General features: G+C 56.6%; 90 protein-coding genes, 2 tRNA genes and 1 riboswitch (1 of these 93 running past the window's edge). Of the genes, 27 read left to right on the top strand and 65 right to left on the bottom strand.

Annotation, left to right across the window (positions count from 1 at the left end; translation table 11 throughout):
* Positions 1-1,088: the 3' portion of an alpha/beta fold hydrolase gene (locus HGAS_RS05720; RefSeq protein WP_026066675.1), read on the top strand. It extends 64 nt beyond the left edge of the window; only the last 1,088 of its 1,152 coding nucleotides appear in the window; its start codon lies beyond the left edge, outside the window; the stop codon is at positions 1,086-1,088.
* Here the strand turns inward: HGAS_RS05720 and HGAS_RS05715 are convergent.
* From HGAS_RS05715 to HGAS_RS05705, 3 genes are all read right to left on the bottom strand, one after another.
* Complete coding sequence (locus tag HGAS_RS05715) at positions 1,085-2,332, bottom strand: hypothetical protein (RefSeq protein ID WP_019126886.1); 1,248 nt, start codon at positions 2,330-2,332, stop codon at positions 1,085-1,087. The two genes, HGAS_RS05720 and HGAS_RS05715, sit on opposite strands and share 4 nt — an antisense overlap.
* Before the next feature lie 277 nt (positions 2,333-2,609).
* Positions 2,610-3,944, bottom strand: a complete 1,335-nt coding sequence (locus tag HGAS_RS08515; RefSeq protein WP_019126885.1) for an MFS transporter — start codon at positions 3,942-3,944, stop codon at positions 2,610-2,612.
* A gap of 28 nt (positions 3,945-3,972) precedes the next feature.
* On the bottom strand, positions 3,973-4,707 hold the full coding sequence (locus HGAS_RS05705; RefSeq protein WP_019126884.1) for a glycerophosphoryl diester phosphodiesterase: 735 nt from the start codon (positions 4,705-4,707) through the stop codon (positions 3,973-3,975).
* A 457-nt stretch (positions 4,708-5,164) separates the two neighbouring features.
* Between HGAS_RS05705 and HGAS_RS05700 the strand changes: the two genes are divergently transcribed.
* The gene (locus tag HGAS_RS05700) at positions 5,165-5,824 is read left to right on the top strand and encodes a hypothetical protein (protein WP_019126883.1); all 660 of its coding nucleotides are present in this window, start codon (positions 5,165-5,167) and stop codon (positions 5,822-5,824) included.
* Positions 5,825-5,990: 166 nt separating this feature from the next.
* On the opposite strand, the gene ppdK is transcribed toward HGAS_RS05700, so the two are convergent.
* The 3 genes from ppdK to HGAS_RS05685 form a co-directional block, all read right to left on the bottom strand.
* Positions 5,991-8,708, bottom strand: a complete 2,718-nt coding sequence (gene ppdK / locus HGAS_RS05695; RefSeq protein ID WP_019126882.1) for a pyruvate, phosphate dikinase — start codon at positions 8,706-8,708, stop codon at positions 5,991-5,993.
* Positions 8,709-8,857: 149 nt separating this feature from the next.
* Positions 8,858-10,384 (bottom strand): FHA domain-containing protein, encoded by a 1,527-nt coding sequence (locus HGAS_RS05690; RefSeq protein ID WP_019126881.1) that lies wholly within the window; start codon positions 10,382-10,384, stop codon positions 8,858-8,860.
* A gap of 16 nt (positions 10,385-10,400) precedes the next feature.
* A complete protein-coding gene (locus tag HGAS_RS05685) occupies positions 10,401-11,255 on the bottom strand; it encodes a PP2C family protein-serine/threonine phosphatase (protein ID WP_019126880.1) in 855 nt (284 codons plus the stop codon).
* Between the two features lie 157 nt (positions 11,256-11,412).
* Between HGAS_RS05685 and HGAS_RS05680 the strand changes: the two genes are divergently transcribed.
* From HGAS_RS05680 to HGAS_RS05670, 3 genes are all read left to right on the top strand, one after another.
* Positions 11,413-12,114, top strand: coding sequence for a hypothetical protein (locus tag HGAS_RS05680; RefSeq protein ID WP_019126879.1), 702 nt, complete (start codon positions 11,413-11,415; stop codon positions 12,112-12,114).
* Positions 12,115-12,174: 60 nt separating this feature from the next.
* Positions 12,175-14,079 carry a hypothetical protein gene (locus tag HGAS_RS05675; protein WP_019126878.1) on the top strand — a complete coding sequence of 635 codons (1,905 nt, stop codon included), beginning with the start codon at positions 12,175-12,177 and terminating at the stop codon, positions 14,077-14,079.
* 145 nt (positions 14,080-14,224) lie between these two features.
* Positions 14,225-14,515, top strand: a complete 291-nt coding sequence (locus tag HGAS_RS05670; protein ID WP_019126877.1) for a YciI family protein — start codon at positions 14,225-14,227, stop codon at positions 14,513-14,515.
* Positions 14,516-14,651: 136 nt separating this feature from the next.
* Here the strand turns inward: HGAS_RS05670 and HGAS_RS05665 are convergent, their stop codons facing one another.
* The 8 genes from HGAS_RS05665 to HGAS_RS05630 form a co-directional block, all read right to left on the bottom strand.
* On the bottom strand, positions 14,652-17,441 hold the full coding sequence (locus HGAS_RS05665) for a hypothetical protein (protein WP_019126876.1): 2,790 nt from the start codon (positions 17,439-17,441) through the stop codon (positions 14,652-14,654).
* Position 17,442: 1 nt separating this feature from the next.
* Complete coding sequence (locus tag HGAS_RS05660; RefSeq protein WP_019126875.1) at positions 17,443-17,790, bottom strand: hypothetical protein; 348 nt, start codon at positions 17,788-17,790, stop codon at positions 17,443-17,445.
* 156 nt (positions 17,791-17,946) lie between these two features.
* Complete coding sequence (locus HGAS_RS05655) at positions 17,947-20,769, bottom strand: hypothetical protein (protein ID WP_019126874.1); 2,823 nt, start codon at positions 20,767-20,769, stop codon at positions 17,947-17,949.
* On the bottom strand, positions 20,766-21,110 hold the full coding sequence (locus tag HGAS_RS05650; protein WP_019126873.1) for a hypothetical protein: 345 nt from the start codon (positions 21,108-21,110) through the stop codon (positions 20,766-20,768). The genes HGAS_RS05655 and HGAS_RS05650 overlap by 4 nt, the downstream gene beginning before the upstream one ends.
* A 275-nt stretch (positions 21,111-21,385) precedes the next feature.
* Positions 21,386-21,706 (bottom strand): hypothetical protein, encoded by a 321-nt coding sequence (locus tag HGAS_RS05645; protein WP_034234016.1) that lies wholly within the window; start codon positions 21,704-21,706, stop codon positions 21,386-21,388.
* Complete coding sequence (locus HGAS_RS08510) at positions 21,667-24,189, bottom strand: hypothetical protein (RefSeq protein WP_019126871.1); 2,523 nt, start codon at positions 24,187-24,189, stop codon at positions 21,667-21,669. Before HGAS_RS08510 ends, HGAS_RS05645 begins: the two co-directional genes overlap by 40 nt.
* Positions 24,186-24,524, bottom strand: a complete 339-nt coding sequence (locus HGAS_RS05635; RefSeq protein WP_019126870.1) for a hypothetical protein — start codon at positions 24,522-24,524, stop codon at positions 24,186-24,188. The genes HGAS_RS08510 and HGAS_RS05635 overlap by 4 nt, the downstream gene beginning before the upstream one ends.
* 162 nt (positions 24,525-24,686) lie before the next feature.
* Positions 24,687-28,664, bottom strand: coding sequence for a type VII secretion protein EccC (locus tag HGAS_RS05630; protein WP_019126869.1), 3,978 nt, complete (start codon positions 28,662-28,664; stop codon positions 24,687-24,689).
* 205 nt (positions 28,665-28,869) lie between these two features.
* Between HGAS_RS05630 and HGAS_RS05625 the strand changes: the two genes are divergently transcribed.
* Both HGAS_RS05625 and HGAS_RS05620 read left to right on the top strand, forming a co-directional pair.
* Complete coding sequence (locus tag HGAS_RS05625; RefSeq protein WP_019126868.1) at positions 28,870-30,261, top strand: hypothetical protein; 1,392 nt, start codon at positions 28,870-28,872, stop codon at positions 30,259-30,261.
* Positions 30,258-31,643: a hypothetical protein gene (locus tag HGAS_RS05620; RefSeq protein ID WP_019126867.1), complete on the top strand. Its 1,386-nt coding sequence runs from the start codon at positions 30,258-30,260 to the stop codon at positions 31,641-31,643. The genes HGAS_RS05625 and HGAS_RS05620 overlap by 4 nt, the downstream gene beginning before the upstream one ends.
* A 2-nt stretch (positions 31,644-31,645) precedes the next feature.
* Here the strand turns inward: HGAS_RS05620 and HGAS_RS05615 are convergent, their stop codons facing one another.
* From HGAS_RS05615 to HGAS_RS05590, 6 genes are all read right to left on the bottom strand, one after another.
* Positions 31,646-32,269: a DUF4853 domain-containing protein gene (locus tag HGAS_RS05615; RefSeq protein WP_019126866.1), complete on the bottom strand. Its 624-nt coding sequence runs from the start codon at positions 32,267-32,269 to the stop codon at positions 31,646-31,648.
* The gene (locus tag HGAS_RS05610; RefSeq protein ID WP_026066673.1) at positions 32,269-33,963 is read right to left on the bottom strand and encodes an alpha/beta hydrolase; all 1,695 of its coding nucleotides are present in this window, start codon (positions 33,961-33,963) and stop codon (positions 32,269-32,271) included. Before HGAS_RS05610 ends, HGAS_RS05615 begins: the two co-directional genes overlap by 1 nt.
* A 2-nt stretch (positions 33,964-33,965) precedes the next feature.
* Complete coding sequence (locus HGAS_RS05605) at positions 33,966-34,460, bottom strand: DUF4853 domain-containing protein (RefSeq protein ID WP_019126864.1); 495 nt, start codon at positions 34,458-34,460, stop codon at positions 33,966-33,968.
* Between the two features lie 100 nt (positions 34,461-34,560).
* Positions 34,561-35,106: a hypothetical protein gene (locus tag HGAS_RS05600; protein WP_019126863.1), complete on the bottom strand. Its 546-nt coding sequence runs from the start codon at positions 35,104-35,106 to the stop codon at positions 34,561-34,563.
* A 157-nt stretch (positions 35,107-35,263) separates the two neighbouring features.
* Entirely contained in the window at positions 35,264-35,575 is a 312-nt protein-coding gene (locus tag HGAS_RS05595) for a WXG100 family type VII secretion target (protein WP_019126862.1), read from the bottom strand.
* A 17-nt stretch (positions 35,576-35,592) separates the two neighbouring features.
* Entirely contained in the window at positions 35,593-35,913 is a 321-nt protein-coding gene (locus HGAS_RS05590; protein WP_019126861.1) for a WXG100 family type VII secretion target, read from the bottom strand.
* A 179-nt stretch (positions 35,914-36,092) separates the two neighbouring features.
* Here HGAS_RS05590 and HGAS_RS05585 point away from each other — a divergent pair, with 179 nt between their 5' ends.
* The 3 genes from HGAS_RS05585 to HGAS_RS08505 are packed head-to-tail and all read left to right on the top strand — an operon-like array spanning position 36,093 to position 40,026.
* A complete protein-coding gene (locus HGAS_RS05585) occupies positions 36,093-37,403 on the top strand; it encodes an EsaB/YukD family protein (protein ID WP_019126860.1) in 1,311 nt (436 codons plus the stop codon).
* Complete coding sequence (eccB, locus tag HGAS_RS05580; RefSeq protein ID WP_026066672.1) at positions 37,403-38,746, top strand: type VII secretion protein EccB; 1,344 nt, start codon at positions 37,403-37,405, stop codon at positions 38,744-38,746. Before HGAS_RS05585 ends, eccB begins: the two co-directional genes overlap by 1 nt.
* Entirely contained in the window at positions 38,743-40,026 is a 1,284-nt protein-coding gene (locus HGAS_RS08505; protein WP_051007863.1) for a S8 family serine peptidase, read from the top strand. Before eccB ends, HGAS_RS08505 begins: the two co-directional genes overlap by 4 nt.
* 27 nt (positions 40,027-40,053) lie before the next feature.
* On the opposite strand, the gene HGAS_RS05570 is transcribed toward HGAS_RS08505, so the two are convergent.
* The 12 genes from HGAS_RS05570 to HGAS_RS05515 all read right to left on the bottom strand — a co-directional run bounded on the left by HGAS_RS05570 (position 40,054) and on the right by HGAS_RS05515 (position 61,871).
* Positions 40,054-42,054: a serine/threonine-protein kinase gene (locus HGAS_RS05570; RefSeq protein ID WP_019126859.1), complete on the bottom strand. Its 2,001-nt coding sequence runs from the start codon at positions 42,052-42,054 to the stop codon at positions 40,054-40,056.
* Positions 42,051-44,579 carry a transglutaminase-like domain-containing protein gene (locus tag HGAS_RS05565; RefSeq protein ID WP_019126858.1) on the bottom strand — a complete coding sequence of 843 codons (2,529 nt, stop codon included), beginning with the start codon at positions 44,577-44,579 and terminating at the stop codon, positions 42,051-42,053. The genes HGAS_RS05570 and HGAS_RS05565 overlap by 4 nt, the downstream gene beginning before the upstream one ends.
* On the bottom strand, positions 44,579-46,024 hold the full coding sequence (locus HGAS_RS05560) for a DUF58 domain-containing protein (protein ID WP_019126857.1): 1,446 nt from the start codon (positions 46,022-46,024) through the stop codon (positions 44,579-44,581). Before HGAS_RS05560 ends, HGAS_RS05565 begins: the two co-directional genes overlap by 1 nt.
* Positions 46,025-46,060: 36 nt before the next feature.
* The gene (locus tag HGAS_RS05555; protein WP_019126856.1) at positions 46,061-47,026 is read right to left on the bottom strand and encodes an AAA family ATPase; all 966 of its coding nucleotides are present in this window, start codon (positions 47,024-47,026) and stop codon (positions 46,061-46,063) included.
* Positions 47,027-47,122: 96 nt separating this feature from the next.
* Positions 47,123-53,203: an Ig-like domain-containing protein gene (locus HGAS_RS05550; protein WP_019126855.1), complete on the bottom strand. Its 6,081-nt coding sequence runs from the start codon at positions 53,201-53,203 to the stop codon at positions 47,123-47,125.
* A 313-nt stretch (positions 53,204-53,516) separates the two neighbouring features.
* Positions 53,517-55,982, bottom strand: coding sequence for an ATP-dependent Clp protease ATP-binding subunit (locus tag HGAS_RS05545; protein WP_009408473.1), 2,466 nt, complete (start codon positions 55,980-55,982; stop codon positions 53,517-53,519).
* Positions 55,983-56,171: 189 nt separating this feature from the next.
* Complete coding sequence (dtd, locus tag HGAS_RS05540) at positions 56,172-56,603, bottom strand: D-aminoacyl-tRNA deacylase (protein ID WP_019126854.1); 432 nt, start codon at positions 56,601-56,603, stop codon at positions 56,172-56,174.
* Between the two features lie 82 nt (positions 56,604-56,685).
* Positions 56,686-57,861 carry a YgfZ/GcvT domain-containing protein gene (locus tag HGAS_RS05535; protein ID WP_019126853.1) on the bottom strand — a complete coding sequence of 392 codons (1,176 nt, stop codon included), beginning with the start codon at positions 57,859-57,861 and terminating at the stop codon, positions 56,686-56,688.
* Positions 57,862-58,467: an FABP family protein gene (locus HGAS_RS05530; RefSeq protein WP_019126852.1), complete on the bottom strand. Its 606-nt coding sequence runs from the start codon at positions 58,465-58,467 to the stop codon at positions 57,862-57,864.
* 47 nt (positions 58,468-58,514) lie between these two features.
* Positions 58,515-59,669 (bottom strand): hypothetical protein, encoded by a 1,155-nt coding sequence (locus HGAS_RS08905; protein ID WP_019126851.1) that lies wholly within the window; start codon positions 59,667-59,669, stop codon positions 58,515-58,517.
* Between the two features lie 257 nt (positions 59,670-59,926).
* Entirely contained in the window at positions 59,927-61,213 is a 1,287-nt protein-coding gene (locus tag HGAS_RS05520) for an adenylosuccinate synthase (RefSeq protein WP_019126850.1), read from the bottom strand.
* Positions 61,214-61,373: 160 nt separating this feature from the next.
* Positions 61,374-61,871, bottom strand: coding sequence for a DUF456 domain-containing protein (locus HGAS_RS05515; protein WP_019126849.1), 498 nt, complete (start codon positions 61,869-61,871; stop codon positions 61,374-61,376).
* Between the two features lie 76 nt (positions 61,872-61,947).
* Here HGAS_RS05515 and HGAS_RS05510 point away from each other — a divergent pair, with 76 nt between their 5' ends.
* The gene (locus tag HGAS_RS05510) at positions 61,948-62,550 is read left to right on the top strand and encodes a hypothetical protein (protein ID WP_019126848.1); all 603 of its coding nucleotides are present in this window, start codon (positions 61,948-61,950) and stop codon (positions 62,548-62,550) included.
* A gap of 54 nt (positions 62,551-62,604) precedes the next feature.
* Here HGAS_RS05510 and rlmB read toward each other — a convergent pair whose 3' ends face one another.
* The 3 genes from rlmB to thrC form a co-directional block, all read right to left on the bottom strand.
* On the bottom strand, positions 62,605-63,591 hold the full coding sequence (gene rlmB / locus HGAS_RS05505) for a 23S rRNA (guanosine(2251)-2'-O)-methyltransferase RlmB (RefSeq protein WP_019126847.1): 987 nt from the start codon (positions 63,589-63,591) through the stop codon (positions 62,605-62,607).
* A 124-nt stretch (positions 63,592-63,715) separates the two neighbouring features.
* Positions 63,716-65,179: a cysteine--tRNA ligase gene (gene cysS, locus HGAS_RS05500; RefSeq protein ID WP_019126846.1), complete on the bottom strand. Its 1,464-nt coding sequence runs from the start codon at positions 65,177-65,179 to the stop codon at positions 63,716-63,718.
* 70 nt (positions 65,180-65,249) lie between these two features.
* The gene (gene thrC, locus HGAS_RS05495; protein ID WP_019126845.1) at positions 65,250-66,704 is read right to left on the bottom strand and encodes a threonine synthase; all 1,455 of its coding nucleotides are present in this window, start codon (positions 66,702-66,704) and stop codon (positions 65,250-65,252) included.
* A gap of 127 nt (positions 66,705-66,831) precedes the next feature.
* Here thrC and ispF point away from each other — a divergent pair, with 127 nt between their 5' ends.
* Positions 66,832-67,335, top strand: coding sequence for a 2-C-methyl-D-erythritol 2,4-cyclodiphosphate synthase (gene ispF / locus HGAS_RS05490; protein WP_019126844.1), 504 nt, complete (start codon positions 66,832-66,834; stop codon positions 67,333-67,335).
* A gap of 76 nt (positions 67,336-67,411) precedes the next feature.
* On the opposite strand, the gene HGAS_RS05485 is transcribed toward ispF, so the two are convergent.
* The 4 genes from HGAS_RS05485 to HGAS_RS05470 all read right to left on the bottom strand — a co-directional run bounded on the left by HGAS_RS05485 (position 67,412) and on the right by HGAS_RS05470 (position 71,081).
* A complete protein-coding gene (locus tag HGAS_RS05485; RefSeq protein ID WP_019126843.1) occupies positions 67,412-68,785 on the bottom strand; it encodes an MFS transporter in 1,374 nt (457 codons plus the stop codon).
* An 89-nt stretch (positions 68,786-68,874) separates the two neighbouring features.
* Positions 68,875-69,651, bottom strand: a complete 777-nt coding sequence (ispD, locus tag HGAS_RS05480; RefSeq protein WP_019126842.1) for a 2-C-methyl-D-erythritol 4-phosphate cytidylyltransferase — start codon at positions 69,649-69,651, stop codon at positions 68,875-68,877.
* The gene (locus HGAS_RS05475) at positions 69,648-70,190 is read right to left on the bottom strand and encodes a CarD family transcriptional regulator (protein WP_009408452.1); all 543 of its coding nucleotides are present in this window, start codon (positions 70,188-70,190) and stop codon (positions 69,648-69,650) included. Before HGAS_RS05475 ends, ispD begins: the two co-directional genes overlap by 4 nt.
* Before the next feature lie 153 nt (positions 70,191-70,343).
* Positions 70,344-71,081, bottom strand: coding sequence for a phosphoglyceromutase (locus HGAS_RS05470; RefSeq protein WP_026066668.1), 738 nt, complete (start codon positions 71,079-71,081; stop codon positions 70,344-70,346).
* Positions 71,082-71,363: 282 nt separating this feature from the next.
* On the opposite strand from HGAS_RS05470, the gene HGAS_RS05460 reads away from it, so the two are divergent.
* From HGAS_RS05460 to HGAS_RS05445, 4 genes are all read left to right on the top strand, one after another.
* Complete coding sequence (locus tag HGAS_RS05460) at positions 71,364-72,587, top strand: OmpA family protein (RefSeq protein WP_019126839.1); 1,224 nt, start codon at positions 71,364-71,366, stop codon at positions 72,585-72,587.
* A gap of 74 nt (positions 72,588-72,661) precedes the next feature.
* On the top strand, positions 72,662-73,189 hold the full coding sequence (locus HGAS_RS05455; protein WP_019126838.1) for a DUF3060 domain-containing protein: 528 nt from the start codon (positions 72,662-72,664) through the stop codon (positions 73,187-73,189).
* A 166-nt stretch (positions 73,190-73,355) separates the two neighbouring features.
* Positions 73,356-74,819 (top strand): amino acid permease, encoded by a 1,464-nt coding sequence (locus tag HGAS_RS05450; protein ID WP_019126837.1) that lies wholly within the window; start codon positions 73,356-73,358, stop codon positions 74,817-74,819.
* Between the two features lie 55 nt (positions 74,820-74,874).
* Positions 74,875-75,879 (top strand): asparaginase, encoded by a 1,005-nt coding sequence (locus HGAS_RS05445; protein WP_026066666.1) that lies wholly within the window; start codon positions 74,875-74,877, stop codon positions 75,877-75,879.
* A gap of 164 nt (positions 75,880-76,043) precedes the next feature.
* On the opposite strand, the gene HGAS_RS05440 is transcribed toward HGAS_RS05445, so the two are convergent.
* Complete coding sequence (locus HGAS_RS05440) at positions 76,044-76,370, bottom strand: histone-like nucleoid-structuring protein Lsr2 (protein WP_019126835.1); 327 nt, start codon at positions 76,368-76,370, stop codon at positions 76,044-76,046.
* 234 nt (positions 76,371-76,604) lie between these two features.
* Here HGAS_RS05440 and HGAS_RS05435 point away from each other — a divergent pair, with 234 nt between their 5' ends.
* Complete coding sequence (locus HGAS_RS05435; RefSeq protein WP_019126834.1) at positions 76,605-77,057, top strand: MarR family winged helix-turn-helix transcriptional regulator; 453 nt, start codon at positions 76,605-76,607, stop codon at positions 77,055-77,057.
* A gap of 14 nt (positions 77,058-77,071) precedes the next feature.
* On the top strand, positions 77,072-78,391 hold the full coding sequence (locus HGAS_RS08500) for a chloride channel protein (protein ID WP_314968053.1): 1,320 nt from the start codon (positions 77,072-77,074) through the stop codon (positions 78,389-78,391).
* 4 nt (positions 78,392-78,395) lie between these two features.
* On the opposite strand, the gene hemH is transcribed toward HGAS_RS08500, so the two are convergent.
* Positions 78,396-79,385 (bottom strand): ferrochelatase, encoded by a 990-nt coding sequence (hemH, locus tag HGAS_RS05420; protein WP_233993721.1) that lies wholly within the window; start codon positions 79,383-79,385, stop codon positions 78,396-78,398.
* A gap of 218 nt (positions 79,386-79,603) precedes the next feature.
* Between hemH and HGAS_RS05415 the strand changes: the two genes are divergently transcribed.
* A tRNA-Thr gene (locus HGAS_RS05415) sits at positions 79,604-79,676 on the top strand.
* A gap of 107 nt (positions 79,677-79,783) precedes the next feature.
* Here HGAS_RS05415 and HGAS_RS05410 read toward each other — a convergent pair.
* The 4 genes from HGAS_RS05410 to HGAS_RS05395 all read right to left on the bottom strand — a co-directional run bounded on the left by HGAS_RS05410 (position 79,784) and on the right by HGAS_RS05395 (position 82,496).
* The gene (locus HGAS_RS05410; RefSeq protein WP_019126830.1) at positions 79,784-80,362 is read right to left on the bottom strand and encodes a DUF2249 domain-containing protein; all 579 of its coding nucleotides are present in this window, start codon (positions 80,360-80,362) and stop codon (positions 79,784-79,786) included.
* Positions 80,363-80,477: 115 nt separating this feature from the next.
* The gene (locus HGAS_RS05405) at positions 80,478-80,942 is read right to left on the bottom strand and encodes a RidA family protein (RefSeq protein WP_009408440.1); all 465 of its coding nucleotides are present in this window, start codon (positions 80,940-80,942) and stop codon (positions 80,478-80,480) included.
* Positions 80,943-81,077: 135 nt separating this feature from the next.
* Entirely contained in the window at positions 81,078-81,881 is an 804-nt protein-coding gene (locus HGAS_RS05400; protein ID WP_019126829.1) for a polyphosphate polymerase domain-containing protein, read from the bottom strand.
* 54 nt (positions 81,882-81,935) lie between these two features.
* A complete protein-coding gene (locus HGAS_RS05395) occupies positions 81,936-82,496 on the bottom strand; it encodes a DUF4956 domain-containing protein (RefSeq protein WP_019126828.1) in 561 nt (186 codons plus the stop codon).
* 109 nt (positions 82,497-82,605) lie between these two features.
* On the opposite strand from HGAS_RS05395, the gene HGAS_RS05390 reads away from it, so the two are divergent.
* Complete coding sequence (locus HGAS_RS05390; protein WP_019126827.1) at positions 82,606-83,277, top strand: SA1002 family membrane protein; 672 nt, start codon at positions 82,606-82,608, stop codon at positions 83,275-83,277.
* Positions 83,278-83,340: 63 nt separating this feature from the next.
* On the opposite strand, the gene HGAS_RS05385 is transcribed toward HGAS_RS05390, so the two are convergent.
* From HGAS_RS05385 to xylA, 5 genes are all read right to left on the bottom strand, one after another.
* Positions 83,341-85,176, bottom strand: coding sequence for a carbohydrate-binding domain-containing protein (locus tag HGAS_RS05385; RefSeq protein WP_019126826.1), 1,836 nt, complete (start codon positions 85,174-85,176; stop codon positions 83,341-83,343).
* Positions 85,177-85,287: 111 nt separating this feature from the next.
* Entirely contained in the window at positions 85,288-86,448 is a 1,161-nt protein-coding gene (gene metX / locus HGAS_RS05380) for a homoserine O-acetyltransferase MetX (protein WP_019126825.1), read from the bottom strand.
* A gap of 44 nt (positions 86,449-86,492) precedes the next feature.
* Entirely contained in the window at positions 86,493-87,839 is a 1,347-nt protein-coding gene (locus HGAS_RS05375; protein ID WP_019126824.1) for an O-acetylhomoserine aminocarboxypropyltransferase/cysteine synthase family protein, read from the bottom strand.
* 244 nt (positions 87,840-88,083) lie between these two features.
* Positions 88,084-89,442: a xylulokinase gene (locus HGAS_RS05365; protein ID WP_019126823.1), complete on the bottom strand. Its 1,359-nt coding sequence runs from the start codon at positions 89,440-89,442 to the stop codon at positions 88,084-88,086.
* A 4-nt stretch (positions 89,443-89,446) separates the two neighbouring features.
* The gene (gene xylA, locus HGAS_RS05360) at positions 89,447-90,628 is read right to left on the bottom strand and encodes a xylose isomerase (RefSeq protein ID WP_019126822.1); all 1,182 of its coding nucleotides are present in this window, start codon (positions 90,626-90,628) and stop codon (positions 89,447-89,449) included.
* A gap of 88 nt (positions 90,629-90,716) precedes the next feature.
* On the opposite strand from xylA, the gene HGAS_RS05355 reads away from it, so the two are divergent.
* Positions 90,717-91,943, top strand: coding sequence for an ROK family transcriptional regulator (locus tag HGAS_RS05355; RefSeq protein ID WP_019126821.1), 1,227 nt, complete (start codon positions 90,717-90,719; stop codon positions 91,941-91,943).
* Between the two features lie 68 nt (positions 91,944-92,011).
* Complete coding sequence (gene glmS, locus HGAS_RS05350) at positions 92,012-93,925, top strand: glutamine--fructose-6-phosphate transaminase (isomerizing) (RefSeq protein WP_019126820.1); 1,914 nt, start codon at positions 92,012-92,014, stop codon at positions 93,923-93,925.
* Here glmS and HGAS_RS08495 read toward each other — a convergent pair.
* The gene (locus HGAS_RS08495; RefSeq protein WP_233993720.1) at positions 93,912-94,697 is read right to left on the bottom strand and encodes an ion channel; all 786 of its coding nucleotides are present in this window, start codon (positions 94,695-94,697) and stop codon (positions 93,912-93,914) included. The two genes, glmS and HGAS_RS08495, sit on opposite strands and share 14 nt — an antisense overlap.
* A gap of 96 nt (positions 94,698-94,793) precedes the next feature.
* The gene (locus HGAS_RS05340) at positions 94,794-95,693 is read right to left on the bottom strand and encodes a DUF4862 family protein (RefSeq protein WP_019126818.1); all 900 of its coding nucleotides are present in this window, start codon (positions 95,691-95,693) and stop codon (positions 94,794-94,796) included.
* Positions 95,694-95,840: 147 nt separating this feature from the next.
* Between HGAS_RS05340 and HGAS_RS08815 the strand changes: the two genes are divergently transcribed.
* The 3 genes from HGAS_RS08815 (at position 95,841) to HGAS_RS05325 (ending at position 96,756) form a co-directional block, all read left to right on the top strand.
* Entirely contained in the window at positions 95,841-95,981 is a 141-nt protein-coding gene (locus tag HGAS_RS08815; RefSeq protein WP_019126817.1) for a hypothetical protein, read from the top strand.
* Positions 95,982-96,004: 23 nt separating this feature from the next.
* The gene (locus HGAS_RS05330; RefSeq protein ID WP_019126816.1) at positions 96,005-96,535 is read left to right on the top strand and encodes a hypothetical protein; all 531 of its coding nucleotides are present in this window, start codon (positions 96,005-96,007) and stop codon (positions 96,533-96,535) included.
* Between the two features lie 137 nt (positions 96,536-96,672).
* Positions 96,673-96,756 (top strand) — tRNA-Leu (locus HGAS_RS05325).
* A 181-nt stretch (positions 96,757-96,937) separates the two neighbouring features.
* Here the strand turns inward: HGAS_RS05325 and pheA are convergent.
* Complete coding sequence (pheA, locus tag HGAS_RS05320) at positions 96,938-97,873, bottom strand: prephenate dehydratase (RefSeq protein ID WP_019126815.1); 936 nt, start codon at positions 97,871-97,873, stop codon at positions 96,938-96,940.
* Positions 97,870-98,574 (bottom strand): DedA family protein, encoded by a 705-nt coding sequence (locus HGAS_RS05315; RefSeq protein ID WP_019126814.1) that lies wholly within the window; start codon positions 98,572-98,574, stop codon positions 97,870-97,872. The genes pheA and HGAS_RS05315 overlap by 4 nt, the downstream gene beginning before the upstream one ends.
* Positions 98,575-98,672: 98 nt before the next feature.
* Here HGAS_RS05315 and HGAS_RS05310 point away from each other — a divergent pair, with 98 nt between their 5' ends.
* Positions 98,673-101,294: a lysylphosphatidylglycerol synthase transmembrane domain-containing protein gene (locus HGAS_RS05310; RefSeq protein ID WP_019126813.1), complete on the top strand. Its 2,622-nt coding sequence runs from the start codon at positions 98,673-98,675 to the stop codon at positions 101,292-101,294.
* 69 nt (positions 101,295-101,363) lie between these two features.
* Here the strand turns inward: HGAS_RS05310 and HGAS_RS05305 are convergent, their stop codons facing one another.
* The 6 genes from HGAS_RS05305 to HGAS_RS05280 form a co-directional block, all read right to left on the bottom strand.
* Positions 101,364-103,076 (bottom strand): alpha/beta hydrolase, encoded by a 1,713-nt coding sequence (locus HGAS_RS05305; protein ID WP_019126812.1) that lies wholly within the window; start codon positions 103,074-103,076, stop codon positions 101,364-101,366.
* A 21-nt stretch (positions 103,077-103,097) separates the two neighbouring features.
* Positions 103,098-103,832 carry a class I SAM-dependent methyltransferase gene (locus HGAS_RS05300; protein WP_019126811.1) on the bottom strand — a complete coding sequence of 245 codons (735 nt, stop codon included), beginning with the start codon at positions 103,830-103,832 and terminating at the stop codon, positions 103,098-103,100.
* 9 nt (positions 103,833-103,841) lie between these two features.
* On the bottom strand, positions 103,842-104,771 hold the full coding sequence (locus HGAS_RS05295) for an ABC transporter ATP-binding protein (RefSeq protein WP_019126810.1): 930 nt from the start codon (positions 104,769-104,771) through the stop codon (positions 103,842-103,844).
* Positions 104,768-106,435 carry an ABC transporter permease gene (locus tag HGAS_RS05290; protein ID WP_034234004.1) on the bottom strand — a complete coding sequence of 556 codons (1,668 nt, stop codon included), beginning with the start codon at positions 106,433-106,435 and terminating at the stop codon, positions 104,768-104,770. The genes HGAS_RS05295 and HGAS_RS05290 overlap by 4 nt, the downstream gene beginning before the upstream one ends.
* Complete coding sequence (locus HGAS_RS05285) at positions 106,432-107,517, bottom strand: thiamine ABC transporter substrate-binding protein (protein WP_019126808.1); 1,086 nt, start codon at positions 107,515-107,517, stop codon at positions 106,432-106,434. Before HGAS_RS05285 ends, HGAS_RS05290 begins: the two co-directional genes overlap by 4 nt.
* A gap of 47 nt (positions 107,518-107,564) precedes the next feature.
* A riboswitch (TPP riboswitch) is annotated at positions 107,565-107,664 on the bottom strand.
* A 14-nt stretch (positions 107,665-107,678) separates the two neighbouring features.
* Positions 107,679-109,106 carry an amino acid permease gene (locus HGAS_RS05280; protein WP_019126807.1) on the bottom strand — a complete coding sequence of 476 codons (1,428 nt, stop codon included), beginning with the start codon at positions 109,104-109,106 and terminating at the stop codon, positions 107,679-107,681.
* A 73-nt stretch (positions 109,107-109,179) separates the two neighbouring features.
* On the opposite strand from HGAS_RS05280, the gene HGAS_RS05275 reads away from it, so the two are divergent.
* Entirely contained in the window at positions 109,180-109,575 is a 396-nt protein-coding gene (locus tag HGAS_RS05275; RefSeq protein ID WP_026066663.1) for a DUF2218 domain-containing protein, read from the top strand.
* Here the strand turns inward: HGAS_RS05275 and HGAS_RS05270 are convergent.
* The 5 genes from HGAS_RS05270 to HGAS_RS05250 all read right to left on the bottom strand — a co-directional run.
* Positions 109,557-110,036 (bottom strand): hypothetical protein, encoded by a 480-nt coding sequence (locus tag HGAS_RS05270; RefSeq protein WP_019126805.1) that lies wholly within the window; start codon positions 110,034-110,036, stop codon positions 109,557-109,559. The genes HGAS_RS05275 and HGAS_RS05270 overlap by 19 nt on opposite strands.
* 124 nt (positions 110,037-110,160) lie before the next feature.
* Positions 110,161-111,813 carry an alpha/beta hydrolase gene (locus HGAS_RS05265; RefSeq protein ID WP_019126804.1) on the bottom strand — a complete coding sequence of 551 codons (1,653 nt, stop codon included), beginning with the start codon at positions 111,811-111,813 and terminating at the stop codon, positions 110,161-110,163.
* Between the two features lie 20 nt (positions 111,814-111,833).
* A complete protein-coding gene (locus HGAS_RS05260; RefSeq protein ID WP_009408402.1) occupies positions 111,834-113,081 on the bottom strand; it encodes a DNA polymerase III subunit delta' in 1,248 nt (415 codons plus the stop codon).
* Positions 113,078-113,812 (bottom strand): dTMP kinase, encoded by a 735-nt coding sequence (gene tmk / locus HGAS_RS05255; RefSeq protein WP_019126803.1) that lies wholly within the window; start codon positions 113,810-113,812, stop codon positions 113,078-113,080. Before tmk ends, HGAS_RS05260 begins: the two co-directional genes overlap by 4 nt.
* A gap of 84 nt (positions 113,813-113,896) precedes the next feature.
* A partial coding sequence (locus HGAS_RS05250) for a topoisomerase C-terminal repeat-containing protein (protein ID WP_019126802.1) occupies positions 113,897-115,343 on the bottom strand: 1,447 nt, incomplete at its 5' end.

Raw genomic sequence — 115,343 nt, 5'->3', positions numbered from 1 at the left:
GCACCGATGGCTTCAATGGCCTCGTCGACGAGGCCGTGCTGGCCCCCTGGGGAGAAGAAGGCCCAGCCCCCGTTGGCCAGTGGCGGCGCGACGTTTTGGGTGAGGGCTACGAATCGCGCACCATCCCCCTTATGGATGATGACGCAGGGTCTGTTGTTGCGACCTTGGTTCGCTACCAAGGCCACAGAGCTTCTTCCCAATCCCCGCGTTTTGTTGCCCTGTACATTCACGGCCGCAACGACTATTTCTTCCAGCGCGAGTTGGCCCAAAATATCGCCGATTGTGCAGGGGCCTTCTACGCGATCGATCTACGCAGGTATGGTCGTTCGCTACGCCCTGGCCAACGCATGGGATTCATTTCGAACCTCAGTCTGTACGATGAGGAACTCGGAGAAGCTCTGGATCTGATCCGCAATGATTACCCCGATCTTCCACTTGTTCTGATGGGTCACTCAACGGGCGGACTGCTTGCAACGCTGTGGGCAAATCGCCATCCCGGCGCGATCGACGGCCTCATCTTGAATTCTGCGTGGCTTGAAATGCAGACAATGGCTTCCATGCGTTCAACCATGGCTCCGATTCTTGAACGCATTGCGTCTCGAAATCCGATGTGGGCGGTTCCGGGAGGCGGCAGCGGTCCAGATAACTATGCGCGTTCGCTTCACGAGGGATGGAATTCACTGGAGGCGCCCCTACCGGAGTCTCTCGAGGCCTACGCCGATGATCCCGCTGTTCAGGGATGGGACTATGCGCTGGAGTGGAAGCGGCCAGGCTCCTACCCCGTTTACGCGGCCTGGCTCGAGGCGATCCTTGAAGGCCACGACTCCGTTGCGACTTCAGTCAAGCTGGATATTCCCGTACTTTCGATGATGTCGACGTCTAGCTTCTTCAGCGAAGAATTCACTCCAGAAACTTTTTCAAGTGACGTCGTCTTAGATCGCGAGGTCATCTTGGAGCGTTCGTCACGCTTAGGACCGCTGGTCACCATCGCCAGTTTCCCGGGCAAGCACGACCTACTGCTCTCTGACCCGCAGGTGCGCGCGCAGGTCTATGAAACGATGAATCGCTGGATTAAGGCCTTTATCTAATCGCGTGAGTACTCGCGAATGATTTCTCGGTTGACCTCTGCCAAGGATTCACCCAAGGTCGGGCCTTCTTCCCCACCCAGATGCCACAGCGTCCAGCCGTTACCGGAAACACCAAAGTAGGAAAGCGCATCCTGCGGGTTATCCCAGCTCTCCTCGCCCGAGCGGAACAGGCCATCGGCCGTGAATTCACACTCTGCCTCAGGCACGTCAACGATAATTGCGGGAACATCCTCGGCAATAATCTGCCCAAGAACACGAAGGGCAGCCGCATCACGCGAGAGGACGGGGATCCCCGCCTCACGGGCAGCGCGGACCTCTTCGCTTTCCTCTTCTTCTAACTCGCCATCACTGTCTTCCATCTCGACTGGAGCGGCATGATGATGCGCATCGTTTCCGTCGAAGGTGTGTTCGCTTTCCGTTTCAGGAACTTCCGGCTCTACGGCTTCAGCGTGGGCGGCCTGTTGAACGAACTCTTCATCCTCGGGAAGGTAGTCGTCCTCCTCGGGAACCAAGGCCTCGGCCTCGGTAGCCGGTTCGGGGGAAACAAAGTCAACGCGCGCGGAGGGCTCAATGGTCACCGGAGCGGCCACGTCACGAATTGACGAGGCGATCGCGGGGACGTCGTCGGAGCGCCCAGCAAGCAGGTGGGGGGCGTGCGCGTAGGTACGCGGACCAACAGCGTGAACTTCAAGGAAAGAACGCCCATTGCTCATCTCGCGCAGGCTCATTTCATGAACTTCAACGCCGGAGGCAGCGAGAACCTCAAGCGCCGGACGAACCGCGGGATCAATGCGGCCAACCACCATGACCAGACGCGGACCTGCACCGGGCGAGGGAGGCATTGAATCGCGGAAATGAATCCAGCCGGATTTGAAAGCTGCGACGCCTCCGGGATATTCACGGGCCAGATCCGACCACGACAGTGCGGCGGTTCCAGCGAGGCGCGAAAGGGACTGAATCAGCGTATCTGAGTCCAGGAAGTCAAGAATCTCGACCGAAACAACTTGGCCAGAAGGATCAAGGGCAGTCAGCCGAGGAGCCTCGTCTTCTGCGGAGCCATCAACAAAGGCCGAACCTTCAAAGGGGGAAATATCTCGCCACGTGATGGGGAAAAGTGGGCGCGAAACGATCTCGAGCACCTGATTACACACGGCATCAACGATTTCGGGGGTCAAACCGTCGGATACTGAGCGGCCGAATTGGGCAGGGATCAAACGCCCCTCGTCGAATTCAAAGAGAGCCATGAAGCTTCCAACCCCTCGCGCTGATGCTAGATGTGTTGATGAATGGTAGATGCGATCTGGTCTTATTGTTCCACAATCACGCCGAGGCGTGGACGAAGACGGGCCGGAGAAGTTGAGAGTGATGACGGGGAAGCAGGGGCTTGAAGACATGTAAAAGGCGGGTCCGCATCGTCTCGGTCCGGTACCGAAGTACCTGGGACGATGAGGACCCGCCTCAGTCAGTTCAGCCTCGAGAGGCCAACTGGTTTGGATTCAGTGGAGAGTATCCGTGAAAGGATCACTCAACCTCAGCGCTCAGAGCCTTCTTGCGACGGTTCGAGAACACCAGTGCGTAGGCGCAAGCAGCACCAACAACTGCCACGCAGAGCGTGATCAGGAAGATGATGCGGTAGCCATCGTAGGGGTTGGCCTCGTGAGCGGTGATGATTCCAGCGGTGGTCGGGTTGCCCCAAAGGATGGAAGCGTAGACCAGGAAGGAACCGACCGACATTGCGGAGCCGTTGATTTCCTCGGGCAGGTGCAGCTCAGCGATAGGAGCAAGCAGCACGGACTTACCAAGGAAGACACCGAATGCCATGACGACCAGCAGGATCATTGCAGGCCACATCATCGAGTCGGATGCGGGCAGCAGGTAGACCAGGCCAACGCCGATGGCGATAACGGTCAGAGCGACTGCAACCATGGTGGTCGAGGACTTGAAGACGTAGTCAGCGAGCATCCCTGCAACGAGGCCGGCGATGATGCCAACGAAACCGGTGGAGAAGATACCGAATGCACCAGAGGCAGCGTCAGATGCGTGGAAGACCAGCTTCAAGTAAGGAGCCGAGGAGTAGATCAGGTTGACGTAGCACCAGTAAACACACATGCCGGCGATACCTGCGAACCAAACACCGGGCTGTGCCAGAACCTTGAGCAGACCCATGAGAGCTGCGGTGTTCTTGGTGTGGCCTTCGGACTCGGCAACAGCGTTGGCGGGAACGAAGCGCAGGATGGCGATGATGTTCGGGATCAGCAGCAGGGAGTAGCCCAGGCCGAAACCAATCATGATGCCGTTTGCGTGGGTCGGGAAAATGGCCATGCAGCCGATGATGATGAGGTTCATGCAGAACTCAACGCCACGACGGATGGACTCGAGGAGGCCCATTGCAAGGCCACGGCCCTTGGAGTCAGAGTCAGATGCCATGAAGGCAACGCCGTTGACGACGGCGGGCCAACCGATGGCGTCCCAAATTGCCCACGTAATTGCAATGCCAACAAGCATCTTGATGTTCAGGTGGTAGCCCAAGACCGGGGAGAGCCACAGGAACAGGAAGGTCAGCAGTCGCCACGAGGCGAAGCAGATCAGAATGTTACGGATGGGGAAACGGTTGTTCACCCAGCCGGCGGGCACGTACATGAACATGGCAATGCCGAGCCAGCCCATGATGGTACCGAAGTCGGCGACCGTGATGCCAAGAGCATTGGTCACGGGGATCAGCAGAGATCCCTTGAACGCCTCGAAGGAGACGTAGACCAGCTGGCCGGTCAGCACGACAGTGAGGAAGCCGCCGATGCGGCCCTTCTGCAAGAACTTAGGAAGGCGCGACTTTGTGCCTACTGAGGTTTCAGACATGTTGTTGAATTTACCTTTCGAGATTCACTCACTGAAGATGGGCAAAAGAGTCCGCAACATCGGTAAAGACACCGGTTGCGCCCCAATTGAAGAGCTCATGTGCTCGGTCAATCGAGTTCACGGTCCACACGTTGACACCGAAGCCTGCCTCACGGAAGGCCTCAACCTTGGACTTGGTCAGACCGCGGTCCTCGGGGTGAATGTATGACGCGCCAACCAGCTCGAGCATGGACTTCCAGTCGTCGTAGAGAGCACAAGTCTCGTACAGGCAGCCCACTTCGTACTGAGGTGCGCGTTCCTTAATCTTCGCCAGCAACACGTGATTAAAGGAGGAGAAGAAAACCTCTCGTTCGGGGTCGAGTCCAGTCAGCGCATCAAGAATCGAATCAATGAGACGCATGGACATGGCGCCACCGGCCTCATTCGACTTGATCTCAATGTTGGCATTCAGTCCACGGCGGTTGAGGAGCTCGATCAGCTGCTCAAGGGTGGGCAGAGGCTGTCCGGTGAATTCCGGAGAGAACCATGAACCGGCATCGATCGATGCCAGATCTGCCTTCTCGAGGCCGTAGTACGACCCGCTGCGATTGGTCGTACGATCAAGCGACGTGTCGTGGATGACGATTGGCGTACCGTCACCAAGGATGTCGACGTCAGTCTCAATCCAGGTGAGACCAGCATCTGCAGTCTTTTCAAAAGCTGCAAGGCTGTTCTCGGGTGCGACACGGTTCAAACCGCGGTGTGCAAAAATGCGACGTTCCATAGAAGTTCACTGACTTCCTTGTCGAGGATGGACAAAACCTAAAGATCAGGGACTAATAGTCTCCGATCTCCGCTGTTAATTATGTGACTGGTGTGTTCGAGTTTCATGCTTATAAATGTGTTCCCACTCACATATTTGCATATTTGCTAAACGCGAACATCAATAACTTAACTACATTTTCGCAGGTCAGAAGCTATTATAAAGAAATTGCGCAGGGTTTACCCAGCATTGTGCACTTATGTGCAGTGGCATCTGCACCTATGTGCGGATACATAGTTGTATCATTCGCCACTCTAGAGAAGCAGACAACCCGTCAGGTCTTATTTTCTCGATTAAAGATTGGAACAGGCGCCACCAAAGAGCGCCAAATTCAACAGAATTAATATTGTTTAAGCACCAATTTTTGCGCTCAGCAAGGTATCAGCTAGCACAACTTTCACATTGTTAGGATGAAGGCATGGCCTTGCTGTTCATACTGCTAATTTTCGCGATCATCATCGCCTTCCTCTTTTTCTACATGCGATTACTGCTGTGGATGCTCTTCTCTCCTGACTACGTACTTGCAATAGGGTTTGCCGGCATTTTCACGATGGACCACATGGCATGGCTGACATCCTCAGAAACGGCCCACTTCATTTGGGCTGTTGTTGCAATGGTTATTGTCGGATTCGCCTATCACAAGCTCAATAACCTGCTGTACTCGGTCTCTCGCCGCATCTATGCGATTGTCAGTTTCCCAATCGTGGTTATATCTAGCCTGTTCCTCATGCTGACTGTTGTTCTGATGTTCTTGGAAGAATTCGCACCCAACCTTGCAGATGATCCAACCATCAAACACGCTATCTATATTGTGCTTGCCCTCATCATTGCCGTTTTTGCATGGCGCAAACGGCAAACAACTATGGCCCAGCTGTACTCCCCCACGAACATCGTGCTCACCAACGGCAATGTGATGGTTGTGGAGAGCAGCAGCACTACGCCCATGTCACCGTATACACCGTCAGCGGCATCGTATACGCCGCCCGTGTCACCGTATTCGCCACCAGCAACTCCGCCTACGTCGGCGCCCGGTGCTTTCCCACCGCCACCCGGTAAAGGCGGATTCAAGAATTACTGACGCTCGGGCGACCTCTTGGCTCCATAGGGTGTCATAAGAATTCGCCGCAAGCGCCCCGGGAAACGCAAGTACTCTGAAACGCAAGTGCCTAGAAACGCAAGTGCCCCGCCAGCCGAAGCTGGCGGGGCACCGCGCTATATCAGCGCTAGACGGTCCTTGCAGACACTCACGCGGTCATATCCGTGTGATCCTCAACGGCTGCACGTCCGGCCTCCAGGCGCGCCACGGGCACGCGGAAGGGCGAGCAGGACACGTAGTCGAGTCCGACCTTGTGGAAGAAGTGGATCGATGCGGGATCGCCACCGTGCTCACCACAGACACCGAGCTTGATGTTCGGCTTGGTAGAACGTGCGCGACGCACGCCCTCGGCTACAACTGTACCGACGCCGTGAACATCGATCGACTCAAAGGGAGAGACACCAAAGATGCCACCCTCGATGTACTGCGGGAAGAACACACCCTCAACGTCATCACGTGAGAAGCCCCACACAGTCTGGGTCAGGTCGTTCGTACCGAAGCTGAAGAAGTCGGCTTCCTCAGCAAGGTCCTCGGCGGTCATGGCCGCACGCGGCAGCTCAATCATCGCACCGATGGTGACGCCGGAGAGGTCAACGCCCTTGTCAGCAGCAACCGCAGCGATAATGCCTTCGCCTTCCTCGCGGATCAGCTGCAGCTCACGCACGGAACCAACCAGCGGAACCATGATTTCGGGGCGCGGATCCTTACCACGGGCAACCAGCTCAGCAGCAGCCTCGCACAGTGCGCGCATCTGCAGGGCGAAGAGGCCGGGCAGGTAGATGCCCAGACGCACGCCACGCAGGCCCAGCATGGGGTTCTGCTCGTGGAAGCGACGCACGGTGACCAGCATTTCCTCGTCCGCGGGATCAACGGTGCCAGCAGCCTTGGCGAGTGCAACCTTGACCTCGAGCTCGGTGAGCTGGGGCAGGAACTCGTGCAGCGGCGGGTCGATCAAGCGCACGGTCATCGACTTACCGTCCATGACCTCGAGCATTGCCAGGAAGTCTTCCTTCTGCAGCTTCTCCAGGGCATCGAATGCTTCCTGACGCTCAGCGGAGCCTTCTTCGGACAGGATGACGCGCTCAACCAGCGGACGACGCGAACCCAGGAACATGTGCTCGGTACGGCACAGGCCGATGCCCTGTGCACCAAACTCCAGTGCGCGCTGCGAGTCCTCGGGGGTATCGGCGTTGGCGCGCACCTGCAGGCGACGAACCTCGTCGGCGTGGGTAAGGATGCGGTGGACGGCCTCGATCAGTTCGGAGGTACCGGGATCGCCAGCTGCTGCAGCCAGGCCAGCTTCGAGGCCGTGGCTCAGGTAGGTGGTCACCGGGGAGTCGGTCACGGGGACCTCACCCAGGAAGATCTCACCGGTCTGGCCGTCGATTGCGATGGTGTCTTCGCCGGTCAGGACGCGGCCTGCGACGGTGACGGTTCCGGCCTCGGCGTCGATCTCAAGAGCTTCAGCACCGCAGACACAAGTCTTACCCATGCCGCGCGCAACCACTGCGGCGTGCGAGGTCTTGCCACCGCGGGCGGTCAGAACGCCCTCGGCTGCGACCATACCGGGTAGGTCGTCGGGGTTGGTTTCGCGGCGGACCAGCACGCACTTGACGCCTGCTGCTGCCGAGGCCTCGGCCTGAGCATTGTTGAAGACGATGCGGCCAACGGCTGCACCCGGGGAGGCGGCCATACCGCGAGCAATGAGTTCCTTGGATGCAGACGCATCGAACTGCGGGAACATCAGCTGGGTGAGCTGGTCACCGGTCACGCGGCCCAGGGCCTCGTCGCGGGTGATGAGCTTTTCATCGACCAGCTGGACGGCAACGCGGAAGGCTGCGGCAGCGGTACGCTTGCCGACGCGGGTCTGGAGCATCCACAGCTTGCCGCGCTCGATGGTGAATTCGATGTCGCACAGGTCGCGGTAGTGGGTTTCGAGCTTGTGCATGATTCCGCGCAGCTCGTCGTAGACCGGCTTGTTGATCTTCTCAAGATCAGCCAGGGACAGGGTGTTGCGGATACCTGCAACGACGTCTTCGCCCTGTGCGTTCTCAAGGTAGTCACCGTACACACCGGAGTGACCGGTGGAGGGGTCGCGGGTGAAGCACACGCCGGTGCCGGAGTTTTCACCCATGTTGCCAAAGACCATGGTGCAGATGTTGACTGCGGTGCCCAGGTCGTGGGGGATGCGCTCACGGCGACGGTAGATGCGGGCACGTTCGGTGTTCCAGGAACGGAAAACGGCCTCGATGGCCATGTCCATCTGGGTGCGAGGATCCTGCGGGAATTCTTCACCGGTCTGCTCATAGACGATGGTCTTGAAGATATCAACCAGGCTCTTGAGGTCTTCGGCGGTGAGCTCAGTATCGCCCTTAACGCCGCGTTCCTTCTTCATGTTGTCCAGAGCGTCAGAGAAGAGATCGCCTTCGATATCCAGAACGGTCTTGCCGAACATCTGGACCAGTCGACGGTAGGAGTCCCATGCGAAACGCTCGTTGCCACTGACAGCGGCAAGACCGTGGACGGACTCGTCGTTCAGACCGATGTTGAGGACGGTTTCCATCATGCCGGGCATGGAGAACTTTGCGCCCGAGCGGACCGAGACAAGCAGCGGATCCTTGGGATCGCCCAGCTTGCGACCCATTTCTTCTTCGACCTTGCGAAGTGCGACGGTCACTTCAGTATCAAGACTTTCAGGGGCCTTGCCGTCGTGCAGGTAGACGCGGCACGCTTCGGTGGTAATTGTGAATCCGGGAGGAACAGGCAGGCCGAGCTTCGTCATCTCTGCCAGGTTCGCACCCTTACCTCCGAGCAAGTCTTTCATTGACTTGTCGCCCTCGGAGAAGTCGTATACATACTTGACCATCTGGTCCCTCAACTTCCGTTGTTTCGGGGGGTACCCGTCATCGGGACCCTGTGTATTGACATACTAACCAATGGAAAAAGTACCGGCCAAATGATGCGGGCCACGCCGCGAAATTACGCGGGTGGCCCGTTCACCATATGGTCACTGTTTTATCGAACAATAAATTCGACCAGGACGTTTTCTCCCAGATCAATAACGTCGCCGTCGCTCAGCGGCACGGTAACGCGCGGAGGAACTTCCTGAACATTGCCATTCGAGCTGCGCAGCAGGGTTCCATTCGCACTTCCCAGATCCATGAGCATCCAGGAACCAAAACCGCTGGGAATAACAGCTGCGTGCGAACGCGAAATCTCGTTTGCCGGGCTGGGCACACGCATGACGGTTGCCGAGGGACGTCCCGTCAGAACGCGAGCATTGGGGTCACGTCCCAAGATCACGTCGTGAGTAAGTTCAACGGGAGCAGCGCCCGCATAGACCAGGTAGCCGGCCTGGGTGTGCTGCGAGTCATCGGTCACGCGTCGCAGTACCGTTGCGCCACTATCGGAGTTATCGATTTCGAAAGCGGGAGCCACGCCTGCAGCTGGGGTTTCCGCAGCCGGGGTCTCCCCATGCGCCGGGGTTTCTTCGATTTCCGAGGCCGGGGCGGACTCTTCAGCTTCAGGCTGGCTTTCCTGCTCGACCGGCTCTTGCGAGACCTGTGCCTCTACCTCTGCGGGTTCATCGGCGGGAACTTCGATGGAAGCTTCTTCTTCGACGAACGCATTGGGTTCAAAGATTTGCTCGCCTGAGGGAGCGTCCAATTCAACGCTAGCCTGCGGCTCAGCGGTATTCTGCGGCGCATCTTGCGAAGCAGCCTGCTGCATTGCCGCGAAGGCCTCAGAGGTGATGGTTTCTTCCAAGGCCTCGGGGCTGGTGTAAACGGGGGCGGCGGTCGGCGTCACTGCTGCCTGAGCCGCGGCAACTTGAGCGCCCGCAGCATAAATATCAGGAGTTTCTTCGGACGCACTTGCTTCCGCCTCTGGCTCGGGTGCCCACAAATACTTCGGCGCGGGCTCTTCAGTGGCCTGAGGCTCTGCGGCTTCCTCCTGGGGCTGGGGTTCTTCCTCAAGTACTCCCCACACAGTGTGCGAGGCCTCGGGCTCAGGCGCGGGTGCGGACTCTTCAGCGGAGGGGGCATCCTCAACGTGCTCTTCCTGGACCTGAGCGGGCTTCTCTTCTTCCACCAGCGCGGGGGCCGAGGGAAGTTCGGGCTCTACGGGGTAGCCGATGCGGACCTGGGAGGCCTCGGCCTCAGAGGTCGCGAAGTGTGCCCACGGCTGAGCATCGTCGAACTCGCTCAATGCGATATCCATGAGCGTCCACTCGCCCGGCACAAATTCCCACATCGACAGCGGGCCACCCCAGGTGAAGGGGGTGTCATAGCCGGGAGCAATGGCGCGAACATTCGCACTGCCACCCAAGGAAAGAAGGGGAACGGGGCCGCGCAGGTCCATATGCGCGAAAGGCAAACCGCTGGCTGTAGCGGAATTAACCCAGGTTGTCAGATCTTCGTTGGTATCGGTGACAACGCGCTGTGCGGAGTCAGCGAGGTCAGCGGGGACCAGGGCAAAGCCCAGGGGGCCGGCGACGATGAACCCACCGTTACCGCGAACTGCATGGCGGCCCAATTGCAGCATTCGAAAACTCTTTTCTCTATCGGGCGCGGCGCGCCGTTGTGACCGGAAGGGGTCGCACTGGGATACGTGGACGCACGCTCGCGCGTATGTCCCCATCGTAGCGGCTTCCCACAACCGATTGTGCACGGATTACAAGGGCAGTTGCGTTATCACGTGTACCGCCCTCGATTGCTCGGTCAACCAGAGCATTGGCAATTTCTTGCGCAGATGAATCCTGGCTGGCGATATCGATGAGGTCTTGTTCTGAAAGTGCGCCGTGAACACCATCCGAGCACAGGACGACGACATCCCCCTCGCACATTGGGGTCAGGACGTAGTCAGCCTGGGGAAGTTCCGGCATTGCTGCGCCGAGCGCGCGAGTGATGACATTCGAGGGTGGAAGAACCAGTTCCGCACCGGTCCGCTTGGCGAATTCTTTGGCTTCTTGGACTGCTGAATGGTCGGTCGTCAGCTGAAGGATGCTGCCGGCGGCAATGAGATAGGCACGAGAATCACCGATATTAAAGGTCAGCCACTGCGGACCATCTTGGTCAATGGTCAGGGTTCCGCACAGCGTGGTTCCCGGGGCAGCCGGGTCCTCCTTCTCCCCTAACGAGGCCACTGCCTCTGCGGCCGCGCGGATCGCACCGACCAGCTCGGCCGGGTTCGGGTCAATTGCATCCAAGGCCTCGGGGCTGAGGGCGTTAGAGAGCACTTCAAGAGCGGTTGTCGAGGCCAGTTCGCCTTCTGCGTTCCCGCCCATCCCGTCGGCAACTGCGAAGAGAGGGTCTTGGGCAAGCCAAGAGTCTTGGTTTGATGAGCGAACAGGACCGATGTCACTGGTCGCACCCCACTGGGTGCGGATCACAGTCCCACACAGAGGAAGATCCACAGCTCAACCACCTTTGACGTACGTTCTATTTTACGCGAGAATAATCCCATATATTGAAGGGCTCGTGCACCTTTGAAAACGATCTTGTATTTTCAATATGTACGAGCAGGTAGTTTTTGTCTGTTTTTAACGGGCAAGAGGCGGAAAGAGAGACGGCATGAGCGGAGAAGTTGGCGTTAATAACGACGCATTTACTGCCGCACAATCAGCTCTAGACAGCTCGCGTGGCGAATTCGCGGGAGAGGCGACCTCTAAGGTCGCATCGCTGACAGCAGCCCAAACAGCAGGCAAGTGGGGCGTAGAGTCGGGCCCCGTCGCAGCTCGACAGCAATATACGACTGCCCTTCAAGAAATCCAGGACGCAATTACCTCTCTAAATGCAGAGGTCATTGCTTTCTTGAGTGCTGCCGCTAAGACCCAAGCGCTGATGGGCGAAAATGAGCAAAACGGTATCAATGCGGCTCAGGCCTTAGCGAATGCATCGCTTGAGGCGCAAGAGCGGTCCCTAGCCCAAGCCGAGAAGGAAAAGAACAGCGCGATAGCTGGAAATTCAGCTTCAAAGGTGGCCGAGGCTATAGATATAGCAAAAGTTCAGGCATCAGATCTTGTCGGGGGCGCAACCCAACCGGGTTGGGTTGCTCGGACTTCGGCAGAAGGAGGTGCCCAACAACCTGGCCCAGTTGCTGCAAACAACACTTCCTCCTCTACTCCGCAACTTCAACTTCCTCCAACATTCTTGGGTGGACTTGGACAGGATTCTGGGGCATCCGACCTATTCGCTGCGGCTAGTAGAGCGCCAAGCAAACCCACTTCGGGACTTCCCACCTGGAACTCCCCTTACGGCTTTGGACGAGACTGATAGCGACATCGAATATCGAGACGCTTCTCAGTAATACCTAGGATTGAAGAAAGACCTCTTATGGCACTCTCCACAGAGAACTATGATCGACTCACCAAAGTTGCTCGCCTTGACTATTCAGACCAGGATGCATCGCTTCTGGATGACTTGAAAGCTCAGCTGGCTTCTCTAAAGACCGCATGCGCAAGCTTCTCCGGAAACACTGGTGTTGAAGGTGCAACACATGCGGCAATGACATCAAAAGTCAGCGATTTCGAGGCTTCGATCGCTAACTTAGAGGGTCGAGTCGAGACCATGGAAACCGCCCATACTCAGGCTCGTCAAGCTATGCAAGAAGCTAAGTCTGTTCAAGGGACTCTCAGCACACAACTCTCGCATCCCTCAGACCAGGCTGCTGCGCAAGTGATGTTCCAAGGGCAGCCAAATGAAGCTGCGCTTCAAAATGAGTACATCCAGAATATGATCGCTCAGCGCAATGCCCAAAGGGAAGCTAAGGCAAAAGCAGCCCTTGATGCCATGAATGGCCAAGTGACCAGTGCTGCTGCAGGGTTCTCCGCAGAGTCTAGCGATGGTAGTGGAGACTCAAGCGGTGGCAGGCCTTCTGTTGTCGTTGGTTCAAGTCTTGGTGGACAGTTGTTTCTTGCGGCAACAGGCGGTAGCCATGCTGCTCATGCAGGTGCTGCCGCAAACGCCCCGATCGCTGGACTTGAGGTCCTTCCTTCTGTTTCCCCTTCATCTTCCGTTCTGGCAGGTGTTGATGTCACGACCATGCCGGTCGGCGGTTACATGACCCCTGATGGCCCCGCTGGTGGCCATATTCCCGCTCCTGTTACCGATGCGGATGATCCCCGTTGGAAGCCTGATTACAACCCCTTCTCGACGTCATCACACTCCAAGGATTTGGCCATTGCCGGTGGCGCACTCACAACCGGTGGCACTTTGGCTGGTCTTGGCCGCATGGCAACTTCCGCGACCTCTATTGCAGGTTCAATGGGTGGCTTCGCATCACGTGCTGCTACTTCTCAATTTGGAACTGTGCCGGCCGGTGGCGCACTCGCACCTTCGACCAGCGCGCGTTTGTCGTCCTCGAACGCAATTTCTAGCGCGATGAATGACCTTGAGCGTGGTGCTTTGACTCCTCGTGGAACTGCTCAGGCTGGTAACTGGGGCAATGCGGCTCGTATGGCAAACCCGGGCACCCCGGCCTCGACAGCTGCTCGCGCAGGTGGATTCCCGCGCGGTATGGGAGCCCCCGGAGCTTACGGCAGCGGCGCAACCGCTGGAACTGGAGCAGGCACCTCATCGACGGCAAGTAATGCGTCGACTATGTCAGCACGTGCACGTGCGGCTGCTAGCATTCGCCCGGCAGGCGTTAGTGGCACTACGGCCACCGGAGCACCTGCGAACGGAGCAGCCGCCGGGGCACGCGGCACCGCGTCGAGCGCAGCAAAGGGCTCAGCTTCTGTTAAGGCAGGAACAGGCTCACAGTCCACTGCCGCTTCGGCTCGTTCGGCTTCAGCTTCTGCTGCTCGCGCAGGTGTGGGCGCACGGCCTGGTGTTATGGGAACGACTGCCGGCACAGCGTCGAGTTCGAGCTCGACCGCTAAGGGCAGCGCTACCAAGGGAGCTTCAGCTAAGGCTGCATCGTCTGCCAAGGCTTCTTCAGCAGGCACAGGGGCAGCTCGTGGCGCTTCCTCGAATGGCAGCGTGTCAGGAGGTGCTTCCTCCGCAGCAGCTCGTGGCGCTTCGGCTGCAGCTGCCCGCGGTCCTATCGGTGCGGGAGCGGTTGCTGGTGCAGCGTCAAAGGAAGAAAAGGACAAGGCGAAGCGTCGCGCGCTGAGCGGCCTTAAGGCTGTTCGCGTTGATGGCGTTGAGGAGAAGGCTCCGGCTGCCGCGGGTCTTTCCGCCGGTAACGCAGAGTCCCTGAAGCCGGTTGCAGCTGCTGATCAGGATGATCGCTGGTGAGCTTCTGAAAGTGTGAAGAGGCGCGGAGCTTGGCTCCGCGCCTCTTTTAATTTTCCGCTTGCCTTCTCTTCTACTTTCCTCCGGATGTGCCGGAGGCTGGGCAACCGGTATATCGTGAAGATGTTGTCCTATTCAAGGAGGAAGAATGAAGGTTTTCACTGTCGAGTACCACTACGTCACCGATCGCGACGAGGAAATGGCTGAGGTGCGCCCCACGCACCGCGCCTTTAATGGCGACCTTGCGGCGCAGGGCCGTCTGATCGCGGCGGGTCCCTACACCGGCACTCACAATGCACTGATTATTGTGCGCGCTGAAGATGCTGCGGGAGCTTTGGAGCTCCTTGAAGCCGACCCGTTCAATCAGGCAGGCTTCATTGCCGAGCGTATCCCCCGCGAGTGGAACCCGGTGATCGGAAGCATTCCCGCGGAAGACTGAAACAGGAGTAGCAGGGCTAGGGCTATTCACTCAGCGTTCGGGCTAGAAGCTGTGGAGGCGGGGGGTCTAAGACCTTCCGCCCCCACCAATCTATTGACATGTATCCGTCATCGATCCAAACAGGTTATTGCGTCCCCTATTTAAGGGGTTCGTTAACCTCACTGTTACAGTCTTTAACCCATGCTTTAGCCTCGTCTAGGTTACCATCCACAGCAGTCACCACATGGCCAAAATCAGTCTTTCGGTCATCATCGCCATCGACTTTTCCCGTGAGATAGCCGATGAGTGCGCTTCGTTGCTCAGCAGTCATAGCACCAAAGTCGGGCATAGCTTGAGTGGGCGATAATCCGCAATCTAATCCCTTAGTCTCGAGAAAATCGGAAATAAGTTCGTCCTTTGTCAGCCCCGAGGCATTTGGCCAGTTATCACGCGCAATAAAGGCAGAGATCACCGCGTCATTAATCTTAGTTTCAGTCTTCTGTTCTATCGCAACGCGTTGGGCGATAGTCTCTTCAGGCACTCCCGTCGGCCAAAACTTCTCGTACAGAGGATCTTTAATCAGCGCATCAGTACCTTTCTGAAGAAGATCAGCCAACGGAACTTTATCCGTCGGAATCTTGCCGATCACATAGTCAACTAATGCCCGCTTCTTTTCATTGTACTCTGCCACTTCCTCGGCAGTGGCAAGACCAGCGTTAACCTCTCCAGCATCAAGACCTGCAATGAGACGGTCCCACCCTCTTAGGTTACTTTGAAGGTTACTCTGCCAATTCGTATCAAAGCTAGAATTCTGAACAGTCTCTTGCGCCGTGTACTCGTAACCTGTCCATGCTGCCTCACGAAGCCTTGTCAACGCAGATGAGTCACGCGCAATATCACTAAACAAGCCATTCTTTGCAACTAATTCTTGCACCTCTTGCTTGGTCATATTCATCTGTGCATAGCCTCCATCGCCACGGTTATTACTACCGTCCGCAAGACCTGTCCCTGCAGTATCCAAAATCTTCGCCAGATCATCAGCCCGCGAAGCAGCAACTTCTGCAACCCATGAGCGCATACCCGAATTATTATGACCGAATATGTCTTCGCCCTGGTCAGTAACTTTATCGTTCTGATCTAATCCGTCTTGGTAGCCAAGCAAAAAGCCTTGCGCAATTCTCGCACGTCTTTTATCGTCGTCTCTCCAGGCGTTATATGCGGCTTCGGCTTTCTTGTAGTCTGGGTCTTCGACGCCCAATGGGTAGTCACTTGAACTAGGCGGGACCATCGGAGCAGCACCGGAGTCATGCTTTGATGCGTCGTTCATCACCTCGCCGAGCGCGTCACCACCATCGAGATATCCGAAGTCTAACGACCAAGAATTAGGACGCGAGCCCGTCAAGTACCTCGCGATGCTCATTTTGCCCGAGTTCGACAACTTCTCACCGTTGTGAACATCGTAAGTCGTAACATCAAATGAGGTGTCTGAATCTAAAACCTTACGTAGTGCGCCGAGACGTTCATTTTCCGCTTTCCAAAGCTCTGCATCCCCAGAGGTCTCCAGATAATCCGGTGTATCGGACAGGTTAAGCAAAGTTTGAACTGGGTCAAGGAGTTGCTCATTCGTAGCCGTCCATGGATGCGCTCTAGTTTCCTTGTCCAAACCGCATAGCTGATATGTTTCCCCGGGCGGGTATCCATTCCCAGCCTTTTCATGATCCCATTCAAGGATATCGGCGAAGACAGATTTACCGCTCGGCGGCGCATAAAAAGCTGCACCAAGGGCCAAAGAGGCATTTTCTCGCGCAGCTACTCCAGCCAACTGAGTAAATATTGAATACCCTTCCAACGGCCCAACATTACGGCCTCCAGGTCCTGCAGGGATCGAATAAGTCTTCCGTCCCGTTTCTTGTAGCTCTTGGAGCTTCGTATTCTGAATGTCAGCAATATGCTGTCCGTCTTTCCCAATCAAGACATCTGATACCAGATCAAAAGACTTTTGAGAACCTAGCATTTCATCAGAAAGATTACTTCCACCCGTTGCTAAAACCATCAGTGTACCGAGGTTCTTGTTTAGATCCTCAAAGTCGCTGTTAGCAAAGAGACCGTGGTTGTCATATGCGGTCATTCGAATTCGAAGTGCAGCATTATTCAATTCATCTACAGTCATGTATTGAGCAATAGCATTAGCGTAGAAGGGATTCGACAGGTACTGGCCGTACTTTTCGTTAATCTCCTTAACCTTTTCCGGCGTCATCGGCTCTGTCTTTAATGCCGCCGCAATCCAAGGCGCTTTTTCTTGTGCATCGGCCCATTGCATAGCGCCACTCAGAATGGGAGTATCTGAACCAAAAAGCGCGGCACCAACACCACTCCGCCCCCTGGAACCAGCCTCATCAGAAACAATGTTCCTGCGGGCTTCGTCAATGGTATTCGCAGTACTTTGAGCCGTCTCATTGAGGAATGAGATATGCCCATCATATTTTCCTCGCAACGTCTCCTGATGCGTACGCAAAGTTGAACGCGCCTTGGTAATCAGACTCTCTTTATCAATCGTTGGGTCATTAACCTCTTGCTGCCCTGCATCCGCAACTGCCGCGTTATATTCAGACAAATAGGTATCCCAAGAGTGCTGGAGGAGAGAAATTTTCCCTCGGATCCCCCTCAACTGATAGTCCCAGTCTTTGAGAGCTTTCCCAGCGGTAGGAAACGCCTCAGACAGTGTTTTAACCTTCACCCCAAGGGCTTGAATCTCCGTCGAAGCAGCATCTGCAGCTGCACCCGTCCATTCCTCTGGGACGGCGTCCTTATTTTTCGCGACCTGGGTATTCCCGATTGCCGTACCCAAGCGTTCAGCCTCAGTCCCCGCCGCAGTTGCGTCCACGTCCACTGAGCCAGGGATCTGCGGAAGGGCTTCCGCACCACTGCTTTTAAGATCAACCGCCATCTCAGAGTTCCTCTCCAACACCCAGACGCGCAGCGGCAGCCCGTGTCTTTGCTTCGTTATACTGCTCGGTACTATCCGCATTTTGCGAATACTCCGACATACCGGAACCCAACAGCGCGCAGGCATCAGAATATTCTTGAGTCGCCCACCCCAAGTAGGTCGCAAAATTCGTCATTGCATTTCTCAACGCAACCACACCTGAACAATCTCCTTGAGGGAAGTCTTCCGCTACGCGATAGTCCCCAAGTTTTGTAACCGCAACACCAACCTGAGCGAGGTCCTCCGCATCAGTCCATTGATCTTTCATCGCAATACCTAATGCATAGCGATCGAAGCTAATATTCGCCATTTGAACCTCTCAACGTTCGGACACGCGCAGCGCGGATCACCGTCGACCGTATAACCGTAGAAACTGTAACATTTCAAGCTTAACAGATACAAAAAGGGGGTTGCCTGCAGGCAACCCACCTTATTGAAATAGTCGATGCGCAAAACACGTGAGCGATCAGTGACGATACACCTCTTGCTTTGAGAAAGCAGCCCAAGTGGTATCCTTTGCTGTCTCAAGCGGCGTTTTCAAATAAGTTCGCTCTTTCAGAAATTCCCTCAAACGGCCCTGCTGCGCATCAGTCATCTCGTTATATGGAGGTAAACCTCCATGCTCATCCGCTTTAACAGGCTTAGAGTAGTGCCCTTCTTCCTCTTTTCTCAAGAATTCAGCCACTAGCTCCTGTTTAGGCGTTCCGTGCGAATTAGGCCATTCATCAAGATCCACATAGGTGCTCGCGAGAGTATCCGAGACTGCCTGAGTCGCCGCATATTCCCGGCCAAGCCTTTTTAAAAATTCCTCTCGATTAAAATCGGTAGGAAGAATGGAATCCAATACCGCATTTTTACCATCATTCGTCACTGCCGAAACCAAAGACTCCAGAATCTTTGGACCAGGCACTTGACTAAAAGGAACCGTACTCGCTACTACGTCAATCCCCTTCCTGATTAGCTTATTTCTATCCGCGATAGCCCTATGCTCAGCGACTTCCTGATCTGAAACTGCAGATTCAATATGTTCAAAGAGCCCGCCCCATTTCTTGACTCCACTATTAACAGCTGAACTCCACTCAGCGCTTTCCGTTGTTTTGGTTGGATCAACGCGATACTCGGAAGCCATAGCCTGAGTCAGATCATGCTTATACCCCGCATAAGCAGCCGCTTGAATAGTGCTAAGAGCAGGGGGACGGCCGCCTTCAAAAGTATCGTCAAATGGATTATTTGGAGTATTTTGCCCACTCACCTGCATCGGATTATCGAAGGCAAGATCAGCAAAGAGCCCTTCCTTACCGTATAACGCATCACGCAGCTTAGGAGAGAGCACAAATTGCGCCTGCCCGGTCGTCGCGCTTATGGAACCTTCATCAACAGCATCATGCGCGCTCTTTACAGTATCTCCGGCGTCGTCCGTATCCATCTGCGCCAGACTCTCAACCCAGTTCGCTAGGATCACACCAGCGTGCGAACGCAACTTCGAATTCGTAGCACCAAACGCGTCTTGCGAACCAATCTTGTCACCATCGTGGTCAAGGCCATCTTGATACCCTGCAGTGAAGTTACCGACAATACGCGCCTGTTGATTAGAAGCTCCCTTCCAGTTGTCCCCTAAAATACTCTTCTCAGCATCGCCCAAAGGACGGGTTGCATCCTCAATCATGGATCCGAACGCGTCACCAGCGTCAACAAAGCCTCTTGGGGGGAAGAGACCATGGTTGCGATTCCCCGTCAGATAACGAGTCATCGGAATCTTCTCCGAGGATTTCTCTCCGTTACGATCCCAGTCGTTCTCAACGTCAAACGACGTGTCTTGCATTAGAAATCCCCGAAGCGCATCTAAACGCCCTTGTTCAGCTCTCGCAAGCTCATGATACTTCGAGACGAAGTCGGGAGTCTGCATGCTATCTGGTGTATCAGATAACAAATACAGTGATTGCAGTGGATCATGAGCACTTGCAGAAGCAACCGGGTTCATTCCTGTGAATTGAACGATTGAGTTAGTGCCATCATTATTTACATTTTCATAACTCGTGGTCGTATGGTCAAAGTCAACAATTTTGGCTGCAAGCGAAGTAGCTTCGCCCTCATACACCCCCTTACCAAACGCCAGATCTGGATTATTAACCGCAGCAAGCGCAGTCGCTTGAGTAAAGATCTGAAAACCTTTCAGCCTGCTAGAGGGCGCGCCGAATGCATAGTCTCGATCGCCCGTCTCTTTAAAAGACTCAATATTTGCCTGCTCAGTTTCAGCGATCGTCGTTCTTCCATCAGTGCCACGAAGATAATTCTTCACCTTTTCGTATACCGCTGAATCTGCTAAGTGATCTTGATCTGCATTGACACCACCTGTGGAAAGTACCATTGCAGTACCAATGCGGCTGATGAATGCATTTCGAGTTGTTACCTCACCTTCGGGCACAATGCCGGCTCTTGCACTTTTGATTGCCAGTCTATTCAGCAGGTCAGAGTAATCGCCCTTACCACCATGCTTACTGCGCCAGTATTCTGCTAATGCTTGGACAAAAAAGGGGTCGTTCAGTTTATCTCCCCATTTACCCATCAAGGCCTTAACTTCTTCTTCATTAAGAGGCCGATTGGAGTTCGCTGCTTCCTCAAAATCAGCCGCCATCCGCGGTACTTCTGCCTGCGCATAAGCCCATCGCTCGGCACCACTAACCAAGGGCATCTCAGGGCCAAAAAACTCCGCGCCAACAGCATTACGCCCACGTTTCACAGCATCGGGAGAAATTTTACTGTCAGCCGCAGCCCTAATCGCATCTGCAGCCTGACTTGCGGCATCGTTTAACTGGTGAAGTTGGTCGTCATAGGATTTTTTAAGTTGACGCTGTGCGCCGTCAAGTATCGCCCTAGCGTTCTTCTCTTCGACCTGCCCCGTAAAGTTGTCGTCAGTTGCTCTGCGAGCGGCGATATCCCCCATTGCCTTATTGTAGTTAGCAATCGCCTCATCCCACCGCTGCTGCAGCCCAGTTACAACCTGAACTGCCTCATTTACTTTGCCTTCCCATTCTGTGAGGGTTTTTGCTGGACCCGGGAAAACAGTGGCGAGGTCAGATATCTTCTCTCCAAGCTTCCCGACCTCTACTTTGACAGCGTCCGCAGTTGCACCTTCCAATGAAGTGATGGCACCACTACCATTCTGAACAACTTGAGTCTGAGTTAGGGCTGATCCGATCGCGTTCCAATGAGAAGAAATTTCAGATGCGTGAGAAACAGACTTTGGCAACTCCAGTGCTTCAGACCCAGGCCTAAGACTAATGCTCATTTATTCCACTCCACTCCAAGTTTCAGCGCACGTTCACGGTTATAGTGCTCGGTACTATCAAAGTTCTGCGCCACCTTTTCAAGTCCAGAACCAAGGTTGGCTGCAGCATCTGAACACTCAAGAACAACCCACGCCATTGCTTTATCAAAGGCATCAATCGCTGATATCAATTTAGATGGGCCTTGACTATCAGTACTCGGAAGAGGATAAGCCGATCCAGCCGACGAAATACGCCCGATTGCGGCTCCGATCTGCCCAAGCGACTCAGCATCCTTCCAGTTTTCTTGCATTTGAATGCCCGCCGCTTCGTAGTCGAAGGTAATTGCTACTTTTTCTCCCACAAACTTCTCATTTCAGTACATCAGCGAGGCAACAAGATTTCGGTCAGCACCTCTGTGGCCTGCGAATTTACGAATGAAAATTTACCGTTTCAACCATTAAGTTTGCTGAAATTTCAGTGCACCAAACCTCGACAATACTTTCATCACTCGATTGTCAGAGAAGAAACGTTGGACATTAGTCAGCTAGAACATTTGTGGCAAGAAAAAGGTGCTGCCTGCGAAAAACCGCAGGCAGCACCCCTTAAAGCGCCGATTAACCGAAGTTGACTACAGCATCAGTTACCGCCACCCGATGGTTTTTCCGCACGACCATCGTTCTGCGCATTCTGCTGGGCGTCATATTGACCATCGAGCAAGGGCCGAAAATCACTGTTCTTCCCTCTAAAGTACTGGCGCACAGAATCTCTTTGCACTTTCGAAAGAGAATCATAAGAATCGCGCGTACCATCAGAATTAACAAACGGGAGGTCCTTATCAGCGAAGGCCTGAGTACCTGGCGAAACGTCAACCGTTCCCGCATTTTCCGTCCAATGATCCGAATCATACATCGCGCGAATTAAGCCATTTTGCATAAGATCATGCGATTTAGCTTCCATCTTCGAATGAGATTGCCAGCCCTTAAGCTCGTTATCCGTCGGGAAAAAGTGATCAAGGGCCTTCCCCGCTGCAGCTTGCGCTGCCTTTTCAGCAAGCGCCCCACCAGCGGGCACTTGACTGGCTGCATAGTCCGTTCCCTTGTCGACAATAAAATCAACAATTTGACGTGCCCTCCTATTGGACGCGTCAAGCGCCTTACCAATCGCGGTACTCTGGTCCGCATTCGCGTCGAAAGTCTCATGATAAGTTCCGTCCAGCGGCTATTAGCGCCCTGAATCTTTTGCATGCGAACATGATAATCAGGATTTTGTAGCCCGTCGTAGACATCACCCATATATCCAGTGTAGGCAGCAACTTGAACCGCTTGGAGCGCAGGCATACGGCCCCTCTTGTACGTATCGTCCAAGAGGTTCTTCTTGGTTCCACCGTCACTTTCCAGCTCAGGCTGGTCAAATGCAAGGTCTTGTAACAGCCCGCCTTCTTGCTTGAAGCGTGTCACAATATCGCGCCCGAACTGCATGTGACCAGAATGCCCCTCGCCTGGGGCTGAAGATGCCTCCATGCTACCTTCACCGGTGCTGTTATGCATTTCGGAAGCTAAGTCATCAACATACGGCGAAATAATAGATCCCATCCACGAACGCAGAGCCCAATTCTTATGGCCGAAGACGTCTTCACCCTTAATATGATCCGGATCACTAAGTATTGCTGAATGCGAGTAATCAAGACCATCCTGATAGCCAGCCATAGTATTCGCAGCAATCGCCGCGCGCGTAAGCCGATCATTCTCCCAAATCTTATGAGCCGTCTTATCACTCGCGGGAGGCTCAGGAACATCAGCTGTCTTCGGGTTAGACGCGTCATTTAACATATCGCCAAGCGCCTCACCACCATCAATATTCCCCAGTAGATCAACATCATCTGCATGGCGATTTCCGGCTAGATAACGCGCAAAAGTAATCTTCCCGTCTTCACGCCCCTCAGGCAGATCCACATCAAATGAGGTGTTTGAATTCAAGAAATCCCTCAGGTGCATAAGGCGCGTTCCCTCAGCGTTCTGCAGCGCGGAAGGAGCACTTCCGTCTGCAATCCTTTCGGGAGTGTCAGAAAGCTGGAAAAGCGACTGAAGCGGATCATGAGATAGCTTCCAAGCCTTATCATCAGCATCCGTCGAATGCACGATCGATGCAAGATCAACTCCCGCGCCTGGATTCATTGCGTTCATACTCGGGTGCTTCTGATCGTACTCAACGATCTTTCCGGCTAAGGAATCTGCACCACCTTCGTATACTCCCTTCCCGAAAGTCAAGTCCGGATTCTTCACCCCTGCAAAGCCGGTCGCTTGGGTGAAAATCTGATAACCATCCAAGCTTGAATCGCCCCGTTGGCGGTCGTATACCTTATCCCCCGTTGATTTAAACGACTCAATATTGGCATGCTCAATCTGCTCAATTGTCGTCTTGCCGTCATGACCACGCAATCCAGCCTTTACCTGAGCATATTCGGCACTCGTGGCGATCCCATCTTTGCTAGCATCTGACCCGCCCGTTGCGAGCACCATGGCATTACCAATACTGTTGACAAAGGAATTTCGAGTCTCACCCTCACCAGCAGGAAGGTTTGATGACCCAGCCGCATTCACAGTCAGCCTATTTAGCATGTCGGAAAAGTTGGCATCTTTTCCATGCTTATCGCGGTAGGAGTCAGCTAGGGCTTGGACCCAGTAAGGATTCTGCAGTTTATCGCCCCATTTTTCCTGAAGTTTCTTGACCTCCGCTTCGGTCAAAGGCTTATCAGAATTCGCAGCCTTCTCAAGATCATCACGTAGTTGGGGAGCCTTCGTGCGAGCATAGTCCCATTCAGCAGCACCATCAGCGATAGGCATATCCTTACCAAAAAGTTCAGCACCAACCGCAGCGCGACCACCCTTCACCACATCGGCAGGGATCGTATCATTTGAAGTCTTCTGAATTTCTGTGGCAGCCGTATTTGCAGCATCGCTCAGCTGATGAATCTCGTCATCATAAGACTTTTTCAGCGGAGCCTGAGCAGAAGCCAAGGTACTCTCGGCAGCTTGGAGATCCGAAGCCGGGTTATATTCCTTATCCGTCGCGGCTCGGGCATTGATTTCGGATATTGTCTTCTTGTAGGCAGCAATCGCATCATCCCACTGCGTTTGCAGGCCCTCGACGGTTTTGATCCCCTGGCTATTGCGCGCTTCCCAGGTGGTGAGTGCACTTGCAGGAGTAGCAAATTGTCCTGATAGACCCGAAAGCTTCCCGCCGAGTGCTTGAATTTCAGCAGATGCCGCATCCGCTGCTGCTCCCGTCCAAGATTCAGCAGGAACCGAGGAATGCTGAGCTGCCTGTGTTTGACCGATTGCCGAACCGATAGCTTTCCAATGCGAAGCAACTTCGGATGCTCCAGTAACAGGCTTGGGCGACTCAAGAGCCTCCGCGCCAGGTCGAAGGTCAGCACTCATTTATTCCACTCCACTCCCAGTTGAGCTGCACGTTCACGGTTGTAGGACTCAGTCTCATCGAAGTTTGCCGACGCACCAGCTGTCGCCGATCCCAAGTTCGATGCGGCATCTGAATACTCGTAGATGACCATTGACATCGCCTCGTTAAAGGCCTTCACTGCAGATTTCAACGCCTGCGGGCCAGGACCTCCGGGACCAGGAAGAGGCTCCGCAACTTGGTCGGCTGAGATGCGTTTCGTTGACGCACCAATTCGCCCGAGAGACTCAGCATCCTGCCACTGAGCTTTCGCAACAACTCCAACCGCTTCTCGGTCGAAACTGATCTTATCTGCCACAGTTCAATTCTTTCCGTTGTGACCGGCCACACCTGTACGCCACACGCACGAACCTAGCCTGGTCAGGGAACTTACCAGTCGACAAGTTACCATCTCAAACATCGAACTCCCTGAGAGTTTCACGCTTCAAGACTCAATGCGGTCCAAATGAACGCATCCCGTCTACTTAACCCGCGACTCGGACCACGCCATCTGCGCCAAGAAGGTTCCTTGATCACGCGAGACAACCAAGCCTCGACCCTTGGGAAGAATGCGCGGACGCTCGCGGCCAATAACCATGCCCTCGGAAGGATTACCCGACATCATGATGCCGGTTGCCGACAACTCGGATAGGGACTGCAAAATCTGCTCGTAGGACGCACGCGAAGCCCCACCCATACGGCGAGTAATCACCAAGTGGAAACCGATGTCTTGCGCCTGCGACAACAGAGGCTGAAGCGGAGCCAAAGGTGAGCCACTCAGACCACCGGTGGAAATCAGGTCGTAGTCGTCAACCAAAACCCAGGCCTCGGCTCCCTTCCACCAATTGCGCTTACGCAACTGCTCGGGCGTCACGTCCGGTCCCGGAAGACGCATACGCAGCTGTTCGGCAACTGCCTCCATGCTTCCCTGGATTTCATCACGGTTGGTGATGTACATCGGCATTTCCGATTCATCCCACTCGCCCAGCAGGGAGCGTCGCACGTCGACGACAACCAGCATGGCGCGACGCGAACCTGGCTTTGCCAGCACCTGGTTGCCCAAGTTGCGCAAGAACGCGGTCTTTCCACACTTCGCGTCACCGTAGACATACATGTGCGATTCGTTTTCCGGATCGAAAGTCCACGGGCTCAAGCGGCGTTCTTCCAAACCAAGAACAATCTTCTGCTGCTTGCCGTGAGTTGCCTCGATCTGGGAAACGGTGATCTTCTCTGGGAGCAAACGCAGACGCGGGCCGGGTTCGGTCGCAGAAGCAATGCGCGCAAGCGTCTTTTCGACACCCTCACCGATCGTGGCCGGATCATGATCACCATCAGCACGCGGGAGGGCAACCAGCATGTGGTGACCGGTCATAGACAAACCACGTCCCGGACGTCCCTCGGGGACCTTGCTACCGATCTCGCGACGGAACTCAGAATCCGAAGGATCACCCATACGTAGCTCCATGCGGGAGCCGAAGATGTCCTGCATCTGGATACGGAAGTCCATCTTGCGCAGTGCCGTGGCAATGAAGTGAACACCAAAAGACAGCGCGCGTTCGGCCATCAGACGGATACGGTCTTCTGCGTCCGAGAAATCACTTCGCAATGTTCCCCAGCCGTCGACGACAAGGAAGATATCGCCATAGCCATCGTCAAAGCGTCCCTGAGCGCGGCCTCGGCGATAGGTCGCCATGGAGTCGATACGGTTCGCACGGAAGTAAGCAGCTCGGTCCTCAATGATGCCTTCAATTTCGGACACCATACGGTTCAAGATGTCCTCATCCTCTCGAGAGGCAACACCCGCGACGTGAGCGGCACCCTCGAAAGCGGCAAAAGTACCCGAGAAATCGATAACGAAGAACTGGACTTCCTTCGGCGTATGGGTCAGCGACAGAGCCATGACAATCGAGCGCAATGCCGTGGACTTACCGGAGAGCGGGCCGCCCAAGATCGACATGTGACCGCCAGCACCGGCGAAGTCGTATTCCAAAACCTCGCGCCGCTGTTCGTGCGGAAGGTCGACGATACCCATGGGGATGTGCAGCGGTCCCTTCGCACGCCATTCGTGCGAGATGAGGCCGAGTTCGGGATCCACAGCCAAGTCGGGCATGAGCGAATCCATGGTGTCGGGAACATCCAAAGGAGGCAGCCACACCTGGTGGGCAGGCATACCCTTGCCCTTCATGCGCGCGACCGCGATATCAATCTCGGTCATCCCCTCCCAGCGCTCATCGCCGGGCGCAACCAGGCCGCCCTCGGGAATTGCCTCTTCCTCGGGAGTGTTGTCCAGTACCTCCCCCAAAGAGAAGGGAAGCAGTCGGATCTGCGAGGCCTCGGAACCCGAACTGGGCAACACACTACGAGGCGGCGGCGGAGCTGCGACGTAGGAGGCGCGGAAGCGGATCAACTGATCCGTACCCGGCTGGAGGAAACCAGAGCCCGGGTAGGGAGGAAGGTCGTAGGCGTCCGTCACGCCCAGAACCTCGCGTGATTCCGAAGCCGAGAAGGTCTTCAAACCAATGCGGTATGACAGGTGCGAATCCAAGCCCTTGAGCTTTCCGGACTCCAAGCGCTGCGAGGACAGAAGAATGTGGATCGACAAGGATCGGCCCAGACGACCAATTGCCACGAAGAGCTCACCAAAGTCAGGCTTGGCGGTCAGAAGTTCAGAGAATTCGTCAAGGATGATGAAGAGCGCCGGAAGGACTGGGAAGTCATGCTTCCCAGCTATACGATCCGCTTCATAATCCGTGACATTTGCATAGTTACCGGCATCACGCAGGATCTCTTGGCGACGGACCATTTCACCATGAAGAGCATCTTCCATACGGTCAACCAGAGACAGCTCCGACTCCAGGTTTGAAATCATCGCAGAGACGTGAGGCAGGTCTGACATACCGGCGAAGGTCGCACCACCCTTGAAGTCAACCAGAACGAAGTTCAGCTGCTCGGGAGAGTGCGTGAGCGCAAGTGCAAGCACCAAGGTACGCAGCACCTCGGACTTACCGGAACCGGTCGCACCGATCAGCAGGCCGTGCGGGCCCATGCCCTGCTGGGCGGCTTCCTTAATGTCCAAAACAACCGGAATACCCTCGGGGGTGACAGCGAAGGGAACGCGCAGACGATCGCGGCCATTGCGGCGCTTCCACTGCCGTTCCGCATCGAAGTCACGAATATCGCCGATATTGAGCAATTCCATGAGGTCTTGAGAACGCTTGGGGTCGGGCTTACCGACGGGGGTTGCCGCATCCCTGCCACCGGCGGTCAGGAAGCGGGTCAGGCGACGGGCCACGGCCTCGGCCTGAGGAATTCCCATGTAGTCGGCGTTGGCGAGCACTGGCTTTGCCTCAAGAAGCAGAACTTCCATGGGGGTGTGCTCATCGTTCGCGGGATGCAAAAGCAGACGAACACCGGTGGGGTTCATGAACATGCCCCACGAGGTCAGGACCTTCATGATCGTCACGCCTGCGCAGCCCTCAATAGAGCCCAGGTGCGAATCGGGAGGAAGCTCGGCACCGTCGGTAATCACGATCAAATGCGGCCAGGGGCTTGCGTCATTTCGAGGCTGGAAGTGGCCTCGGGTCGTCATTTCCTCACCCAAGAGATCCTCGAGCTCGGCGTAGCTGGTGCACACCATACGCGCACCACCCAGAGCGTCAGTGACCTCTGCGGAACGGATATGAGGCAGCCACTTCATCCACTCCCAGTTCGGGAGGTTTTCGGGAGTCGTCAATACCGCGATCTTCAGGGCCGAATCTGGCGTCATAACCGCAAGGTGGCAGATCATCGAGCGGACTTCTCCGCGAGCGCGCTCGCCATCACCGGCGACCTCGACATGAGAGAACTGACCCAAGTCCAGGCTGAAAGGAAGGTCTTCAACGGTCTTGTGGACATCTAAGAAACGGCGCATCGCCGAATGGCAGACGACATCGGGGTTCGCCATCTGGGGAATATCGGGTTCGACCAAGCGCATGGCCAGTTCCTGGTCAGACGTTCCGATTCGAGTGGAGACAGAAGTATCGTCGCCCACTTCGCGTTCCCACAGGCGCGAGCCTTCTTCGGCTAAAAGCACCAGCGAGTCCGGCTCAGGCAGGTACCACTGCATGAAGATTCGCTGCTTCGCGGCAATATTACGCACGCTGGTTCGAGTCTCTGACAGGTAGGAGAGGTATTCGCGACGCTGGGAGTTGACCTTGTTACGGTACTGCGAGACCTGGCGGTAGATGTTGAAACCAACCATGGAGAGCATCATGAAGACCATGCCGCCCGCCATCAGAAGCATTCGCGTGTTCTGCCCCTGAGTCAGCGCCATGATGACCATGACACCCATGGAGCCCATCATGGGGATCGCGGTAGCAAGGATCGAACCCATACCGCCGGCTTCAACCTGGCTGGGTGGCTTTTCTACAGCGATTTCACCGCTGGGGAGCTCGGGGGCTTCCATTTCATTGACGGCCATACAGTCTCCTGGAGTGCAATCTCCCGTTTTCCTTCATTTCTGTATGTATCCTAGCTTGTAGCACGAGCAGTCGTGGCATGGCACTGATCTGGTCAGGTAGTCTGAATGATGACTTTTGAACAGAATCGGTGAAAGAACCTCAGCGGATCAATAGCCGGATCGGCACCGAGGACAATTCCCGGCACAACCGCATGAAGGAGGAGGCGTGACCCAGAAACAGGCAGCGGTAACCGTCACCGACGCTTCCGGCGTCAAAGATTTGGTTGTTCCGCTGGGAACAACGGTCACTGGCCTACTCTCCATGCTTGATATCGATTCAAGCGATCCAAGCCTGCAAATCACCGGTGCCGACGGCCGTCCTCTTAATCTTGGCGCGGTCTTGGGGACTGACCTTCCCCAGGGAGTCCTCATCTCCATTACCTCTGGCCGCGAGCGCCAGCGTCAAGAACAACGCGCAATTGAGCGAGCTTCCGACCCCTGGTTCCGCCCTTCCCTTGCTCTGAGCATCTGCGCCCTGCTGGCATTTGCAATGGACGCGGTCCTGATCTTCTGCACTCTTTTCGCTCAGCTATTGACCATCATTGCGGGCGTGCCGTGGTGGGCGCCTTTGACAATCGGTGTCCTCTCACTTGCTCTTTGCCTTGTCGTCCTCTACCAAAAACGCGTCCACTCCAACGCCGGATTGTTGTCCGGATGGACACTCGGCGCGGGGCTCTCTTTCCTTGGTATCCTCCCCGCTCTGGGAAGCGCAGGAATCTATCTTGAGGCCTCGCAAATCTCCACGATGTCGCAGGTCGCCGCACTTCTCTTCCCTCTGTGGGGAGCAACCGGCGTTGCACTTGGACTCTGGCTCTGGCGTCCCACTCCCCTCACAAGCGCACACGCGCTCAGTTGGGGCGTTCTCACGGCAAGCGCGACTGTCTTGACCTATCTCAATGCTTCCCTCACCAGAGTTGCGCCCTTCGCAATCGCCTGCGCGGTATGCGCAATCACCGCCTCGCCCAGCTTGTCAGTACGGATACCCGCGACCCAGCTGCTGGATATGCCGCTAGTGACGACCTCCGCGCCCACTGTCCGCGCACCCGAGGTTCCCTCTCCTTCGCGCATTACCGGCCGCCGCGTCAACCGCACCGTCACTGATGCGACCTCACGTACTCGATTGGTCCAATACCTTGGTCTGGGCCTGATCATTGTTGCGGTTCCCGTGATCTACTCAATGATCGGGATTCATTCGTGGCAGCAGATCGCCTCGCTGGTGCTGGTATGTGCATCAGTCATTGCGCTGGTCGTTGTTCCCCGCGAGCGCCGCTGGGCTTCCTCGCGAGTTGTTCCCCGCGTGGGAGCGGTCATTTTGCTTGCAACGCTGCTCATTTCCCCCGCTTCCCGAGCCCTTCTTGGCACTCCCATTGCAGCAGCTGTTCTTGTCTTCATCGGTTGCGTTTCTCTTCTGTGGACTCGCCTGCGTTCAGGCAAAGAACAATCCGCACTTATTGGGCGCTTTACCGATATTTTCCAAGCACTGTCATTGACTGTTGTTTTCCCTGCCGCGTTCTTCGCCGCGGATCTTTTTGAACTCGTTCGACAGGTGGCATCATGAGTGAGCTTCGCATTACCCCAGTCCAGGTCCCCGTTTCTCAGGCAAAAGGTGTGGACCCGGCTCATCTGGCCGTTGCTCAACAAGGTAGTGTCCAGCGAGGCCTCCCCCAGCCCAGGGTGACATATTCAGCGCCCGCGAACGGTGGCGCTCTGGTTACCGCCTACCTCATTGACCTTGCATGTCTTGTCGCAATTACCGCGCTTTCATGGTGGTTCTATCCCTCGATCGCCATTGCAGTGATCGTTGCGCTTGAGACATGGATCGTTGGCACTCTGATTCGCGCCCATTCGGGACGGACTCCCGGCGCTTTCGTCATGCAAGTGGCCGCAATTTCAATGGCACCCGTAGCCACCGATGCAGGTCCCGAGGCCGGTCACGCCCCCGGCTTGGCTCGCCAGAGCGCGCACAGCCTGATCATGCTGCTCTTGCACGCGACTGTCGTTGGACCGGCCGTCACTTGGGTTATTGCCCGAGATGGCCAAACCTGGGTTGACCGCGTCTGCGGGATGGGGAACCTTGACGTCCGCGCTGGCCGCACAGACGCCGGCGCTCCCGCTTATTCCCAGCAGCTTTCCCCCTCGTTTGCCGAGGCCTCGGCTGGGGTTGGGGCCGCACCTGCACAGCCTCAGGGAATGGATCCCGCCGCACTTGCCCCGGCACATCAGTGGGCAGGGCCGCGCGTTGCGTCCCCCGAAGTTCCTGCTTCCGAGCCTGCTGTTTTGAGTGTTCCGCCAGCGGGAGTTCCTGTAGGCGACCTACCAGCACCATCACCGATGCCCGAGGCTCCCAGCCAGGTCCTCAGCGAGATGCCCGCGCCCATGCCTACGCAGCAAGCTGCACAGACTCCGGCCGCGCCCAAGGTTCCCACTCCCCCGCGCCACAGCACAGCCTCTGCAATGCCACGAGTTCCGCAGGTGCCAATGCCCCAGGCTGGCACACCTCAGCAGGCCGGCAGCGCTCCGCAGAACGCTGGTCAGCGGACTCATACGCAGCCAGTGGCCCCTCAGGCCGCTCCCGCAACGAGCGCACCGGCTTCTGTCCCCGCATTTGCGCAGGCAGCGCCACTGGCGATCATCGTTGATGACGGACAGCGAATCGAAGTCAATGCTCCCATCGTGTTGGGACGCGCTCCCGAACAGACGCATTCTGATGCACGGGCAGTAGCAATTGCTGATTCCACGCGTTCCCTGTCGCGCACGCACTTGCGTGTCGCACCAGCCGATGGCGATGCGATGTGGGTCGAGGACACCTTCTCGGCGAATGGCACGCGGTTGCAGGCCCCCGATGGCACCACGCAGCGACTCCCCCGCGGTGAACGCGTCAAGGTATCGCTGGGTACGGTGCTTCTGCTGGGCGAGCGGAAGTTGTCGGTTAGTCGATAAATCTACTTCTCAGGGATATCGATATCGACTCGCCCAGAGATGAAATCACGAGGGTTAGCAGTCGTCCCATCCGAAGGGCGCAAGCCCGTCTGGTAGCGCATCAAGGTGGCTTTGCCCTCATGAACCGTCACGTAGAGGAACCCGCCATTAACCGGATCACTCCATGAAAGCTGCCGAACCCCATCTTTATCCGAGCCTAATTGGTACTCGGAATACGTTTCAGACAAGAGTTCACGACCGATCTTTTCAACCTCCTCGACAGGCACGTAGGGGCCTCCCGTGCTCTGCCCAATAAGCTCCCATGCTGGTTGCTCACTACCTGAAGACTTGTCCGTCTCTCCGTTGATTTCCGAACCGTAACTGCGAGCTTCCCAGGGGCCTCCGCCAACCTCTGCCAAGCGATTGCGGAACTCAAGGATCTTAGGCTCTTCATCGCGCTGAAATGCCTGGATTGACTGTCGCTGCTCAAAGGGAAGGCTTCCATCCCAGTAGACAGCCTTCTTGACAGTCGGGGTGGATGTGGCAGTGGACTGGTTAGTGCCCGTTCCTCCGATAGAGCATGCACTCAAAGCAATCGTTGCCACTCCAAGTACCGCACACGCGCGGACAATACCCCGATTACTCACTACTTCACCCCTGCGACAACTCGGCCAATATCTTGCAGGGTCTCAGTTCCCTTTTCCAGGTAGACGCTATGGTTCGAGGTATCGAAGCGCCGCAGTCTATTAGGTTTCGCGTCATGGTTATACCCCTCGTATCCTGTCGCATCACCGGACAGGTGTGTGAAGGTCGAATCATCGTCCATGGGGTTCTTACCAAGTCCCCCAAAGCCGATCTTCTTCCTAAACCGTGAACCAACGCCCTGAACCCAGTCTCCATTAGGGACACCTGACACCCAGCGATGTCCCTCGTCAACGTGAAGATCGGAGGGGTTAAAGGTTCCCATACCCGGCGAACCGAAAAGGACCAAATCGTCGATAACACCCGATTTAACCTTCGTTGCCGCCATACCAGAGGTGGTTGATCCGTAGGAGTGACCAACAAGAGACATATGCGCGTCGCCTGCGCCGTGTTCACGAGAAGCCTGCATACCGGTCAGGAAGCCCGCCAAACGATCCGAGCCCTCCTTCGCGAGATTAGGTGAGGCAATATCGCCTAAATTCTCAAATTTGGGTTCACCGGGAGCGTCGTAGCCAAGCCACGAGATCGTCGCGACGTCCTTCAGAGGCATATTGCCTTGATCGGCTGCAGCCTGACGCAGGTTTCCTGCCTGACGGATATAGTTATGGAGGCTGCCCTCGACGGTCGTCCCAATACCAGGAACAAAGGTGCTGACGTGTTTGGCATTATCAACATCGCCCTGGGCAACAGCAGCTTTCACACGACGTCCATCATCTTGCAGCGTCAGCAGGGAAATCGGATCACCCTTCTTCCCATGCTGATAGTCCTCAAGACTGATGCCGTTACCTAATGACGATTTAATCTTGCTGTATGCCTCAACCGCGTGTTCGGCTTTGGTCAGCGCTTCCTGATTCTTCTGTTTCAATGATGCCTGTTGTGGGTCATTAACAGCTACTTTGAGCGCTTCGACTTCCTTTTCCGCCGCAAGTTTCTTTTCGCTCAGATTAATCCGATTGGCGCGGTCTCTTGCCCACCCCTCGACACCATCAGCATTACCAACCATCTCTGGATAGTGATCGCACAGGTATTGCTTCTGTTCATAAGACTGTTTCGACCAGTAGTCAGCGCGTTCCTCAGGAGACATATTCTTAAATCGCTCCTGCTCGCTCTTCGACAGCTTATGAGTGCCTTGACCCGATGCACTTGAAGTACTTCCAGGTGTACCAACTTTCCCTAATGCCCGGTTGAGCGACTCATCTGCATAGCTCGCAAGTGCAATTGCTTCAGTAATCTTCCCTGCAACTGACGCCTCGGCAACTTGCCGATAGGAATTCGACTCTTGGCCAGAGTAATGACAGGTCGGTTTGCCATTTTCATCGATCGTGCACTGCATCGACGAGGCGGTTGACTCAGCTGTCTTTACTGCCTCCATTACCTGCTCGATATTTGGTACTGCAGCGTCTAAAGCATCGCAGACTTCCGCCAAATCATCAGCCAGAGTTGAGAGCGCTGTATGCGCAGTTCCCATGGCTGTACGCAGAGCGTCTGCCGTATCGCCCTGCCCCTGAAAACCAGAAATGTTCTTTTGAATCGACGCTACCTGTTGAAGAACGCGATCACGCTTCGAGGAAACGGTCCCCGAATAGGCACTCAAACCGGAAGACGACCAGGTCTTCACTTGGCTCCATTGCACAGACATCTTTAGTCCTCTGGGATGTCGATTTCGACGCGGCCGGGAATGAAATCACGAGGGTTCTCAGTCGTCCCATCAGAAGGGCGCAACCCCGTCTGATAACGCATCAACGTCGCCTTCCCCTCATGAACAGTCACATACAAGAAGCCACCGTTATGAGGGTCACTCCACGACAACTGACGAACCCCACCCTTATCAGAACCCAACTCATAATCGGGATAAATCTCAGACAAGACCTCCCGACCAATCCTCTCAATCACAGGAATAGCAACAAAAGGACCAGCACTCATCTGCCCCTGCAACTCCCAAGAATCCTGCGCAAAACCAGCCGAATCATCATCCCACTTCGAAATACTCGACCCGAAACTACGCGCAACCCACTCACCGCCACCAACCTCGGCAAGACGACGACGAAACTCAAGAATCCTCGGCTCCTCAACGCGCTGAAACGCCTCAATTGACTGGCGCTGCGCTAGCGGGAGTTCTCCATCCCAGTAATTCATTTTAATCCCAACCTACCTGCCGATAGAGAGCGTTCGAGCCGTTTTGAGCCCGCGACTTTACAACTGATAACGCCATTTTTGTGCCTTCAGGCCTCTAGCTTCACTGTGCGACAGGAGTAGGTGAGGGCGATGGGTGAGGAACAGGACCTTGCGTAGCAGGAGATGGCGCATAAGGCGGCATTCCCTGCCCAGGTCTATAAACGGGCATTTCAGGTTGAGCGCCACCCGCAGTCGTCGGCAAGGTTGGCCCCGGATACCCATCACGCAGCGGACCTCTGGAAGAACCATTGAGCGCCGATGCTTGTTCAGCATATCTTGCCAGACTTGGGGTCGCTCCCACTGTCCCTGCAAGAGCGGCCTGGCCCTGAGCATTGGCCTGCTGGGTATTGCTAGCTTCGGTCTGAGCAAGGTTGACACCGGCTGCATGCGCAGCTCGAGCGAGCTCCTCGAGAGCCCTAGAATGCGTGATAAGAAGAGATATGTAGCGGCCCTCTATCCTAGTTGCCGTCGCGATCGAATCGGCGCCCTTCATTGAAGACTCTACAGCCTCGGACAAGTCATCAATTTTTGCGCCTTGCAATTCACCGGAAACCTGTTGCAAGGTATTTGCGGTTGCATTGTACTCTCCGCCAGCAAACTCGATCATTACCACGGCTGATTTCCCCTCTAAGGAAGCCTAATTCAACGATCTGCCCACATTGGCCGATCAAGTTGTTGTAGGTACGGCAGTGGGTGGGCAGATTTCTCTACTCACCCACACGCCGTTTACGCGCAACACTCACGAGCGCTACGCATGAGTTGTATCAGCGGCCAGTAGCCAGGCCATTGAAGGTACGCGCACCCGTGTTATCGGTCACGACGTAGTTGCCAGCAAGCTGATCAACCAGACCTGCGAAGGCATCAAGAGCCTGCTGCATCTGATGCATACCAGCGGTCCACTCACCATGCTTCTGGGTGTAGGATTCCTTCGCAGCACCTTCCCATGTGGCGCTACGTGCTTCAACGTCCTTATTGAACTGATCAAGCTGGCTGAGCAGATCGGTTGCCTGCGTGCGCAGATCAGCCGAGACCTGCTGGAGCAGCTCCGGGCTTACGCGAAAATCTCCACCGTTCATTTCCTACTCCAATCTGCTCAGATGTTCAGCATTGCAGCGCCGGTCTTGGCGACAGACTGCTGGGCATCTTGTTCGTTCTGAATTGTCTGAGCGCCGACCGAGGCAAGTGCGCTATCGAAATCGGTCAGTGCCTGAGTGGTCTTGGTCGAGCCAGCATCCCACTGCTCCATGACGGAGTTGAACGCCTGCGAGGCGCCACCCTGCCAACCACCGATAGCGGTAGCGACCTCACCCTTAACCTTTGCGTTCAGGCCCTGCAGGTAGGCCTGCAGGTTAGTGACAGCTGTGCGAATGGCATCATAGCTGGCTTGTTCCGCAGAAATATTTGCACCGCTCATGGTCCACCCTCCTAGTTTTTCGTTCGGGTCCCCCCGAAGTCTTGCATTGATCGACCCTCTGTAACGGAGGGCACAATCGCGATGTCGGGTATTACATTATCGAAGCGATCTGGGAATGCAAATACAGGTTTCATGAAACCAGCTAGGCTTAAGGCAGCACTATTGAGCAAAGGAACCTCATGGCAAGCACTACCGCATCCAGGCCTCCAGCCCTTATGCCCGTTAGCATTCGCATGGGTGAGCACACCGTCGACATGTCGGTCCCAACGAACGTTGCACTGGCCGAATTTGCCCCAAATATTGTGTCGCAAATCACACAATTATCGGCCAGTTCTGCCTCTCAGGGATACCGAATTACGAATTCTCAGGGCCAAGTTCTTGATCAAAGCCAGACCCTGATCAACCAGGGAATCCAAGCCGGATCCGTTCTGATTCTGTCGAAAATCGGCGACAGCACACAGGATTTGCGCTATGACGACTTGGTCGAGGCCGTGGGAACCGCGGTCGAAAACGATCAGGCTCCATGGAATTCTGACAATTCGGTAGATCTTAGCACACATGCTTCAGCGCTGTTAGTCCTCACCGCAGCCGTTCTGATCTTCACCGGAGGTCGAGGAAACTACCTTGGTTTAATTACCGGATTGGCCGGAACTTTACTGGCTTCTCTAGCCTGCGCGCTGATTTCACGCTCAACCCAGCGCCTTGCTCCCCTCTCTCTTGCGCACTCAATTCCGATCCTTGCCGGTAGCGCAGTCATGAGCGCAATCCCTGGCTCTTGGTCAGCCCTTCCGTTGGCCGGCTTTGGAATTGCAGCGATCGTCAGCGCAGCAATTCTGCTGATCATTCTTCCCAAGAACCTGCACGGCTCCATTGCTGCGCCCCTCACCTATGGCTTTTCAGCCGCAACAATTGGCTTGCTTACGGGATTTGGGCACCTTTCAACCCAGCGCTCAGCAAGTACAATCTATACCTTATTAATAGTGCTTATTTTGATCGCCCCCTGGTTTGCGATGGCCCGAATTCCTATTCGCGTGACAGGAAACCCCGAAACTATCGATGCCTACCAGGTTGTTCGCAAGGTAAACGACGGTCATATCCTGACCATCTCCCTTAAAACTGGCGCTTCGCTGGGAATCTTGATCTGTGTTCCGCTCCTTCTTGATACCCGCTATTCACTACTCCTTCTCATCTGCGGAGGCGTTGCTCTTCTGCTTTCAACGCGATCCTTGCGTTCGCGAGTCGAGGTCCTGATCGGCGCGATTCTAGGCATCATCCTGATCCTTGTTAGCGCGATCGGTAGCGCGATCCTCATGCCCCAGGCACTCATTCCGATTGTCCTATTGCTCTTCACTGCAACCGGCCTTGTCTTGGCACTGACCGTTATCGATCCAAAGATGCGCCCGTGGGTCACTCGAATCGCTGACACACTCTCGCTCATCAGCTTGCTGGCACTGGTGCCCATCACGACTCTGGTATGGGGGATCCTGTAATGCCATCAAACAAGGACATCCTTGAGGCACAGCGCTTCAATCGTCGCCGCCTGGTCACAGCCTTCACCTCTGGTACTCCCGGAGGAAAAGAACTCGAATCAAAATCAACCACTCGCCCTCTAATCGTCGGGGCCTCGCTTGCCGCACTTGCAGTTCTCATTGCAGTTGCTGTCGGTAGGTTCGTGCCGACGCTTCCCAGCGGTTGGCAAGACTCGCACCTCATCATCACGAAGGGTGAAGGTGCACGCTACTACTCGATCGAAGGAACACTTCGCCCCGTTTCTAACGTCACCTCCGCCAAGCTTCTCAGCGAAAGCGGAAAGCTTGTGACTTCCTCGGTGTCGACCTCCTCGCTGGAGGGAATCCCCCGCGGAAGCGCGATCGGCCTGAGCGATGTGCCCGACGACATCCCAACTGCAGACCAACTGCACTCCTACGACTGGACCTCATGCGCGGCCTCGTCAGGAATCAAAACTTGGGTCGCTGGTAACCCCGAGGGCCTCAGCAACGCAACCAGCGCCCTCGTTTCCAACGAAGGAAGGCTCTACTTGGTCACAGGTGGGGTTCGCTACCCCATCGAAATTGCGCACGCACAAGCCATTGTTAACGTGCTCGACCTGTCCGGACGCACTATCACCCCGGTGAGTGCAGCTTGGCTGAACTTGTTCACCGAAGGGTCAACTTTGGCACCCGTCGATATCCCGAACCTGGGTCGCCCGGTTTCAGGCATGTCGCCGCGAATCACCGCAGCACAGGTCGGAACCATCATCGAGGTCGACGAATCCGGAACACCGCGTCGCTACGTCATCACTGACGACGGAACTATTACTCCGCTGACGGACTTCTCCTACAAGCTCTACCAGGCCTCGTGGGCAGACCGCGGAAGTCCGCAAAACCTCATAATTGACCTCTCAGAACTGGCATCACTGACGGTGAATAGCCAGGGCGTTATCCCCTCGGATTGGCCCAGCCAGGTCGGTGAAGTTCTGGGGGCCGATGCGGCGCCATGCGCTCAGCTCGTTGTGAACCACTCCAAGGCAGAGACCGTTCTTAAGTCCATTCCCACCTCCGAGCTCGCTCAGCTTCACCCGCGCGAGGTCAATGTTCGAGGCGGTTCAGGTGCACTGGTCCGTTCCTCCTCCGGCGGTTCAAGCGGTCCTATCGTGTTTGTCTCTGACATCGGGAAGGTCCACGGTTTGGGAAATAACCCCAGCGATTCACTGCAACGCTTGGGGCTGCCCGAAACTGCGGTCTCTCCCATTCCGGCAGCATGGCTTGCACTCGTTCCTGAGGGGCAAGAACTCACTTCCGCTGCTGCTTGGGAAACGGTTGGTGCTCAGTGAATCGACTGACAAATTGCACGCTGAGCGCTCTTGCCGCACTGGCGCTGTGTGGCGCAGTTGCGCTTCCTTCCGCATATGCGGATACACCCACACCGGGTGAGACTCAAGGAAACGACCAGACGAACTCGCAGCAAAAGCGTGGATCCGCCACAAAGCAGCCCGAAGAGGGCTGCCAAATCGGTATCGATAAGTGGATCACTCAGCCACCTTCGGCCTACTCGTTCCTCGGAATGAAAGAGGCCTTGAAACTGTCACAGGGCCAAGTGCGCGTTGCGATCGTCGATTCGGGTGTTGCCGCTGGAAATGCCCATTTCAAGGACGCAGTCGAGCCGGGTACCGACCTGGTTGAGTCTGGTGACGGACGAAAAGACGCCTTTGGACATGGCACTGCAATCGCGGGGCAGATCGCCGCGCGCGAGGTCTCAGGTTCGGGTGTCGTCGGCTTCGCCCCGCGGGCAACCATTGTCCCTGTCCGTGTGTATGTCGATAATTCCGATGACAGCAAGCGCGCGGGTAAAGGACCGACAGCCGCGCGAACAGCCGACGGTATTCGTTGGGCTGCGGATCAGGGAATTCGCGTCATCATCGTCCCGCAATCCTTGACCTCTGACGATGTTGCCCTGCGCACAGCCACCCAGTACGCGCACTCCAAGGGTGCGCTGGTCGTGGCCTCGGCAGGCAATGTCGAACAAACCCAGTCGGGATCGCAAGACACTGCGGTGCGCTTCCCCGCGGGATATCCCGAGGCCTTGGCCGTCACCGCGGTCGATGCGCAAGGTAACCCCAGCCAGTCCGTCGTCCATGGAACCCACGTAGAAATCGCTGCACCCGGTTCGCAAATTGCGTCGACCTTCTTTGCAAACGGTGACTGCATGTTCGCAACGCAGGGAGCCTCTACCTCGTATGCGACGGGATACGTGGGCGCAATTGTTGCGTTGATTGCTGCAAGGTATCCGAACGAGACCCCCGATCAGTGGAAGTATCGACTTCTGGCAACTGCACTTCGCCCAACCCCTTCACAGCGCACTGCCGAAGAGGGCTGGGGAATCGTCGCACCCTTTAACGCATTGAATTTCGTCAACGACGGGAAGATGCCAGGACCCACAAACCCCTTGTATCCGCCGATTCAAAAGACCGCAGATCCGGTTATGGTGAAACCTGATCTTCCGGTTGATACGACGACTCCGCGTCGAATGTGGGCATTGGGAATCTCTGGCGCGGGCCTCACGATTGTTGTCGCAGTGCTCTTGATTCGTAGATTGCGCAGTAAAGAGGCGTGAAGTGGCGTATGCCGAATTTCAGAGTAGTTAGTGCTGCTCTTTATTCGTATTTGCGTCGCCCTGTGGGCTCTGCCCATTACCTTGCTGCCCATTACCCTGCTGGTTCTTATCGCCCTCTTGGTTCTGGCCATTCCCATTTTCGGGGATGCTCACGCAGTTCTTCGTGGGCTGCGAGGCGCGCCCATTTTCGGCCACTGACACGACCTCGATACATACTTCACCGGGAACTGCCTTTACCGACACCGCATTCTGGCGCGTCTCAGCAACCGCATCATCCACTCCCGGCTTTGAAACGGTATAGACATAGCGCCGATGTCCGGCCGATGTGGTCCCAACCGCTGGGTCAGTCCAACTCCACTGGATATCCTCGCCATTCACGCGCGCAACCAGTTGATCAACCGCAGGCGGAGGAACTGCAATCGGGTCTTCACCCTGCGATCCCTGCGTTGAAGAACTACTTGCCGAGGCCGTAGGGGAAGAAGTCTGATTCCCCACCCCGATGATGCTGCCTCCGCCCGTCAGCATTGCAACAATGACGGCGCCTAAGACCACCATTGCCATGACAACAAGCGCGATGATCGCGATGGTCCTCTTCGGACCTGAACGTCGACCATATGGGAGATAACCCAAGGGATGACCGGTATCGAAGGTGTTTTGAGTGGTATGCCCCGGGGCATGCCACGAGTCTGGGGCAGGTGCATATCCGGCACCAAATTGCTCGCTGCCCGCGCCAACCGCTGAAGCATCCTGTTGTTGGAGACCAGCGAAATCCTGCTGGTTTTCCAAGGTCGGTGTCGGACCTTGCATACCCGGGCCTTGCATACCCGAAAGCGCGGCATCGGTGGGCTGCGACGGCATCCCGCTAGAAGCATTCTCGAGAGCCGCGTTCGCGCCGAACGGATTGGTTACGGAAGCAGGCGAAGGGGCTGCGGCCTCGGCAGCGGAAGAAGAGGCAGCCTGACCCAGGTCAAGGGAAGGCGCACGCAAACGCGTTCGCTCGGCATCGATCGAAGGCATCGCACGCAGGCGGGTTGCCTCATCTTGAGCTGCATTCGGGGAATTTTCGCCCTGGACAGCACCCCACGCAGCCGTTCCATCATCAGCGGCGCCAACCGAAGAGCCGTGAGCCCCGAAACTGCCCACGGTATTACCGTCACGCAACTCCATCTTGGTGACCGGGCGCCCCATGAGGGTCTGAATGTCTTGAAGCTGACGGCCTAGTTCAGCCGCTGACGCGGTCCTCTTCCGGGGATCCAGCTGCATCGCGTGGCGCAAAACGCGCTCAAGTTCCTTCGGGGCATCCGGGCGAGAAAGCCCACGAATGCGCCCCTCATAGACTCGAGCAGCCACCGAGGCAGCACTATTGTCACCAACCGGATCCTCGAATGGGCTACGCCCGCTGAGGAATGTCCACAAGGTTGTTGCCAGCGCCCACACATCCTGAGTCGGATGTGCGTGGGTGGAGCGATTGTGTTGTTCAGGCGGAGCCCAGAGCACTGAGAAGCCATCCAGGCTTCCTTTTTCCAAAGCCCCAATGCGAGAGGCAACGCCGAAGTCTCCCAAAACCGGGTAGTTGTAGGAGTCGAACATGACGTTCGCTGGCTTAATATCGCGATGGACATAGCCATTTCGGTGGAGCATCTCAACGCCTCCACACAGGCGAATCACGACATCAAGTGCTCGATCGACCGCCATCGGCATTCGGCGTACCTGCTCGGCAACGTTTGCGACCGGACAGAACTCCATTTCCAAATAGGGACGGCCATCGGGTGAAGTCCCAATCGAATACAACTCCACCACGGCGGGGTGGCCGGCAATGGAGGTCATGACGTCGGCCTCGTGACGGATTTGCGCGTATTCAACCTGGTCGCCCACCGAGCGTGCGACCTTCACCGCAACTTCACGCGCAGGAATCTCCTGGCGGTAGAGGTGAACGTCAGCGAAACCTCCAGAACCCAGGGCTCGCAGCCAGGTGTGACCGGGAAGCTCGGGAGGAGGAAGACGCCTAGAGGGAACCGAAGGGGTCATGACTGCTTACCTCTGAAGGGATGACGAAGACGGCGACGAAGTACACCGATCGGTGAAGCACCGTGCTTTTGGCGGTAGCGTGCGCTCAGTGAGGACAAGGAAAACGCACGGCGAATCCGGGTCCAGCGAGTTGCATTTTCGCGCAGCTCCTGAGTCAGCTCATCAACAATCTGCCAGGAATCAGTCGCTTGTTCGGGCTGGACCTCATCACCGGAGAAATCCGCCGTATCTGCCCAACGGGCAACCCGAACAGGCCTGGGGAGCTCCTCGCCAAATTCATACCACTGAGGGGTTGAGGCACTGCTCTTGGCAGCACTTGCTGGCCACAGAGGTGATGTCGTCAGCATCCACGCGGCCTCTTGACGGGTAAGGTCGGTCGGCACGACAACGCCGGCATCGCGCGCGAGATCGACGACCTCGTCCCACGAACCGGTGAGCGCCTGCGGGGGCGCGGACCAACGACGTTTCTTGGTACGGCGACTCTTCGCCAGAAGAATAGCCAGAAGCGGGATTGCGATGATCGCAAGAATTCCGCTACCGGTTGCAATGATTCGCCACGGAATCTTCAGACGCGAGTCATCATTCGAATCTGAACCGCGATCGGTAGTTGTCGGCGGAAGTTCTGCGGGCTGTTCGGGAGGCTCTGGCGGTTGAAGAACCTGAGGACGCGGCACAGAACGCGGCTTGGGAACATCGGTTTGAGGCTTTTGGTCGCGCGGCGGAGTCGGGTCGAAAACCGCCCAACCGACTCCTTGGAACTCAACCTCAACCCACGCGTGGACATCCGAACCGCGAAGATCGACATCTCCGCCCTTCGACTCATTCGGATACGCGCCCATGACGACCCTGGCGTTCATGCCGAGGTTGTGCAGCATCAGAGCCATGAGCACGGAGTACTGCTCATCGTCACCGATCATCTGCTCGCTTTCAAGCATGCGGCTCAGGCGGTCTGCTCGGTTACCCGGGCGCGACTGAGCATTGTCTTCATTCGAGTAGAAGCCTTTTTCCTTGAGGTAGCGCTCGATCGCGCGGGCCTTTGCAAGATCGCCCTGCTCGGCTGCTGAGGTCTGAGTTGCCAGATCACGAACCGAATCGGGAACGCCCTTATCTCCGCCGCGATAGGGAACAGCACGGGTTCCTGACAGCTGGCCATCCGACCAGATCGGAACAACCGTTGAATCCATGGAATACACCATGGTTCCGCCCTGAACGTTCTTCGATGTCGCAAGTGCAGCGTTCGCCCACATGTCGTAGTAGAGACCATCAGAGAGGGTGCTCACCACAGCGGCATTCGGGTTGCCCTCTTGTTGGTTCGCCTGGGTACCGGAAGCTGATGCAGATTGATCAAAATTCATGGTCGAAGGCGTACCGACGATTGGAACCCACGGGCCAAGGAGCTGCGAGGTCGTGAAGGTCATATGGGCTGACGAGCTACCTTCGGGAGCCTGCTGCTGCGGCAAGGTCGATCCCACGTGAATAAAGCCATTGGAGGGACCAGTTCCCGGAGCACTCATTGTCATGGTCGTTCCGTCGTAACTATCCATGACACCGATACGCACGCGCGCGCCTTCTGGAAGACCATCCACGTGGATCAAATTCTGCTCTTGCAAGTCAACGTTGTAGTGACGGAAAGCAGACAGCGGAGAGGGATACTGACGCGCATCCAGCGGAGGTTGGACAACATCGCGAAGCACAACGCGGGTGTACCACGGGCCATAGGCATTAGTTAGCGGAATAGCGGCAGCTGCAACAACTGCAATGACCAGTGCGCCACCTGCGATTTGGCGCCCCAGATGGATACTGCCCTGAGAGCCGCCCTGAGTGGTCTCCCCCAGCGTCGCGGAGGTATCCGATGCGGCTGCCCCACCGACACGAACATCCAAGCCGGCCTCGAGTCGACGGTACTGATCTGCCCATGCACACCAACCCAAGGCAAGCGCCCACCATGCGGCGATCAGCCAAATATTCGGGAAGGTACCGCCCTTTCCCCAAGCAATGCCGATAACTCCCATAACGGCTACGGGAATAACCGCAGCAATTGCACGCCCAGCGCGAAGGACCAATAGCGCCGAGATGAAGGAGCAGAGCAGGCCGCTCAGCCAAGGAACCATTGCTGGACCGACATAAGCCGAGGCCGGCGGGGTGATTGTCAGCAGATCCTTCCACGCATAGACCACCTGCAAAACCAAGAGTTGCAGGGTGCGTGGGGTAGGAAGCCCGTAGAAAGTTGTTGAGGGGTACGCCGCAACACCGCCAATGAGGAAGTGAGCCGCGATCAGCCCGGCAATAGTCGATAGCCAATCCCAGCGCCAGAAGCTCGAGGCCCAGGCGACGAAAAGACCCGCAGCGACACCAGCCGCAGCTGCACGCAAGCCGACCCACGACCCAAAAACGGCCTCGTGAACCCAAATGGTGGGAAGGAAAAGCAGAACTAAACCAATGAGGAACCAGGAAGGTAGGCCTCGACGAGAGACCTGGAAGCCGGCGCGAGCGCCCAGGTGAAAACCGGTGGTTGTTTGAGACATCAGGCCAGACCTCCCGCAGCAACCAAGCGAGGAAGATCCTCAAGAGTCGGGCAATCAGCCAAAGTTCCGTGGCTCAGGCGACGCAGCTTCGGATGGCCGGGGCGGACTCGAACCACCGCACTGCGCACATCAACCGGAATGGCGTTCAACAGGTGTGAAGCTTGATCGTCATCAACCGTTGGCGCGGCAATAACCGTGACAACCGAGAGACCGGGACGCTTTGCGATTGCCTCACGAAGACGCGCCATCAGATCGGCTTCACCCGAGTCTTGAATCTTGCACATTGCATCGAGCATGCGCGTTGCAGCGCTGGTCGTCACCCAATCGGTGGCGGTCGTCAAAGACACGGTCCGAGAAGCAGCCATGTCGGCAACGACCAAAGAAGCCGCAATCGAAACAGCATTTTCAAAAGAATCGCGGTCATTCCACTGTCCCAGTCGCGTATCCAAAACAACCAGATGGTGCGAACGGCGCGTTTCCTCAAACTGGCGAACAACAAGGCGCCCGATATGAGCGGTCATTGGCCAGTGGACATTTCGGCGATCATCACCGGGAACATAGTCACGAAGCGCGTGGAATGAAACATCAGAGGATGACAATTTCGCCGTAGTGACACCCTCAACATCGGCGTGGATACCTGTCGCATCGAAAGGAACGCGAATGGTCTTCGGATGGACGTAAAGGGTCACGGGCTGAGACCACGTGCCAATTCGACGAATCAGACCCAGCGGGTCAGCGCGAAGTGCACGTGCTGGGCCAACGGTCACCAGGCCTCGGCGATGGGTAACGACGGAGAACACTTCACTCCAGACTCCCCTTCCGGGAAGAGGAGGAACCAAGAACTGAAGTGCAGATGAGGCGATTGGAAGTTCGATAAGACCCGAGCGCGCGCGACGATCCGACATATTTTCAGCGGTGATTTCACCAACGGCGGTTTGACCAGCAACAATACGTTGACGCGGAAGTCGCACTGAAACCTTATGCGGGGAAGGAACAATCACCCACACAACGGCGATGAGGAAGGCAAGAAGGCATGCGCAGGCGACGAAGAATGCTTCAACCCAACCAAAAGCGCGAGACACAACGGCCGCAACGAGTGCCGAGAAAAGCACAACCCAGCCAACCGAGGTCACCGAGCGAGCTGCATGACGCAGGTACTTCACACCCGGAACAGTCCCCAGAGATTGCGCGAAACGCGACATGCCCTGGCGAAGCCCGCCCAAGCTTGTCTTCACATTCGCGCGCGCCGAGGCGAAGACTGAGCTCTTTGACGAGCGTGCGCTTGCGTCCTTTGAACCTGCGCCTCGTTTGGCGGAGGAGCGTTTTCCTTGACGACGTTTTCCGCTGTCGAGGTGCTCTCCTCCGGGGTGTTTTGCGCCGCGACGCGAAGCGGAGGTGCGCGGTGCGGCAGGAGCTTTCGGAGCCGAGTGCTTAGCCACGATCACCCACCTTCACGCCTTGGACTTCCTTGATGCGCATGTTCAGGCGCTCACCGCCGGGGCAGGGACGGAGGAAAGAGCACGCGCGATAACGCCTTGAGCGGTTGCACCGGAGAAGGCCGCGTCGGGATCGACAACAATTCGGTGTGCCCACACGGGAGCTGCCAAGGCCTTGATGTCATCGGGAAGCACGAAGTGACGGCCCTGAGCTGCGGCCCATACTCGTGCACAGCGAACCATACCGATAGCACCACGGGTCGACACACCCAAGGTAGCGGAATCATCGTCGCGCGTGGCCTCGGCAAGGGCGGCAACGTAATCCAACACTGCGCGCTCGGTGTGCGTCTGCGCGGCGAGTTCGGAAAGGCGAACCACCTGTCCGCTCTCAAGAAGCGGCTTGAGGCGCTTAGAACGGTCGGGGGCCGCAGAACCGTCAAGAATTTCAGCCATCGCCGCGCGCGAGGGGTAGCCGACCGAGGCCTTCATCAAGAAGCGGTCGAGCTGCGCTTCGGGCAGCGGGTAGGTTCCAGCTTGTTCCACCGGGTTCTGCGTTGCAATAACCATGAAGGGACGAGGCGCGGCGTGGGTGACGCCATCAACCGTCACCTGCGCTTCTTCCATGACCTCAAGGAGAGCAGACTGAGTCTTCGGCGAGGCACGGTTGATCTCATCGGCAAGGACGATAGAGGCGAAGATCGGACCGGAACGGAAATGCCACTCGTTGTTCTTCTGGTCGTAGACATTCACGCCCGTAATATCCGCGGGGAGCATATCGGGGGTGAACTGAATACGCGAGTGCGTGCCCGCAATTGTTGCTGCGATGGCGCGAGCAAGAGCGGTCTTTCCCGTACCGGGAGCATCTTCAAGAAGAAGGTGTCCCCCGGCGAACATAGTCGTCAGAGCCAGGCGAATAACCGGTTCTTTGTCCAGCAGTGCCTGGGAGATACCGCCGACCAAACCGGCGAAGGTTTCGGCGAAACGCTGGGCATCTTGCGAGCTAAGCGCCATGGGAGGGACTCCATTCATCTTTCAGTGTCGAGTGATTGGCTTGTTGAGGGGTGGGGGTTAGTCCCCCGTATGAGTTGGAAACGAAAAGCGGCACGGCTACCTCGCAACTGAGCAGGTGACTCGGCCGAGCAGAATCGGAAGATTACCCGAATTTGCCTTACTGAGTCGAACGCCCGTTTCGAAGGTGGAATTTGGTCCTCCTCGAGGAGTGAAGGTCGCGTAGCTCTGCGAGAAGTCATCCCACATCGAGCATCGCAGTGGCACTGCATCGCTTGCCCATGTCGAGGGCAATGTAATGCTGACCATCTGGCATTCCGCTAGCTCTGCCCCACGAGCATTCGCGGCAGTGCATTGAGATGTTGAACCGCTGAATGTACCGGGAACGTTAATCTTTGCGGTGTCGGTTCCGGTTCCGGCCAAGCTACCCCACGTCGTTCCAAGCGAGTTACGTGCGCCCACACCGACCTCAATTGCCGAACCTGCAGTTGCGGTAATTGTTGCGCTGCCATTGAGAACTGCTCCCTGAGGAACTTCTGTCTCAACGCCACCAACCCGTTGCCAGACAAGAACTTGATCGGGTGCAAGATATCCGGCAGGCGGGTTCGCATTCCAGCTCACTGTCACGCTTCCTTCGTGAACCGCAACCGTGTAGGTCGGCTTCGTGGGGGCAGAAAGCGCCTTCGCAGTCACAGGAACCGCTCCACCAGCAACCTCTTGACCATTGACGTTGCCAACTTGGCGAATGAAGATCTGGACATCTCCATCGGAACCAATATTGATGATTTCACCACTGGTCACGGAGTTCCATGGGCCTCCAGCGCTGTGCGACCACTCGAGGTGAAGATTACGGCTATTGAAGCCCTGTCCAGGATTAACAGAGAGGCCACTGACCTTCGTCATTCCATGGTCACCGGTCGGCGTCGAGGAGAAGGAGCCAACATTCGGGTTGAGAGGCGAGGTGAAGACCTGGAAGGCGACTTCGTCGGATTCTGAACTGTCGTTCTTCCAGTTGTACGCGCGAATCTTCACCCGATAGTTCTCACCCACGGGCAGATCGGTAGCGTAGTCATTGCGATCCCCACCAGCTTCACCAACGGTTCGACCGTTGACATCGATGGTGTAGCGAGTAATTTCTGCGCCATTTGTGCGCGGTGTTGTCCACGTGAAACGGACGCGTCCGGTATTGCCCTGTCCACCGATGTTTTCGACGCGGACTCCATCGGTGCGATCCGGAGGACCGAAGGGTGTCACCTTCGCGGAGTTCTGCGAGGTCGGTGAAGGTTCTTCTGCACCGTTCTTTGCGGAGATTGCGACAGAGTAGGTCTGGCCATTACGCAATCCATCGACGCGCCATTCGGTAACGTCGCCTGGGACCTCAATCTGGCGTGCACCGCCGTTCTCGTACACGTAAAGCGTGTAGTTCCTGATAGCGGAACCCTGGTTGGTCGGTGGTGTCCATTTCACGACAATTGCACCGTTTTCGGGCTCAACTCTAGGCGCCAGGGGCGCTTCGGGACGCATATCGATGAGGACCTCGGGAGAGGCTGCGGAAGGATCTGAAGCACCGACCGCGTTATGCGCAACAACGGTGAAGGAGTGACGCAGACCGTTCTCAAGACCCCTGAGTTCACATGAGCCGGACTCGCAGGGGTAGCTACGACCCGTTGCGCGGTCCGTCGCAGTGAAACCGGTAATGGTCGCACCGTTATCGGCACCCGCTTGGAAGGTCACCAGCGCGCTGCCCGGGCCGGTCGCAGTCAGTGAGACATTCGTCGGAGCGTCAGGACGGTCACGGACCACCAAACGCACCTTGCCTTCAACGATACGGTCAGGATCTCCCGTTGCATCCATCAGGCGATAACGGACGGTCATCTGTCCGCGGAAGCCAACCGCAGGAGTGATATTAAGGTTCGTTCCCTGGGGGTCAACGGTTCCTTCACCGATCTGAATTGAAGCGCCGACAATACGGATTGGCGTCTCAGGGAAGGGATTGATCGTGTAGCGCGTCAGGTCAACGGCCTCAAGGCCACCCGAACGTGCCGCTTCCAAAAGCGCATCCGAGACCTGAATTAGCGGTCGGGTCGATGCGACAACAGTGATCGGAATCTGAGCGCTCACTGCACCCGCACCGTCATCAACGCTGACGGTTACCGAACCGACAGAACCCTTTGGTCGGTCCACATCAGCTCGGACTCGCAGGATATGCCCGTCGAGGCTGATTGCAACGCCCTCGGGAAGGTTCGAAATGTCGTACTTAAAGCCCGCTGGGTCTGCACCTTCTGGATCTCGCACCATCTGCGCGAGGTCCACGGCAGTTGCTTCCTCTCCGGCAGCAACCCTAATGGCAGTAGGAATGAAGGAAACCGGCTGATTTTGCGTGGCTTCTACCTTCAGGGGCAGAGTCAAGGTCGCAGTTAGGGCCGAGTCATCGCCCGCAGCTCCGTCAGAGACTTCGAAGGAGAAGGATGACTTCCCTGACCACTCCGAATTCACGTGGAAACTCACGTGCCGTTCATCGCTCAAGGTCATTCCCTGATCAATACCGGCAGAAGGACGAAGTGTTGCGGCATTGGTGATACGCGGACTGCGTCCTTCACGAACGATGACGTAGTCGGAAATATCGAGGGTGACGTCTTCACCGGCGCGCACCTTAACGGGAACCTTCGTGGTGTCGATGGTCGGCTGGTTGTGCTTAAGTCCAGGCACGGAAACAACTGCCGAAGAGCTCAAACCGTCGGCGTCAGTAACCGTGTAGACGATCATCATGCGCTCTTCTTGTGGAGTGATGATCAGGTCGGAACCGCTCACTTCGACGCCTGCGGCCTTCGTAGACACACGCAGATTGTTGACATCACCATCCGGGTCTTCATCGTTTGCCAAGACCGGGACCTTCACGGTGCCGCCCTTTTCCGGCAGCTGCGAGGCCGCAACAACGTCATCGCGCGCGATAGGAGCTTGGAGCAGCGCGTCATTTGCGACGTTAATCGTCAATGTTCCACGTGAAATACCACCGCGGTTATCCGTGACTTCATAGGACACCAGGTAGGAACCATCCTGCGCAGGGGTCGTCAAAACAATGGAATTTCCGTGAATTTCAGGCTTTAGCTCTGCGGTCGCAGTCTGAAGAGAACCGGGGACGATCGAGATTGGATCACCGTCAGGATCAATATCGTTTTGGAGCACCGCGACGCCCAATTGCCTGTTCGGACGGGTCAGGACGGTATCTGGGACCGCCGTCGGAGGCTGATTGACTGTTGCAGGCTGGGCAATGCCCACGCGTACACGTGCAGAAGCTTGCTTCCCCTGACGATCCTCAACGATGTAGGTAAAGACATCGGTACCCGTCGTATTGGGCGCCGGTGTGTATTCCAGCCAGTCCACGCCGAGCTCGACAGTACCCTTGGTCGGGGATTGTTCGATACCAACCAGCGTGACTGAGTCACCGTCGGGATCAATGCCATTCAAAGGCACCGGAATACGGGTCGCTTCACCGCTGACAGCCCAAGCAGTCAGTGCCTTCGGCTGCGGCTGTGCATTGGTTCCGCTCTTGGGAAGAACCTCAAAGGTCACGGTCGAGGTCGCCATGTTTCCAGCGCTGTCGCGCACCGTGTAGGCAACGTGCATAACGCCCGGGGTGTTCCCCGCTTCAAGGCGGACCAAGTTGCCCGTCACGAAGGGGGTGCCCACGGCCTCATTCGGGGTGAATTGGAGGTTCGGGTCAACCTTCAGGGTCAAGCCTGAAGGAGAACGATCGTTGGCAAGCACTGGGACCGAGGCGATATCGCCGACACGTACGCGCGTGCGGTCTGGCTGCAACTCGGGAGGCTGCTTCGTGTCCTGTGCACTGGTTGGGACGACGGTTATTCGTGCTTTAGCGGTATTCGTCCCATTGGAGACGGCGTAGTCGAAGGAGACCGAGCTCTCCAGACCACCGGGGGCTGTAATGCGCAACAGATGGCGGTCGACCAAAGTCACTTCCAAGCCGAGATTTGCAGGGACTTCGATTCTTTGGATGACTAGCACACCGCCCGCGGGATCTGAGTCGTTATTCAGGGGCGCAAGCAACGCGGAACCGCCTGCGGGCAGGACGGCGAGGTCATCTTCAGCGACGGGGACTGCCTGCTGATCGGCCTCGACAACGTCAACGCGAATAACACCCAGAGCGGTCGAAGGACCGTCGGAAACGGTATAGGTGAATTGGTAGGAACCCGGAGCTTGGGCAACGAAATTTACCGTTCCCAGTTCAAGATCGGGTGTAATTTGGCTTCCCGCGGGCGCAACTGAAAGAGCAACCAGGGACAGGTTGTCTCCGTTGGGGTCAGTGTCATTTGCTAGCGGGGAAATTGTCGCTACTTCACCAGCACGCGCGACGTAGAAGTCTGCGTTCGCTACGGGAGGCAAGTTTCCGGGGTTCTGAACATTAACAGTGAGGGTGCCCGTCGTGCTCTGACGGCCATCTGAGACCTCAAGAGTGATTGTGTGTGCACCCACGCTGGCACCGAGATCTCGGATTTGAAGTGTTCCTTCTTCGCGGAACTGAAGTTCAATGCCCTCTGGCGCGTGAGCATTCGCCAAGAAGATGGGGTCACCATCTGGGTCTTGCCAGTCGGTCAACACGTTGTACTCGATTTGGGCACGGTTACCCAGAGTGACGCCGGGATCGCGAAGCTGCTTTGGCCCCGAATTCATCTCCCACGGGTGCACGGTCACATTCACGCGAGCGGTGGCAACCGCTTTACCGTCGGATGCCTCATAGGTGAAGGAGGTACTACCGGTCTGTTTATCGGGAACATCCGTAATTTGAAGAGCTCGCCCGCCGCGGGTACGCGTGACCTTCCCAAACTGAGGGTCGGTGACTGGACGAGCGGTCAGGACATCTCCATCCGCATCAGAATCATTGTTCAGGACCGGAAGCGTAGTAGTTCGACCGGGGCGAATGCCGAAGTCGTCATTAACCGCATCGGGAGGAGTGTTCTGCTCTTTTCGCTCTGGGTCTGCGATCTGATCCGTGACCTGAGGAGAGTCCTCTTGCTTTTCCTTCTTTTCAAGCTGAGACTCGATCTGATCCCAGTCGTTCATCAAAACCATGTCGTGTTCGGGCATCCATACCGATCCCGAAGTGGTGTCATTGAGAACAATTCGAGTGCGGTTTGTTCTGAAAACGATTGATTGAGCTGACTTCAATGAGTCAACTGTCATCTGTTTGTTGAGGCTGGGATCAGTACAGTTTCGCAGGTATGCGCCGGATTTTGACCAAGCGGCGTAGGCGCACCCCTTATGGAAAACGGGGCGCGAAGGTGTACCCGATGCACCATCATTTGACGCCGGAATCTTCGTGGCGGCTCCGCCCTTAAGAGGGATGGAGATCAACTCACGGTCGGTCGCAAGAAGCACGGAAGACGATTCGGGACCAGATTCTTGCAGAGTGATATTTCCGCTGATGCCATCATCGGCAAGGTTGCGAAGCTTTCCATCTGGAAGAACCAGAACACGATTTCGCTTATCTAAAGCAACGGGCTGCTCTCCCACTGCAGTCATGACCAGTTCAGCGTTGCCTGAAAGCCCCTCAACATCTTGCGATTTCAGGCGGTCCAATTGGCCTTCGCGCGTGACGGTAATACGGCGGCCACCCTGGGCTGAAATCGCAAAAAGAGTGCCCTTCTGGGAAACAGCAACAGCGCCCTGCTCCATATCGCTTGCCAGCGCACCCTCATCTGTATAGGCAGTACCGGAAGGACTGGCCACTTGAGCGAGCCAAACCTGGCCTTGGGAAGCATCCATGACAGCAAGTCGTGACCCACCTTGGACTACCTTCACATTTTCAGGCAGAGAGGTCGCAGCTCCTACAGAAACTTGAGCAACGTCAATGGGGGCAACGGAGTGGCTTGTTTTATCCATGAAGCTGACGTCATTGCCCGATTGACCGATATCAAATTCGGTTGTTTTTGTGCGCAGGGCACCGTCAAGAATCCGAGAATCGTAGTTCAGGTGACCAACAAGCCGTTTCGAAGAGTTTGTCACCCAAATGCCGCCATCATCGACATCGACTTCAGCGGTCGTTACGCCCTGGTGAAGGATGGCAAGAGTCGAGACGGTAACAGTAAATGCAGCAACCAACGCAGCCGGAAGACGGCGTCGATTAACGCGCGATGCGGATGCACCATGCTGCTGCTTCATATATTTTTCACCACTCTTGCTGATGGGTAGGGGGAGTTATTCTTCTATTTCGCATCTTTTAGTGTCCCACGAGGCACGCTCATTTGAAGAACTCAAGTCAAAGATCACATTAACTATTTTCAGTTTTTCCGCAATATTTCGCGGAAAAAATCCTACAAATTACATTCATGTATGTACTGAACACCAAGTTCCAATCAAACAGAAACCGGGCGGGGGCCTGCGCAACAATTCTCGCAGACCCCCGCCCGGCCTCGTACAACAAGTCACGGCGAACTCAAGGGGGACTACCCAAGGAGCACCACTGCTATTGGTCTTACTGACCGTTGAAGGTGAACTCGCGTTCTGCCCCTTCGCCCTTCACGCCGACAGTGACAACCTGTCCCGGAAGGATATCGCCGAAGAGAATACGCTCGGAAAGCGCATCTTCGATATCACGCTGAATTGCGCGACGCAGCGGACGAGCACCCAGAACCGGATCGAAACCGCGGTCGGCAAGCAGCTCGCGCGCCTCGTCGGTGATCTGAAGCTTCATATCCTGAGCCTCCATGCGCTTGGCAAGGTTGGCGATCATCAGATCCACGATCTGCTTGATCTGCTCCTTGTCGAGCGGCGGGAAGACAACGACCTCGTCCACGCGGTTGAGGAACTCAGGGCGGAAGTGCTGCTTGAGCTCTTCGTTGACCTTGGCCTTCATGCGTGAGTAGTCGTGAGTGATGTTCTCGGTGGACTGGAAGCCGGTGAGGACGCCCTTGTTGATGTCTCGCGTACCCAGGTTCGTCGTCATGATGATGACCGTGTTCTTGAAGTCAACCTTGCGGCCCTGCGAATCGGTCAGGCGGCCTTCTTCCAGAATCTGCAACAGGGAGTTGAAGATATCCGGGTGGGCCTTCTCGACCTCATCGAAGAGGACGACAGAGAAGGGACGACGACGGACCTTTTCGGTGAGCTCGCCACCTTCGTCGTAACCGACGTAGCCGGGAGGAGCACCGAAGAGACGCGAAGAGGTGTGCTTCTCAGAGAACTCGGACATATCGAGCTGGATCAGCGCATCCTCATCACCGAAGAGGAACTCGGCCAGAGCCTTCGCAAGCTCCGTCTTACCAACACCGGTCGGGCCGGCGAAGATGAAGGAGCCACCGGGACGCTTCGGGTCCTTCAGGCCGCTTCGAGTACGACGGATCGACTGAGCCAGAGCCTTAACCGCGGCATCTTGACCGATGACGCGCTTGTGCAGCTCGTCTTCCATCTTGAGGAGCTTCGCAGACTCGGTCTGGGTCAGCTTGAAGACCGGAATACCCGTCGACATCGCCAAAACCTCGGCGATATCATCCTCGCCAACCTCGGCAATTGCCTCGCGCGAGCCATCACGCCAGCTGGATTCCTTCTGCTTGCGCTCTTCGGTCAGCTTCTGCTCCTCGTCACGAAGAGCAGCGGCCTTCTCGAAGTCCTGATCGTCAATCGCAGACTCCTTATTGCGCTTCACTTCGGCGATCTTCTCGTCCAGCTCGCGCAACTCAGGCGGCGCGGTCATGCGGGAAATACGCAGGCGAGCACCGGCCTCGTCCATCAGGTCAATGGCCTTATCCGGAAGGAAACGGTCAGAGACATAGCGGTCGGCCAGCTCAGCGGCAGCCTGGATCGCGGCGTCAGTAATGATCACGCGGTGGTGGGCCTCGTAGCGATCGCGCAGGCCCTTGAGGATACCCACGGTCTCTTCGACGCTGGGCTCGTCAACCTTCACCGGCTGGAAACGACGTTCAAGAGCCGCATCCTTTTCGATGTACTTGCGGTACTCGTCGCTGGTGGTTGCGCCGATGGTCTGCAGCTCGCCGCGCGCAAGCATGGGCTTGAGCATTTGCGAGGCGTCGATTGAGCCTTCCGCGGCACCCGCACCGACCAGGGTGTGGATCTCGTCAATGAAGAGGATGATGTCGCCGCGAGTACGAATTTCCTTGAGGATCTTCTTCAGACGCTCTTCGAAGTCACCGCGGTAGCGCGAGCCAGCGACCAGCGCACCCATATCAAGGCTGTAGATCTGCTTGTCCTTGATGGTTTCGGGCACGTCGCCGGCAACGATTGCCTGAGCGAGGCCTTCGACAACGGCGGTCTTACCAACGCCTGGCTCACCAACCAGAACCGGGTTGTTCTTCGTGCGGCGAGAGAGGATCTGCATGACGCGCTGCATCTCAGTGCGGCGACCAATCACCGGATCGAGCTTGTTTTCACGGGCAGCTTGGGTGAGATTACGACCAAACTGTTCGAGAATCGCCGAGTTCGTCTGACCTGAACCAGTGGAGGAAGCGCCAACACCGACGCTTTCGCGACCATCATCGCTATTGCGCTGGTAGCCGGAGAGAAGCTCGATGACGGTCTGGCGAACCTTGCCGAGGTCTGCGCCGAGCTTGATAAGAACCTGCGAGGCCACGCCTTCGCCTTCCTTGAGCAGGCCAAGGAGAAGGTGCTCGGTGCCGATGTAGTTGTGGCCGAGCTGCAGTGCCTCACGCAGGCTCAGCTCAAAAACGCGCTTGGCGCGAGGGGTGAAGGGAATGTGTCCTTCGACCGGCTTCTCGCCTTCACCGATAATGTCGATGACTGCTGCGCGAACCGCATCCTTATTGATGTCAAGACTTTCCAAGGCCTTCGCGGCCACGCCTTCGCCCTCGGTAATCAGGCCGAGCAGGAGGTGCTCGGTACCGATGTAGTTGTGATTGAGGCTGCGCGCTTCATCTTGCGCGAGGACGACGACCCGTCGGGCTCGGTCCGTAAAGCGTTCAAACATCGTTTCTCCCTCTGGTTCAGATCGCGGTCTCAAGCACGCGACCTGCTTTTCACTGAGTCCCACACTACGGGGTAGCGAGGCCGTGCGCGCGTTTGTTCACCAAGGGCAGATGCAATTGGTTGACGCGAGTTCCGCGAGCGCCCCTTGACGAAACAGCGCGTCTTCCCAGATGTGCATCTGGACTATTCTCTAAACCTCAATAACCAGGGTGTAGGGGCCGTCATTCACTAGTTCCACGGACATCATTGCGCCGAAACGCCCGGTCTCGACGTGGATTCCGCGGCTACGCAGCTCCTCAACAACGGTATCGACCAAAGGCTCTGCAACGGGTCCCGGCGCTGCCTTCGACCACGAGGGACGCCGACCTTTACGCACATCTCCATAGAGCGTAAATTGCGAAACCACCAGGACACTGGCTTCCTCTGCGCGATCCTGAATAGACGTCTCGTCCTCAAAGATCCGCAATTCTGCAATCTTTCGTGCAAGAGTTTTTGCCTGCTCGAGGGTGTCCTCGTGAGTGACGCCGACAAGGACAAGAGCTCCCGGTCCCGGGCATTCGCCAATGACCTCACCATCAACCGATACCGAGGCGCGAGTGACGCGCTGCAAAATTCCACGCATGAGCGTGCTCCTTGGCTCCTAAGTGTTGTGTCCGCTGGTCCGTCCGCCAGTTCGTCCGCGGATTATTCCGCGGATAAGTCCATTACCGTCCGCCGATTGATTTTCCGCCAAGTGCGGGAACATCAGGCCTGCGCAGATCTGGATTGTGCAGTTCTGCCCCAGGTCGTTCCTTCGGCGACACCGAGGACTTCCCCTCAATCGGGACAATAAGTTCTTGCGCTGCTGCAACCCCATCCAAGTTCAGAACGACATCAGGCGAGAGCGCACGTGAAACCACGGCAAGAGCAATCGGCCCCATATCAGCATGGCGAGCGACCGATGTCACCACACCCACGCGGCGTCCACCCACTTCGATAAATTGTCCCGGATTTGGGAGATCTCCCCTGGAACCATCCAATTGCAGGAAGACCAGGCGCCTTGCAGGACGCCCCAAGTTCAAGATTCGAGCAACAGCTTCTTGTCCTCGGTAGCACCCCTTATTCGTGTGAACCGCAGTACGCAACCAGTCCAGTTCAGCCGGCATCGATCGCGCGTCCGTCTCATGTCCCAGACGTGGGCGCCACGCGGCAATCCGCGTTGCTTCCCATGCTGCAATTCCCGCTGCCCGACGCTTCGGCGCACCTTCACTCCATTCGCGCCAGAATTCGCGGGCTTGGTCCCTGGGCACAAGGTGGATATGGAAGGAAAAAGAATCACCCGGGTGCTTCCCCTGGTAATACGCCGCTCCCCCATCGACGATTCCCGGCCAAGGATCATTCCATGTCAGCGTGACCTGATCGCACTGAGAAACTCCACTGTCCCCGATGCTTCCGAGCAACCACCAGCGCTGCGAAATCGTAATTTCAACACGAAGCGCAAAACGCATGGAGTTGAGCCAATCAGCCAACGCTTGGGCGTCAGAGGCCTCGGTGATGAGGTAGAGAGTCTGCCCATCATCAATGGCGCCGCATGCGTGCTCGATATGCCCCTGTGGGTTCATGATCAGCAGTTCGCGTGATTCTCCGGGAGCGATGCCAGTCAAAACCTGGCTTGAAATTGAGGTCAGCCAAGTCAGTCGATCAGGACCAGAGACTTCGACAACAGCAAGGTCAGGACGGTCGGTAATCGCTCGACCTGCCTCTAGGGCCCACTGTTCCCCAGAGGGATCACCGTAGTGAGCAGTCACGCCAAAAGCGACATCGCCTTCTACGTCTTCAAGGGCGACCGCGCCTGGAAGCGTCGCCAGAGGAGACTTCCACTGCGTTTCGCTCTGCGTCACTTACTCGCCATCCTTCTGCTCAGTTTCGTCAAGGGCATCGACGCGCATAAGTCGCCCAGAAAGCTCAACATGACTTTCATGGTCATTTCCCTGGCGTTCATTCGCCCAGAGCATTTCGCCCGCAACCAGGCCATACATGCGCGAAAAACGCTCAAACTCTGCGGCTTCTGGGTCGCGAATCAACAGATCAGTCTCCATCTGAATTCGCGGTCCCATTGAACGACCAACCCAGCGAGCGCTGTAACCGTCACTCTGAGCACCCTGCGCAACCATTTCGCGGGTTTCATACTGACCGGGTTCGGGCAGTACGCCGGAACCGGGAAGCAAGGAGACGTACAGAGTTTCCTCACGCATGAGGTCACCGACTTCAAGCGCCGCAATACCGCGAGCTGCATCCCAAATCGGATCGATACTTTCGCAGGCAGTTGCAGAGTGGATTCGCGTGACGAGCTTCATCTGCTTTCCGCAAATCGTGCCTTCAGCCTCTTCATAAATCGGCTGGTCATCACCTTCGTTGACGCTGAGCATTCCCCAGCCCTTCCACGGGCCAAGCATCCACGCCAAAGGAGCAATTTCTAGGGGCAGGTTTTCTGGAATGGAGAACATGACTCCAGCCTAAGCGGCCACACCTTCATCTGCGAACTGAGTGTGGGTTAAATTCCACCGATTCGGAACATGATGTACACCGGCAGCGAGGCCATGAGGAACTTCGCGCTCCCCCGCGCAATCGCACCCATCGTCGGCCGCGCCCATTCGGTATCGCCCATCAAACCATCCAGAACAATTACGACCAAGGCGACTGCAATTCCAGTAAAAATACCCAGAATTGCAACAGCGGTTGTCAGTCCCGAATAGGCCGCAAGCCCGGGCAGAACAATCGGACTAAGATCCGCGCTTTGCCCCAGTTTCCACACCGCTACCGAAGCGATCACGCCAGAAAGCAGTGCCGCACCCAGAGCCCCGAGGGATTGCGAACGGAAACCCGCTCCAATCTGATCGCCCCAGACGGTACACGAAACAATCACGCAGGCGATGGGAACCGCAATCCTCCAGCCCTGCGAGGATGCAAGCGTCACCCACGAGGATCCCGAAACCACAACGAGCAGCGCAGTGAGCGAACTCATTAACGAGGCCGTCGTTGAGCGCGTCGCCCAAGAACCGTGGCCGCTGGAAGAGTAATCGCGAGGTGTTGAGGCGGTGAAGACTTCCACCGCGACAACCGCAACCGTTCCCAAGCCCATGACCGCACTGGCCGCCATCAAGTCGGCGCTGATCGTCACAACCAAAGCTGCGATGCAGCCGGCGAGGCCGACGGTCACTTGGGCCGGAACCGTGACCTTCGTATTCGTCAGAGATGGCCAGCCCGCGGCAAGCAGGCACGAGGCCAGTGCGACGACTAATGAGCAGGCCCATGATTCCCACGGAGTGAACCACAGGATGAAAGTCGCAAGCGAAAGAGCTGCAACAGTGAGTGCGGAGGTATGAAGCCCTCGACGAAGAGCTGGGTTAATTGATTCGCTCTCGCTCATCGCATAGGGCACGCGCGTGGTGTCCGGAGCGTGTCGAACCCCATGTCGGATGCGAATAATCCCCGTGTGAGTGCTCACATGCTCACGCGTGGGGTCATATTCCTTGGCTTCATACGCCGCAGTCCGATGAGACTCATCTTGCTCATGTGAGTGACGACCTGAAGATAGAGGCTTTTCACCCGTACTTTGAGCGCTTTCCTGCGCTTGTGCTGCGGCGCGTTGCCGTTGGCGCTCGCGGCGCGAGGGCAGTTTCGCAGGGGAAGGCTCAAGATGCTCCATTCCTCTATAGTCCCACATGGCTGCTATTGAGGCCTTAGCGGCACGGAATGCGTCGACCAGTGCTGTGTTCTATGCTCGGTGGTGCGTACCGAGTTGTTAAGCCCCGGGCTCCAACCTCTGCCGCTACGAGCGGCCTTCGCGCCGACAGGCGCTTTCGGCTCGGTGCGCGCTTTTTTATGCGCAAAATGCACCAACGCCGCGCCCCACACTACGGGAACGCGGCGTCGGCCTCGAAAAATCAATCGCTGTGCAGAGGGTTACTCCCCCAGCAGCGGGAAACGGATAATGGTCGCCTCGCGGCCAGGGCCAACCCCAATCGAGGAAATGCGGCAGCCCACTAGCTCCTCAAGGCGCAGGATGTAGGCCTGCGCGGCCTCGGGAAGTTCATCGAAACTCCGGCATCCGGTGATGTCTTCGCTCCAGCCGGGAACCATTTCATAAACGGGGACTGCGCGGGCGAAATCAACCTGATCCGGCGGCATTTCATCAACAACAATGCCGTCAAGTTCATATCCCACGCACACGGGAATTTCCTTGTAACCCGTGAGGACATCCAGCTTGGTCAGGCACAGATCGGTCAGTCCATTCACGCGTGCCGCATAGCGCACGACAACGGCGTCAAACCAGCCGGTACGGCGCGGGCGGCCGGTTGTGACGCCAAACTCGCCACCACGCGTGCGCAGATCCTCGCCGACTTCATCATCAAGTTCGGTCGGGAAGGGCCCCTCGCCCACTCGAGTCGTGTAGGCCTTCGCCACGCCAACAACGCAATCGATGCGAGTCGGGCCAACACCCGCACCCGCGAGAGCACCACCGGCGGTCGGGTTGGAGGAGGTGACGAAGGGGTAGGTTCCGTGGTCGATATCGAGCATGGTCGCCTGACCGCCCTCGAAAAGAACGGTTTCGCCGCGGTCGAGAGCGTCATTCACGACCAAGGAGACATCGCACATCATCGGTTCAATGCGGTCTGCGAAAGAGAGAAGGTGATCGCTCACTTCGGCGGGGTCCAGGGTCGGCAGGCCCACGGCCTCAAAAATCGTGTTCTTGGGAGCCAGTGCGGCCTCAACCTTGGCGCGAAGGGCCTCGGGGTGAAAAAGATCCTGAATTCGGATGCCAATGCGGTTCATCTTATCGGCATAGGTCGGACCAATACCGCGGCCTGTCGTGCCGATCTGATTGTTGCCGCGAGCGCGCTCATTCGCCTGGTCCATCAGGCGGTTATACGCGGGAATGATGTGTGCATTAGCCGAAATGAGCAGTCGCGAGCAGTCCACGCCGCGGCCTGAGATCTCGGCAAGTTCCTCGAAAAGAACATCGAGGTCGACGACGACGCCATTGCCAATGATCGGGGTGACGCCCTCGGAGAGAATTCCCGCGGGAAGTAGGTGAAGCGCATACTTTTCACCGTCGATAACAACCGTGTGACCTGCATTGTTACCGCCGTTGAACTTAACGACGTAATCGGTGTGTTGTCCCAGCTGGTCGGTAGCTTTTCCCTTGCCTTCGTCGCCCCATTGGGCGCCGAGAACGATGACGGCGGGCATATTTTCTCCGTTTTTCAATGCATTGCGGGTATGAAGTTGTTGCGTGCGCAGGGCGCAACGGATTCAAGTTTAGCCGAGGAGCGCGCGAGGTGAGAGGGACCTTCCGGGCGAGGCCGCTGAGTAGTGGTCGCGGTTCGTCCGCGCTTTCCTCAGTCCTTCCTTAGGCCGCAGCGGGACTCTGGAGCAGCAGGCCGACAACCCACAATGTCGCGGCGCTCAGAGCGGCAATCAATTCAATCGCAATGGTCCAGCCAAAAGCCTTGAGTGCAACGACCGTGGCCTTCCATGCCTTCTGAGTGTCCTGGTTACGCAGATATTCCACAATGAAGATGGCAGCAATCATGCCCAGAATCAGCCCCAGAGGCAGGCCAATAAACCAACCGACGAAACCGCCGATACCTCCCCACACCAGGGTGGATTGGGGAATTCCTGCCTTGGTCATTCCTCGGGCGGGGATGATGTACTTCAGGATTGTTCCGACAATCAAGATCGCAGCGGAAATAGCAAAAATGATCCACGCGCTGCGTGTCCCGGTCATCCATGCCCACACCAAAATCGCACCGCCGACGAAGGGCGAAGACGGCCAAACTTGGACAACGGCACCGATTACACCAAAGAGAATGACGGCTGCGATGATCAGGACTGCTGTAAGACTCATGAATGGATCATAGCGTTTTTGAATTGAGAATTTTTCACGGCATGATTGACCTAGTACCCCTGCGAAGGAGTGAAGGATGGGTTTCATTAAACGCCGAGATCCCAATAAGCATCCCGGTTTTCTTACAACGTCGGTCGCTCGCTATTCAGCGATGTACCCGGTCAATGAATCACCCGAGCACGCTGTGGGACGCTGCCTTGATTTTTGGAATCGTTTCGGCGCGCGTGGGGAAACTCCCGGCTATCGGGAAGAACTTGCCCTTCACGGCTGGACGGGAACCGAGATCATTATCGGCTCGGACTTCAAAGAGTTCATGTGGTCTGGAGTGTCTGACTGGGTAGATTTCGCGCCGCGTTTGTTTTCACAAAAGCTCAAGCGCTCGATGCTCGGGATGAACCGATTGGTGGTTGCCGCACGCCGCGCATCCGCAGAGGGCGAGTTCTTTACTGAGCTGTACTGCACCCCAAGCGACATCATTTCGCAGAATGATTCGATTCTGAACGATGTTTTATACGTGACACTGCACCAGTTCGAAGAGGAATACCAAAGCACTGGTCTCTTGCGCGGGGGTGCAACGTATTTCTACGCCGACGACCTGCCCAAAGATCACTTCTTGGAGACGCAGAATGTCTACTGCATCCGCAGGGATGTCAAGCGCCGACGCAAAGGCAAGATTTAAGGAAATGCCCCCTGCACAGGCAGGGGGCATTATTCGCAATGAGCGCTACTTTTACTACTTTTCTGCGCGAGCGCGACGAAGTGAATCGACCTCGTACAGGGCAATTCCCGTTGCTACCGCTGCGTTCAGCGATTCAACCGAGGAAGCAATCGGAATTGAGACGATTTGATCGCAGGTCTGGCGAACGAGGCGAGAAAGACCATTGCCTTCAGCACCCGTGACGACGACCAGCGGTCCATCCGCCAGCTTCAGGTCGCGCAGCTCAGTATCGCCACCGCCATCGAGGCCAACGACGAAGAACCCGGCCTTCTTGCAGTCCTCGAGTGCACGAACTAGGTTCGTTGCGCGCGCGACGGGCACGCGAGCTGCGGCACCGGCCGAGACCTTCCACGCAGTGGTATTTACACCCGCACTGCGACGCTCTGGAATGATCACGCCGTCAGCGCCGAATGCGCCGGAACTACGCAAAACAGCACCCAAGTTATGCGGGTCGGTGACCTGGTCAAGAGCTACCAAAAGTGGAATACCCAGCTGCTGCAAAGAGTCCGCAATGAGGTCCTCAACATCGCGGTATTCGTAACCGCGCACTTCGATAGCAACGCCTTGGTGCACTGCGCCATCGGTGGCAACATCGAGGTCGCGACGAGTCACTTCGTAGACGGGTGCGCCCAGTCCCGAGGCCAGGCGGACAACTTCCTCAACGCGATCGTCTTTAACGTTATCGAGGACGAAAACACGTTCGATGGGCACTCCCGCACGCGCGGCCTCGGCAACGGGATTGCGACCAGCGATGAGTTCATGTCCCTCGGCGATCTTGATGGAGGATTTCGTGCGAGCGCGTGCGATTGCTGCTTCCTGGGCCTCGCGAGCTTCACGCGCTTTCTTACGCTTAAACGCGGGATGGTAGGTGCGGTCTTCGGCCTTGGGGGTTGGCCCCTTACCTTCGAGGCGACGGCGCGAGTGGCCACCGGTGCCGACCTTCGGGCCCTTCTTCGAACCAGGCTTCCTTACGGCGCCGCGACGTCCATCATTTCCAGCCATCGTGTCTCCTTGTTTCTTCGTGAACTGACACAAGCATACGGTGTCAGGTACGCATCGGGGCGGCTAGGGCGCGCGCTAATCGGTTTCGCAACCGCATGCTAGTCACCTCCGCGAACCGGCCGAATTATCCAAGGCTCCAGGTTGCTCCGTCTTTTCCATCGGCAACCTGAACACCAGCTTCGGCCAGTCGATCACGGATTTGATCGGCAGTAGCCCAATCCTTGTCAGCACGCGCCTGAGCACGCTGCTCAAGCAATGCCCCAACAAGCACGTCAAGCGCATGCTTTTGTGGGTCCTCAGCCGCTTCTCCCGAGGCCGATACCCCCGCCCCAGCATTTGCCCACTGGGGTGATGCCGGATCCAGCCCAAGCACATCGAGCATGGAGCGGACCAGGATCTGCTGGCGCTTAATCGCTTGAGTATCCCCTTCACCCAAGGCAATATTGCCCAGTTTGAGCTGCTCATGAACCGCTGCCAATGCGCCGGCAACATTGAGATCATCATCCATGGCATTGGTGAAGGCTTCGGGGAGCTCAGCTGGAGTCAGCTGAAGTTCTTCCGGGCTTGCTGCACCAACGGTCTCGATTGATCGGGTAACGAAAGCTGAGAACTTCTCCCACGCAGCGTTTGCATCCGGAAGAGTGTCGGGTCCCCACTCGATGGCACTGCGGTAATGCACTGTTGAAAGTGCCCAACGCACTGCAGCCGCGGGGAAGTCCTGTGTCAGAGTCTCAATTGAAAGAACATTTCCCAAAGACTTCGACATCTTTTCGCCCTTGGTGGTCACCCAGGCGTTATGGACCCACAACTGCGCGAAATCCCATCCCGCAGCGTGCGATTGCGCCTGTTCATTTTCGTGGTGAGGGAAGCGCAAATCGATGCCGCCACCGTGAATATCGAAGGTTTCACCCAAGTAGCGGTAGGACATCGCAGAGCATTCGAGGTGCCAACCTGGACGTCCCCTCCCCCAGGGCGAATCCCACGAAGCGGTTACGGGTTCCTCTGGTTTTGCTGCCTTCCACAGGGCAAAGTCACGCGGATCCTTCTTCCCGGCCTCGGTCGCGGAATCAATCTGCGATTCGTCTTCGGTTGTACGCATGTCTTCAAGGCGCTGGTGAGTCAGCGAGCCATAGTCCTTTTGCGAGGCCACCGAGAAGTAGACGTTTCCTGCACCGTCGCTGTATGCGTGGCCACGATCCACCAAACGCTGGATCAGAGCAATCTGCTCTGGGATATGCCCGGTCGCACGCGGTTCATAGGTCGGGTCAAGCACACCGAGCTTGTGATAGGCCTCAGTAAATTCGCGCTCATAGCGCTGAGCCCATGCCCACCAGGGAACGCCGGCTTCTGCAGACTTACGAAGAATCTTGTCATCAATATCCGTGACATTACGGATGTAGGTCACCTCAAGACCGCTGCGCTTAAGCCAACGAATCAAGGAATCGAAAGCAACCGCAGAACGCAAATGTCCAACGTGCGGAGAACCCTGAACGGTTGCACCACACAGGTAAATTCCCACATGTCCGGGCACCACTGGATTCAGTGGCTGCAAGCGTGCGGTTTTCGAATCGTACAGGTGAAGGCTCATACCTTCATGGTAAAGGGTGCCACCTTCATTTGGAGACCGGTTCGGCTTCCGGGACCGTGTAACAAAGAAATTAGCGCTCAGGCTTGACCTTGCTCCGAATAAGCTCTTTCAAGGCATCAACGTCGCGAGGTAACTCAACAACCCTCTGCTCGTGCCCTTCAATATCTGCAAAACGGGGCGGTACCGGTGGGACGAAACCAACGGCCTCGGCAATGGTTTCTTCGAACTTCACGGGAAGCGCAGTCTCCATCACCGCGACGGGACCATCAAGTTTGCCGCGCAATTGGCGAGCAACCTGCACCCCATCGGCAGTGTGCGGATCCAAGAGGTAGTGCGACTCCTCCCAGGTGCGCCGAATTTGGGCCAGCCGATCTTCGTGAGTGGACGAGGCCGCGTAGAAGCCGAAGTTCTGCTGAAGTTTTGCGAATTCTTCGGTTTGAGAAAGGTCGAAATACCCCTGAGTGGCAACCTGGTTGAAAAGATCGCGCGTGCGAGCCGAGTCCCGCCCAAGGAGATCAAAAATAAAGCGTTCGAAGTTCGAGGCCTTCGAAATATCCATCGAAGGCGAGGAGGTCGCAAGAGTATCTTCACTGCTTCGAACCCGGTATACGCCCGTTCGGAAGAACTCCTCAAGAACGTTATTTTCGTTTGTCGCAACAACCAGAGACTCAAGCGGAAGCCCCATCTGGCGGGCAATATGCGCGGCGCAGATATTGCCGAAATTACCACTGGGGACGACGACATTGAGGCGCAGGTCAGCCTTGCCTGTCTGAAGGCGAATTCGCAGCCAGGAGGCAATGTAATACACAACCTGCGCAAGCAAACGGGCCCAGTTGATGGAGTTAACCGCACCGATATGCCACTGCTGTTTGAAGTTGGCATCGATGTTGACGGCTTTAACAAGATCTTGACAGTCATCAAAGACGCCGTCGACTGCGACATTGACGATGTTGTCGTCAAGGAGGGAGAACATCTGTGCGCGCTGGAAAGGCGTCATGCGCCCGGCGGGGGTGAGCATAACGACGCTGAGCCCTGAGCGGCCTCGGAGCGCGTATTCTGCGGCGCTTCCGGTGTCACCCGAGGTTGCGCCAACGATGGTCAGCCAATCACCGCGTCGTCCCAACTCGTATTCGAATAGCTCACCAAGAAGCTGCATTGCCATGTCTTTAAATGCGGCCGTAGGGCCATTAGAAAGATGGGCAAGCCAGAGGTTCTCTTCCGCGCTCACACACGTAACCGGGACGATTTCGGGGTCCGAAAATACGGGGGTGCGGTAGGCGCGAGCGCAGATACCATCGAGATCCTCGCGCGGAATGTCATCAATGAAGAGCGACAGTACCTCAGCGGCAAGCGCGGCGTAGCCGTGCTGAATAAGCACATCCTGCCAACGATTCAGCTGCTCAGCGCTGAGTTGAGGGTATGTTTCGGGCAGGTAGAGCCCGCCGTCCGGCGCAAGACCTGCGAGCAAAATATCGCAGAAGGAGGCGGAAGCGGCCTGGGGATCTCTGGTCGAAATGTAACGCACGCTCTCACCCTACCGTGAGCGGATGGCCGGGGAAGGATGAATCGTTTCATCTGAGACGCTTTGAGGCGGGAGCCAGAAAGTGGACGCAAATGCCCGCCAGGCGATTTAGGCTACTGGCATGAGTGAAATGTCTTCGCTTCCTTTCCCCTACCGGGTTGGGCAAGCAATTGATGTCCATGCATTTGCAGATCCGCAGTCAGACTACGGAGAGAAAACGCTGTGGCTTGCATGCCTTGAATGGCCGGGAGAAGTCCCTCTTGAAGGGCATTCGGATGGCGACGCTGCCGCTCATGCCACCTGCGACGCACTCTTGGCCGCCGCGGGACTGGGAGATCTGGGAACAAACTTTGGAACCGATCGCCCCGAATGGGCGGGCGCGTCGGGGAAAGCATTTCTTGAAGAAGTCCGCCGAATGCTGGCAGATGCCGGTTGGTTCATTGGGAACGTCACGGTTCAAGTCATTGCGAAGCGTCCGCGCATGATGAAACGCCTCGAAGAAGCCTCGCAGGCGATGAGCCAGATTCTTGGGGCCCCCGTCTCTGTTTCGGCAACAACAACTGACGGCCTCGGGTTCACTGGCAGGGGTGAAGGTATCGCTGCAAGCGCTACGGCTCTGATCTATCGAAAGTAAGCGAAACTCAGGCTGGCTGCACGCGTAAAAACAAGGCGGACGACTGAGGACCCCTTGTGCGTGCTGTAGAGCTACTTCAGAGAATCTTTGCCTTTGCCGGGTGAACGAAGAGAGTCATCACCAATCCCAAGGCAAGGATCAAGATGATGCCAAGGATTCCCCAGTAGGTGTAGTCCGCACCGGCAGGCGTCCAATTGCGACCAAACGCCAAGAAGATGCCGTACATTGCTGGCGCAAGGAAGGACACCGCGCGACCGGTCGTCGCATACAACCCGAAGACCTCACCTTCACGCCCCTCGGGGATCATGCGTCCAAGGAAAGATCGCGATGCAGACTGAGTCGGGCCGACGAAAACACAGAGGGCAAGACCGAAAGTCCAGAAAATAATCTTTCCGCCATTGTGCAAGAAGAAGACGCTCATGCCTGCAATCACCATGCAGCTCAGCGAGATCACAATGAGGCGCTTCGGTCCGATGATGTCGTCCAAGGCACCCATGGCGATAGTGGCGATTCCTGCGACAACATTGGCCGCAATCGCAAAGATAATCACTTCGCCCGAGGAGAAGCCAAAAGCAGTTCCCGCAAGGATCGCACCGAAGGTAAATACACCCGCAAGACCATCCCTAAACACTGCAGAGGCGGCAAGGAAAAACAGGGTGTGCGGCGATTCCTTCGCCAAGGACTTCACCGTGCTCCAGAGCTTTCGGTAAGAATCCCACAGAGTTTCATGCTCACCGTGGTGCTCGTCAATATGCCGAGGCTTGACGGGGTGAAGCATCAAAGGCAGTGCAGACAACAGCATCCACGCTGCAGCAATCACCATCGAGACGCGAATGTGCAATCCATTCGCGTGGGTAATGCCAAACCATCCGACCTCGGGACTGATCAGCCCAACGTAGAGAATCAGCAGCAAAACAATGCCGCCGACGTAGCCCGATCCCCATCCCAGACCGGAAATACGACCCATGTTCTCTTTGGTTGAGAGGTGGTTAAGCATCGCGTTGTAATTGACCGATGCAAATTCGAAGAAAATATTGCCAATGCCCAAAAGCGTAATGCCAAGGAAGAGGCCTCCGCGCGGTCCCAAAGGTCCTTCCGGAGAGACAAAGAACATCAGCGCCAGACAAATAACGACCAAGATCGTGAACACTGTCAGGGCAAGACCGCCTTTTCCGCGGCGATCAGCGCGTTGACCGGTAATCGGTGCGAGAAGCGCAATGATGATGCCTGCAGCAAAAAGACCCCACGAAAGGTAATCACTAGCGGTTCCCTTATCGGTGAAAGTCCCATCGCTGGTCAGGTAGACCGAGAAGACGAAAGTCGTTGCAACAGCATTGAATGCTGCCGAACCCCAGTCCCACAAAGCCCATTCAATGACCGGCTTCGTCAGAATCGATGTTTTCTTCTTCTCCGAAGGTGCCACCGATTGGGGGGTCGTCGATTCACTCATGTTCACTCCTTATATGCCTACCACCGTAGGCCTACCAGTGAAACTATCACGGAGAAGCAAGGAAAAAGAAAAAATACAAGTAAGGGTCGTCACGCCCAAGCGTCTTCAGCAATGATTGCGCGCGCAAAAACCAGATCGATTGGCGTTGTAATCTTCAATGCTCGACCTTCACCGGCAACAATACGGACGGGAATTCCCGCCTGCTGAGCAAGCCCGGCATCATCAGTAAGCGCTGTGGCTTCGCTATTCGCCGAGGCCGTGGCACGCCGATGCAGCTCACGGATCACTTTCCAGGGGAAACCCTGCGGAGTCTGAACGGCAACCAAACCCGCGCGGTCAACTGTCGCGTCAACATAGCGGGCGTCCTGCGCTTGCCCTGCCGAGGCCTCGGGAACTTCACGGAAGCTCTTCAGCGTATCCGCCACCGCAAGGCCAGGGATCACCGCCTGCTCACCCGCACGAAGAGCCGCGATCACGCGAGAAACCAGCTGAGGGGAGACCAAAGGGCGGGCTGCATCGTGAATCAAGACGGGGCTGTCATCATTCAGAGTGTCCATCGTCTGGGCAAGCGCCTCGAGTCCAGCCGCGACGGAAGCCTGTCTGGACAGGGGCGAACCGGGAACAACGCGCACAATATCGCGAAATTCAGCAGTATCAAGAAGTGCTTGGAATTCATCAAAACGATCTGGAGGCGCTGTCACAACAGCACAATCAACGCCACCGGAATGAAGGTTCCTAAGCGCGTGCTCAACCAAAGGCATTCCATCGAGGTCAACCAAAGCTTTCGGGCGATCTGAGCCCAAACGCGTACCCGATCCGGCCGCAGTGATGACCGCGAAAACCTGAGCCGGGGATGTTGAGGTCACTCTTGTTCCGTGTCTTCTTCCGGGAGATCATCCGCGATTGCGAGGGACTCATCGTAGCCCTCAGCCAAGACCTCGTCGAGGCGTGCAGCCGCAGCGGTCTTATCGATATCGCGAGCAAGTGCAAGTTCAGAGCTGAGAATCTGGCGCGCCTTCGTCAGCATGCGCTTCTCTCCGGTGGAGAGCTTCTTCTGATCATCACGGCGAGTAAGATCTCGAACAACCTCAGCAACCTTGACGATATCGCCCGTCGCGATCTTCTCTTGGTTGGCTTTGAAACGACGCGACCAGTTTGTGGGCTCTTCAATGTAGGGAGCGCGCAAAACCGAGAGCACCGTTTCTAAACCGTCTTCGTCAACAACGTCGCGCACGCCGACAAGATCAACGTTTTCAGCGGGTACCTGAATGGTGAGGTCACCCTGGCTTACGCGCAGAGTCAAGTACGTCTTCTCTTCGCCGCGAATAACGCGGGTGGAAATTTCCTCAATCTTCGCGGCGCCGTGGTGAGGATAAACAACGGTCTGACCGATCTCAAATGACATAGAAGAAACTCCTGCGCTTCAGCTGAACTGCGGTCTATATTCTATCAGTTCACGCACTTTCTGCGCCTTTGAATGGTGAACAGCTGTGCAAGGACGCGCGTAACACAAACGCGGCGGTCCCGAAATTCGAAACCGCCGCGTTTATTGCAGAAATTACTTACCTTGGTTGGCGACCGCAGCGATCTTCGCCTCGGCCTCGGGGTCCAGGTAGGTGCCGCCCTTCTTGATGGGCTTGAGGGTTTCCTCGTCAAGCTCGTACACCAGCGGAATGCCGGTGGGGATGTTAACTCCGGCGATGTCCTCATCGGAGATCTCATCGAGGTGCTTGACGATCGCACGCAGCGAGTTACCGTGCGCGGCGATCATGACGGTCTTGCCGGTCTTGATCGCAGGAACGATGGTCTCATCCCAGTAAGGGAGCAGACGGGCGATGACGTCCTTGAGGCACTCGCTCATGGGAACGGGTTCACCGACGTAGCGGGGATCCTGATCCTGCGAGAACTCAGAACCTGCTTCGATTGCGGGCGGAGCCACATCGAAGGAACGGCGCCACAGCATGAACTGCTCTTCGCCGTACTCGTCGCGGATTTCCTTCTTGTTCTTGCCCTGGAGCGCACCGTAGTGACGCTCATTGAGGCGCCAGTTGCGCTCAACAGGGATCCAGTGACGATCAGCAGCGTCAAGTGCCAGGTTCGCGGTCATAATCGCACGACGCAGCATCGACGTGAACAGGAGGTCCGGCAGAACACCGGATTCCTTAAGGAGCTCACCACCGTGGGTTGCTTCCGCGCGGCCCTTGTCCGACAGCGGAACATCCACCCAACCGGTGAAGAGGTTCTTTGCATTCCATTCGCTCTCGCCGTGGCGGAGCAGCACCAGTTTGTAGGTCATGCACATATTCTTTCATTCTTTTCGCATATGTGTCACGGGACCTGCGTCACGTATCCCGCATTATTCCCCTGCATCCCGGGGATGAAAAGGAAAACAGCGGCGTCTTGCACGCTCCCTGTCCACCACCAGCACATGAGCTCACAAACAGCATCTCAGTGGTCATCTCATACTTCGGGAACTTGCCGATTGGCTTCGGCGAAACCGCAACCAGATCAACTTCGATCAGTGACTCAGGAGGGGCCGCCCAGCAAGCGTCCAGCATGATCCTTTTAAACTTTGCGCATGAGTGACACAACATCAAAGCGCCACTTTTTCCGTACGGCGACCGCATTGTCCACCTTGGCCGCGCTCATTTCACTGAGTGCATGCTCTCAGAGCGCGCCTTCCACATCGACCTCCTCGACGAGCGAGGCAACCCCCGAGGCAACGGCTTCAGCCACCTCCGCGGTTCCCGCTGTCGCAGGCTACAAGCCCGGCGAAATTCCGCCGGTTCCGCTTTTCAAAGTTCCGCCAATCGGCGTATTCGCCTCAAATGCTGACAAGGCTGTCATTGACGCGACCTCTAAGATTTCCTCTGTTCCCGGCGTAACCGTCGCCCCCGCTGTGTGTGACGGTTCCGGCTTGGTGACCAACGGTGGAAACACCGTCCTTGGCGGCGATGGATCAGGTGTCTCCAGTAACGGCGACAAGCAGGTCGTCAACGGTGGTGACGGATCCGGCGTTATTAACGAAGGCCCTGTGAGCATCGTTGTCGATGGCACGGGCGGCGGCGTCTACAGCGATTCATCCAACGGGCTGAACATCACGATCAGCGCAGACGGCTCCGGTACCTACACCTCAAGCACCCTGAACATCACGATCAGTCCTGACGGTTCCGGCACCTACAACAACTCCGAGACCGGCGAAACCATCGTTGTTGGCCCCGACGGTTCCGGTAACTACAGCAATACCAAGACTTCAGTGAACTACAACCTTGATGGCAAGGGCGGCGGCGTCTACAACGGCCCGAACTTGAACATCATCAACAACGGCGATGGCACCGCAATGGTGAACGGCCAGCAGGTGAAGGCTGACAAGGCCCCGATCGTTGGCAAGGTTGGTAAGTTCCCCAAGGTCGATAGCCTCAAGCCCGTCGAGAGCTGCGGCACGACCATCACCCTGGAGGACGGCGTCCTCTTCGACTTCGGCAAGTCCGACATTCGTCCCGAGGCAGCAGCAACCCTGAAGAAGCTTGCTGAGGTCCTCACGAATGCGAAGGTTCCGGCTGCACACGTGTACGGCCACACCGATTCGATTGGCGACGACGCTTCCAACCAAACCCTGTCTGAGGAACGCGCTACCGCAGTCGTCAACGAACTGAAGAAGGACGGCGTCACTACAACCTTGGATTCTCAGGGCTTCGGCGAAAGCAAGCCGGTTGCACCCAACACGAACTCCGATGGTTCAGATAACCCGGCCGGCCGCCAGGCAAACCGCCGCGTGGAGATCTTCATTCCCGCATTCTGACAGTAAGTGGCTGGGGCACACCTTTTCCGTGCGCTCCAGCCACTTCACTTTCCTTCCACAAGAAAGATTGATCAATGACCCGCACGACTTCATCACGCACTACACTGGCCCTCTTCGCCACTCTGGGACTCGCCGCGACTATGGGTATTGCAGCTTGTAGCCAGACGATCAACCAATCCCCTTCAGATGTTGCAAGTGCAGCAAAGGCGACCGCACAAAGCGTCGCCTCCGATGCCGCCGAGCAGGGCAAAGCCGCCGCTTCTTCAGCTGCTAGCTACGCGAGTGCGGGAGCATCCAAAGCCGCTGATCAGGCCCAGAACCTTGCCAAGGGCACAACAGGAAAGACTTTCACAGTCTCCGATTCCAACACCGTTGTTGCCGTCCCGGCTGATGTCGAGAACGTACACATTCAGTCGTCCAATGTGAAGCTCACCTCCACACACGCGCTGACGAGTCTGGTCATCGACGGATCAAACAACTCTGTCAACCTGGAATCCGCAAAGAAGATTACTTTTACGGGTTCCCAGAACGTCGTACACTACACTTCAGGTGACCCCGACATCAGCGATTCCGGTACGGGTAATTCCGTCTCAGAAGACTGATAAGGTACTGAATTTCTTGCAGCAAGGAAGCTGGGGTACATCGCTACCCCAGCTTTTTTTCGCTTAATTTCGACTCTTTAATTTCGACTTAGCCCCCCGAACCAGTCGATTCCCCTGACATCAACTTCTACCCCACAGCCAGTGACCAACCAGATGGAAGGTACACATGTCTACTCACCAGTCCACTACCGAGGCCTCGATCAACCCCGAAATTACACGCGGAACTCACCCCGCAGATCAGGGCGATGCAGGCTACGATAAGGCCCTCAAAAACCGCCACCTGCAGATGATTGCAATCGGCGGATCGATTGGTACCGGCCTCTTCCTCGGTGCAGGCGGACGCCTTGCGCAGGGAGGCCCGCTCCTTGCTCTCGCCTACGCGGTGTGTGGAGTTTTCGCCTTCCTCATGGTCCGTGCACTCGGTGAGCTCGCAATCCGCCGCCCCTCCTCGGGAGCCTTCGTCTCTTACGCACGTGAATTTCTTGGCAGGCGCGGCGCCTTCATCACCGGCTGGTTCTTCTTCCTTGACTGGGCAGTGACGGTGATGGCTGATATCACGGCGGTCGGCGTCTACATGCACTACTGGAATCTCTTCGCATGGATCCCGCGTTGGGTGATCGCCCTGATCGCTCTTGTCCTGGTTTTCTGCCTCAACATGCTGTCGGTAAAAGCCTTTGGTGAAGCCGAATTCTGGTTTGCCCTCATCAAAGTTGCAACGATTTTGATCTTTATGGCGCTTGCCATTTGGGCGATCATCACCCAGGCCCAGATGGGCGACCATACCGCTGGCGTCCACAACATCGCCGAAAATGGCGGCCTACTGCCACAGGGCATCGCACCGATCTTCGCGCTAACTCTGGGCGTTGTCTTCGCTTTTGGTGGCACGGAAATGGTGGGCGTTGCTGCCGGTGAAGCGAAAGACGCACAGAAGGTACTTCCTAAGGCAATCAACTCGATGGCCCTTCGAATTTTCTTCTTCTACGTCGGCACCGTCACTCTTATGGCCTTAGCCCTGCCCTACACCGTTTACTCCTCCGACGAATCTCCCTTCACCACCTTCTTCGCTTCGCTCGGAATTCCTCATGCCGGCGACATCGTCCAGGTTGTCGTTCTCACTGCAGCGCTCTCCTCGCTCAACGCAGGCCTCTACGCGACGGGTCGAACCCTGCGCTCAATGGCCGTTTCAGGCGAAGCACCCAGTTTCGCCTCGAGACTTAATAAGCACCACGTCCCCTACGGCGGAATTATCATTACCGCCTCGCTGGGGCTGCTGGGGGTACTGCTCAACGCATTCCTCCCCGATGATGCTTTCGAAATCGTCATGAGTCTTGCTGGAATCGGCATTGCGGGAACCTGGGCGATGGTCCTCATTACCCACCTGGCATTCCTCAAGCGCGTGCGGGCCGGCGAGGAGGAGCGCCCCTCATACCGCATGCCTGGAGCACCTTTCACGAACTACATCTCGCTGGCTTTCTTTGCGATTGTCGTTGCTTCAAATGTCACCAGCCCCAATGGCCGTTGGACTCTCACGCTCTTCGGAGTAGTAGTCGTGGCGATGGTTTGTGGTTGGTATGCAATTCGGGGTAAATTTTCTTCAAATGACGAGGCCCCGCGCCAGTTAGGCGAATAACCACCCCTCTGCTCTCGTTTCTTTTTCGCTATCCAATGATGGAAGAGGACGCACTATGAGGATTCATGTGACGTATGCAGGCGGGACAATCGGGATGGTTGATTCTCCTGACGGTCTGCGACCGGGCGCCGATATGGCGTCATGGCTCAACGCTCAATTCGACGGAATCGAGCTCACGGGACACGTGTCGATGTCTCAGCTCTCGCCGCTGGTCGACTCTTCGGAAACGACACCGATCCACTGGCAGATGATCATCGACGATATTCGCGCTCACGGCGATGAAGCCGATGCTTTCTTGGTGCTCCACGGGACCGACACCATGGCTTATAGCGCTGCGGCACTGTCATACGCGCTGGCTGATTTCACGAAGCCCATTGTTTTAACGGGTTCTCAGTATCCGCTAGGCGTTGTCGGAACCGACGCCTCCGCGAATGTGACGGGCGCTTTGCGCGCTGCCGGAAGTTCTCAGGTGAGCGGCGTGACTTTGTTCTTTGGTCATATGTTGCTTGCAGGAAATCGTTCAACGAAGACCTCATCGTGGGCCTTCGCTGGCTTTGACTCACCTTCGACATTGCCGATCGCACGTACAGGTGCCCCTTGGCGTTGGTATCACAGTGTCGAGGCCGGTGAGGGTTGGGCTAATCCTGCGCCTTACGCTCGCCACGATGTTGCCGTTGTCGACATTGTTCCCGGCCTGAGCGCCGCGCGTTTACGTTCCATGTTCACTCCCCTGCCCGAGGCCGTTATCATCCGCGCATACGGCGTGGGGAATATTCCGGCTTCAGACCCGGGTTTTGTGGATGTTTTGCAGGAACTGCGCGAGGCCGAGGTTCCCTTGATCGTTGCCTCGCAGTGCCACCAGGCCGAGGTTGTCTTGGGCCATTACGAGGCCGGGAGCACTCTGGCGCGTTTGGGCGCGATTAGCGCGCATGACATGACGCTTGAGGCCTTGTATGCGAAGACGATCTTCTTACTCTCTCAGGGTTTGCAGGGTGAAGAGTTCGCACAGTGGATGAATCGATCCATTGCGGGTGAAGTGAGCCTTCCAGGCATTGCGTAGCTGACCTGCGGTTTTAGCTATTTCAGTGCATACAAGACCAATCTAAACCGGTACAGGTCACGAAAACTGACCACTCGATACAAAACGTATTGAATACAAATATATATGCGGGGTATTTCAACAAGAAATACCCCGCATATATATCAAAGGAATTCAGAACAAGATCAGCGGTTTTCCTTCTCAAACTGCTCAATAATGGCAGAGGGAATCCGGCCGCGATCGCTCAGTTCGATTCCCTTTTCTCGAGCCCAACGACGCACTCGAACGCTCTTGGCTTCTACATCTCCACACGGCGCTGCGCGGCGACTATTAAGACGCCCACCTACCCTACGAGCTGCAGAAATCCACGGTGACATGTCACGCTCAAACTGCTCCGCATTCTGATCGGAAAGATCAATTTCATACGATACGCCTTTGAATGCGAATGAAATTGTTTGCTTGGCGACCGAGCCATCACGGTCGTCAACTAATACAACGACTTTCTTCTGCACAGTTTTCACCCTTCGAAAACACATCAATCGCAGATAAGAATTCTTATTTCTACGATCGAGTAATGCACTTTTCGAAACCACGCTATCACATTTTCGATATTAACTATTAATTTTCTATACCCTCAAAATTGCCCGTCTCATTTTCGATTCAAGCGTTGTATGGCCTGATCAAAACCTATAAACTGTCCTTTCGTTAGAGAACCTCAAGGATGAAGGCTAAAACGGAGAAGGGACATGAACCAAGCAAAGCGGGCTCGCGAGATCGAACAGTTTTTCATTACTATCACTAGGGCTTCTGCGGCCCTGGAGGCAACGCTCAAGCGCGAGTTCGGACTTTCACTCGGTGAATATCGCGTCCTCGATGAGGTCGCTTCAGCCGGTAAAATCGGAATCCGTATGGGAGAACTTGCCCAATCGGTCATTTTTAGTCCTTCGCGTCTGACACACACCTATCGTCGTCTGGCTGATCGTAATCTCATCGTTCGTACTCCCTACGAATTCGATCGTCGCGGCGGCACAATCACCATCACCGACGCAGGCAAGAAACTCGTCACATCCGCCCAACAGGCTGAGCGAGCACTCCTGCGCGACATCATTAGCGACGACATCTCTGATGAAGACCTCAACGTATTGATCCGCGTTGGTTCAGACGTTAATACTCGCTTGGATGAAGTCGAGAAGCGCTAGTACTCTCAACTAGTGTGAGCACACCCGGTATACCAATCTCTCGGCTGTCGCCCCGTATTCGCATGGGGCTAGCGGTACTCATCACCGCGATAACGGCAGGGCTGGTTGGTGCCGGGTGTTCGCATCTTCTCCACCTCATTGAGGGCCTCGTCTTCGGCGACGCAAGCGGCACGCTTCTTCACGCAATTTCCTCAGTCCCTTGGTGGCACAGGATTTGCGCACTGGGAGGAGCAGGCCTCGTCGGAGGAATTTCCTGGTATCTCTACGCGCGCGCCGGGGGTAAACCCGTCTCACTACCCAAGGCGGTTAATGGTCAGAAGATGCCGATTCTTCTGACTTTCTGGCACTCAATTAACCAGATCGTCATTGTCGGAATGGGCGCTTCCATCGGCCGTGAAGTTGCGCCCCGCGAAATCAGTGCCTCTCTGGGTGGGAAGATCGCCGATTTTCTTTATCTTCCACCTGAGCAGCGTCGCATAATCGTTGGCTGCGCCGCCGGAGCAGGTCTTGCTGCAGTCTATTCACTCCCTTTATCAGGAGCAGTTTTCGCACTTGAGATTCTTCTGATCGAGGTCACGGCAAGCGCGGTTTGGCCCGCACTGATCATCAGTGGCGGAGCGGTCCTGGTCGCACACGGTTGGGTTCGAAGCGATCCTTTCTACACACTTCCCGAAGCCACCCAGCTCCTTCCGACCGCATCGCTAACACTATGGGCCGTCATTATCGGGCCTCTCCTTGGAATCATCGGACTCCTTTTCAAGAGCGCTGTTGCAGCGTGCTCCGCTGCACGCCCTACCGGCTGGCGCCTGCTTGCTTGGATGGTCCCCACCTTCACCCTCATCGGAGTGATCACTGTCTGGGTTCCATCAATTGCCGGGAACGGACAATCGACCGCTCAGCTTGCTTTTGATGGAGCTGTTTTAGGACAGGGAGGCCGCGCGGCTGCGGGAATCGGAGTCGCTTTACTTGCTTCTCTTGCAATCGATGGATTCACCAAACTTATTGGCACACTTGCCACTATTCGCTCAGGCGCATGGGGTGGAACTCTTACCCCCGGTCTTGCGCTAGGCGCATCGAGCGGTGCGATTCTGGGGATTCTCTGGTCCTACATCTACCCCGGCGACACAACTGCAATTGTCTGTTTCGCCTTCATCGGCGCCGTGGTCGTCCTTGGAACGTCGATGAGCGCACCGCTGACTGCGCTGTGCTTGGTTATTGAATTTACGCACCGAGGCGCAACCTTGCTTGTGCCCACCGTCATTGCACTGGGGCTTGGTGTTGGCGCGGCGCGCATGTGGAACAAATGGCGCACAAAGGAAACTCGGCAACGATAAGCAGCTAGGCCTCGTCAGAGAAATTAACCCAACCCGCTAACCCACGACGGGCAATCGCACCCAAAGTATCAACAGCACCGGCAGATGCATTACCCCAAGGAATATAGGTAAAGTCGGTGCCGCCGGCCTCGAGGAAAGCATCACGATTGAGCTTTGCAATCTCGTCGACGGTTTCCAGGCAATCCGTCATAAAGCCAGGGCAAATCACATCAAGACGCCGGGTCCCGCGACGAGCAAGCTCGGCGACGGTATCGATGGTCGCCGGCCCCAACCATTTCGCGGGCCCAAAAACCGATTGGAACGTCACTAAAAGCTGGTCTTCGTCGAGATTTAAGCGCGCTCGGAGTGCATTTGCCGTCGCCATACACTCCTGCTTGTAGGGATCACCCGCATCGTGCATTTTCTGAGGGATGGAATGGAAAGACGCAAGGAGCTGATCTCCAGATGCGAAATCAGGGCGACCCCGGCGTGCCCAATCTTCCTCGATAGCATGGGCTAGGGCTTCAATATAGGCAGGTTCCGTTGGGAACGAACGGATCGTGCGCACTTCCATATGATTGCGACGTTTCAGGATGTAGCGCGCTAATGCGTCAGTGACTGTTCCCGCAGATGACGCGGCATATTGCGGATAGGCGGGGAGAAGAAGGACGCGGCGATGCCCCTTCGCGAACACATCATCAAGGACGCTCTCAATAGAGGGCTTTCCGTAGCGCATTGCGAGCGCAACTTTCGCTTGACCACCAAGCAGCTCTGAAAGAGATTCGGCTTGGGCGATGGAATACGCCATGAGCGGCGAACCATGCTCAGTCCAAATCGAACGATAGTTTGGTGCGACTCGAGAGGGGCGGAAAGGAAGAATCACGCCTTCAAGAACTGGCTTCCAGATCAGAGGATGAAGTTCAATTACTCGACGATCACTCAGAAATTCACGCAAAAAACGGCGAATATCGCTGGGGCTGGGCGATTCGGGAGTGCCAAGGTTAACCAGGAGCACTACAGGGATCTTAGCCGGGTTTTCTGACTTTTCGTCATCTTCTGTCAACACAATTTAGCCTAACATTCGCCGGGCGATCTGACTCATGTATCGCACATTGCTGTGCGGGCAATCCCACATCACCTCTGTCACGAAACGTTTGCTTCTCACAAGTGGTAACCGCTAAAGTACTTCAGGTAGCTTTTCTCCACCTCAGTAGTGAAGTGCAGATAAGCCCGGCCGCCTTAGCTCAGTCGGCAGAGCGATTCACTCGTAATGAATAGGTCGTGGGTTCGATTCCCACAGGCGGCTCAGGCAAGCCCGAGATATCAGCGAAAACCTCGTTGATATCTCGGGCTTTTTTATTGAAACTAAAATGCCCGCGAGCGCGGGGCTCGCGGGCATAAAGCGTCCGAAGATCAGGACAGACGTGTCACGCGGTAGCGCCAGTCGACCGGACCGGTCTCGATGGTCTCAACGCGGTAGTGCGATTCACTTTCCTGCAGGTAGTTGAACAGCGGGACGGGCTGATGCGGAGCAACGACAATCAGCGATGCGCCAAGCGGAAGGTTATCCATCGCAGCAAAGAGCAGAGCATGGCGAACAACCTTAGGCAGGGAATGAATAACAAGCTCGTCCTCACGAACGGCGGGATCCTGCGATACAACGTGCGCTGTTCCCTGGCCGTGATCGCCGCAACCGCAACCCCCGTGAGCAGATGCCTCAGCCTTCGGAGCTTCCTGAGCGCCGTGGCCGCCACAACCGCAACCACCGTGTGACTGGGGTGCGGGTGCAGCCTCGGCCTTATGTCCGTGCCCACCGCAGCCGCAGCCTCCGTGCGACTCAGTTGCAGGTGCTGCAGGAGCAGCCTGTTCCTTCTTTCCGTGGCCGCCACAACCGCAACCGCATCCGCCCTCAGAGGGGGTGGTCGACACGTCAACCAGCTTGAATTGCTGTCCAGTTCCCGGCGCTGCTGCCTCGGGCAAAGTCTCTGTCATTTCGTCCTCTTCCTTGGAATAAAGCTGTTAACCAGCGGGTATTCACAGGAACGCCCGCACGCAAACCTTTATTTCAGTTTAAATCCTTGCTAAATAGAGCGCTGAGCGATCCCATTCACTTGGATCGGAGTGCGAACTCGACCTCGACCTCAACCGAGGCATTCAGCGGCAAGGCTGCAACACCCACAGCTGAACGCGCGTGCTGCGAGCCAAAAACCTCGCCCAGCAGTTCAGATGCTCCATTAACCACAGCAGCTTGTCCGTAGAAGTTCGGCAAGGAAGCAACAAAGGCAGTCACCTTAACTACCGAAGCCAAACGATCCACACCGCCCGCAACTGCAGCCGCAGCCGCCATCGCGTTCAACGCACAAATGCGTGCGGCCTCGTAAGCGTCTTCGGGATCCGCACCATCTTCACCGACCGCACCAATGCAGGCTAGCTCGCCATTTTCCAGGGGAAGCTGGCCGGAGGTGCGCACAACACCGCGATCCTCAATGGCAGGAACATAGGCGGCAACAGGCTTGGCAACCTCAGGCAGTTCAAGGCCGAGCTCAGCAAGTTTTTCCGAAGGCAGTGTCATTTTTTCCTCACGATCGCATCAGAACTGGGGGGCGTGGAATTTCCACACCCCCCAGCGTAGTCCCGCGCAGCACCTCTGGGTCATCACGCACACTTCGCGGGACAGCTTGTGTGCGGGATCAACCCCGCGGTCTGCTCATGCGGCAAGCGCCTGCTGGACCGTTGGCCTCATTGTGAAGAAACGATCAATCACGCGAGTCCATCGGTTTGTCTGCAAGTCCGGCGTCAGCAGAGCCATCGCAGTCGCGTACTTCGAGATACGCGAGGGGCGGATCCGATTTGCCCACAGCAACCGGTCCAGCTCAGAAGGAGCCGCGCCTGATTTGGTCTCAATAATCGCAATGTGGGGCGCCTGAAGCTCATGACCCCACGAGTCCCAGTGCAGCTCGGTGTCAATCGTCGCGCGCCCCTGACCATCTGCCATGAGAAGCGTCGAACGCGTGTAGGTTCCCGAGAGCACGGGGAGCAGGGAATCAACCCGACCAACGCCGTCAAAGCACTGAGCGGCCTCGAGCCTTTCGGCCACCCAAAGTCTGCCCTTGCGGCTCAGTTCCATCCGCGCTGCCTGAGCAAAGTCGTAGGCCATGCGCTTCTTGACGGTGTGCCCGCGCGGGCCTCGAGTCTTGACCTCAAGGAAGGCCAGCTTCGAATCGAGGTAGGAGCGCGTGCGGACCTTGTAGCGGCGGCGGCGCTTGTGCGCGGTATCCATGAAGGAGTGCAGCTCGGGAGTATCGAAGTAGCACGAGGCATAGCGTTGCTCAATCTTCCCCCCGATCTCCAGAATCTGCGTTGCCGGGTTCATGAGCGCGAGCAACTCATCCAAGCAATCCGTGGGCACGACGTACTTGCGGTCGACTCGCGTGAGCATCGCGGCGCGTGCGTTCATGTCATCGAGGCTGATTCGTTCCAGATTCGTCAGATTGTGTAGTTCGTGCGTCATGGTGTCCTCCAGTTCTTTCACGAGGCCGAGGCTGGGGTGGCGATTTGCGTAAGTTCAGCGCTTGGCCGGGACCCGGTAGCGAACGTCAACCAAGGTGAGATCGTTGACCATGTCGAGTTTGATGACCTTGACTCCGGTCACCTTGACACCCATGCGGGCTTCAAGTGCTTGGCGAAGTTCCTTCTCATCTGCGATTGCGCGGTCGAATTGGACTTGCTGCGAGCCCGAGCGTCCAAGGATCAGAGTTGAATCACCAACGGCCAACGTTGCAAGCACCAACGCGACCATTGCGTAGGAGTAGATCGCTGTGCTCATGCCGAGGAGCAGGCCAATGGCAAGGGAAGCAAAGTAGTAGGCGATTTCGCGCTGGCTGATCTCGTCGGAGCGAAGTCGAATGATCGACAAGACACCAAAGAGGCCAAGTCCTAGGCCTGCGGAGATCGTCGAGTTTGCCATGACGCTTGCAACTGCGAGGACGCCGATGTTCACAACAAAGAATGCGACGACAAGATCGGCGCGTCGGTGGCGGGGGTAGTAGAGGGCTCCAACGAGGATCAACATTGCGAAGAGGTCAATGATGATCGGGAGAACCATCGCTGTGGTGAGTGCAGTCATTTGATGCTCCTCAAGGTTGTTTCGTGCGTGACGTAACTATTGAGCCAGCGGAGTCTATGAATGAGCTATGTGCGAAACTTGATCCAGCCATGCATTGTTTGGAGGTGTCATGCTCACGGCGTTCTATACGGTGACGACTATTTCTCTTGTTATTGCCTGCGGCTTTGCTGTGTACGGTCGTAACCGTCGCGGACTGGTCTTCGCGCGTGCAGTTGGCTACCTCGCGTTGAGCGCTCTGATCAACATGGTGTTGATTGCCGCGCTCCTTTCAATATTCGTCACGGGCTTCGTGGTCGTTTCGCGTTTCGCGGAAGGACAACCTGCTCTTTCCGCCGCTGCAGAGGGAACAATTTCTACTGCCGGAGGTAAGTTCCGCGGAGGAACTTTCCTTCTCATGACCCTGACTTTTATCTTGGCTGCTGCGCTCATCCAGTCTTACATTCACCGCGCAGCGATTAGGCGTTTCCCGCGTCTTGAGGTGAGTGAAGAAACCTTCCAAGTCGCCGAGTACGTCATCCAATGGATGACACTATTTCTGGCGATTTATCAATTTTTCTTTAACGGCCTGAGTGATTTCATTGCATCCGAGTCCGGTAATGCGAACGCAAGTTATATGTTTACGATCTTGCTCTCGCCAGACAATATCAATCTGATTTTGCAGCCGGTGCTGTTCTCGACATGGGTCATGGTTGTCATCGAACGCCTTCATTTTCAGCACCGTCAAAGCCGCGTAGCGGAAGGTCCGAATGCTAGGCCGCCATTAAACCGAGCGGATCAGTAGATCAAAGCAGGTAGACAAATAAATGGGGGATGCAAGCAAAGTTGCATCCCCCCACTACTTCACTCAGCGGCCACCCTGACGGTTTCCGCCAGGAGCACCTCCCTGACCGCCGGGCGCTCCCCCACCGGGACCGCCCTGGCTGCCGGTCGATTGACCCGCAGTAACAGAGGTCGAATTGGAATCCACACTCACCGTATAGCTCTGGCCATTCGACACATCTCCGGACGAGAAGACCACATTCTGGAAGGTCTTTGCGGACTTAACATTGGCCAAGACCTTTCCACTGGAATCCTTAATGGTCACGGTCGAGTTCGCGTTACCTGACGCCGAAGCCTGCAGCCATCCCTGTGAAGAGTTGGTCGAAGGCGATTCAGCCATTCCGGAAGAACCAATGGCAAGAAGCGTTCCACCACTGACCAAGAATTCACCGTTCGAATCCAGTGCGCCGTTCCCACCATCCGTGGGGCCGTAGACGATCGTGTTACCGCCGGAGATCTCCACCGAGCCATTGGAGTCAATGCCGTCACCGCCGGCGTTCACCGTGATGGTGCCGCCCGAGATCAGGATCTTCTCACCGGTATCCTGCATGGAGCCACCGCCGGGTCCGTTGTTGGTCGTGGTCGTCTTGGTCGCGGTCTTTGCCGCTTCAACTGCTGCAACAGTGGTCGAACCGGAGCCATTGATACCGTCATCACTGGAGGTCAGATTGACCTCGCCATTGGAGATGGTGATCAAACCACCTTCAAGGGCTTCGCTGGACTGCTCAACAGTGACCTTCGCACCGTCAAGAACGGCCGCACCCTCAGCGTGGATACCATCATCAGCAGTCGAAGCAACGATCGTTCCGGAGGTCAGTCGGATTGCACCATAGGAGTGCAAACCATCGTCACCGGAGTCAATCGTGACTTCGCCACCGTCTTCAATCAGGAAGACACCAGCCTTAATTCCCTTAGTGGAATTGTTGGAGTCCTTTCCAGCCGAGGCCCCGCCACCGGCAATGATCGTCGTATCACCGCCGGTGATGATGACGTCAGTTTCACCCTGGATGCCGTCACCCGTAGAGGTGATTTCGATGGTGCCGCCGGTGATATTGACGTAGCCCTTAGTGGTGTCGCTATCTTGGTCTGACTTCAGGCCGTCCCCTCCTGAAGTGACCTTGATAGTTCCGCCGGCAACGGTCAGCGAGTCCTTGCCACGTAGCGCATCGTCCTTCGAGGTGACCGTGATGTTACCCGACAGAATGTAGAGGTCGTCCTTGCTGGTAATGCCGTCGTTGTAGTTGGCATTAACCGTCAGTGACCCGCTACCCGTAATGGTGAGATCTGCATCGGAGTAAATCGCTGCGTTATCTTCAGCGTTTGTATCCGAAGGCGTGCCGTCAGTGACGGTGTTTGAACCATTCAATGACAGAACAACATCATCCGCAGAGACCACATTGATGGCGCTACCCGAAGAGTTCGTGATTGTCGCACCGTCAAGGATCAAGACAACTTGAGCATCCGTCCCAGCCTCGACCTTGACCTGTCCATTGAGCGTTCCAGAGAGCTTGTAAACGCCAGCCTGAGTGATCGTCACCGTAGAGCCATCAACCTTGACTCCAGATGCGGAGGTACTCGCGCTACTTCCATTCAAAGTAATGGTCTGAGCCGAAGAAGCATCCCACGCGCTGTCCTCAACGTAGGAGGCTTTCGCGTTCGCAGCCAAGGCCTCGGCAGCACTCGGGGGAGCAATGACAGTCCCGGACTCGGCGGATACCGAGGAACTTGAGGCAGCCTTCGCGCTAACGGCCGACGAGGACGAGGAAGCGGTGCCGGAAGTCGATGAGCAAGCGCTCAGTGCGAGCGCGCCGACCGCGGCTACGGCTGATAACCGTACAAGAGTCGATGCTGGCGTTTTCATGTGAGGTCCTTTCGTGGATCGTGATGATCCAATTGAGCCAGCCAACTCTATGAATGAGCTGTGCCTAGCTCAGGCCTCACATAAGAAAGAAATTTACGTCCTTCAATACCCTTACAGCGCCGCTGAATCGACGAAAGATGACTGGTTTTCCAAGAATTCTGAGAGCATCCGGTTGAGCTGTTCGTATTCGATCAGGAAGCCATCGTGCCCATGAGGAGAGGAAATACATTCAAACTTTGCGCCTGTGATTCCTTCAGCGATCGCATATCCCTCTTTTGCAAAGAACAAACGATCCGAATCCACTGAAACAATCAGGCTCTGCGCGGTAATTTGCCGTAAGGCCTCGGCAATTCCCCCACGATCGCGACCGATGTCGTAGCTCAGCATCGTGCGGCACAAGGAAACGTAGGAACCCGCGTCGAAACGACGCACAAGCTTCGCCCCGTGGTAGTCCAAGTAGGACTGGACAGCCAGACGGCCGCCGCTCAGAACATCTTCATCATCTTGAGGTGCACGACCAAAACGTGCATCCAACTCATGAGGACAGCGATACGTCGTGTGTGCGATCTGACGGGCAAGAGAGAGTCCAGCGTGAGGTCCTTTCTCTTGGTCGTAGTAGTCGCCGCCATTCCAGTTCGGATCCAATTCAACTGCACGAATCTGCGTGTGCGCCCACGCAGCCCGCTCGGCACTCGTGCATGCCCCCGAGGCGACAACGATCAATCGCTCGCAGCGCAGCGGGTAGGTGACGGCCCACTCGAGGGCGCGGTGCCCTCCCAAGGAAGCACCTATGACTGCATTCCACGTCGGAATGCCAAGGTAATCAGCCAGTCTGGCCTCGGCAAGAACCTGATCCCGGGTGGAAATAATGGGGAATCGGGATCCCCACGGCTGCCCGTCAGGCGCGGTCGAGGACGGACCGGTACTCCCCTGGCAGCCGCCAAGGACGTTGGGGACGACAATGAAATAGCGCTCGGGATCCAATGGCTTACCCGGGCCAACGGCCTCTTCCCACCAACCGGCGGTTGACTGGCCGGGAGCTGTGGGGCCGGAAATATGCGCATCGCCTGTCAGTGCGTGCAGAACGAGGATTGCATTGGAACGGTCCTCGTTGAGCGTGCCCAAGGTCTCGTAGGCCAGGGTCACTTCCGGCAAGAATGAACCATTTTCGAGGCGGAGGGGCCCCAAGTGCGCAAACTTACGGAATGCGACGGGGTCATTAGGCGTCCACGCACCGCTGACGGGGATCGGTCCAAGTTCACGTCGGCTCATGGTCTCTTCCTCACTTACCTCGAAATTGCGCGGGCTGGCCAGTGTCAGGCCAGGTGGGCGACGGCCTCGAAGCCCTGCGTCAAATCGGCAATGATGTCGTTAACGTTCTCAATACCAATAGACAGGCGAACGGTTCCGGGTTCAATTCCCGCAGCGCGCAGCTGTTCCTCATTGAGCTGAGAGTGAGTGGTAGATGCGGGGTGAATAACCAGGGACTTCGCATCGCCGATATTTGCAACCGTCGGGAGAAGCTTGAGCGAGGTCGCAAATGAGGTTCCGGCCTCCAAGCCTCCCTTGATGACGAAAGAGAGCAAACCGCCAGCACCGCGAGGGTTGTACTTCTGGTGGAGCTCGTAATAGGGCGAGGATTCAAGACCCGCATAGTTCACGGATTCGACCTGCGGGTGGGCCTCGAGGAACTTCGCGACTTTCAGCGCGTTGTCAACGTGGCGCTCGACGCGCAGCGACAGGGTCTGGATACCCTGCTCGATGAGGAAGGAGTTGAAGGGCGAGGGAGCACAGCCGACATCGCGCAGACCAATTGCACGTGCACGAATGATGTAGGAGAGGTTTGCTCCAAGTTTCTCGGCGCTCAGGTCGTGTCCGAAGACGAGGCCCGCGTAGGAAGATTCGGGTTCATTGAAACCGGGGAAACGCTTGGGGTCCTTCGTGTAGTCGAAGTTACCGGCATCGACGATTGCACCCGAAATTGCGGTTCCGTGTCCGCCCAGGTACTTCGTGGCCGAGTGAACGACAATGTCGGCGCCCCATTCGATTGGCCTGGTCAGGTAGGGGGTGGCGACAGTATTGTCGACGATCAGCGGAACGCCAACAGAGTGTGCGGCCTGCGCGATCTTCTCAATGTCAAAGATGTCGCCCTTGGGGTTGGGGATGGTTTCACCGTAGAAGGCAACGGTGTTTTCGTCGGCAAGAGACAGCCATTCGTCCACATCGTAGGGATCGTGAACAAAGCGGGCATCGATTCCGAGGCGACCCAGGGTGTTATTGAGCAGCGAAGTTGAACCGCCGTAAAGCGAAGGCGAAGCAACAATGTTGTTCCCCGCAGATGCCAGGTTCAGGATTGCAAGAGTAAGTGCAGATTGGCCAGAGGAAGTCAGAAGCGCACCGACGCCACCTTCGAGGGCAGCGATTCGGGCCTCGACGTAGTCATTGGTCGGGTTGCCCAGGCGAGTGTAGATGGGGCCAAGCTCTTGCAGGGCGAAGCGGGCTGCGGCTCGTTCCGCGGAGTCAAAGGCGAATGAGGTTGTTTGAAGAATCGGGATGGAAGTTGCACCGGTTTGGGGATCGCGGTCCCAGCCCGCGTGGATTTGCTTGGTCTCAAATGCCCAAGAGTTCTGGTAATCGGTGTCCCTTGCCTCAATTGCGCCCATCGTTATTTCTCCTTGTGTTCACGTTTTGATTCTTGTGACGTGAGGAGAGGCGATGGCTGAGGGGTCGAGCCGCTACGCTCACGATTTGGCGATTGCGGCAGTTTCCAACGCAAAGACGTACGACCCGGGCGAGTAATCTCTAGCCATCAGTAGGTCTGGTCAAAAGCTGACGCGAAGGTCAGCTACGCATTCGCTGGAACATAGCCTCATGCTATGGCCATGACAGGGGTCACGCGCGACTTGTTCACATCGTGGGCGAATGTAACATCCCAGCCTGCCTTGCGGCACCCAGGGCGACGTATTCCGCCGCCTCGGGAAATTCAACGGGCATCCCCAAGAATTCGGGCGCCAAGCTCTGCACTGCCCGCGAGCGCGCTCCCCCACCGACAACGAGCACTTTCTCGATCGGAACACCCAGCTCACGCACACATTCGAGCGCGAAACGCATGTGAGTAAGCAGGCCCTCGACACCGGCGCGAGCAAGGTGTGCGCGCGTCGAGTTCTTGAGCGTCATTCCCTCCAATCGGGCGGTGGCATCGGGCAGGTTCGGCGTGCGTTCACCCTCAAAATAGGGAACGAGGCGCAGCCCTCCCGCGTCGGGAACCGACAGTGCCGCCTTGTCCAGTTCCTCATAGCCGAGGCCACTCATCGCCCCGACCGCATCAAGGATTCGCGAGGCGTTGAGTGTGCACGCGAGGGGAAGCCAGTGCCCGCTTGCGTCAGCAAAGCCCGCGACTTGACCACTGGGGTCTTCGACGGGAGTTTCGCTAACAACGGCAACAACCCCAGAAGTTCCCAGTGAGAGCAGAGCCTGGCCAACACCGAGGCCAACGCCCAGAGCCGCACCGGCATTGTCTCCACATCCTGGGCCGATGGCGATTTCTCCCCATCCATGCCTTGGATCCCCAAATCCCATAGCCTCCACGGGATCGCAGATCTTCGGCAGAATGATTGCCTCGGCCTCTTCCAGCGAGATTCGTAGCGCCTGAGCCAAGATTTCGCGCCTGTAGACTGCGTCAGCCCGGTCCATATATCCGGTTCCCGAGGCGTCGGAACGGTCGGTGCACAGTCCTTCCAGTCCGACAGCCTCAAAGCCACCGCGGATCTTCCAACTTAACCAGTCGTGGGGTAAGCAGATTGCCGCAATCTTTCGCGCATTTTCCGCCTCATTGTCTGCGACCCAGCGCAGTTTCGTGACCGTAAACGAGGCAACAGGAACAAGTCCCGTAGCCTGTGCCCACCAGCGAGCCCCAGTTTCACTATCGCCATCTCCGCGTTCAAGGATCAGCTCCCGCGCGGCCTCGGCGCTTCTGGTGTCATTCCACAAAAGCGCCGGGCGGATGACCTCGCCTCGCTCATCCAAGCAGACCATTCCGTGCTGTTGCCCGCCCACGCTGAGCGCCCGCACGTCGTCCAACCCGCCAGCCGCGCGAACGGCCTCGAGGAAGGCTTCCCACCACGCCTGAGGGTCGACTTCGCTTCCCTCGGGGTGCGATGCACGACCCTCTCGAATGATCTTTCCGCTAGCGGGGTCGCAGATAACGATCTTGCATGATTGCGTTGAGGAATCGACTCCCGCAACAAAAGGCCTGCTATCGCTCACGGTCTTAGCCAATCAGGTGTCGCATTGCGTGATGGTAGAGCTCGACGTAGTGGTATTCACGGGCTCCCTTCGCATCAGCGTCGAAATCCTCGTAGGCGCTACGGTCAGCAAGGAAGTCATCGATCGTCTCGCCCGGATCCAAGGTGGGCTGGGCGAGTTCGTAGACAGAGGCCTCTTCCATGAGTTCCTGGGTGATGGGATCCGCGCGGAATTCGCGCGCCTTCTCAGCCAAACGCAGGTACATGTCCATATTGGCCCGAGCTGACTCCCAAACGCCTTCCATACCCTCAGTTCGGCTGGGCTTGTAGTCGAAGTGACGAGGCCCTTCGTAGCGAGGCCCACCCCCGGGGAAGCCGTTCTCAAGGAGGTCGACCGTGAAGAAGGCACTGGCTAGATCTCCGTGACCAAAAGCCTTGTCCTGGTCATACTTGATTCCCGACTGCCCATTGAGGTCAATGTGGAAGAGCTTGCCGGCGTTCAGCGCCTGCGCCAAGGCGTGCGTGTAGTTCAGGCCGGCCATTTGTTCGTGTCCGGTTTCAGGATTGAGGCCAACAACGTCGCCATTATCGAGCTGCGCGATGAGTGCCAGAGCATGACCGACGGTCGGCAGGAAGATATCACCGCGAGGCTCGTTGGGCTTGGGCTCAAGACCGATACGGAGGTTGTATCCGCGGGACTTGATGTAGGCGGCAACGGTATCGAGGCCTTCGCAGTAGCGATTAAAGGCAGCGTTTAGATCCTTTGATGAGTCGTATTCTGCGCCTTCGCGCCCACCCCACATGACGAAGGTAGTTGCGCCAAGTTCCGCGGCAAGATCGACGTTACGCAAGATCTTGCGCAGGCCAAAACGGCGGATCTCACGGTCGTTATTTGTCAATCCACCGTCTTTGAAGACCGGGTGCGTGAAGGTGTTCGTCGTGACCATCTCAATAACAAGGCCGGCGTCTTCGACAGCATCTTTCAGCTGCATGACCCGCTGATGACGCTCCGAATCTGACGCATCGAAATCAAAGACGTCATTGTCATGGAAGGTAATTCCCCATGCGCCTAGTTCTGCGAGCTTCGCAGCGTATTCCCACGGGTCAAGCACCGGACGAGTCCCGGTTCCAAAGGGATCAACTGCATTCCATCCCACGGTCCAGAGGCCGAAAGAGAAATGATCTTCGGGGCGAGGTACATACGCCATAGCATGGCCTTCCATAGATTAAATGACTACTGCGTCACGTTTTGTTATGTCTCATAACATAATCCCTGAATTGCGATAGAGTCAAGGTATGTCCAACACCGCACGCACATCGAACCCCGATTCCGGGGCAACCAATCAATCCCTGCGTGCCCACAACCTTTCTTTGGCATTGCGCCACATCCTGGCCAGCCCAGGCGCAATTAACCGTGCGGGCATCGCTGCCCAAACCGGAATTTCACGCGCAACGATGTCGCGGCTTGTCGACGAACTCATTGACTCCGGCCTCGTCGAAGAAAGCGAGGACAAACTCTCAACCGGGCAAAGGGGACGCCCCACCAGCGTCCTCTCCCCGACCTCGGGAAGGGTTATTGCGCTGGGTCTACAGGTCAACGTCTCGGCGCTTGGCGCCTACCTTGTTGACCTGAGCGGGACAGTCTTAGCCCACGAATGCGTGAGCGGCGATTTCTCAGGTGCAGACCCCACCTCAACCCTGCGCAAACTCGCACGAATCGCCAGACGCGTCCTGCGTGGAGGAAGCAGTTCAGGTGCACTTTTCTTGGGAAGTTCACTTGCCCTCCCCGGCCTCTTCTCCACTGACACCCTGACCATCGCCCCCAACCTTGGCTGGCGAAATATTCCCCGCGAGGAACTCCTTCACCCCCTTCACGACCTTGCCGTCACCCTAGTTGCGAACGAGGCCGACTTGGCAGCCTACGCCGTCGCCTATCCTCGCCCCGGGGTCCCCGAAGGGCCAGATTCTTTCATCTACGTCTCGGGAGAAGTCGGCATCGGCGGCGGGTTGATCGTCAACCATCAGCCGCTGAGCGGTGCACACGGCTGGTCGGGCGAAATCGGGCATATTTGTGTGGAACCCGAAGGCGATATCTGTTCGTGTGGTGCGCGCGGCTGCTTGGAAACTGTCGCGGGATTGAAAGCTCTTGGCCGCGCGGCCGGACTGGGCGACAACGCAAGCACACGCGAGATTCTGCAGCACGCGGGCCACAGCTCACGCGCTCAAGACGCCATGACCCATGCCGGCCACGCATTGGGGCAAGCACTGTCCGCAGTCGTCAACACTGTTGATATCTCTCAGGTCTACTTGGGCGGCCTGGTTGCCGAGATTGCACCCTACCTGCTGCCTAGTCTTCGCGAAGAACTTGCAACGCGCGTCCTTCAGGCCCCCTGGCATACACCACAGATCGATATCCTCCCCCACTCGGAAGATCTGTCACTGCGCGGTGGCGCGCATCGAGTCCTCGACCTGATTGTGGACGATCCAATTCACTGGAAGGATCAAGCGATCACCCTTCCCTAAGCAATTTTCACAGGCCCCACATAGCTATCCGGCAAGCGATAGCAAGGCTCCTGTGTTGCAATGAAAACATGTGCGGAATTGTTGGACACGTTGCATGCCAAGCCTCTCAGCGGAGCCGTCAGGTCGTTCTTGACGGGCTTTCACGCCTGGAATATCGCGGATACGACTCCGCGGGAATTGCCTTGGCAAGCCCGGGGAAGTTGAATGTCATCAAGGCCGTCGGAAAGCTGGTTAACCTGCGCGAGGCCGTTGACCAGGATGCGCCCGCCGACGCTTTCGCTGGGATCGGACACACACGTTGGGCAACCCACGGTCGCCCAACCGTTGCGAATGCACACCCACATGTGAGTCCCGATGGACGTTTTGCATTGGTCCACAACGGGATTATCGAAAATGCTGATAACCTGCGCGCCCAGTTGCGCGCGCAAGGCGCGATTTTCACCTCGGAAACCGATACGGAAGTGGTCGTGCACCTGCTTGCACACGCCTACGACCAGGCGGATCCGGCCTCGTACACGGGTGAAGTTGCGCAGCTCAGCGGCACTGACGAGGCCGTCGCGCGCCGACTTGTCGTCGCCATGCGCGAAGTGACCGCGAAGCTTGAAGGAACCTTCACACTGCTCGCACTATCTACTGAATCTCCCAATGTCATCGTTGCCGCGCGCAGATCATCGCCGCTGGTTATTGGTTTGGGCGAGGGAGAGAACTTCCTCAGCTCGGATGTGCTGGCATTTATCGAGCACACAAATCGCGCGGTAGAAATTGGGCAAGACCAGCTGGTTGTCGTGAGCGCTTCCGCTGTAACGGTCATCGGTGCAGATGGACACCCGCTTCCCCTTAAGGACTATGAAGTCGATTTTTCGGCGGATCGCGCGACCAAGGGTGGGTGGCCGACCTTCATGGAGAAGGAAATCCACGAGCAACCTCGAGGCGTTGCGGATACTTTGGCTGATCGCCTGGATTCCCACGAGCACCTGGCATTGGATGAAGTCCGAATCCCAGAACACGTGCTTCGCGGAATCGACAAGATCATCATGATTGGTTGCGGGACTGCTTCTTATGCGGGACAGGTCGCCCGCTACGCGATCGAACACTGGTGCCGAATCCCCGTCGAAGTCGAGCTTTCCAGCGAATTCCGCTACCGCGATCCGGTCATTGGCGAAAAGACTTTAGTTGTCGCGATCTCTCAGTCTGGCGAAACGATGGATACCATCCAAGCGATTCGCCACGCGCGCGAACAGGGCGCAAAGGTCGTCGCAATTGTCAATACTCCCGGTTCGACCATCTCGCGCGAATCGGATGCCGTAATTTTGACCCATGCGGGGCGTGAAATCGCAGTTGCCTCAACAAAGGCCTTCACATCACAGGTCACTGCCTGCTTCATCCTTGGTCTGTATTTGGCGCAGGTTCGCGGAAACAAGTACGCCGATGAGATCGCCGACTACATGGAGAAGCTCGCCCGCGTACCCGAGGCGATCCAGAAGGTTTTGGATAGTGGGGAGACCGTTCGCCAATTCGCCCGCACGATGAAGGATGCGACCTCGGTGATCTACTTGGGTCGTCACGTGGGTTACCCCGTCGCACTTGAGGGTGCGCTCAAGCTCAAGGAAATCTGTTACATCCACGCAGAGGGTTTTGCGGCCGGCGAACTCAAGCACGGGCCGATCGCTCTGGTGGATGAGGGCCAGCCGGTTGTGGTCATTGTGCCAACCCCGCGCCGCCCCGAACTGCACGCGAAGGTCTTGGCGAACATCCAAGAGGTCCGCGCGCGCGGAGCCCGAACCATTGTCATCGCAGAGGAAGGCGACGCATCGGTTGATCAGTTCGCTGAAGTTGTCTTCCGCGTTCCACCGGTGCCGACGCTGTATGCGCCACTGCTGACAATTGTTCCGCTGCAGATTTTTGCGTGTGAGCTTGCGGCGGTAAAGGGGCTGGATGTTGATCAGCCGCGAAACCTGGCTAAGTCCGTCACTGTGGAGTAGGTCGAATATGGGATTTCGCCTGTGCTGCAGCAATTTCCGCGCGGAGCAATCGAACTTCTTGGGTCAGCTCTGCGATCTGCTTTTCTAATTGAGGATGAGCCGCTAGCTGTTGCACTGCAGCGGCACTGGTAACCGCTGGCTCTTCATTCTTCATTCCCTCTTCTTGCTTAATCCTTTCAAGGAACCAAGAGGAGAAAATGCCGGTCACGATTCCAATGAGCGCAATCCCAAAAAGCATGTAGATCGCCGCAACCACACGTCCTGTAACTGTTACAGGTGCGATATCTCCGTATCCAACCGTCGTCACAGTAACTAGGGACCACCACAGTGCTCGTCCCAGGTCTGTCACTGTCGCTCCTTCGGCATGGCGCTCGGCCTCGAGGACAGTGAGCGCCCCAACCCAAATGAGCAGCACAGATATCGCTCCCGTATAGAGAGAAATTTTGTTTCGCAGTTTCGCATCTGCAGAACGCTGAAAGATACGCAGTAGTGCTACCAAACGCACAAGGCGTAGCGGCCGAAGGAAAGGCAGGGGGACAGAGAAGAAATCAACCAGATTCGCTTTAAACCACCGCCATTTTTCAGGAGCGGTGATGAGCCTGACAAGATAGTCGACGCCAAATACGGCCCAACAAATATTCAAGACAAGTTCGTAATGCTCGTAGTCGACCCCACTTGCATCCGTCACAATTTGCGCAGAGTAGGCAACCAAGAAAACGACGGCAACAACCATGAGCGGCCACTCCAATGTCCGCTCCCATTTTTCATGCATGTGATCTTTATACATGTTTAACAAAGAGTGGGGGTGGAGCCGCTCCCCAGCTCCGCCCCCACGACATAACTTCAACGATTACTCAGGCACGCACACTTACTTAAGATCGCACGCCTTGTAGACGTGGGTCAGCATCGCAAGGCGTTCCTCCAAGGTTGCGTCCTTGGGAACGCACATCTTCGCGCCCAGATAATTGCATCCACCTTCGATCGCAGCCTGCGCGCAGCGCTTAATTTCTGCGTCACTCATCAGCGATGCTGGTTCATCGCTCTGGCCGGGCAGGTGCCCATCAACCCACGAATAGCCGTACTGAGTTTCCTCGGGACCTGCACCTGAGAAGACAACACCATCCAGAACCCCACGTTTTCCGGCTGCAACGATGTGATCGTAGGCAGCATCGGCACTGCGTTCTTCCAGAACGGAGCGTCCCCAGTTAATCAGGACACCGACCTCGAATTCCGCAGCGATCTGAATTTCTTCTTCGATCGAGAGGAATCCTTTTTCTGGCTTTTGCTCTGGAATGAAGCGATCACAGTGCTCAATGACCAGCCGAGCTCCGTACCAGTCCCATTCGCGCAGAACTTCCAGCGAGCGCCGGAATGCATCCCCTTGCGCGGTTCGCGTGGGGGCCGAGTGCACCTCGATGCGCGTCACCACATTGCGGTCAGCATGCTCGCACAACTTGCCCACGCCCTCGCGCAGCTGGCGGGTGAAAGCCAGCGCGGCCTCGCGACCCTCCCGATCTGGCGAGGCCAAGCCGAAGTTCGCGTCCTTCCCAACGTTTTGCATGGTGCCGGGGATGGCGGTGACGGTATTGAAATCCCAGTTCGCGGAGAGTAGACCGGCAAGAAGTTCATTGTCGGTGGCTATCTGTCCGGGATAGGGCATTTCGAGGCCGTTAATCCACGGCTGCTGTGCGAGGAGTTTGTAGTAGTCCTCTTGCAGTTCCGGGGCGGGATGCGAGGCATAGGCTCCGATAATGAATGGGATTGTCATTGTGATCATCCTTCTGTGGTGATGTCGCCGTCGTGGGGACACGCACTGATAAGTCTGACAGGTCGAGCTGCAAAACGCAGCATATTTATCAGACAAATTTACCCTCAATCCAGCTCTTTCAAATATGAAAAACGATAAACTCAGACCATGGACCGCAATGAACTGATTCAACGCACATTCCCTTACCTTTTGAAGCGCCTGGAAGACGCTGGCATCAATGCGACTCCCGAAGTCGACCCCCAAACAAACGGCTACATTCTGACCGTCGACACCATGCACTCTATCTAGATTTCCCAAACAGTGTGTCATTGGTGACGGATCAAAGTCTTGCTCAATACCCGCTTTCCGTCGACGAGCTCTTCTACTACGGTCAGATCAACACCGATAATGAGCCAATCGACACCAAGCAAGAGGTGGGTCCATTCACCGAGCTTCTGGGAGAATCACCATTTATTGCCGGCAAGGCGGCAAACATCGGCGCCTTGGTAAGCAATCTCCACATTGACGCTCCCCATGGATTGTTCTTCGCTATTCCGCAACGATCCGTCCTGCTCTATGCACCCATCGATCCGGAAGACATTTCACGACAGATACTCCAGATGGCCGACTACATGCGCTTCGCGGTCATGGAAGAATTCGGCAATAACAACGGTTTCGCGATCAGTCGCGATATCTTCTACTGCCTACCCACTGGAGAATTCGGCCCGATTACCCAGGGTGACAATCCCGAACTTCACGAGCTTTTCAGCAATCCAAAGATCGACTTTGAGACCTTTATGGGACTTGTAGAAAAGTACCTGTATGTACCCGAAAGTTTCGTTCAGCGCTTCCTCGCGAAGTAAAAGACGAAGGGAAGTAAGCCATACACAGGCGGCGCGCAGCATGGCAGACGCATCTCCACATGTCTCGAAGTGATGCGCGCCGCCTTTCATACTTCGGTTTGACTTCTGCGTCCTCATTCCCTAAAGTTTCCACGTACGCGCGAGTGGCGGAATAGGCAGACGCGCACGGTTCAGGTCCGTGTCCTAGTGATAGGGTGGGGGTTCAACTCCCCCCTCGCGCACGTAGTAAGGACCCAGCGAAAGCTGGGTCCTTTTGTTTTACCTGCCGAGGCCTGGCCCGCCTGATGCGCAAAGCAGGCGCATTGCGTACCTTGCTTAACTAAGGCGGCACCTTACTTAACCAAACTGTGAGGCCGGCTGACGCCCTCAAGCGCCAACCGACCTCGTAAAAAAATCAGCAGTTTAGTCCTGCTCGACACCCGCAAGGAGCTCGTGCACCCAAGTTCGCGCGCGACGGTAGTCCTCGTCATCTTGGGGGACATCCGCGCTATTGACAGTCGAGCTGGGGTACGAACCCATGAATCGCACATCCGGAGACACACGATACAGCCCGCGCAGTGCCGCCTGAATATGTTCCTGAGCTATGTGTCCAACCATGTCGATCGAGAAGGTATAGGCACCCAAACCATCGCCACTGGGACGCGATTCGATTCGCGACAGGTCAACGTCATGCACCGAGAACTGCTCAAGCAAACGCATCAGCGATCCCGCTTGGTTCACAGGCAGCGCAACTTGAATCGTCGTCTTGTCATGTCCGGTCGGAGCTGTCAGAGCACCTTCAATCGGCCTTCTCACGCACACAAAGCGCGTGATCGCACCCGGATTATCCGCAACATCCGTGAACAGCGATTCCAAACCGTAACGGTCCACCGAAGTCGCATTACACAGAACCGCGTCAAAGGCGCCTTCTCCCGCACCCAAGGTCTCAGCCGCTGCAGCAGTCGAGGTCGTGGGAACATGAACAACACCGGGGAAGGTTTCCTCAGCCCAGTTTCGACACTGCGCCCACGCGTGCGGGTGGGTTCCAATCTTGCGAACGTCTTCCGCGCGCATCCCGGGGCGAACAGCCAGGTGGAAGGTAATCGGCACCAGCATTTCCGCACGGATCACCAGCTGAGGGTAGTCTGCCAGCGCATCGAGCGTTGCATTGACGCCACCTTCGATGGAGTTCTCAATGGGTACGACTGCCCAGTCAGCCCTCCCCTCACGCACGGCCTTCATCGCCAAAGGCGGAGAGGTTAGCGGAATGAGTTCTGCCTCTTCGGGAGCAACTTGGCGTAGGGCCTGCTCAGTGAAGGTTCCAAATGGGCCAAGAAACGCGATTCGCAAGGTGCTCACTCGGAACGATCCTCCTGCGCGGATACGACATTCTCGGTCGCGTCCTTGGTGTGAGCACCACCATTACGCTTCTGCCCAATGATTTCTAGGATCACAGGCAGGACCGAAACCAGAATAATGACGCCCAAGATCAGCGTGAGGTTGTCGTGGACGAAGGGAACATTGCCCAGCAGCGAACCAACCAGAATGAAGCCGGCGCCCCACAGCAGCGCACCCAAGGTGTTGAACACCAAGAATTTGCTATAGGGGTAGCGCGCGATTCCCGCGGCCAGAGGAATGAAGGTTCGCACGAAGGGGATGAAACGACCAATCACCAGCGAACGCCCGCCGTAGTCACGGAAGTATCGTTCGGCCTTCTCCAAGTGCTCGGTCTTCAAGATTCGAGCATCGGGCTTGAAGAACCTGCGTCCCCACTTTGCACCCAGGAAGTAACCAATTTGAGCGCCAATGAAGGCTGCGACAACAACCATGATGATCAGGGTTGGAAGGTGCAAGCCCAGTCGATCGTGCAGCAAACCTGCTGTGAAGAGCAAAGATTCTCCGGGAAGAACCGGGAAAAGGACACCCGACTCAATGAGGACGATGAGCATCGTCCCCCACAGGACCCACGGTCCCATTGCGACCAGCAGGCTTTCGGGGTCTTTAAACCAGTTGATGAAGGTGTCAAGCCCTGAGGCGTTCACCAGGATGGCGTTCAGCATGCAGAATTCCTTCAATTGGGTTCAACGAATGACAAAGTGCACGGCATGTTACTTGAGTCAACCCTACCGGTCTTTACACAACAGATAGGATGTCATCCATGGAGAATTCCGAGGAACTGGTCACGTCTGACATAACCGAGGCCCCCACAACCTCTGGGGAACCACCGGTGGACCCCACTGAAACCGAGTTTGAGGATGCGCCCGAATCGACTGCACCCACTTCCTCACGCTCTCGGCTTCCCGAACCCGTTTTCTTCGCCGATCGCCTGCTTTCCAGGCGCCGGCGCCGTGCTGATCTCTACGAGGCCATCATGTGCCTTGTGGGGATTGTGCTTGTGTGGGGCCTGGGATTCGTCGCCTCTTCAACCACAGAAGGCGTCGCGCAAGACGTTCTACGCGTCACGGTGATCCGCGATCTTCTCCTAATGCCTCTGTCACTCTTGGAAGGCCTGACCATCTTGGTCACCCCCATCGCCGTCATCGGGATGCTGCTTTTCCGCCGACAGGTCTCCACCGCCATCGAAGCTCTCGCCACCTCCATGATCGCTGGCGTGACCTCGTATGTGATCTTGCTGGGACTTCGCCAACTTCCTGAAACTATCACCGGCCCGCTCAGGGTGACGAACGTGGAAAACGGACAGACGGCCTCGCACATCGCGATCAACCTGGTCGCAATCGCTCTCATTGCCCTCTTCACAGCCGCGGGCGAATCCGAAGCGCTTCGTTCAGTCCGCTGGTCCTACTGGGCTCTGGGCATCATCATTGTCATCTGGGTACTTCGCGGCCAACTCACTCTTCCATCCGCGTTAATTTCCGTTCTTCTTGGTCGCACTTTTGGCGTCTCATCGCGTTTCTTCTTAGGCTTCCAAGACCGCAGTGCCTCGGGCGGCCAGATTGTGAAGGCGCTGCTCTCGATCCGGATTATTCCCTCACGCGTCATCCGCACAGACCTTCTTCCCGCCGGAGTCACGCTGGATACATGGACTGTTTCGGAAACACCACACGGTCACTTCCGCATGGAGACCACTGAAGCTGATTCAGCGGAATACACGATTGCCCGCCGCCCACCGGTCGACGGAAACCGCCACTACCAGGTCTGGGATACCTACGGCGTTCCATACGAAATCACTATTTTGGATCCGGGCCGCGGTATGGCCGGCACACTCCTGGAAGTATGGAACAACGTTCGCCTTCGCGGGATTTCTCGCTGGGTTTCCCCCTCGGTGAAAGCAGCTGCAGAGCGTTCCATGCTGACCGCTATTTCAGCTAAACGTTCCGGTGTTCACTTGCCTGAACCCATGGGTATTGCTCAAGCCGGCGACTCAATCATGACAGCGATGCGAGCCCTTCCCCCGACAGCCTCCCTCAAGGATCTGGCCGACACCGACGCACTGAGCGATGACATTCTTGATCAGGCGTGGAAGCAACTCCTTTTGGCGCACTCTCACGCAATCAGCCATCGCCACATCGCCCCTTCGTCCGTCGTACTCGACCAGTCCTCAGAGGTTTGGCTGATCCACTGGGATGAAGGCGAGGTTGCAACTACTGAGCTCAACCAACGCATCGATATCGCTCAGCTCCTCACCCTACTTGCCATCTATGCTGGGCCCGAACGAGCTCTGGCCTCGGCACGGCGAAACCTCAGCGAGGCGGAATTGGTCGCCTGCGCGCCGGTCCTTCAAAAGCCGGTCCTTCCTTCCGAGGTTTCCTCCACTCTTCGACGCAGCGATCTTCTGGATCGCCTTCGCGAGGCGATCGTCGCCGACACCCCGCAAGAATCCGTTCAGCCCGCGAACCTTCAGCGCTTCGCACCCAGGACAATGATTACCTTCGGCGTTCTGGCAGTTGCAGTTGTCGTGTTGATGGGTTCGCTCAACTTCTCCGATATCGTCGCTGCAGTAAAGCAGGCAAGCCCCATTTGGATCGCTGTGGCTTTCGCTTTCGCAGCAACAACCTGGGTTGGAGGAGCCGTCCCCCTGGTCGCTTTCAGCCAAGAGAAGGTCAAATTCGGCGATGCCATCTTGGCTCAGATCGCAGCCTCGATTATCACCCTGGTTGCTCCCGCTGGAATCGGTCCGGCGGCGCTCAACCTGCGTTTCCTGACAAAGCAGAAGATGTCGACGGCAGCTGCCGTCACCACCGTTACTCTGCAGCAGATTTCCCAGTTCCTCGTGACCGTTTCATTGTTGGTCATCGTGCTGTTCTTCTCGGGTTCGTCGCTTTCGGTTTCGCTCCCCTACGGCGCGATTATTGCCGGAACTGCAGTCGTGGCGGTGATTGTCATCGTGTGCATTTCGATTCCGAAGATCCGAAAGTTTATCTGGTCGAAGATCGAACCGACATGGAAGCAGGTGTATCCGCGTCTTCTGTGGGTTGCCGGTCAGCCTCAGCGCCTTCTCGCAGTGCTCGGTGGCAACCTGCTCATGAATATCGGTTTCGTTGGAGCCTTCTGGGCTTCCTTGACCGCAATGGGCGGGTCGTTGAACTTGGTGACGCTCTCCATCACCTACTTGGCCTCAAACTCGCTGGGTTCTGTCGTTCCCTCCCCCGGTGGCATCGGCCCGGTCGAGGCCGCGCTCACCGGTGGTCTTCAAGTTGCCGGAATCGCCGTGTCCACGGCTCTTCCGACCGCGATCATCTACCGTCTGGTGACCTTCTACGGCCGCGCTCCCTTCGGTTGGGTGGCCCTGAAGATCATGCAGAAGCGAAACCTGATCTGATCCTGCAGACTTTGCCACATATCGACACAACATGCGGCAGCCAATAACGGCCGGAAAGCTTAAGTTTTTCTACTGACGTTCCGAACGTGAGAGATTGTCGCGGATAGCCCGGCCGATCTTTTCGTGGGTATCATCCTGAATCCACTGCGAATCCAAGCCAAAGTGTGATCCCGCGTTTTTCTCATCCTCGCGAAGCCCTAAAATCGCTTCCCACAGCGGAATGAGTTCTTCGTGATAGGTGTGCCCATGACCACCCGGAGCCGTACCCGCAACCGGCATATCGACGAGGACCTGAATGTAGGTCGCACCTCGCGTGTATTGCATATGGGGACTGACATCCCCATCAACCTTTTCTGAAATCCAGTCGGGCTTGTGCCACACTAACTCCGAATTCCACCAAACCACCGGATCCGAGGGGTGCTGAGCATAGACAACCCTGGGATAGTTCCAATCGCCGAGTTCGCGACCGTAAACATCTGCCCACAGATTCTCTGGAACATTAACGAAACGTACGTGGCGGCCATTTGCAACAACGGGGGCAACCTCGGGACTGCCTCGGTGACGGATGGCAGTCAGTTCTGCGTGCATCGGCGTAAATGCAGGAGTTCCCACCCAGAGCGCACCATCAGTCCGACTTAAAACATCGACAATTCCCGAGAAGACATGTTGCGAGGCGTAGGCCCCTAAAGATTCTCCGCAGACGAAAAGTGCTGGCCTACGGTCTTCTGGAATCTCATCCACTGCGCGACGAATCGTTTCAAAGAGAATGACCGCTGCTTCTTCAGAAACATCCAGATCCGTCAGGAAGTTAATCGAGGAGGGAACGAAGGAGTACTGCATCGAGGCCGTCGCGCAATTCCCACGAGTCAAGTACTCCAGGGGTTGAACCTGCCATTCATCAACCCATCCTGATCCCGTCGAAGTGGCAATCAAGATGACAGCGCGATCAAAAGCACCCGTCCGATGCAATTCTTCGACAACAAGGTCAGCGGTACTTTGCAGGCTCTGCCCTTCTTCGGGCATCCCCGCATACACGCGAATGGGCTCCATAGCCGCACAACCCGTGACGGCCTCGATATCGGCGCAACTAGGACCTCGACCAAGAAAAACGCGACCCTGCCCACCCACGGCACGCCAGGAGGAGCGCGACTGCGGCGAACCAGAACGCTCAGGCACCTGGGGTTGGACGATCCCCTTCGCCGTGCGGTTATTCATCTTTCGCGCATGACGGGTGAAGAAGTTAATACCCAGCTTCAGCAGGACCTGCGAGGTCAAGGCGTACACAATGACAACAAGAATGAGCAGGGAAAGAGCCAGTGCGAAGACCATATGCATCCACTGGCTCAGAACACTAACAATTGCTCGGCCGATCCACTGCAGGCCCCAGGCAATACCGAGCAAAGCCAGCATCAGAATGAAGGCGCAGAAAGTTCCCAGCAGGTATTCCCCCAAGGTCTCGCCGCGCATTCCTACCAGATAATTGGCACGCTTGCGCTCGCGATAGGACTGGAGCAACCAGCGCAGGAACCACAAGAAGAACCCCAGCAGTAGTACAGCCCTAAAAGCAATCGATACGGATTGTGGAGCAGTAATCTCAACACCGAGCCTGGGCACAACCAAGGCATAGAAACGCTGGATCGTCAGTCCAACGATGTAACCAACAGCCGAGAGAACGCCCGAGGCGACCGCGTGCCACTGCCACGATCGGGCAAGAAGAGAAGGCGAAACGGATACTCCGTACATCACCAGCGCGCCGACGACACCGATTAGTGAAATATCCATAACACCTCCACTGAATATGTCTTATTCTGCCCGATCTGCAACCCAGACGAGCGTGAAATAGGGCAGTTTCACAGTGGAGTGAGGCTCAAAACCCAGGTGTTCATAGAGGTACCAGCGCAGATTCTCTTGCATTTTTTCGCGCCCCGCAGCGGTGGAACGCAAGTAGGACGAGCGCGTTGTCCCCAGCTCCATAATGGCTTCGGGCGTCATGGAATCATTCCAATCGAAACGATTCAATACCGGTTGCGACCAGTGCTCACCCACGGCCGGAGGACGGTCGGGACGGTGAACATCACCCGAACGCATAATTCTCGTGAGCCTGTGGACCCATGGGATTGTCACATCCATTTGATTCCACACAATCATCAACTGCCCACCGGGACGCACAATTCTGTGCATTTCCTGCCCCGCTGCCTGCGGGTCCACCCAATGCCACGATTGTGCGAATACGGCGCGGTCAACACTCGCATCCGGCAGCCCAGTTGCCTCAGCGCAGGCATCAAGGACCTGCACATTCTCATCGTGTCCCAGGAGCTTCACCAGTTGTTCGCGCATCGCCTGAGCTGGCTCAACTGCGATCACCTTCGCCCCGCGCTCAAGAAGCTCCGCGGTGAGTTTTCCCGTACCCGCACCCACATCCGCAATGGTGATTTCCGAGGCCTTTTTCCCCGCAAGAATCGTATCGATCGCCTCACACGGGTAGCTTGGGCGAACAGCACCATAGGACTCTGTCGCGTGTTGAAAGGGATTGGTCACGAGTGAAGCCTAGTGGATTGTCCCCCGAGATGCCCGGACCTGAACTCTCTGACCAAGAGAGGGGATCGGATGACCGAAAGGAACTCGCATCAACTCTGGCTCGGCATTCGAAGATGATTCCAGCCGAACGGGAAGCACAGAGAATCCTCGTCCGCGGCTCAGCACAGTTCCGCACACAACTGCCCAGAGCTCACTTTCTTTGCCAGCAAGCTCTAGTTCTTCCTTCTCGACTCCCAAAAAGCGCGCAACTTCCATGTCTCCCGGGTCTTCCCACACGACCTCGGGACTATCAAGGCGACGAAGATGCCCAGCGATCATCACACCAATCTGATCGGCAACGGTAAAAGCCTCATCCTGGTCATGGGTGACGTAGATGCTTGTGATTCCTTCACCCGTGATGATTTCACGCAATTCGATCGACAAACTTTCACGCATCGAGCGATCCAGCGCCGAAAGCGGTTCATCCAACAGAAGGAGACGAGGCCGTGGAGCCAAAGCGCGGGCCAGCGCCACTCGCTGCGCCTGACCGCCTGAGAGGGAGTCGATGCTCCGTGGGCCAAAACCTTCCAAACCGACAATCTCTAAAACCTCTGCAACGCGCGCAGAACGCTCAGCAGCGGGAAGGCCACGCAAGCCGTAGGCGACATTTCCTTCGACACTGCGATGCGGGAAGAGCTGTCCGTCCTGGAACATCAAGCCAAAACCACGCCGATACGTAGGAGTGCGAAGAATCGACTGCCCACCCCATTGGATATCGCCTTCTTGAGGGCGTTCAAGACCCGCGATTGCGCGCAACAAAGTCGACTTTCCACATCCACTGGGGCCTAGAAGCGCAGTGATTTGGCCGGACTTGAGAGAAAAAGAGACACCATCTACCGCGCGGAAAGAACCGTAATCAATGCTCACATCGATGCACTCTAAAGCCGTCGAATCGGTCATAGCTTGTCTCCAATCTCCGCTGGACGCAGCCATTCCATACAGGTAATCAGAAGTGCGCACACCGCTGCAAGAAGAACGCAAGAAGCCATCGCCACACCTTGATCTAGGGCATCAGGGCGTGAAATCAAACGGTAGATGACCACGGGAAGAGTGACTGCATCCCCCTTGGCAAGGAAAGAGGTCGCGCCAAATTCACCCAATGACGTCGCAATCGCAAAACCCGCAGCAATACCCACTGAACGTGCAAGGACCGGTCCATCGATTGTTACCAAAACTCGAGAATCACTGGCCCCCAAACTTGCCGCAGCTTCGCGGAGTCTAGGGTTAATTGCTCGCAAAGAGGGAGCGATCAGGCGAACAACCAGAGGAAGAGCAACGACGGCCTGCGCACAGGGCACCAGGATCCAGGAACTGCGCAGATCTAGAGGCGGACGATTCATGGTGATGAGGAATCCAAAACCCACCGTCACGGCAGAAACACCCAAAGGAAGCATGAAGACGCTTTCCACCACAGCTATTGCACTTCGTCCCACTCGTGAACGGGGATGACGCGTGACAAGAAGAACCACGCAAACGCCCACACTCAAAGCAATAACCATTGCGACAAGGGCGACAAGAAGCGAATGTCCCAAAGCCTGCAGGGGCGAGACACGAAGAGCGGGGCTGAAGGAAGAATCTGCCAACTTCGCATAGTGCTCAAAGGTCAAACGGCCTCGTCGGTGAAGGGAACGCCACACCAGTGCAGCCAGGGGCAGAAGAACAAGCACACAAATAACGAAACCACTGAAAATCAGTGCCCACAGATCCCCCGCGCTCACGGTCCTCTCTGCCCGAGGCGCACCCAAAGTTGCCGCGTTCTTCCCACGCCTGCGCGCGGCCTCGGCAATGATCAAGGACAGGGCGATGACGACCAACTGAACGATAGACAGCACAGAGGCGCTGCGCAGATCCAAGAACTGCGTGGTGAGCATGTAGATCTCGGACTCGACGGTTGTCAGTTTGGAGCCACCCAAAATCAGCACGATCCCGAAGGAAGTCGCGCAATACAAGAAGACTAACGAGGCTGCTGAGGCGATCGCGGGAAGGAGCGCAGGAAGGGTGACACTCAAGAAAACTCGGCGTGGAGGAGCCCCCAGACATGCGGCAACCTGAGCGGGACGCTCATCTAATTGCGCCCAAAAGCTTCCAACATTGCGCACGACCAGCGAGTAATTAAAAAACACCATCGCCGCGACGACTGCGGTCATCGTGCCATCGAGCCCCAAGAAACCTAGCCACCCCTGAGGCGCAAGGAGAGAGCGAAAAGCAACACCCACAACGACTGTGGGAAGAACAAAGGGGACCGAAATGACAGCGCGGAGGAATCGACGTCCGGGGAAACGACAGCAATACAGGGCATAGGCACCCGGAATCCCCAAAATCAACGAAAAGGTCGTGCCCAGAAGGGCCATCCACAAGGTTCGGCCAATGACTTTCCAAGTTCTAGAAGCCCCCAAAAGCTCACCTAAACCTGAGAGGTCAATCCCACCGCCCTCAGCACTAAATCCCTTAGCGATGAGAGTCGCTGCTGGCCACGCAAAAAACAGCGTAAGAAACGCCAGGGGGACGCCGAGAGCCACTGCCCCGGCGCCCACCCTAAGCGCACGCTGCCGAAAATCTGTCACCCAAGAACCGTTTCTTGCCAGGTCTTGAGCCACGCAGTCGAGTTCTTCTCAATTTCCTGGGGATCAACACGCAGGGGCTTATCGGCCAGAGGGCCAAACTTTTGCAGGGCCTCGGGCGCCTGACCCTTGTAGGGGTGCATGTAGGTTGCCTTCGAAATTGCGCTCTGGACTTCGTCAGAGAGCAGGAATTCGATGAACTTCTTTGCTCCTTCGGGGTTCTTCGCACCCTTGAGGACGCCGGCATATTCAACCTGGCGGAAGCAGGTATCGGCGATGACACCGGTCGAGCTTTCAGTTCCTGCGTCATTGACCGCATAGGCGGGAGAAGAACCGTAGGACACCATCATGGGGTAGCTGCCCTTGCCTTCACCGGCGCTGTAGTCAACGTTGAATGCCTGCGACCAGCCCTCGGTGATCTTCACGCCGTTGTCCTTGAGCGACTTCCAGTAGTTCGCATAGCCATCGGGACCAAACTTTGCAATCGTTGCCAGCATGAAGGCCATTCCGGGAGTGGAAGAAGCCGGGTTCATGGCGACAAGCATGTTCTTGTACTCAGGCTTCGTCAGGTCTTCGAAGCTCGTCGGTACAGCAAGCTGGTGGTCGGCGAACCACTTCTTGTCGTAGTTGACGCAGACATCGCCGCGATCGATGGGAACCAAACCGGGTTCGCCTTGGAAATTATCATCTGCGTTGGGCGAGGTGATATGTGCATCTTCGATGATTCCCTGACCGCCAATACGGGTTGAAACCGTATTATCTAGGCCGAAAACTGCGTCTCCCAGGGGCGCATCCTTGGTAAGAACCAGCTGGTTGGCCAGTTCCCCACCGTTACCAATCGCCTGGATTTTCGCAGTGATTCCGGTCTTCTCATGGAACTTGTCCAGAAGGTCCTGGGGGAAGTCGAATGAATCGTAGGCAAGAATAGTGACGCTTTGTTCACCCTGTGCCGAGGCCGTGCCAGCCTGCGTTGCGGCAGCATCTTTAGTGTTTCCCGCGCAAGCTGCAAGAGAGCTTGCCGCAACCAAAAATGTCGCAGTTGATGCGATCAAACGGACGCGACGATGCGTCGAAAAAGTAGACATTTTCATCCTCCGCTAATGGTGGAGGGCTAGGCCGCCTCGGGGGAGGCAGTCTGGAGATTGCGACTTCCTACGCCGGCATAATCCGGATCAGGTGTAAGGGTCTGCATTCGCACTCTCAGCCCACGGTGGGCTCCCCTGTCTTACCCAGCAAGCATAGCGCATCAAGCTGAGAGGGATGTACGGCCTCGGCGCCCCAGAGAACGGTGGCGGCGGATCACACCAACCACAGTGATGCCAAGCATCCACGCAGCCGACATCAGCAGTCCCTGCAGACTCTCAGTTTCCAGGGAAAGGACGACAACCATTGCAGCAATGAAGGCAATGAAGAGCCACGCGGAGAAAACACCGCCAGGAAGCGGGAAGGTCGAGCTGCGGTGTTTGTTCGGATACTTCCGCACGTAGAACAGGTAGGCGATAACAATCAAAACCCACACGACCATGAAGAGTGTGGCTGACATTGAGGTCACCACGGTGAAAACGCTCAGGATTGAATCGCCAAAAGCCAGAAGAACAGCGGCGGAAAGCAAGAACACACACGACAGGAAAAGCGCATTCTGGGGGACGTGATGCTTGGATAGACGGCCAAAGAAGGGGGCCGCATCACCCTGAAGTGATAGGGAGAAGAGCATCCTCGAAGTTGAGTAGATCCCCGAGTTGGCCGACGAGGCCGCAGAAGTCAGCACCACCAAGTTCACCAGTGAAGCTGCCGCACCCAGCCCCGTCATCGAAAACATCGTGACGAAAGGCGACTGGGCCTTATCAATCTGATCCCAGGGCGTCACCATCATGATGACCGCAAGAGAGCAGATGTAGAACAGAACAACGCGAACGGGAATCGAGTTGATCGCCTTGGGAAGAGTTTGCGTGGGGTTCGAGGTCTCGGCAACGGTCGTTCCAACGAGCTCAATCCCAACGAAAGCAAAAACTGCGATCTGGAAGCCACCCAGGAATCCGCTCAGTCCCGTGGGGAATAGGCCTCCGTGACTCCACAGGTTTGAAACCGCAGCGGTTGTACCGTTACTGTCGTGCATGCCAATGGCGATCATGACGACACCAACCACAATCAGCGCAATGATTGCGACGATCTTAATCATCGCAAACCAGAATTCGGTCTCTCCGAAAGCCTTGACGGTCATCGCATTGAGAGTGAAGAGAAGGATCGCCGTAGCAAGAACGGGAATCCACGCAGGGAGGTTCGGGAACCAAAAGCGCACGTAACCGGTGATGGCAACGACGTCAGCAATACCTGTGACCACCCAGCACAGCCAGTAGGTCCATCCCATGACGAACCCCATAGTTGGGCCAAGGAAGTGTCGAATGATATCGGCGAAAGTACCGTATCTCTTATCCGAAAGGAGGATCTCGCCCATCGCACGCATGAACAGGAAGAGCGCGCTGCCAATGATCAGATAGACCAGAAGGATCGAGGGACCAGCCGTTGCAATGGTCTTTCCGGAGCCCATGAAGAGGCCGGTACCGATTGCCCCGCCAATAGCAATGAGCTGGATATGGCGGTTCGTTAGATTGCGCTGAAGCTCGCGGCCCGAGGCGTCGCCGAAGCTCTGCTCATCGTGTTCGCTGGTGCTCATTGTGATCCGTTCTCTCAGTTGAGCTTTCCACGCTAGCATGCCCCAAGGTGATAGATGGGAGAAAATGGTTTGTATGAGTGAAGTGATGATTTCCGTCGCCAATGTTCCCACCGAGCGTGCACGTCGATATGGGCATCAGCTTGCCTCACACATGGGGCGAAAAATCGACGCACAGTGGGATGAGGATTCAGCGTGCGGAATGCTGATCTTCACTCGCGAGGGGATGCCCGGCGGTGAGTGCGCAATCTCGTGTACAGACCAGCACTTGCGTCTTGAGCTCAAGACTTCTCCCGAGGCCGTGGAGCACCTTGAGTTTGTCGTCGGGATTCACCTAGCTCGCTTTGGGTATCGCGACGGGCTTGAGGTTGCGTGGATGAGGAAGAATCCGAGCGATGGTGAGGAAGCTCCCGGAACCACGCAGGGCCCCTTAACAGCAGAGGATATCGAGCGTCACCGACGCTCTAAGTAATCCTTCGCGCTGTCAACGGCCTGGTCCCACAAGCCAGCTTCGTCTTCCCAAAGCTGGTAGGCCTCGTCCTCATCATCACTGAGGGCGGCAATTCCCGATTCTTCAACGTGAAGTGCGACCTTGCCTTTTTCTTCTGAGAGTGAGACCTCGATAGTCGTCAGCATTTCTTCGGGGAACTCATCACTGGCCACGGGATACCAGCGGAATCGCACGACATCCATGGGATCTTCGTCGAGTTTCTCGACAAGCCATGTTCCCGCTTCCGGGTCGGTAACGTGGTAGAGCCCGTCATCGCCATGCTCAACATCATGGTCGCCCAGCGGTCCATCATTGATCCACCAGCCGGGCTCAGAGACCAAGGCCCAGGCATTCTCGATGGTGGTGTCAATGAGCACGTCGGCTTCAACACTATCCGTGTTCTGACCGGGGGTTTCTGTTTCGTCATCACCAAAGAAGTCCATAGCTCAACGTTAGCGAGCTAAGGCCCAGCTGCCAAGGCCAGCGAGGAAATTGGCGGCAGGGCAAGCCTATTCAGACCTAGCCGGTCCCAGTCATTTCGACGCGGTCTTTGAAAAACCAGCGATTCTAAGAATCAGCCCCGCACTGAAGATCGGCACTGGGAACAACATTACGCAGGAAGTAACCTTCGACAGCTGTCGCCACACACTTGCTTCCGTTCTTCGAGTACGCGGTGTGATTCCAACCATCCCAAGTCACCAACACGCCCGACGACAGCTGTTTCGCCAGATTCTGGGACATCACGTAGGGGGTTGCAGGATCATGCGTCGTACCAACGACCACGATCGGGGCTGCACCCTCAGCCTTGATTGCGTGGCGCTTCGCGTGCTTGGTCGGCCAGCCTTCAAGTCCGGCGGAGGTGTAGCCAGCCAGATCACCAAAGATCATCAGCTCTTGCTTAAGTGCTGTCGCATCCTTCTCCCATTGGGCTGCATCACCAACAGGCTCGAAGTCTAGGGAGTTAATAGCAACGATCGCATCCATCGAATTCGAAGAGTAGCTTCCGTCTTTGTTGCGTTCGCTCAGCAAGTCTGCAACGTAGAGCAGCGTCGAGCCGTCCTCTGAGTTCAGCGCTTGCTGCATTCCCTGCGTGAGGATTGAATACGTCTGCGTCGAGTACAGCAGACCGACAACAGCGCTCATGGCAAGGTCGTGAGTGAGCGGGCGGTTCGGATCTGAGGTTTGAAGCGGGGTGTTGTACAGGCGATCGAAGAAGTTCTTCATCTGCTTCATGCCGGCATCTGCATCGCCCTTGAGCGGGCAGTTACGTGCTGCCTGGCAATCCTCCACCCAGTGACGCAGGGAGGCCTCGAAGCCTCGCATCTGCATGGCGGAGAGCTCATCGCCGCTGACCGAGGGATCAAGTGCACCGTCGAGGACCATGTGACCGACATTTCCGGGGAATTGCTCGGCGTAGGTGGCGCCCAGGAAAGTTCCGTAGGAGTAGCCCAGGTAGTTGAACTTCTCTTGCCCAAGCAGCGCGCGAACCATATCGAAATCCTTCGACGCATTCACGGTGTCGATGTGCTTGAAGATGTCACCGCTGAGGTCTTGGCACCCCTTGGCGAGATCTCGAGAAGTATCCTCTGCGAGCTTGATCATCTCTGCGGGACTTGCATTCGGATCGATCGGGTTTCGCGTTCCAGCTGCATCGCCGTCACGCTCTTCATCAGTTCGGCAACGGACAGGGGTTGATGCTCCGACGCCTCGCGGATCCAGTGCAACGATGTCGAAAGCCGAGACAAGCCCCGTACCCAAAGAGGTAGTGACCTGCGAGGTAATTGAGGACACCGATGCTCCACCGGGACCACCAAGGTTGTAGAAAAGAGCCTTGCCTTCACTCTGATCCCCGCGGTGGACCGCCAAGGCAAGGGTGATTTGGTTCCCGTCGAGGTTCTCCCAGTCCAGAGGCGCAGTCAGCGACGCACACTGATACTTGTCAATATCGCGCGGTGCAGATACCCCGGTGCTTGTGATTTCCGAGGCCTCACACTGTCGCCAATTGAGCGGCTGAGAGTAGAACTGCTCTTTCGTCGGCTTGCCGGGAAGCGGGTCTGCCGCATGCGCGACCGTCACCTTGTTTTGGCTGTTCGAGGTACCTGCGGCGGCGCTGGTGGCAGCCTGATCGATAGCATTCTTCGCGTAGTATGCGATGCCAAAGTTTGTGGCAAGCGCAAGGACGATCAACACGGAGACGATCAGGCGGGAGCGTGAATTCATGCCTCTACCCTATTCGATGTCTAGACCTGCGGTCGAAGTGAGAGTGCCATCGACTCCAAAATCAGAGGGACTGACATGTTTGTTGTCAGGCGCTTTCGAGCTTCCTCAATCGCTTGGACTCTCTTCATGGTCTGCTGCGGGGTGGATTGAGCGCAGAGCTGGTCGATGAGATCTAGGCAGTCATCATTGATTGGCTCTTGATCCGTTCCCAATTGACGCAGGAGAACGTCCCTATAGATTCCCAAGAGGTCGACGAGGGCTCGATCGAGAGAATCTTGGATGGCTCGCTTTGAGCGCCGCTTCTGGTCTTCTTCGAGTTCACGGATACGTGCGCGCTGATGCGAGGCCGGACTCTGACCTTCTTCCATTCCCAATTGGCGCATCAGTTCGGCCTTTTCGCGGGCATTGCGTTCTTCAGATTGGGATTCTGCTTGAGTTTTTGCAATGGAGAGGAGGTCCTCTGCGGCAAAGACCGCTTCACCAACAGAACGCACCTGTGCCGGGGCAGTGATGATCTGCCGGCGACGCTGACGCATCTTGGGGTCTTTGGCAAGGGCCCGAGCCAAGCCGATATGCGATTGGGCTGCGCGGGCTGCAGAAAGCGCATCTGCAGGATCAACACCGTCACGACGAACAAGAAGGTCCGCGACGGCATGCGGATCTGGAATTCGCAGTCCCAGATGCCGGCACCGCGAACGAATGGTGGTGATCATGTCTTCTGCACTGGGAGCACAGAGCAGCCAGACCGTGCGCTCTGGCGGTTCTTCAATTGCCTTAAGAAGAACATTCGCTGTGCGTTCCATCATGCGGTCAGCATCTTCGATGACGATGACCCGCCAACGCCCCTGCGAGGGTGCAGTCTGTGCGCGCAAGACGATCTGGCGAACCTCATCGATACGAATTTGCGTGGATTCCGTGGTGAGGATTGAGACATCACCGTTTGTCCGAGCCATTGTGGTCCGACATCCTGGACACTGTCCGCATCCGGGGAACTCTCCGGTGCACTGGAGGGCCGCTGCAAAAGCGATTGCCGCAACCGAACGCCCCGAACCGGGAGGCCCGGTGATGAGCCACGCATGGGTCATCGAGCGAGATGGGTCATCTGTGGGCTGAGTGAGCGACGAAGCATCTGCGCGCACGGAGCCGGAAGTGTCCGCACCTGGATGTGCCTCTTGGGCATGGTCAACGATTGCTCGGGCGCCTTGAGCCGCCTGTTGCAATACCGCCAGGGCGTGTTCCTGGCCGACCAATTCATCCCAAACGCTCACAGAAGAATGCCATCCTCTTCCAGAAGAGCCCAGAGCGTTGCCTGAGATTCAACGGGCTTGGCATTTTCTGCAGCTTCTTCAGGCAATCCCTGGAATGCCGCATCAACACGTTCTTCCAGAACTCCGCGAATTTCACTGAAGACCTGATCTTCGGTACCTACGCCATCAATGACGACAATGCGATCTGCTTCAGAATCCGCAAGCGCCAAGTACTGGTGACGAACGCGCTCATGGAACTCCATAGATTCGCGTTCCATTCGATCCGGTTCACCACCGCGACGTCTGGCGGCAACTTCCGGTGGAACGTCAATCAGCAAAGTGAGGTCGGGGAGCAAACTTCCCGTTGCCCACATGGACAGGCTGCGGATTTCATCCACACCCAAGCTGCGCGCAGCTCCCTGATAGGCCAAAGATGAGTCAATGTAGCGATCGACCAGAACAATTTCCCCGCGTTCAAGGGCCGGTCTGATCAGAGTTGCGACATGGTAAGCACGATCAGCGGCATACAGCAGTGCTTCAGTGCGGGGATCAACGTCTTCGGGTCCGTTCTGAACCAATTGACGCAGAGTCGTCCCCAGCTCTGTTCCACCGGGTTCTCGCGTGACAACCACCTGTTGTCCGCGTTCTTCGAACCACTGGCGAACCCGCTGAATTTGGGTACTTTTACCGGTCCCATCACCACCTTCAAAGGTGATGAAGAGTCCGCGCCCCGCCTGTGCACCACTACCCATTGATCTCATGTCTCTATCTTGACAGTGCCCACCCGCATTTGCGTCCATTTTGGCAGCGGGTGGGCGAAAGAAAATTCCTTCTCGTTACTTCTTAGCCGAAGTCTTCTTCGTCGTGCGTCGAGTTGTTGTCTTCTTCGCAGTCGTCTTACGGGTGCGCTTGGGAGCTGGGCCCTTTGCACGCTTATCGGCCAGAAGTTCGTAGGCGCGTTCAGCGGTCAGATCCTCGACGGTCTCAGCGCGAGGAACGGTCACATTGGTTTCACCATCGGTAATGTAGGGACCGAAGCGGCCGTCCTTGACGGTGACCTTCTTCCCCGACACCGGATCTTCGCCAAACTCGCGCAGCGGGGGCTTTGCTGCCCCGCGGCCTCGTTGTTTGGGCTGAGAGTATATCTCCAGCGCCTCGTCCAAGGTAATCGTCAGAAGCTGGTCCTCGCTGGGAAGGGTGCGCGAATCGCTTCCCTTCTTTAGGTACGGGCCGTAGCGACCGTTTTGCGCAGTGATGACTTCACCGTCAGAGGGATCAACACCGACCTCACGCGGAAGCGAAAGCAGCGCAAGTGCATCCTCCAGCGTGATGGTTGCCAGATCCATCGACTTGAACAACGAGGCCGTGCGCGGTTTTGCCGCAGCCTTCTTTCGCGTCTTCTTCGCGGGCTTTCCGTCTTCAGAAGCTTCCGCTTCCTCGGTTTCTTCGGGCAGAATTTCCGTCACGTAGGGACCGTAGCGGCCGTTCTTTGCAACCAGCATGTGTCCGCTTGCGGGATCGATTCCCAGCTCGCGTCCATCATCTGCAGCAAGCGCGAAGAGTTCCGTGATCTTCTCTTCGGTCAACTCATCGGGCGCGACCTCGGGCGGCACATTTGCGCGCGTCCCATCGGCCTTCTCCATGTAGGGTCCGTACCGACCCACTCGCAAGGTGACGCCATTTCCCATGTCAATGGAGTTCACCGCACGGGCATCAATATCGTCTCCCAGGGATTCAACCTGGAACTTCAGGCCGTCAGCATCACCCTTACCGTCTGCACCGAAGTAGAAGGTGCTCAAGAACTCGTGGCGATCTTCGCTTCCCGCAGCGATCTGGTCCAGATCGTTTTCCATCGATGCCGTGAAGTCATAGTCGACCAGGTTCGATAGATTCTCTTCCATCAGTCGCGTGACCGAGAAGGCCAGCCACGTCGGAACCAAGTACTGACCTCGGTGGGTGACGTAGCCGCGATCACCAATGGTTTGAATCGTCGCCGCATAGGTCGAGGGGCGACCAATTCCAAGCTCTTCCATGGTCTTCACCAAGGTCGCTTCGGTGTAGCGACCCGGGGGCTGAGTCTGGTGTCCCTGCGCCTGCGCTTCTTCAAGCAGCGCGACTTCCCCTTCGCTCACCTGCGGGAGGGTCTTCTCAGCATCGGTCGTTTCCGCATCGTAGCGTCCCTTGTCCTGACCTTCCTGGTAGGCCAACCTGAAGCGGGGGGAAGTAATGACCGTTCCCGAGGCGCTGGACAGCACTGCGTGAGGCTGACTTTCGACCTCAACA

The sequence above is a fragment of the Actinomyces sp. ph3 genome, from assembly GCF_000308055.1.
Taxonomy (GTDB): domain Bacteria; phylum Actinomycetota; class Actinomycetes; order Actinomycetales; family Actinomycetaceae; genus Pauljensenia.
Note: the sequence above shows the minus strand (reverse complement) of the source record. Positions and strands in the feature narration are given on the sequence as shown.

Excerpts from the sequence above, each read along its gene's own strand:
- HGAS_RS05555 (WP_019126856.1), bottom strand. The coding sequence starts at position 47,026 with ATGGCGCTTAGCTCGCAAGATGCCCAGCGTTTCGCCGAAACCTTCGCC.
- HGAS_RS05660 (WP_019126875.1), bottom strand. The coding sequence starts at position 17,790 with ATGGCGAATATTAGCTTCGATCGCTATGCATTAGGTATTGCGATGAAA.
- HGAS_RS05565 (WP_019126858.1), bottom strand. The coding sequence starts at position 44,579 with ATGTCTCAAACAACCACCGGTTTTCACCTGGGCGCTCGCGCCGGCTTC.
- ispF (WP_019126844.1), top strand. The coding sequence starts at position 66,832 with ATGTCTTCGCTTCCTTTCCCCTACCGGGTTGGGCAAGCAATTGATGTC.
- HGAS_RS05485 (WP_019126843.1), bottom strand. The coding sequence starts at position 68,785 with ATGAGTGAATCGACGACCCCCCAATCGGTGGCACCTTCGGAGAAGAAG.
- HGAS_RS05375 (WP_019126824.1), bottom strand. The coding sequence starts at position 87,839 with ATGGGCGCAATTGAGGCAAGGGACACCGATTACCAGAACTCTTGGGCA.
- eccB (WP_026066672.1), top strand. The coding sequence starts at position 37,403 with ATGCCATCAAACAAGGACATCCTTGAGGCACAGCGCTTCAATCGTCGC.
- HGAS_RS05550 (WP_019126855.1), bottom strand. The coding sequence starts at position 53,203 with ATGAAGCAGCAGCATGGTGCATCCGCATCGCGCGTTAATCGACGCCGT.
- HGAS_RS05715 (WP_019126886.1), bottom strand. The coding sequence starts at position 2,332 with ATGGCTCTCTTTGAATTCGACGAGGGGCGTTTGATCCCTGCCCAATTC.
- HGAS_RS05630 (WP_019126869.1), bottom strand. The coding sequence starts at position 28,664 with ATGGCCGTCAATGAAATGGAAGCCCCCGAGCTCCCCAGCGGTGAAATC.
- HGAS_RS05520 (WP_019126850.1), bottom strand. The coding sequence starts at position 61,213 with ATGCCCGCCGTCATCGTTCTCGGCGCCCAATGGGGCGACGAAGGCAAG.
- HGAS_RS05655 (WP_019126874.1), bottom strand. The coding sequence starts at position 20,769 with ATGAGCATTAGTCTTAGGCCTGGGTCTGAAGCACTGGAGTTGCCAAAG.
- HGAS_RS05645 (WP_034234016.1), bottom strand. The coding sequence starts at position 21,706 with ATGGAAGCTAAATCGCATGATCTTATGCAAAATGGCTTAATTCGCGCG.
- HGAS_RS05675 (WP_019126878.1), top strand. The coding sequence starts at position 12,175 with ATGGCACTCTCCACAGAGAACTATGATCGACTCACCAAAGTTGCTCGC.
- HGAS_RS05600 (WP_019126863.1), bottom strand. The coding sequence starts at position 35,106 with ATGATCGAGTTTGCTGGCGGAGAGTACAATGCAACCGCAAATACCTTG.
- glmS (WP_019126820.1), top strand. The coding sequence starts at position 92,012 with ATGTGCGGAATTGTTGGACACGTTGCATGCCAAGCCTCTCAGCGGAGC.
- HGAS_RS08905 (WP_019126851.1), bottom strand. The coding sequence starts at position 59,669 with ATGGAGCATCTTGAGCCTTCCCCTGCGAAACTGCCCTCGCGCCGCGAG.
- HGAS_RS05270 (WP_019126805.1), bottom strand. The coding sequence starts at position 110,036 with ATGGACTTCTTTGGTGATGACGAAACAGAAACCCCCGGTCAGAACACG.
- dtd (WP_019126854.1), bottom strand. The coding sequence starts at position 56,603 with ATGCGTGGAATTTTGCAGCGCGTCACTCGCGCCTCGGTATCGGTTGAT.
- HGAS_RS05570 (WP_019126859.1), bottom strand. The coding sequence starts at position 42,054 with ATGACCCCTTCGGTTCCCTCTAGGCGTCTTCCTCCTCCCGAGCTTCCC.
- HGAS_RS05610 (WP_026066673.1), bottom strand. The coding sequence starts at position 33,963 with ATGTCTGTGCAATGGAGCCAAGTGAAGACCTGGTCGTCTTCCGGTTTG.
- HGAS_RS05280 (WP_019126807.1), bottom strand. The coding sequence starts at position 109,106 with ATGAGCACCAGCGAACACGATGAGCAGAGCTTCGGCGACGCCTCGGGC.
- HGAS_RS05665 (WP_019126876.1), bottom strand. The coding sequence starts at position 17,441 with ATGGCGGTTGATCTTAAAAGCAGTGGTGCGGAAGCCCTTCCGCAGATC.
- HGAS_RS05355 (WP_019126821.1), top strand. The coding sequence starts at position 90,717 with ATGTCCAACACCGCACGCACATCGAACCCCGATTCCGGGGCAACCAAT.
- HGAS_RS05705 (WP_019126884.1), bottom strand. The coding sequence starts at position 4,707 with ATGGAACGTCGCATTTTTGCACACCGCGGTTTGAACCGTGTCGCACCC.
- metX (WP_019126825.1), bottom strand. The coding sequence starts at position 86,448 with ATGAGCCGACGTGAACTTGGACCGATCCCCGTCAGCGGTGCGTGGACG.
- HGAS_RS05530 (WP_019126852.1), bottom strand. The coding sequence starts at position 58,467 with ATGTTCTCCATTCCAGAAAACCTGCCCCTAGAAATTGCTCCTTTGGCG.
- HGAS_RS05680 (WP_019126879.1), top strand. The coding sequence starts at position 11,413 with ATGAGCGGAGAAGTTGGCGTTAATAACGACGCATTTACTGCCGCACAA.
- HGAS_RS05595 (WP_019126862.1), bottom strand. The coding sequence starts at position 35,575 with ATGAACGGTGGAGATTTTCGCGTAAGCCCGGAGCTGCTCCAGCAGGTC.
- HGAS_RS05510 (WP_019126848.1), top strand. The coding sequence starts at position 61,948 with ATGGGTTTCATTAAACGCCGAGATCCCAATAAGCATCCCGGTTTTCTT.
- HGAS_RS05405 (WP_009408440.1), bottom strand. The coding sequence starts at position 80,942 with ATGACACTGCCTTCGGAAAAACTTGCTGAGCTCGGCCTTGAACTGCCT.
- HGAS_RS05410 (WP_019126830.1), bottom strand. The coding sequence starts at position 80,362 with ATGACAGAGACTTTGCCCGAGGCAGCAGCGCCGGGAACTGGACAGCAA.
- HGAS_RS05275 (WP_026066663.1), top strand. The coding sequence starts at position 109,180 with ATGAGTGAAGTGATGATTTCCGTCGCCAATGTTCCCACCGAGCGTGCA.
- HGAS_RS05585 (WP_019126860.1), top strand. The coding sequence starts at position 36,093 with ATGGCAAGCACTACCGCATCCAGGCCTCCAGCCCTTATGCCCGTTAGC.
- ppdK (WP_019126882.1), bottom strand. The coding sequence starts at position 8,708 with ATGGTCAAGTATGTATACGACTTCTCCGAGGGCGACAAGTCAATGAAA.
- HGAS_RS05400 (WP_019126829.1), bottom strand. The coding sequence starts at position 81,881 with ATGACGCACGAACTACACAATCTGACGAATCTGGAACGAATCAGCCTC.
- tmk (WP_019126803.1), bottom strand. The coding sequence starts at position 113,812 with ATGGGTAGTGGTGCACAGGCGGGGCGCGGACTCTTCATCACCTTTGAA.
- HGAS_RS08495 (WP_233993720.1), bottom strand. The coding sequence starts at position 94,697 with ATGCATGAAAAATGGGAGCGGACATTGGAGTGGCCGCTCATGGTTGTT.
- HGAS_RS05545 (WP_009408473.1), bottom strand. The coding sequence starts at position 55,982 with ATGTTTGAACGCTTTACGGACCGAGCCCGACGGGTCGTCGTCCTCGCG.
- HGAS_RS05690 (WP_019126881.1), bottom strand. The coding sequence starts at position 10,384 with ATGCTGCAATTGGGCCGCCATGCAGTTCGCGGTAACGGTGGGTTCATC.
- HGAS_RS08515 (WP_019126885.1), bottom strand. The coding sequence starts at position 3,944 with ATGTCTGAAACCTCAGTAGGCACAAAGTCGCGCCTTCCTAAGTTCTTG.
- HGAS_RS05445 (WP_026066666.1), top strand. The coding sequence starts at position 74,875 with ATGAGGATTCATGTGACGTATGCAGGCGGGACAATCGGGATGGTTGAT.
- HGAS_RS05670 (WP_019126877.1), top strand. The coding sequence starts at position 14,225 with ATGAAGGTTTTCACTGTCGAGTACCACTACGTCACCGATCGCGACGAG.
- HGAS_RS08815 (WP_019126817.1), top strand. The coding sequence starts at position 95,841 with ATGGACCGCAATGAACTGATTCAACGCACATTCCCTTACCTTTTGAAG.
- HGAS_RS08510 (WP_019126871.1), bottom strand. The coding sequence starts at position 24,189 with ATGAGTGCTGACCTTCGACCTGGCGCGGAGGCTCTTGAGTCGCCCAAG.
- HGAS_RS05515 (WP_019126849.1), bottom strand. The coding sequence starts at position 61,871 with ATGAGTCTTACAGCAGTCCTGATCATCGCAGCCGTCATTCTCTTTGGT.
- HGAS_RS05460 (WP_019126839.1), top strand. The coding sequence starts at position 71,364 with ATGAGTGACACAACATCAAAGCGCCACTTTTTCCGTACGGCGACCGCA.
- cysS (WP_019126846.1), bottom strand. The coding sequence starts at position 65,179 with ATGAGCCTTCACCTGTACGATTCGAAAACCGCACGCTTGCAGCCACTG.
- HGAS_RS05470 (WP_026066668.1), bottom strand. The coding sequence starts at position 71,081 with ATGACCTACAAACTGGTGCTGCTCCGCCACGGCGAGAGCGAATGGAAT.
- HGAS_RS05385 (WP_019126826.1), bottom strand. The coding sequence starts at position 85,176 with ATGAAAACGCCAGCATCGACTCTTGTACGGTTATCAGCCGTAGCCGCG.
- HGAS_RS05285 (WP_019126808.1), bottom strand. The coding sequence starts at position 107,517 with ATGTCTACTTTTTCGACGCATCGTCGCGTCCGTTTGATCGCATCAACT.
- xylA (WP_019126822.1), bottom strand. The coding sequence starts at position 90,628 with ATGGCGTATGTACCTCGCCCCGAAGATCATTTCTCTTTCGGCCTCTGG.
- HGAS_RS05435 (WP_019126834.1), top strand. The coding sequence starts at position 76,605 with ATGAACCAAGCAAAGCGGGCTCGCGAGATCGAACAGTTTTTCATTACT.
- HGAS_RS05395 (WP_019126828.1), bottom strand. The coding sequence starts at position 82,496 with ATGACTGCACTCACCACAGCGATGGTTCTCCCGATCATCATTGACCTC.
- HGAS_RS05590 (WP_019126861.1), bottom strand. The coding sequence starts at position 35,913 with ATGAGCGGTGCAAATATTTCTGCGGAACAAGCCAGCTATGATGCCATT.
- HGAS_RS05315 (WP_019126814.1), bottom strand. The coding sequence starts at position 98,574 with ATGCTGAACGCCATCCTGGTGAACGCCTCAGGGCTTGACACCTTCATC.
- HGAS_RS05450 (WP_019126837.1), top strand. The coding sequence starts at position 73,356 with ATGTCTACTCACCAGTCCACTACCGAGGCCTCGATCAACCCCGAAATT.
- HGAS_RS05265 (WP_019126804.1), bottom strand. The coding sequence starts at position 111,813 with ATGAATTCACGCTCCCGCCTGATCGTCTCCGTGTTGATCGTCCTTGCG.
- HGAS_RS05295 (WP_019126810.1), bottom strand. The coding sequence starts at position 104,771 with ATGACCGATTCGACGGCTTTAGAGTGCATCGATGTGAGCATTGATTAC.
- HGAS_RS05620 (WP_019126867.1), top strand. The coding sequence starts at position 30,258 with ATGAGTGAGCTTCGCATTACCCCAGTCCAGGTCCCCGTTTCTCAGGCA.
- HGAS_RS05455 (WP_019126838.1), top strand. The coding sequence starts at position 72,662 with ATGACCCGCACGACTTCATCACGCACTACACTGGCCCTCTTCGCCACT.
- HGAS_RS05475 (WP_009408452.1), bottom strand. The coding sequence starts at position 70,190 with ATGTCATTTGAGATCGGTCAGACCGTTGTTTATCCTCACCACGGCGCC.
- HGAS_RS05700 (WP_019126883.1), top strand. The coding sequence starts at position 5,165 with ATGGCCTTGCTGTTCATACTGCTAATTTTCGCGATCATCATCGCCTTC.
- rlmB (WP_019126847.1), bottom strand. The coding sequence starts at position 63,591 with ATGGCTGGAAATGATGGACGTCGCGGCGCCGTAAGGAAGCCTGGTTCG.
- HGAS_RS05305 (WP_019126812.1), bottom strand. The coding sequence starts at position 103,076 with ATGGATATTTCACTAATCGGTGTCGTCGGCGCGCTGGTGATGTACGGA.
- HGAS_RS05605 (WP_019126864.1), bottom strand. The coding sequence starts at position 34,460 with ATGAATTACTGGGATGGAGAACTCCCGCTAGCGCAGCGCCAGTCAATT.
- HGAS_RS05340 (WP_019126818.1), bottom strand. The coding sequence starts at position 95,693 with ATGACAATCCCATTCATTATCGGAGCCTATGCCTCGCATCCCGCCCCG.
- HGAS_RS05390 (WP_019126827.1), top strand. The coding sequence starts at position 82,606 with ATGCTCACGGCGTTCTATACGGTGACGACTATTTCTCTTGTTATTGCC.
- HGAS_RS05310 (WP_019126813.1), top strand. The coding sequence starts at position 98,673 with ATGGAGAATTCCGAGGAACTGGTCACGTCTGACATAACCGAGGCCCCC.